The 114,029-nt window shown below is 70.3% G+C and carries 108 protein-coding genes (1 of these 108 running past the window's edge); 55 read left to right on the top strand and 53 right to left on the bottom strand.

The window, feature by feature from the left end:
- Together L6E10_RS02840 and L6E10_RS02835 are read left to right on the top strand one after the other, a co-directional pair.
- Positions 1-1,001 carry the 3' portion of a DUF3558 domain-containing protein gene (locus tag L6E10_RS02840; RefSeq protein WP_236216477.1) on the top strand. The gene continues 4 nt to the left of window position 1, outside the view, so the window shows 1,001 of its 1,005 coding nt (coding positions 5-1,005); the start codon falls outside the window, past its left edge; its stop codon occupies positions 999-1,001.
- A gap of 99 nt (positions 1,002-1,100) precedes the next feature.
- Positions 1,101-2,606, top strand: a complete 1,506-nt coding sequence (locus tag L6E10_RS02835; protein WP_236216475.1) for an aldehyde dehydrogenase family protein — start codon at positions 1,101-1,103, stop codon at positions 2,604-2,606.
- A gap of 23 nt (positions 2,607-2,629) precedes the next feature.
- Here L6E10_RS02835 and L6E10_RS02830 read toward each other — a convergent pair whose 3' ends face one another.
- Complete coding sequence (locus L6E10_RS02830; RefSeq protein WP_236216473.1) at positions 2,630-3,622, bottom strand: iron-siderophore ABC transporter substrate-binding protein; 993 nt, start codon at positions 3,620-3,622, stop codon at positions 2,630-2,632.
- Positions 3,623-3,766: 144 nt separating this feature from the next.
- Between L6E10_RS02830 and dhaK the strand changes: the two genes are divergently transcribed.
- The 5 genes from dhaK to L6E10_RS02805 all read left to right on the top strand — a co-directional run bounded on the left by dhaK (position 3,767) and on the right by L6E10_RS02805 (position 9,132).
- Complete coding sequence (gene dhaK / locus L6E10_RS02825; protein ID WP_236216471.1) at positions 3,767-4,759, top strand: dihydroxyacetone kinase subunit DhaK; 993 nt, start codon at positions 3,767-3,769, stop codon at positions 4,757-4,759.
- A 1-nt stretch (position 4,760) separates the two neighbouring features.
- Complete coding sequence (dhaL, locus tag L6E10_RS02820) at positions 4,761-5,387, top strand: dihydroxyacetone kinase subunit DhaL (protein WP_236216469.1); 627 nt, start codon at positions 4,761-4,763, stop codon at positions 5,385-5,387.
- On the top strand, positions 5,384-6,085 hold the full coding sequence (gene dhaM, locus L6E10_RS02815) for a dihydroxyacetone kinase phosphoryl donor subunit DhaM (RefSeq protein ID WP_236216467.1): 702 nt from the start codon (positions 5,384-5,386) through the stop codon (positions 6,083-6,085). Before dhaL ends, dhaM begins: the two co-directional genes overlap by 4 nt.
- A gap of 637 nt (positions 6,086-6,722) precedes the next feature.
- Positions 6,723-8,498, top strand: coding sequence for a 3-hydroxyacyl-CoA dehydrogenase family protein (locus L6E10_RS02810; protein WP_236216465.1), 1,776 nt, complete (start codon positions 6,723-6,725; stop codon positions 8,496-8,498).
- Positions 8,499-8,541: 43 nt separating this feature from the next.
- A complete protein-coding gene (locus tag L6E10_RS02805; protein WP_236216463.1) occupies positions 8,542-9,132 on the top strand; it encodes a DUF3558 domain-containing protein in 591 nt (196 codons plus the stop codon).
- On the opposite strand, the gene L6E10_RS02800 is transcribed toward L6E10_RS02805, so the two are convergent.
- Complete coding sequence (locus L6E10_RS02800; RefSeq protein WP_236216461.1) at positions 9,129-9,335, bottom strand: zinc ribbon domain-containing protein; 207 nt, start codon at positions 9,333-9,335, stop codon at positions 9,129-9,131. The genes L6E10_RS02805 and L6E10_RS02800 overlap by 4 nt on opposite strands.
- 32 nt (positions 9,336-9,367) lie before the next feature.
- On the opposite strand from L6E10_RS02800, the gene L6E10_RS02795 reads away from it, so the two are divergent.
- Positions 9,368-9,664 carry a hypothetical protein gene (locus L6E10_RS02795; RefSeq protein ID WP_236216459.1) on the top strand — a complete coding sequence of 99 codons (297 nt, stop codon included), beginning with the start codon at positions 9,368-9,370 and terminating at the stop codon, positions 9,662-9,664.
- Between the two features lies 1 nt (position 9,665).
- On the opposite strand, the gene L6E10_RS02790 is transcribed toward L6E10_RS02795, so the two are convergent.
- From L6E10_RS02790 to mce, 5 genes are all read right to left on the bottom strand, one after another.
- Complete coding sequence (locus tag L6E10_RS02790) at positions 9,666-10,358, bottom strand: alpha/beta fold hydrolase (protein WP_236216457.1); 693 nt, start codon at positions 10,356-10,358, stop codon at positions 9,666-9,668.
- Positions 10,358-10,903 (bottom strand): GNAT family N-acetyltransferase, encoded by a 546-nt coding sequence (locus tag L6E10_RS02785; protein WP_236216455.1) that lies wholly within the window; start codon positions 10,901-10,903, stop codon positions 10,358-10,360. The genes L6E10_RS02790 and L6E10_RS02785 overlap by 1 nt, the downstream gene beginning before the upstream one ends.
- A gap of 141 nt (positions 10,904-11,044) precedes the next feature.
- A complete protein-coding gene (locus L6E10_RS02780; protein WP_236216453.1) occupies positions 11,045-12,385 on the bottom strand; it encodes a chromosome segregation protein in 1,341 nt (446 codons plus the stop codon).
- 36 nt (positions 12,386-12,421) lie between these two features.
- Positions 12,422-13,789: a crotonyl-CoA carboxylase/reductase gene (ccrA, locus tag L6E10_RS02775; RefSeq protein ID WP_236216451.1), complete on the bottom strand. Its 1,368-nt coding sequence runs from the start codon at positions 13,787-13,789 to the stop codon at positions 12,422-12,424.
- A gap of 94 nt (positions 13,790-13,883) precedes the next feature.
- Entirely contained in the window at positions 13,884-14,330 is a 447-nt protein-coding gene (mce, locus tag L6E10_RS02770) for a methylmalonyl-CoA epimerase (RefSeq protein ID WP_236216449.1), read from the bottom strand.
- A gap of 125 nt (positions 14,331-14,455) precedes the next feature.
- On the opposite strand from mce, the gene L6E10_RS02765 reads away from it, so the two are divergent.
- The 5 genes from L6E10_RS02765 (at position 14,456) to L6E10_RS02745 (ending at position 19,631) form a co-directional block, all read left to right on the top strand.
- A complete protein-coding gene (locus L6E10_RS02765) occupies positions 14,456-15,646 on the top strand; it encodes an acetyl-CoA C-acetyltransferase (RefSeq protein ID WP_236216447.1) in 1,191 nt (396 codons plus the stop codon).
- 9 nt (positions 15,647-15,655) lie between these two features.
- Positions 15,656-16,600, top strand: coding sequence for a methylmalonyl Co-A mutase-associated GTPase MeaB (gene meaB / locus L6E10_RS02760; RefSeq protein WP_236216445.1), 945 nt, complete (start codon positions 15,656-15,658; stop codon positions 16,598-16,600).
- Complete coding sequence (locus tag L6E10_RS02755; RefSeq protein ID WP_236216443.1) at positions 16,597-17,205, top strand: hypothetical protein; 609 nt, start codon at positions 16,597-16,599, stop codon at positions 17,203-17,205. The genes meaB and L6E10_RS02755 overlap by 4 nt, the downstream gene beginning before the upstream one ends.
- A 288-nt stretch (positions 17,206-17,493) precedes the next feature.
- Complete coding sequence (locus L6E10_RS02750; protein ID WP_236216441.1) at positions 17,494-18,987, top strand: GAF domain-containing protein; 1,494 nt, start codon at positions 17,494-17,496, stop codon at positions 18,985-18,987.
- Positions 18,978-19,631 (top strand): response regulator transcription factor, encoded by a 654-nt coding sequence (locus L6E10_RS02745; RefSeq protein ID WP_090095274.1) that lies wholly within the window; start codon positions 18,978-18,980, stop codon positions 19,629-19,631. Before L6E10_RS02750 ends, L6E10_RS02745 begins: the two co-directional genes overlap by 10 nt.
- Here the strand turns inward: L6E10_RS02745 and L6E10_RS02740 are convergent.
- Complete coding sequence (locus tag L6E10_RS02740; RefSeq protein WP_308102658.1) at positions 19,628-20,923, bottom strand: glycosyltransferase family 2 protein; 1,296 nt, start codon at positions 20,921-20,923, stop codon at positions 19,628-19,630. The two genes, L6E10_RS02745 and L6E10_RS02740, sit on opposite strands and share 4 nt — an antisense overlap.
- A gap of 378 nt (positions 20,924-21,301) precedes the next feature.
- On the opposite strand from L6E10_RS02740, the gene wecB reads away from it, so the two are divergent.
- The 3 genes from wecB to L6E10_RS02725 are packed head-to-tail and all read left to right on the top strand — an operon-like array spanning position 21,302 to position 24,938.
- Complete coding sequence (gene wecB / locus L6E10_RS02735) at positions 21,302-22,558, top strand: non-hydrolyzing UDP-N-acetylglucosamine 2-epimerase (protein ID WP_275675991.1); 1,257 nt, start codon at positions 21,302-21,304, stop codon at positions 22,556-22,558.
- Positions 22,555-24,312, top strand: a complete 1,758-nt coding sequence (locus L6E10_RS02730) for a DUF2334 domain-containing protein (protein WP_236216435.1) — start codon at positions 22,555-22,557, stop codon at positions 24,310-24,312. The genes wecB and L6E10_RS02730 overlap by 4 nt, the downstream gene beginning before the upstream one ends.
- An 11-nt stretch (positions 24,313-24,323) precedes the next feature.
- A complete protein-coding gene (locus tag L6E10_RS02725; protein ID WP_236216433.1) occupies positions 24,324-24,938 on the top strand; it encodes a hypothetical protein in 615 nt (204 codons plus the stop codon).
- Here the strand turns inward: L6E10_RS02725 and L6E10_RS02720 are convergent.
- The 7 genes from L6E10_RS02720 to L6E10_RS02690 form a co-directional block, all read right to left on the bottom strand.
- Positions 24,923-26,437, bottom strand: coding sequence for an alpha/beta hydrolase (locus L6E10_RS02720; RefSeq protein WP_236216431.1), 1,515 nt, complete (start codon positions 26,435-26,437; stop codon positions 24,923-24,925). The genes L6E10_RS02725 and L6E10_RS02720 overlap by 16 nt on opposite strands.
- Before the next feature lie 12 nt (positions 26,438-26,449).
- Positions 26,450-27,976 carry an alpha/beta hydrolase gene (locus L6E10_RS02715; protein WP_236216429.1) on the bottom strand — a complete coding sequence of 509 codons (1,527 nt, stop codon included), beginning with the start codon at positions 27,974-27,976 and terminating at the stop codon, positions 26,450-26,452.
- A gap of 201 nt (positions 27,977-28,177) precedes the next feature.
- Positions 28,178-29,152, bottom strand: a complete 975-nt coding sequence (locus tag L6E10_RS02710; protein ID WP_236216427.1) for an ABC transporter substrate-binding protein — start codon at positions 29,150-29,152, stop codon at positions 28,178-28,180.
- Positions 29,153-29,167: 15 nt separating this feature from the next.
- A complete protein-coding gene (locus L6E10_RS02705) occupies positions 29,168-30,205 on the bottom strand; it encodes an ABC transporter permease (RefSeq protein WP_236216425.1) in 1,038 nt (345 codons plus the stop codon).
- Positions 30,206-30,970 carry an ATP-binding cassette domain-containing protein gene (locus L6E10_RS02700; RefSeq protein WP_236216423.1) on the bottom strand — a complete coding sequence of 255 codons (765 nt, stop codon included), beginning with the start codon at positions 30,968-30,970 and terminating at the stop codon, positions 30,206-30,208. It abuts the gene before it with no gap.
- 2 nt (positions 30,971-30,972) lie between these two features.
- A complete protein-coding gene (locus L6E10_RS02695; RefSeq protein WP_236216421.1) occupies positions 30,973-31,998 on the bottom strand; it encodes a class I mannose-6-phosphate isomerase in 1,026 nt (341 codons plus the stop codon).
- Entirely contained in the window at positions 31,995-32,978 is a 984-nt protein-coding gene (locus L6E10_RS02690; RefSeq protein WP_236216419.1) for a LacI family DNA-binding transcriptional regulator, read from the bottom strand. The genes L6E10_RS02695 and L6E10_RS02690 overlap by 4 nt, the downstream gene beginning before the upstream one ends.
- 971 nt (positions 32,979-33,949) lie before the next feature.
- On the opposite strand from L6E10_RS02690, the gene L6E10_RS02685 reads away from it, so the two are divergent.
- From L6E10_RS02685 to L6E10_RS02660, 6 genes are all read left to right on the top strand, one after another.
- Positions 33,950-36,157, top strand: coding sequence for a GH92 family glycosyl hydrolase (locus L6E10_RS02685; RefSeq protein WP_236216417.1), 2,208 nt, complete (start codon positions 33,950-33,952; stop codon positions 36,155-36,157).
- A gap of 28 nt (positions 36,158-36,185) precedes the next feature.
- Positions 36,186-38,432, top strand: a complete 2,247-nt coding sequence (locus L6E10_RS02680; protein ID WP_236216415.1) for a LuxR C-terminal-related transcriptional regulator — start codon at positions 36,186-36,188, stop codon at positions 38,430-38,432.
- 96 nt (positions 38,433-38,528) lie between these two features.
- Positions 38,529-39,323 (top strand): hypothetical protein, encoded by a 795-nt coding sequence (locus L6E10_RS02675; protein ID WP_236216413.1) that lies wholly within the window; start codon positions 38,529-38,531, stop codon positions 39,321-39,323.
- 77 nt (positions 39,324-39,400) lie between these two features.
- Complete coding sequence (locus L6E10_RS02670) at positions 39,401-40,312, top strand: ABC transporter ATP-binding protein (protein ID WP_236216411.1); 912 nt, start codon at positions 39,401-39,403, stop codon at positions 40,310-40,312.
- Positions 40,309-41,352 carry an ABC transporter permease gene (locus L6E10_RS02665; RefSeq protein WP_236216409.1) on the top strand — a complete coding sequence of 348 codons (1,044 nt, stop codon included), beginning with the start codon at positions 40,309-40,311 and terminating at the stop codon, positions 41,350-41,352. The genes L6E10_RS02670 and L6E10_RS02665 overlap by 4 nt, the downstream gene beginning before the upstream one ends.
- Before the next feature lie 50 nt (positions 41,353-41,402).
- Positions 41,403-41,738, top strand: a complete 336-nt coding sequence (locus L6E10_RS02660; RefSeq protein ID WP_236216407.1) for a DUF3817 domain-containing protein — start codon at positions 41,403-41,405, stop codon at positions 41,736-41,738.
- On the opposite strand, the gene L6E10_RS02655 is transcribed toward L6E10_RS02660, so the two are convergent.
- Genes L6E10_RS02655 through L6E10_RS02645 form a run of 3 tightly spaced genes read right to left on the bottom strand, consistent with a single transcriptional unit; the run spans position 41,710 to position 44,326 of the window.
- Positions 41,710-42,753, bottom strand: a complete 1,044-nt coding sequence (locus L6E10_RS02655; protein ID WP_236216405.1) for a phosphotransferase — start codon at positions 42,751-42,753, stop codon at positions 41,710-41,712. The two genes, L6E10_RS02660 and L6E10_RS02655, sit on opposite strands and share 29 nt — an antisense overlap.
- Complete coding sequence (locus L6E10_RS40660; RefSeq protein WP_236216403.1) at positions 42,750-43,796, bottom strand: phosphotransferase; 1,047 nt, start codon at positions 43,794-43,796, stop codon at positions 42,750-42,752. Before L6E10_RS40660 ends, L6E10_RS02655 begins: the two co-directional genes overlap by 4 nt.
- Before the next feature lie 32 nt (positions 43,797-43,828).
- Complete coding sequence (locus L6E10_RS02645; protein WP_090095294.1) at positions 43,829-44,326, bottom strand: MarR family winged helix-turn-helix transcriptional regulator; 498 nt, start codon at positions 44,324-44,326, stop codon at positions 43,829-43,831.
- Positions 44,327-44,499: 173 nt separating this feature from the next.
- Between L6E10_RS02645 and L6E10_RS02640 the strand changes: the two genes are divergently transcribed.
- From L6E10_RS02640 to L6E10_RS02630, 3 genes are all read left to right on the top strand, one after another.
- A complete protein-coding gene (locus L6E10_RS02640) occupies positions 44,500-44,805 on the top strand; it encodes an MTH1187 family thiamine-binding protein (RefSeq protein ID WP_236216724.1) in 306 nt (101 codons plus the stop codon).
- Between the two features lie 99 nt (positions 44,806-44,904).
- A complete protein-coding gene (locus tag L6E10_RS02635; protein ID WP_236216402.1) occupies positions 44,905-45,729 on the top strand; it encodes a hypothetical protein in 825 nt (274 codons plus the stop codon).
- A complete protein-coding gene (locus tag L6E10_RS02630) occupies positions 45,726-46,697 on the top strand; it encodes a tetratricopeptide repeat protein (protein ID WP_374235596.1) in 972 nt (323 codons plus the stop codon). The genes L6E10_RS02635 and L6E10_RS02630 overlap by 4 nt, the downstream gene beginning before the upstream one ends.
- A 56-nt stretch (positions 46,698-46,753) precedes the next feature.
- Here the strand turns inward: L6E10_RS02630 and L6E10_RS02625 are convergent, their stop codons facing one another.
- Both L6E10_RS02625 and L6E10_RS02620 read right to left on the bottom strand, forming a co-directional pair.
- Positions 46,754-47,365, bottom strand: coding sequence for a hypothetical protein (locus tag L6E10_RS02625; protein WP_236216399.1), 612 nt, complete (start codon positions 47,363-47,365; stop codon positions 46,754-46,756).
- An 11-nt stretch (positions 47,366-47,376) separates the two neighbouring features.
- Positions 47,377-47,919 (bottom strand): hypothetical protein, encoded by a 543-nt coding sequence (locus tag L6E10_RS02620; RefSeq protein WP_236216397.1) that lies wholly within the window; start codon positions 47,917-47,919, stop codon positions 47,377-47,379.
- 120 nt (positions 47,920-48,039) lie between these two features.
- Here L6E10_RS02620 and L6E10_RS02615 point away from each other — a divergent pair, with 120 nt between their 5' ends.
- From L6E10_RS02615 to L6E10_RS02605, 3 genes are read left to right on the top strand one after another with little or no spacing between them, the layout of a single operon-like run.
- Complete coding sequence (locus L6E10_RS02615; protein WP_236216395.1) at positions 48,040-48,360, top strand: hypothetical protein; 321 nt, start codon at positions 48,040-48,042, stop codon at positions 48,358-48,360.
- The gene (locus L6E10_RS02610; RefSeq protein WP_236216393.1) at positions 48,357-49,295 is read left to right on the top strand and encodes a hypothetical protein; all 939 of its coding nucleotides are present in this window, start codon (positions 48,357-48,359) and stop codon (positions 49,293-49,295) included. Before L6E10_RS02615 ends, L6E10_RS02610 begins: the two co-directional genes overlap by 4 nt.
- On the top strand, positions 49,292-49,771 hold the full coding sequence (locus L6E10_RS02605) for a YbaB/EbfC family nucleoid-associated protein (protein ID WP_236216391.1): 480 nt from the start codon (positions 49,292-49,294) through the stop codon (positions 49,769-49,771). The genes L6E10_RS02610 and L6E10_RS02605 overlap by 4 nt, the downstream gene beginning before the upstream one ends.
- A gap of 8 nt (positions 49,772-49,779) precedes the next feature.
- Here L6E10_RS02605 and L6E10_RS02600 read toward each other — a convergent pair whose 3' ends face one another.
- Both L6E10_RS02600 and L6E10_RS02595 read right to left on the bottom strand, forming a co-directional pair.
- Complete coding sequence (locus tag L6E10_RS02600; RefSeq protein WP_308102653.1) at positions 49,780-50,577, bottom strand: metalloregulator ArsR/SmtB family transcription factor; 798 nt, start codon at positions 50,575-50,577, stop codon at positions 49,780-49,782.
- 31 nt (positions 50,578-50,608) lie between these two features.
- A complete protein-coding gene (locus L6E10_RS02595; RefSeq protein WP_236216389.1) occupies positions 50,609-52,051 on the bottom strand; it encodes a neutral zinc metallopeptidase in 1,443 nt (480 codons plus the stop codon).
- Between the two features lie 118 nt (positions 52,052-52,169).
- Here L6E10_RS02595 and L6E10_RS40160 point away from each other — a divergent pair, with 118 nt between their 5' ends.
- Together L6E10_RS40160 and L6E10_RS02590 are read left to right on the top strand one after the other, a co-directional pair.
- The gene (locus tag L6E10_RS40160; protein ID WP_275675990.1) at positions 52,170-52,292 is read left to right on the top strand and encodes a hypothetical protein; all 123 of its coding nucleotides are present in this window, start codon (positions 52,170-52,172) and stop codon (positions 52,290-52,292) included.
- Positions 52,293-52,302: 10 nt separating this feature from the next.
- Entirely contained in the window at positions 52,303-53,502 is a 1,200-nt protein-coding gene (locus tag L6E10_RS02590) for a cytochrome P450 (RefSeq protein WP_236216387.1), read from the top strand.
- 16 nt (positions 53,503-53,518) lie between these two features.
- Here the strand turns inward: L6E10_RS02590 and L6E10_RS02585 are convergent, their stop codons facing one another.
- From L6E10_RS02585 to L6E10_RS02565, 5 genes are all read right to left on the bottom strand, one after another.
- Entirely contained in the window at positions 53,519-54,889 is a 1,371-nt protein-coding gene (locus L6E10_RS02585) for a neutral zinc metallopeptidase (protein WP_236216385.1), read from the bottom strand.
- Between the two features lie 359 nt (positions 54,890-55,248).
- Complete coding sequence (gene glgB / locus L6E10_RS02580; RefSeq protein WP_236216383.1) at positions 55,249-57,423, bottom strand: 1,4-alpha-glucan branching protein GlgB; 2,175 nt, start codon at positions 57,421-57,423, stop codon at positions 55,249-55,251.
- A gap of 3 nt (positions 57,424-57,426) precedes the next feature.
- Positions 57,427-58,737 (bottom strand): aminoglycoside phosphotransferase, encoded by a 1,311-nt coding sequence (locus L6E10_RS02575; protein WP_308102651.1) that lies wholly within the window; start codon positions 58,735-58,737, stop codon positions 57,427-57,429.
- Between the two features lie 7 nt (positions 58,738-58,744).
- A complete protein-coding gene (gene treS, locus L6E10_RS02570) occupies positions 58,745-60,553 on the bottom strand; it encodes a maltose alpha-D-glucosyltransferase (protein WP_236216381.1) in 1,809 nt (602 codons plus the stop codon).
- Positions 60,554-60,599: 46 nt separating this feature from the next.
- Positions 60,600-62,576, bottom strand: a complete 1,977-nt coding sequence (locus tag L6E10_RS02565; RefSeq protein WP_236216380.1) for an alpha-1,4-glucan--maltose-1-phosphate maltosyltransferase — start codon at positions 62,574-62,576, stop codon at positions 60,600-60,602.
- Positions 62,577-62,817: 241 nt separating this feature from the next.
- Between L6E10_RS02565 and L6E10_RS40155 the strand changes: the two genes are divergently transcribed.
- From L6E10_RS40155 to L6E10_RS02550, 3 genes are all read left to right on the top strand, one after another.
- The gene (locus L6E10_RS40155) at positions 62,818-64,419 is read left to right on the top strand and encodes a protein kinase (RefSeq protein ID WP_308102650.1); all 1,602 of its coding nucleotides are present in this window, start codon (positions 62,818-62,820) and stop codon (positions 64,417-64,419) included.
- A gap of 231 nt (positions 64,420-64,650) precedes the next feature.
- Entirely contained in the window at positions 64,651-67,239 is a 2,589-nt protein-coding gene (gene glgP, locus L6E10_RS02555; RefSeq protein WP_236216378.1) for an alpha-glucan family phosphorylase, read from the top strand.
- Positions 67,240-67,547: 308 nt separating this feature from the next.
- Positions 67,548-68,090, top strand: coding sequence for a hypothetical protein (locus tag L6E10_RS02550; RefSeq protein ID WP_236216376.1), 543 nt, complete (start codon positions 67,548-67,550; stop codon positions 68,088-68,090).
- A 108-nt stretch (positions 68,091-68,198) separates the two neighbouring features.
- Here the strand turns inward: L6E10_RS02550 and L6E10_RS02545 are convergent, their stop codons facing one another.
- The 4 genes from L6E10_RS02545 to glgX all read right to left on the bottom strand — a co-directional run bounded on the left by L6E10_RS02545 (position 68,199) and on the right by glgX (position 72,704).
- On the bottom strand, positions 68,199-69,320 hold the full coding sequence (locus L6E10_RS02545) for a hypothetical protein (RefSeq protein ID WP_236216373.1): 1,122 nt from the start codon (positions 69,318-69,320) through the stop codon (positions 68,199-68,201).
- Between the two features lie 38 nt (positions 69,321-69,358).
- Positions 69,359-69,748 carry a rhodanese-like domain-containing protein gene (locus tag L6E10_RS02540; protein WP_236216372.1) on the bottom strand — a complete coding sequence of 130 codons (390 nt, stop codon included), beginning with the start codon at positions 69,746-69,748 and terminating at the stop codon, positions 69,359-69,361.
- A complete protein-coding gene (locus L6E10_RS02535) occupies positions 69,745-70,344 on the bottom strand; it encodes a cysteine dioxygenase family protein (RefSeq protein ID WP_236216371.1) in 600 nt (199 codons plus the stop codon). Before L6E10_RS02535 ends, L6E10_RS02540 begins: the two co-directional genes overlap by 4 nt.
- 245 nt (positions 70,345-70,589) lie before the next feature.
- The gene (glgX, locus tag L6E10_RS02530) at positions 70,590-72,704 is read right to left on the bottom strand and encodes a glycogen debranching protein GlgX (protein WP_236216370.1); all 2,115 of its coding nucleotides are present in this window, start codon (positions 72,702-72,704) and stop codon (positions 70,590-70,592) included.
- A gap of 89 nt (positions 72,705-72,793) precedes the next feature.
- Between glgX and L6E10_RS02525 the strand changes: the two genes are divergently transcribed.
- From L6E10_RS02525 to L6E10_RS02510, 4 genes are read left to right on the top strand one after another with little or no spacing between them, the layout of a single operon-like run.
- Positions 72,794-73,636 (top strand): ABC transporter ATP-binding protein, encoded by an 843-nt coding sequence (locus L6E10_RS02525; protein WP_374235580.1) that lies wholly within the window; start codon positions 72,794-72,796, stop codon positions 73,634-73,636.
- A 56-nt stretch (positions 73,637-73,692) separates the two neighbouring features.
- Complete coding sequence (locus L6E10_RS02520) at positions 73,693-74,472, top strand: enoyl-CoA hydratase/isomerase family protein (protein WP_236216369.1); 780 nt, start codon at positions 73,693-73,695, stop codon at positions 74,470-74,472.
- Positions 74,462-75,418 carry a class I SAM-dependent methyltransferase gene (locus L6E10_RS02515; RefSeq protein WP_236216368.1) on the top strand — a complete coding sequence of 319 codons (957 nt, stop codon included), beginning with the start codon at positions 74,462-74,464 and terminating at the stop codon, positions 75,416-75,418. The genes L6E10_RS02520 and L6E10_RS02515 overlap by 11 nt, the downstream gene beginning before the upstream one ends.
- 1 nt (position 75,419) lies before the next feature.
- Complete coding sequence (locus L6E10_RS02510) at positions 75,420-76,580, top strand: class I SAM-dependent methyltransferase (protein WP_236216366.1); 1,161 nt, start codon at positions 75,420-75,422, stop codon at positions 76,578-76,580.
- Here L6E10_RS02510 and L6E10_RS02505 read toward each other — a convergent pair.
- Positions 76,539-77,126: a TetR/AcrR family transcriptional regulator gene (locus tag L6E10_RS02505; RefSeq protein WP_236216364.1), complete on the bottom strand. Its 588-nt coding sequence runs from the start codon at positions 77,124-77,126 to the stop codon at positions 76,539-76,541. The two genes, L6E10_RS02510 and L6E10_RS02505, sit on opposite strands and share 42 nt — an antisense overlap.
- Positions 77,127-77,217: 91 nt before the next feature.
- On the opposite strand from L6E10_RS02505, the gene L6E10_RS02500 reads away from it, so the two are divergent.
- Complete coding sequence (locus L6E10_RS02500; protein ID WP_236216362.1) at positions 77,218-77,607, top strand: DUF4267 domain-containing protein; 390 nt, start codon at positions 77,218-77,220, stop codon at positions 77,605-77,607.
- On the opposite strand, the gene L6E10_RS02495 is transcribed toward L6E10_RS02500, so the two are convergent.
- The 10 genes from L6E10_RS02495 to L6E10_RS02450 all read right to left on the bottom strand — a co-directional run bounded on the left by L6E10_RS02495 (position 77,543) and on the right by L6E10_RS02450 (position 88,892).
- On the bottom strand, positions 77,543-78,268 hold the full coding sequence (locus L6E10_RS02495; protein WP_236216360.1) for a nucleotidyltransferase domain-containing protein: 726 nt from the start codon (positions 78,266-78,268) through the stop codon (positions 77,543-77,545). The genes L6E10_RS02500 and L6E10_RS02495 overlap by 65 nt on opposite strands.
- Before the next feature lie 69 nt (positions 78,269-78,337).
- Positions 78,338-81,595 (bottom strand): GH92 family glycosyl hydrolase, encoded by a 3,258-nt coding sequence (locus L6E10_RS02490; RefSeq protein ID WP_275675988.1) that lies wholly within the window; start codon positions 81,593-81,595, stop codon positions 78,338-78,340.
- A gap of 58 nt (positions 81,596-81,653) precedes the next feature.
- Entirely contained in the window at positions 81,654-82,508 is an 855-nt protein-coding gene (locus L6E10_RS02485) for a nucleoside hydrolase (RefSeq protein ID WP_236216356.1), read from the bottom strand.
- 203 nt (positions 82,509-82,711) lie between these two features.
- Entirely contained in the window at positions 82,712-84,016 is a 1,305-nt protein-coding gene (locus L6E10_RS02480) for a site-specific integrase (RefSeq protein WP_236216354.1), read from the bottom strand.
- A 69-nt stretch (positions 84,017-84,085) separates the two neighbouring features.
- Complete coding sequence (locus L6E10_RS02475) at positions 84,086-84,286, bottom strand: AlpA family transcriptional regulator (RefSeq protein WP_236216353.1); 201 nt, start codon at positions 84,284-84,286, stop codon at positions 84,086-84,088.
- A 22-nt stretch (positions 84,287-84,308) separates the two neighbouring features.
- Positions 84,309-85,937 (bottom strand): replication initiator, encoded by a 1,629-nt coding sequence (locus L6E10_RS02470; RefSeq protein ID WP_236216716.1) that lies wholly within the window; start codon positions 85,935-85,937, stop codon positions 84,309-84,311.
- A gap of 86 nt (positions 85,938-86,023) precedes the next feature.
- Positions 86,024-87,547, bottom strand: coding sequence for an FtsK/SpoIIIE domain-containing protein (locus L6E10_RS02465; RefSeq protein WP_236216351.1), 1,524 nt, complete (start codon positions 87,545-87,547; stop codon positions 86,024-86,026).
- 350 nt (positions 87,548-87,897) lie between these two features.
- A complete protein-coding gene (locus L6E10_RS02460; RefSeq protein WP_236216349.1) occupies positions 87,898-88,164 on the bottom strand; it encodes an AMED_5909 family protein in 267 nt (88 codons plus the stop codon).
- Entirely contained in the window at positions 88,161-88,466 is a 306-nt protein-coding gene (locus L6E10_RS02455; protein WP_236216347.1) for a hypothetical protein, read from the bottom strand. Before L6E10_RS02455 ends, L6E10_RS02460 begins: the two co-directional genes overlap by 4 nt.
- A gap of 3 nt (positions 88,467-88,469) precedes the next feature.
- A complete protein-coding gene (locus tag L6E10_RS02450) occupies positions 88,470-88,892 on the bottom strand; it encodes a hypothetical protein (RefSeq protein ID WP_236216345.1) in 423 nt (140 codons plus the stop codon).
- Between the two features lie 195 nt (positions 88,893-89,087).
- Here L6E10_RS02450 and L6E10_RS02445 point away from each other — a divergent pair, with 195 nt between their 5' ends.
- Both L6E10_RS02445 and L6E10_RS02440 read left to right on the top strand, forming a co-directional pair.
- Positions 89,088-89,972 carry a DUF5919 domain-containing protein gene (locus L6E10_RS02445; protein WP_236216343.1) on the top strand — a complete coding sequence of 295 codons (885 nt, stop codon included), beginning with the start codon at positions 89,088-89,090 and terminating at the stop codon, positions 89,970-89,972.
- Entirely contained in the window at positions 89,972-90,766 is a 795-nt protein-coding gene (locus L6E10_RS02440; protein WP_236216341.1) for an inositol monophosphatase family protein, read from the top strand. Before L6E10_RS02445 ends, L6E10_RS02440 begins: the two co-directional genes overlap by 1 nt.
- Before the next feature lie 81 nt (positions 90,767-90,847).
- Here the strand turns inward: L6E10_RS02440 and L6E10_RS02435 are convergent, their stop codons facing one another.
- A complete protein-coding gene (locus L6E10_RS02435) occupies positions 90,848-91,219 on the bottom strand; it encodes a hypothetical protein (RefSeq protein WP_236216340.1) in 372 nt (123 codons plus the stop codon).
- Positions 91,209-91,745, bottom strand: a complete 537-nt coding sequence (locus tag L6E10_RS02430) for a hypothetical protein (protein WP_236216338.1) — start codon at positions 91,743-91,745, stop codon at positions 91,209-91,211. Before L6E10_RS02430 ends, L6E10_RS02435 begins: the two co-directional genes overlap by 11 nt.
- A gap of 1,007 nt (positions 91,746-92,752) precedes the next feature.
- On the opposite strand from L6E10_RS02430, the gene L6E10_RS02425 reads away from it, so the two are divergent.
- The gene (locus L6E10_RS02425; protein WP_236216336.1) at positions 92,753-93,511 is read left to right on the top strand and encodes a DapH/DapD/GlmU-related protein; all 759 of its coding nucleotides are present in this window, start codon (positions 92,753-92,755) and stop codon (positions 93,509-93,511) included.
- Here the strand turns inward: L6E10_RS02425 and L6E10_RS02420 are convergent.
- Genes L6E10_RS02420 through L6E10_RS02400 form a run of 5 tightly spaced genes read right to left on the bottom strand, consistent with a single transcriptional unit; the run spans position 93,503 to position 98,132 of the window.
- Positions 93,503-94,282 (bottom strand): SGNH/GDSL hydrolase family protein, encoded by a 780-nt coding sequence (locus L6E10_RS02420; RefSeq protein WP_236216334.1) that lies wholly within the window; start codon positions 94,280-94,282, stop codon positions 93,503-93,505. The two genes, L6E10_RS02425 and L6E10_RS02420, sit on opposite strands and share 9 nt — an antisense overlap.
- A gap of 48 nt (positions 94,283-94,330) precedes the next feature.
- Entirely contained in the window at positions 94,331-95,578 is a 1,248-nt protein-coding gene (locus L6E10_RS02415) for a glycosyltransferase family 4 protein (protein ID WP_236216332.1), read from the bottom strand.
- A gap of 4 nt (positions 95,579-95,582) precedes the next feature.
- The gene (locus tag L6E10_RS02410; RefSeq protein WP_236216331.1) at positions 95,583-97,046 is read right to left on the bottom strand and encodes a glycoside hydrolase family 57 protein; all 1,464 of its coding nucleotides are present in this window, start codon (positions 97,044-97,046) and stop codon (positions 95,583-95,585) included.
- Positions 97,043-97,780, bottom strand: a complete 738-nt coding sequence (locus tag L6E10_RS02405; RefSeq protein ID WP_236216714.1) for a class I SAM-dependent methyltransferase — start codon at positions 97,778-97,780, stop codon at positions 97,043-97,045. The genes L6E10_RS02410 and L6E10_RS02405 overlap by 4 nt, the downstream gene beginning before the upstream one ends.
- Before the next feature lies 1 nt (position 97,781).
- Positions 97,782-98,132: a hypothetical protein gene (locus tag L6E10_RS02400; RefSeq protein ID WP_236216329.1), complete on the bottom strand. Its 351-nt coding sequence runs from the start codon at positions 98,130-98,132 to the stop codon at positions 97,782-97,784.
- 120 nt (positions 98,133-98,252) lie between these two features.
- Here L6E10_RS02400 and L6E10_RS02395 point away from each other — a divergent pair, with 120 nt between their 5' ends.
- A complete protein-coding gene (locus L6E10_RS02395) occupies positions 98,253-98,900 on the top strand; it encodes a TetR/AcrR family transcriptional regulator (RefSeq protein WP_236216327.1) in 648 nt (215 codons plus the stop codon).
- Here L6E10_RS02395 and L6E10_RS02390 read toward each other — a convergent pair.
- Positions 98,889-99,731 (bottom strand): DegV family protein, encoded by an 843-nt coding sequence (locus L6E10_RS02390; RefSeq protein ID WP_236216325.1) that lies wholly within the window; start codon positions 99,729-99,731, stop codon positions 98,889-98,891. The genes L6E10_RS02395 and L6E10_RS02390 overlap by 12 nt on opposite strands.
- A 315-nt stretch (positions 99,732-100,046) precedes the next feature.
- On the opposite strand from L6E10_RS02390, the gene L6E10_RS02385 reads away from it, so the two are divergent.
- The 4 genes from L6E10_RS02385 (at position 100,047) to L6E10_RS02370 (ending at position 103,506) form a co-directional block, all read left to right on the top strand.
- Complete coding sequence (locus L6E10_RS02385) at positions 100,047-100,997, top strand: hypothetical protein (RefSeq protein WP_236216324.1); 951 nt, start codon at positions 100,047-100,049, stop codon at positions 100,995-100,997.
- Positions 100,994-101,545, top strand: coding sequence for a hypothetical protein (locus tag L6E10_RS02380; protein WP_236216322.1), 552 nt, complete (start codon positions 100,994-100,996; stop codon positions 101,543-101,545). The genes L6E10_RS02385 and L6E10_RS02380 overlap by 4 nt, the downstream gene beginning before the upstream one ends.
- A 10-nt stretch (positions 101,546-101,555) precedes the next feature.
- Positions 101,556-102,323, top strand: coding sequence for a hypothetical protein (locus tag L6E10_RS02375; protein WP_236216320.1), 768 nt, complete (start codon positions 101,556-101,558; stop codon positions 102,321-102,323).
- 379 nt (positions 102,324-102,702) lie between these two features.
- Entirely contained in the window at positions 102,703-103,506 is an 804-nt protein-coding gene (locus tag L6E10_RS02370) for an isocitrate lyase/phosphoenolpyruvate mutase family protein (RefSeq protein ID WP_236216318.1), read from the top strand.
- Here the strand turns inward: L6E10_RS02370 and L6E10_RS02365 are convergent.
- Together L6E10_RS02365 and L6E10_RS02360 are read right to left on the bottom strand one after the other, a co-directional pair.
- Entirely contained in the window at positions 103,503-103,655 is a 153-nt protein-coding gene (locus L6E10_RS02365) for a hypothetical protein (RefSeq protein ID WP_236216316.1), read from the bottom strand. The two genes, L6E10_RS02370 and L6E10_RS02365, sit on opposite strands and share 4 nt — an antisense overlap.
- A 64-nt stretch (positions 103,656-103,719) precedes the next feature.
- On the bottom strand, positions 103,720-104,562 hold the full coding sequence (locus tag L6E10_RS02360) for a DegV family protein (RefSeq protein WP_236216314.1): 843 nt from the start codon (positions 104,560-104,562) through the stop codon (positions 103,720-103,722).
- 214 nt (positions 104,563-104,776) lie between these two features.
- Between L6E10_RS02360 and L6E10_RS02355 the strand changes: the two genes are divergently transcribed.
- The 9 genes from L6E10_RS02355 to mnmA all read left to right on the top strand — a co-directional run bounded on the left by L6E10_RS02355 (position 104,777) and on the right by mnmA (position 112,811).
- Positions 104,777-105,559, top strand: a complete 783-nt coding sequence (locus L6E10_RS02355; protein WP_236216312.1) for an electron transfer flavoprotein subunit beta/FixA family protein — start codon at positions 104,777-104,779, stop codon at positions 105,557-105,559.
- Between the two features lie 13 nt (positions 105,560-105,572).
- Positions 105,573-106,526 carry an electron transfer flavoprotein subunit alpha/FixB family protein gene (locus L6E10_RS02350; protein WP_236216310.1) on the top strand — a complete coding sequence of 318 codons (954 nt, stop codon included), beginning with the start codon at positions 105,573-105,575 and terminating at the stop codon, positions 106,524-106,526.
- Positions 106,527-106,652: 126 nt separating this feature from the next.
- Positions 106,653-107,069, top strand: coding sequence for an Imm10 family immunity protein (locus tag L6E10_RS02345; protein WP_236216308.1), 417 nt, complete (start codon positions 106,653-106,655; stop codon positions 107,067-107,069).
- A gap of 92 nt (positions 107,070-107,161) precedes the next feature.
- Complete coding sequence (locus L6E10_RS02340) at positions 107,162-107,491, top strand: hypothetical protein (RefSeq protein ID WP_236216306.1); 330 nt, start codon at positions 107,162-107,164, stop codon at positions 107,489-107,491.
- 129 nt (positions 107,492-107,620) lie between these two features.
- Positions 107,621-108,394: a GNAT family N-acetyltransferase gene (locus L6E10_RS02335; RefSeq protein ID WP_236216304.1), complete on the top strand. Its 774-nt coding sequence runs from the start codon at positions 107,621-107,623 to the stop codon at positions 108,392-108,394.
- Positions 108,391-109,263, top strand: coding sequence for a 1-acyl-sn-glycerol-3-phosphate acyltransferase (locus L6E10_RS02330; protein WP_236216302.1), 873 nt, complete (start codon positions 108,391-108,393; stop codon positions 109,261-109,263). Before L6E10_RS02335 ends, L6E10_RS02330 begins: the two co-directional genes overlap by 4 nt.
- Complete coding sequence (locus tag L6E10_RS02325) at positions 109,220-110,563, top strand: MFS transporter (protein WP_236216300.1); 1,344 nt, start codon at positions 109,220-109,222, stop codon at positions 110,561-110,563. The genes L6E10_RS02330 and L6E10_RS02325 overlap by 44 nt, the downstream gene beginning before the upstream one ends.
- On the top strand, positions 110,563-111,732 hold the full coding sequence (locus L6E10_RS02320; protein ID WP_236216298.1) for a cysteine desulfurase family protein: 1,170 nt from the start codon (positions 110,563-110,565) through the stop codon (positions 111,730-111,732). Before L6E10_RS02325 ends, L6E10_RS02320 begins: the two co-directional genes overlap by 1 nt.
- The gene (mnmA, locus tag L6E10_RS02315) at positions 111,729-112,811 is read left to right on the top strand and encodes a tRNA 2-thiouridine(34) synthase MnmA (protein WP_236216296.1); all 1,083 of its coding nucleotides are present in this window, start codon (positions 111,729-111,731) and stop codon (positions 112,809-112,811) included. Before L6E10_RS02320 ends, mnmA begins: the two co-directional genes overlap by 4 nt.
- A gap of 222 nt (positions 112,812-113,033) precedes the next feature.
- Here the strand turns inward: mnmA and L6E10_RS02310 are convergent, their stop codons facing one another.
- Positions 113,034-113,885: a serine/threonine dehydratase gene (locus tag L6E10_RS02310; protein ID WP_236216294.1), complete on the bottom strand. Its 852-nt coding sequence runs from the start codon at positions 113,883-113,885 to the stop codon at positions 113,034-113,036.
- Positions 113,886-114,029 lie beyond the last annotated feature (144 nt).

The raw sequence follows: 114,029 nt of genomic DNA, 5'->3' as shown, positions 1-114,029 counted from the left end.
CTCGTTTTCGTGCCACCGCCGTGGTCGCCGCCGCCGCGCTGCTGATGGCCGGTTGTGCGACCGGTCCGGGTCTTGCCAAGACCAACTCGCCGCGCCGCACCGTGCAGGCGGGCGCCGACACGACGACGTCGGCCGAACCGTCGACCAGGTCGTCCGCGCCGGCGAACAAGCCGGTCGACCCCGCGTTCGCCGCGGAACGGCTGCGGCTGGTCAACCCGTGCGCGTTGATCGAGAAGGACCTGCTGCAGACCGTCGGCACGCCGTCGAGGTACACGAGCAGCAGCTACACGCGCTGCTCGAACTACATGAAGGACAAGGGCGGCAAGACGCTCAACGTCACGGTGGACATCGGCTACACCCTGACGTCCACCGAGCTGAAGAACGCCAAGAACACGATCGCGGGGCTCAAGAGCAGCGAGCAGAAGCTGACGTCGACGTGCGCGATCACGGCGGTCACGCAGGAGAACCCTCCGCAGGCCGTGCGCGTGCAGGTCGGCGTCGGCAGCGAGGGCGCGGAGCCGTGCGAGCCGGCGCGCAAGCTGCTCGAGGGCGTGGTGCGCAAGCTCAAGGGCAACCCGCAGAAGTACACCCCGCCCAAGGGGTCGCCGGTCGAGGTCGACCCGTGCGCGGTGGTGGACAAGGCGACGCTGGCACCCGTGGTCGGTGCGTCGCCGCGCATGCTCGCGTTCGGCCTGCACCAGTGCTCGTGGTCCGGCCAGAGCGCGCAGATGCAGATCGAGTTCAAGACGGCGCGCATCCCCAAGGACGGCAAGTTCGACTCCCAGTCCGCCGAGGTCGACCTGGGCGGGCCCAAGGGCTACCAGGTGCTCAAGGACGGCCCGTTCCCGACCTGCGAGCTCGTGCTCGTCCGCACCAAGGACTCGAGCGACGCGGGCGAGATCGTGGAGCTCAGCGTCGGTGCGACCAAGGAGAAGACGATGGACCGCTGCCAGGCGGTGCAGGCCTTCGCCAAGGGCGTCATCCCCAGCCTGCCCTCGTGACCGCGACCCGGTCGGGAGGCCGGCGAGGCGACGCGGGGGCTGAAAGTTGTCCCAGTACCCGTTAGGGTCGAGGTTACTGGCGAGTACCGGGAGGGCCCCATGACGCAGACCGCTTCGGACAGCGCGCTGTCGGCCGATGGCGAGCAGCGGCGGTTCGCATCACTGGACCCGCGCACGGGCGAGGTCGTCGCGCACCACCCGATCCACACGGCCGCCGAGGTCGAGGACGCGGTGACGTCGGCGCGCGACGCCGCGGCGTGGTGGGCGGGCCTCGGCTTCGAGGGGCGCAAGACCAAGCTCGACGCGTGGCGCAAGATCCTGTCGCAGCGCTCGGACGAGTTCATCGCGCTGATCAGCTCGGAGACCGGCAAGCCGGCCGACGACTCCCGCGTCGAGGTCGCGCTGGTCATGGACCACCTGCACTGGGCCGCGCGGCACGCCGGTCGCGTGCTGGGTAAGCGCCGGATCTCGTCGGGCATGCTGATGTTCAACCACAGCGCGACGCTGGAGTACCGGCCGTTGGGCGTCATCGGCGTCATCGGGCCGTGGAACTACCCGGCGCACACGCCGATGGGGTCGATCTCGTACGCGCTGGCCGCCGGCAACGCCGTGGTGTTCAAGCCCTCGGAGTTCACGCCGGGCGTCGGCACGTTCCTCGCCTCGACCTTCACCGAGGCGGTGCCGGAGTACCCGGTGTTCCAGGTGGTCACGGGCTTCGGCGAGACCGGTGCGGCGCTGTGCGCGTCCGGTGTCGACAAGATCGCCTTCACGGGCTCCACGCGGACCGGCAAGAAGGTCATGGCCGCGGCCGCCCGGTCGCTGACCCCGGTGCTGGTCGAGTGCGGCGGCAAGGACGCGCTGATCGTCGACTCCGACGCCGACCTGAACGCCGCCGCCGAGGCCGCGATCTGGGGAGCGGTGTCCAACGCGGGCCAGACGTGCGCGGGCGTGGAGCGGATCTACGTGGCCGAGCAGGTCGCGGACGAGTTCACCGAGATCCTGGTGAAGCGGGCGAAGAAGCTCAAGCCGGGTGGCGAGCCGAACGCGAACCTAGGGCCGATCACCATGCCGTCGCAGGTGGAGGTCATCCGCGAGCACGTGCGGGACGCGCTGGACCGCGGCGGCAAGGCGCTCGTGGGCGGGCCGGAGTCGATCAGGCCGCCGTACGTCGAGCCGGTGGTGCTCACGGACGTGCCGGAGGACTCGCTGGCGATCACGGAGGAGACCTTCGGGCCGACCGTGGTGGTCAACCGGGTGCCGAACGCGCTGGAGGGCGTGCGGCTCGCGAACCGGTCGAAGTACGGGCTGGGCGCGGCCGTCTTCTCGAAGTCGCGCGGCGAGGAGCTGGCGGCGGAGCTGCGGGTCGGCATGGTCTCGGTCAACTCGGTGCTGACCTACGCGGCGATCCCGGGGCTGCCGTTCGGTGGTGTCGGCGACTCCGGCTTCGGGCGCATCCACGGCGAGGACGGGCTGCGCGAGTTCGCCTACGCCAAGGCCGTGACGAAGCAGAAGTTCGCGTCGCTGATCGACATGGCGACGTTCGACAGGTCGTCCATGGCGGGCAAGCAGATGCTGCGCCTCGCGCGGATGCTCTTCGGTCGCTGAAAGAGCACCCGCGCGGGCGGGTGTCAGGCGCCCAGCTGCTTCTTGAGGTCGTCGAGGACCACGTTCGCGGCGAGCACGCCGAGGCCGAGGAAGTAGGTCTCGTCCTGCACCGGCTTGGCCTTGCCGCCCTTGACGGCGTTGAGTCCGCTCCACAGCGGGCCGCCGAGCACCGAGGCCTGCGCGGTCTTGGCCGGGTCGCCGTAGGTGGAGTAGACGACGAAGTCGGCGTCGGCCTTGCCGATCTCCTCGGCGCTCACCTCGGCGGCCAGGTCGTCCACCTGGGACGGTGACGGCTGCGGGATCTTGGCGTCGATCAGGATCGTGCCGATGAAGGACTTCTTGGCGTACAGGCGGATGCGGCCCGGCATGAAGCGCAGCGCCGTCACGGTCGGGCGCACGCCGAGCTTCTTCTCGATGGCGGTGCCGGTCTCGACGGCCTTGTTCGTGTAGTCCTCGAGCATCTTCGCGGCGTCGGCCTGGCGGTCGAGCGCGGCGGCGTTGAGCAGGAAGTTCTCCTTCCACACGTAGCCGGGGCGCACCGAGAAGACGGTCGGGGCGATCGCCGAGAGCTTCGGGTAGAGGGCCTCCGCGCGCAGCTGCGAACCCAGGATGAGGTCCGGGTCCAGCTTGGTGATCGCCTCGAGGTTGAGGTTGTTCGTGGTGCCGACGTTCTCGGGCGTGCCGCCCTTCTCGCCGATGTAGGACGGCATGGTGGGAGAGCCGTCGGTGTAGGCGATGCCGACCGGCTTGATGCCGAGCGCCACGACGTTGTCGAGCTCGCCGGTGTCGAGCACGATCACCCGTTCGGGTTTCTTCTCGAGCGTGGTCTCACCCATCGCGTGCTTGATCGTGCGGGGGAACTCGCCGGGCTTCTGCGTCGTGCCGAAACCGTTGCTCAGCTGGGTGGCCTTGCCGAAGTCGTCGCCGCCCTGGGCGACGGTGGGCTTCTCCGGCGTGCCGGTGCAGGCGGTCAGGGCCAGGGCGACTGCTGCGAGCAGCGCTGCTCTCTTCGACACGACGTTGTTCCTCCACTACGGAACGTGAGGTTGACCTGCGGTTGTTAGGGCAGGCTAACGGTAGCCGGGTCCTTTGCCCGTTCCGAGTGTCAGACCCCCGGAGTAAGAAGGAACACGGTCACCGCCGATCGGGAGGTCTGTTCGATGAAGAAGATCATCAATGATCCGGAAACCGTGGTGCAGGACTCGCTGCGGGGGATGCAGGCCGCCCATTCCGATCTGCTGACCGTGCACCACGACCCGGCGGTCGTCGTGCGCGCGGATGCTCCGGTTCCGGGCAAGGTCGCGATCATCTCCGGGGGAGGGGCGGGCCACGAGCCGTTGCACGGCGGGTTCGTCGGGCGCGGCATGCTCGACGCCGCCTGTCCCGGTGCCGTGTTCACCTCTCCGACGCCGGACCAGGTGCTGGCCGCGGTCTCGAAGACCGACGGCGGCGCCGGGGCGTTGCTGGTCGTGAAGAACTACACCGGCGACGTGCTGAACTTCGAGACCGCCGGTGAGCTGGCGGAGTCCGAGGTCAGGTCGGTCGTGATCGACGACGACGTGGCGGTGAAGGACTCGCTCTACACGGCCGGGCGCCGCGGCGTCGGCGGCACGGTGCTGCTGGAGAAGATCGTGGGCGCGGCGGCGGAGCGCGGCGACGACCTGGCTGCCTGTGAGGCGTTGGCGTTGCGAGTCATCGCGTCGGTGCGCTCGATGGGTCTGGCGCTGACCTCGTGCACGGTGCCGCACGTGGGCTCGCCGTCGTTCGAGCTGGCGGACGACGAGATGGAGGTCGGCATCGGCATCCACGGCGAGCCGGGCCGTCAGAAGGTCGCGGCCGGGACGGCGTCGGAGATGGTGTCGGCGTTGCTGGAGCCGATCCTCTCCGACCTGCCGTTCTCCTCGGGCGACCGGGTGTTGCTGTTCACGAACTCGATGGGCGGGACTCCGTTGATCGAGCTGTACTTGGCGCACGGCATCGCGGAGCAGTTGCTGGCGGATCGGGGGATCACGGTGGAACGCAGACTGGTCGGCCCGTACATCACGAGCCTGGAGATGCAGGGCATGAGCATCACGCTGTTGAAGCTGGACGACGAGATGGTCTCGCTGTGGGACGCGCCCGTCCACACGCCCGCGCTGCGGTGGGGGGTCTGAGGTGGGGTGCACGGCAGCGGACGTCGTGGCGGCACTGCGAGCCGCCGCGGCCGTCGTCCAGGAGCACCGCGACGAACTGGTGCGCCTCGACCAGGCGATCGGCGACGCCGACCACGGCGAGAACATGAAGCGCGGCTTCACCGCGCTGCTGTCCCGTTTGGACGCCGAGCCGCCCGACACGCCCGGCAAGGCGCTGAAGCTCGTGGCCACCACGCTGATCTCGACGGTCGGCGGTGCGGCGGGCCCCCTGTACGGCACCGCCTTCCTGCGCGCCTCGGCCGCGCTCGGCGATGCCGCCGAACTGGAGCCCGCCGCCGTCGCGCGAGCCCTGCAGGCGGCCCTGGACGGCGTGGTGGCCCGCGGCAAGGCCGCGGTGGGCGACAAGACGATGGTCGACGCCCTGACACCGGCCGTGGCGGCGGCCGAGGGCGTGGACGGCTCGGTGGCCGCGGCGTTGTCCGCCGCCGCCGACGCCGCCGAGGAAGGCGCCGCCTCGACGGTGCCGATGGTGGCGCGCAAGGGCCGGGCCTCGTACCTCGGCGAGCGCAGCGCGGGTCATCTCGACCCGGGAGCCCGCTCGACGGCGCTGCTGCTGCGCGCCTTCGCCGACGCGGCGGCCAAGGCATGACCGCCGGCGCCGGCCGCGTGGGCCTGGTGGTCGTGTCCCACAGCGACATGCTCGCGAACGGCGTGGCCGAACTGGCCGCGCAGATGGCCCCCGCCGTGGCCGTGCTGCCCGTGGGCGGCACGGAGGAGGGCGGCCTGGGCACCGACTACGGCGCGGTCGTCGAAGCGCTGGCCGACGCCGACTCCGGCGCCGGCGTCGTGGTCCTCTACGACCTCGGCAGCGCCAAGATGACCGCGGAGATGGCGGTCGAGTCGGCGGACGACCCGTCCCGCTACACCGTGGTGGACGCACCCCTGGTCGAGGGCGCGGTGGCCGCCTCCGTGGCAGCGCAGGGAGGCGCAGTGCTGGCGGACGTCGCGGCCGCCGCCGAACGGGCGTCCGGCGACGTCCCGGCAGCCGCCCCGGCCCGCCCCGAACTGCACCTGGTGCCGGACGCGGTGACGGCGGAAGTCCTGCTCACCAACGAGGTCGGCCTGCACGCGCGCCCGGCCGCACTGCTGGCGCGCACCGTCGCCGAGCTCGACGCCGACGTGGTCGTCCGCTACGGCGCCGAGGAGGCGAACGCCGCGAGCGTGCTGGCGCTGATGGGCCTGAGCGCGCCGGGCGGCAAGTCGATCACGGTGGTCGCCACGGGCAAGGACGCGGGCGAGGCGGTGCGGCGCATCCAGGAGCTGGCGGAGAAGGGGTTCGACGACTAACGCCCCACGACGGGATGGTTGGCACGGCCTGGTTTGCGTGGTTGGTCGCCGTGCGGTGTGGAAGTTGTGCGGGTGAGGCTGCGAGTGACGTGGTGGCCTGGTTCGCGTGGTTGGTCGCGGTGCGGTGCGGAGGCTGCGCGGACGAGGTTGCGAGTGACGTGGTGGCCTGGTTCGCGTGGTTGGTCGCCGTGCGGCGTGGAAGCTGTGCGGGCGAGGTTGCGAGGAACGTGGCGGCCGGAGCAAGGCTGGGCGCAGCATGGCTTCGTAGCGTGGAGTCGTGTCGCGTGGCCCGGTGCTGAGGGCTGCGCCGCCGACCCCCGTCCGCGCGATCCCGCCAGCCCTCGTCCGCGATCCCGCCGCCCCTCGTCTGCGTGATCCCGCCGGCCCTCGTCCGCGCACTCCTGTCGCGCGCGGCCCTCCGCCTCCGCACCGTCGGGCGGTCCCCTCACATGGCGCAGCCATGCGTTCCTCCACACGGGTTCAACAGGCAAAACGCTCTGCCCGGCCCTCACCCTGGACCGATCACTGTTTCGATCCCGATGGCGAAGCTCACGGCGTCGTCCCGCGCGAGGAGTGGCATAGTCGCCCGCAAGTTACTCCTTGGTAGCCCACGCTTTACCCCGCAGGGAGGTCTGCAGTGGCGCGCGAAATCAACACCGTCGGAGTCGTCGGCTTCGGAACCATGGGCGCGGGCATCGTGGAGGTACTCGCGCGCACCGGGCTCGCGGTGAAGGTCGTCGACGTCGACGCGGCGGGTGTCGAGCGCGGGCTCGGGCACCTGGAGCACTCGACGGAGCGGGCCGTCCGGCGCGAGAAGCTCACCGGTGACGAGAAGGCCGCGTTGCACGGGCGGGTCACGACGAGTCTCGACCTGGCGAGCCTCGCGGACTGCGACCTGGTGGTCGAGGCGGTGCCGGAGAACATCGCGCTCAAGGCGCGGATCTTCCAGGAGCTCGACGGGATCCTGGCGCCCGAGGCGATCATCGCGTCGAACACGTCGTCGTTGTCGATCACCGAGATCGGTGTGCACACCAAGCGGCCCGGCAAGGTCGTCGGCCTGCACTTCTTCAACCCCACGCAGGTGTTGAAGCTGGTCGAGGTCGTGCGCACGGTCGTCACGGAACCCGACGTGATCACGGACGTCGTGGCGTTCACCGAGCGGCTGGGCAAGTCGCCGGTCGTGATCGGGGACAGGGCCGGGTTCATCGCGAACGCCCTGCTGTTCCCGTACCTCAACCACGCGGTCAAGATGCTCGAGTCGAAGTACGCGACGCGCGAGGACCTCGACGCGGCCATGCGGTACGGCTGCGGGTACCCGATGGGTCCGTTGGCGCTGTTGGACCTCATCGGTCTCGACACCGCGTACGAAATCCTCGACACGATGTACCACCAGTCGCGCAACCGCTTGCACTCGCCGGCGCCGCTGCTCAAGCAGATGATCACGGCCGGTCTGCTGGGCAGGAAGTCCGGGCGCGGCTTCTACACCTACGACGGTCCGGACTCGCCGGTCGTCGTCGACGACGTGCACACGCCGTCCCAGGTGGACAGCGCTGTGCAGACGCGTGAGGTGCAGCGGGTCGGTGTGATCGGCACGGGCACGATGGCGACGGGCATCGCGGAGGTGTTCGCCAAGCGCGGGTACGACGTCGTGCTGCGCGCCCGCGGCCTGGACAAGGCCGAGAAGGCGATCGGCGCGGTGCGCAAGTCGCTTGAGCGCGCGGTCAGCAGGGGCAAGCTGTCCGAGGAGGACCGCGACGCGACGCTCGCGCGCCTCTCGCCCGCGGTGGAGTTCGTGGAGCTGGCCGACTGCGACCTGGTCGTCGAGGCCGTGGCCGAGGAGATCGGGATCAAGAAGGAGGTCTTCGCGGCGCTCGACGAGGTGTGCAAGCCCGGCGCGGTGCTCGCGACGACGACGTCCTCGCTGCCCGTCATCGAGGTCGCGGCGGCCACGTCGAGGCCCGCGGACGTCGTGGGCCTGCACTTCTTCAACCCCGCTCAGGTCATGAAGCTCGTGGAGGTCGTCGAGACGATCTCCACGGCGGCCGACGTGGTCGCGACGGCCCGCAAGATCTGCCTCGACCTCGGCAAGCACCCGGTGCACTGCGGCGACGTGGCGGGGTTCATCGTGAACGCGCTGCTGTTCCCGTACCTCAACGACGCGGTGAAGATGCTGGAGGCCCACTACGCCGAGGCCGACGACATCGACAACGCGATGAAGGTCGGCTGCGGCCTGCCGATGGGACCGTTCGCGCTGCTGGACGTCGTGGGGCTGGACGTGTCGCTGGCGATCCAGCGCACGCTCTACAACGAGTTCCGCGAGCCCGGCTTCGCGCCGGCGCCGCTGCTGGAACACCTGGTGACGGCCGGTCGCCTCGGTCGCAAGACGGGCAAGGGGTTCCGGGACTACACGTGATCCGCTAACAGGGGCACCATGTCGCGTCTGGCATGGTGGGTGCATGCGGCGACTGGTGCTCCTGTTGGCTGTCCTCGTGCTCGCGTCCGGCTGTGCCCGGACGTCGGTTGAGGGCAGTCCGGTCGCGCAGGCGCCGCTCGACGCCACGTCGCCGTTCGACCAGGAGGGTTCGGCCGACCCGAGCGCGTCCGCCGATCCCGAGGACCCGGATACGGCGCCGGTCGACGGTGAGGTCTCGCCGATCTGCGCGAAGCTGAAGTGGACGGACCTGCCGTACCCCGGCACGAAGGCCGAGACGCCGCCGACGCAGATCAACTACGACTCGACGTTCGACGAGTCGTGCCGGTGGACGACGAAGATCGACGACGTCGAGGTGGGCGTCTCCCTGCGGTACCGCGAGGGCAAGCAGATCACGATCGAGCGCACCACCGGCGAGTGGGACGTGAAGGACCACAAGGTCACATACCTCGACCGCTCCGGCGAGGAGGAGGTCGAACCGTCGTGCGTGCTCGTCGTGCCCTATGAGGGCGGCGGGCTCGGCATCATCGTGATCGACTCGTCCGGCAAGTTCGGCGGCGTCTGCGACCAGGGCCGCAAGATCGCCGAAGTGATGATCGACCGCGAGACGGCCTAGCCGCAGCAGCCGCCACCGCAGCACCCGCCGCCACCACCGCCCGCGGGGGCCTGCCGGGTGCCGCCGATGCCCGCCATCGACAGCAGCTTCACGGTGTCGGCGTGCCCGTCGGGGCAGCTCGCCGGCGAGGACGACTCGCTCATCGGGCGCTGCAGCTCGAAGGTGTCGTCGCAGGTTCGGCAACGGAACTCGTAGGTCGGCACGCCCTGATTCTACGAGCGGTTACCGTGTGGCCGTGCCACGTCGCAACAGCCCCAAACGGGAAGACCACCGACCGCTCGGCGGCGGCGTCGGCTGGGCGCGCGCCGAGCCGGGTCCGGACGGCGGCGACTGGCTGGTCCGCGCCATCTCGGGCTCGCAGGCGCAGAAGACCTACCGCTGCCCCGGCTGCGACCACGAGATCCGCCCCGGGGTGCCGCACGTCGTGGCGTGGCCCGCCGAGGACCCGGGCTCGGTGGAGGAGCGCCGGCACTGGCACCAGGGGTGCTGGGACTCGCGCGGCCGGCGTGGGCCGACCGCGCGCCGCTGGTGACCTAGAGACCGACCTGCTTGCGCCACCGCTCCAGCCGGGCGCGGAACTCCTCCGGCTGCTCGACGGGCGGCAGGTGCCCCGCGTTCTCGATGCGTTCGCTGGTGGAGTGCTTGAGGTTGATCGCGAGCTTCGCGGCCACGTCGGGCGGCGTGAGCTTGTCGTGCTCGCCCACGAGCACGAGCGACGGGACGTCCAGCGACTCCAGCACGTCCGTCGAGTCGGGGCGCTTCGCCATGGCGCGCTGCCACCACGCCACGTCCTCGGCCCGCTGCTCCAGGATCATGGTGCGGGTCAGCGCCCGCGCGGTGTCCGAGGCGCCGGGGCCCAGCAGGTTCGGCAGCATCGCGTCGGCGAGCCACTCACCGACGCCCTCGCGTTCGACCCGGTCCGCCATCGCGTGCCGGTTCGCGACGGCCTCGGGTGCGTCCGCGGTGTGCTTGGTGTCGACGAAGACCAGGCCCTTGACGCGTTCCGGTGCACGCCTGACCAGCGCCATCGCCACGTAGCCGCCCATCGAGCACCCGCCGAGCACGACGCGGTCGAGGTTGCGCTCGTCGAGCACGCCCAAGACCTGGACGGCGACCGAGTCGAGGTCCGGCTCGCCCCGCCCGCGCAGGGACGGCGTCAGCGCGCCCGGCACGTCCCACATCCGCGCGTCGAGCGGAAAGGCGTGCAGCAGCACCAGATCGTCCATCAGCTCTCCCACTCCGGCGCCAGCACCGACCACACCTCGAGGTCCTGCCGGACCCCGCGGTGCGAGAAGTACGAGCGCAGCACCCCGTCCCTGGTCATCCCGAGCCGCCGCGCGACAGCGATGCTGGGCGCGTTCGCCGACGACACGAGCCACTCAACCCGATGCACGCCGCGCTCGCGAATCGCCCAGTCGATCAGCACCTTCGACGCCTGCGTGACCAGCCCCCGCCCGGTCGCGGCCGGCTCCAGCCAGCAGCCGACCTCCGCGCGTCCCTGCGGGATGTCCATGACCCGGAACAACACGCCACCGACGAGCTCGTCCTCGAGCCAGATCCCGAAGATCCGGCCGGTGTCGGACGCCGCCTTGTCCGCGTAGCCCTGCAAGAGCCGGCGCGCGCTCTCCAGGTCCCCGGCCGCGTCCGCGAACCCGATGTGCTGCCCGATGAACTCGCGCCCGCGCTCCATGTGCGCGAAGAACTCCCCGGCCTGCCAGGGCTCCAGCGGCCTCAGCTCGGCACCGCCCGTGCCCAGCGCTTTCACGAACATCCTGTTCCCCCAAGATGGTGTGTGTGTCCACGCGAATCGTATTGGCGCGACGCGTGCACACCGGCGGCGAGCGCAAAACAGGGGTCCCTGAGCGGGACCCCTGCGTGAACCTGGCGATGCGCCGTCAGGACGACCCGGCGGTCAGGACTTCTTGGCGGTCTGCGGGCGGGCGAGCTTGGCCGTGGGGCCGTCGACCTGGGGTGCCTGGGCCTGCTTGGCGGGCGCGGGCTGAGCGGACTGCGGAGCCGAGACGGGCTTGGTCGTCGCGGGAGGTGCGGCCTTCGGCGGAGCGGCCTGGGCGGGCTTGGCCGGGGCAGCGGCCTGCTGGGCAGGCGCCTGCGGAGCCGCGGGTTGTGCCGGAGCGGCCTTCTGGGCCTGGACCTGCGGTGCGGCCTTGGCCGGCGCGGCTGCCGGAGCCGGAGCGGGAGCGCTGCCCTGAGCGGGAGCGCTGCCCTGAGCGGGAGCCGGAGCCGGAGGCGCCTTCTCCTCCTCCACGGGGTCGAGCAGCGGCACGACGTCCTGCAGCGCGGTCCGCACGTTGTGGAGCTGGTGCGAGAGGCGGTTGCGGAGGTTGCGGAGCTGTTCGACGCGCTGCGTGGCGGCCGTGGTGCGGCGGTTGGCTTCCTCGGTGGCCTCGCGGACGCGGCGGTTCGCCTCGTCGGTGGCCTCCTGGATGCGGGCGGTGGCCTCGGCGATGGCGTCGTGGCGGCGGCGGTTGGCCTCTTCGGTGGCCTCGCGGACGCGGCGCTCCGCCTCGGCCTTCGAGGCGGTCTGCTCGGCGGTGATGGCGGCGCGGACCCGGGCGGCCTCCTCGGCCGCCTCGCGCACGCGGCGGTCCGCCTCGGCCTTGGAGGTGGCCTCCTGGGTGGCCAGGGTGGCCATCGCCTCGGAGCGGCGGGCGGCCATCGCGATCTCGAAGTCCTCTTCGACGGTCACGCGGCGCTGCTCGGACTCGTCGGCGATCTTGCGGGCGGAGGCCTCCGCGTCGGAGACGATCTTCTCCGCCTCGTTGCGCGCGGTGTCGAGGACGCCCCTGTGCTCGGCCTCCATCGCGGCACGGCGCTCGTCGAGCTCGGCGATCAGCTTCTCGTAGCGCTGGCGCAGCACACCCGCGTCGGCTTCCGCCTTGGCGCGGATGTGCCCGCCCTCCGCCTCGGCACGGGCCTTGATCTCGTTGGCCTCGTCCTGGGCCAGCCGCAGCATGCGCTGGAGGCGCTCGGAGAGCCCCTCCAGCGTCGTCGGCGGCAGTGACAGGCGCTCCACCTGGTTGCGCATCTCGGTGATCTCCGAGCGTGCGGCTTCCAGCTGGCGCGCCAGGTCGGACGTCTGGGACACGGCGGCATCGCGGTCCGCGGCCAGCAGCCGCAGGTCCGAGTCGAGGCGTTCGAGGTGATCCTCGACCTGGGCGCGGTCGTAACCGCGCTTGACGATGTCGAAGCCGGATCCCAGTGGGACGAGGTCACGGTCGTCGGCGAGGCCCATGCCCCTCACGCTACCCGTTCGGGTCACCCCCGAAGGTCACACACCCCGGAATCGATTGATAGCTGTGAGGTGCTTCGCGCGCAGTTCGTGATCAAGCACACCCAGACCCTCTTCCGGCGCAAGGCACAGCACGCCGACCTTGCCCTGGTGCACGTTGCGGTGGACGTCGTGCGCGGCCTGGCCCGTTTCGTCCATTGAGTACACCTTGGACACCGTCGGGTGGATCTTTCCCTTGGCGATCAAGCGGTTCGCCTCCCACGCCTCGCGGTAGTTCGCGAAGTGGGACGACAGGATGTGCTTGAGGTTCATCCACAGGTAGCGGTTGTCGTACTGGTGCATGTACCCGGAGGTCGACGCGCACGTCACGATCTTGCCGCCCTTGCGCGCCACGAACACCGACGCGCCGAACGTCTCCCGGCCGGGGTGCTCGAACACGATGTCCGGGTCCTCGCCGCCGGTCAGCTCGCGGATCTTCGCGCCGAAGCGCTTCCACTCGCGCGGGTCCTGCTCGTGCTCGTTCTTCCAGAACCGGTAGCCCTCGGCGGAGCGGTCGATGACCAGTTCGGCACCCATCGAACGGACGATCTCCGCCTTCTCCGGCGAGGAGACGACGCAGATCGGCGTCGCGCCGCCGTTCAGCGCGAACTGCGTGGCGTAGGAGCCGAGCCCGCCGGACGCGCCCCAGATCAGGACGGTGTCGCCCTGCTTCATGTTCGCGCCGTTGGTCGACACCAGCTGCCGGTACGCGGTGGAGTTCACCAGGCCCGGCGACGCCGCCTCCTCCCACGTGAGGTGCTTCGGCATCGGCATCAGCTGGTTCGACTTCACCAGCGCGAGGTCGGCGAGGCCGCCGAAGTTCGTCTCGAAGCCCCAGATCCGCTGCTGGGGGTCGAGCATCGTGTCGTTGTGGCCGTCCGGCGCCTCCAGCGGCACGTCGAGGCAGTGCGCCACGACGCGGTCGCCGGGCTTCCACGCCGTGACACCGGGCCCGACGCGCACGACGACGCCGGCCAGGTCCGATCCCACGACGTGGTACGGCAGGTCGTGGCGGCCGCCCAGCTTCTTCAGGAAGCCGAACGTGGACACCGGCTCGAAGATCGAGGTCCACACGGTGTTGTAGTTGATCGCGGAGGCCATGACGGCCACCAGCGCCTCGCCGGGGCCGAGTTCCGGCGTGGCGACCTCGTCCACGTGCAGCGACTTGCGCGGGTCCTTGTCCCGCGTCTCGAGGCCCGCGAACATGTCGGCCTCGTCCGCGTGCACCGTCACGCCCCGATAACTCTCCGGAACGTCCAAGGAACCGATCGCGTCCAGCTCGTCGGCCAGGATCGCGTCAAGGATCTTCTGCACGGCGGCATTCCTTCCCGAGTGAGGGATAGTCGCAGGTTGCCGGAGGTTACTCATGGGTAACCGATTCAGAATCCCGCTTGTGAGGGATTCCACTCCGAACAACCCGGACGGACGACGGCGCGGGGAAATCCGGCCGCGAGCCGCGGTGTCAGTGCCCTGCCGCGGCGGGTTCGACCAGCTCGATGAGCACGCCGCCCGCGTCCTTCGGGTGCACGAAGTTGACCCGGCTGTTCGACGTGCCGCGCTTGGCCGCGTCGTAGAGCAGGCGCAGCCCCTTGGCCCGCAGTGCGTCGGCCGCGACGTCCACATCGGACACCCGGTAGGCCAGCTGCTGCAGGCCGGGGCCCGAACGGCCGATGAACTTCGCGATCGTGGAGTCCTCGTTCAGCGGTGCCAGCAGCTGGATCGCGGTGCCGCCGTGGTCGCCGGGCGCGTGCAGCATCGCCTCGCGCACGCCCTGCTCCTCGTTGACCTCCTCGTGGGCCACCTCGAGGCCGAAGTTGTCGCGGTAGAACGCGATGGCCACGTCGAGATCGGGCACGGCGATGCCCACGTGGTCGATCGCGGTCACGAATCGAGCGAGTTCTGCGTTCATGGTTGGCGAGGGTATCCACGGGATCGGTGCAGGTGCTCCTGTGCGGGGTCTCACACGATTACCGCCGGGTAGCCGCCGGTATGGTGCCTAGTTAACGACCGTTCGCTCTTCCAATGGAGGCAGTTGTGTCCGGTTCCGTGATCGTCGCCGGGGCGCGCACCCCGATGGGCCGACTGCTGGGCTCGCTCAAGGACTTCTCGGGCGCCCAGCTGGGTGGCGTCGCGATCAAGGCGGCACTGGAGCGCGCGGGCGTCGCCCCCGAGCAGGTGCAGTACGTGATCATGGGTCAGGTGCTCACCGCGGGCGCGGGCCAGATCCCCGCCCGCCAGGCCGCGGTGGCCGCCGGCATCCCCATGAGCGTGCCCGCGCTGACCATCAACAAGGTCTGCCTGTCCGGCATCGACGCGATCGCGCTGGCCGACCAGCTGATCCGCGCCGGTGAGTTCGACGTCGTCGTGGCCGGTGGCCAGGAGTCGATGACCCAGGCGCCGCACCTGCTGCCGAAGAGCCGCGGCGGCTACAAGTACGGCGACGTGACGATGGTCGACCACATGGCGCACGACGGCCTGTTCTGCGCGTTCGACCAGGTCGCCATGGGCGTCTCGACCGAGAAGTACAACAGCCGCTACGGCATCACCCGCGAGGAGCAGGACGCGTTCTCCGCGCGTTCGCACCAGCTCGCCGCCAAGGCCGCCCAGAACGGCGTGTTCGACGCCGAGATCGCGCCGGTCGAGATCCCGCAGCGCAAGGGCGACCCCGTCCTGTTCTCGACCGACGAGGGCGTCCGCGGCGACACGACCGCCGACACCCTCGGCAAGCTGCGCCCGGCGTTCGCCGCGGACGGCACCATCACCGCGGGCTCGGCGTCGCAGATCTCCGACGGCGCGGCCGCGGTCGTCGTGATGAGCAAGGCCAAGGCCGAGGAGCTGGGCCTGGAGTGGATCGCGGAGATCGGCGCCCACGGCGTCGTCGCGGGCCCGGACGCCTCGCTGCACGAGCAGCCGTCGAACGCCATCAAGGCCGCCTGCGCCAAGGAGGGCATCGATCCCGCCTCCCTCGACCTCGTCGAGATCAACGAGGCGTTCGCGGCGGTCGGCATCGTCTCCTCCCGCGAGCTCGGCATCCCGGAGGACAAGGTCAACGTCAACGGCGGCGCCATCGCGCTCGGCCACCCGATCGGCATGTCCGGCGCCCGCATCGCCCTGCACCTCGCCCTGGAGCTGCAGCGGCGCGGCGGCGGCGTGGGTGCCGCGGCGCTCTGCGGTGGTGGTGGCCAGGGCGACGCCCTGATCATCCGCGTGCCCGCCAAGGCCTAGTGCCGGCCTGTGGCCGTTGACGTACCAGGACTGGTCGACCGCGCGCGTGACGGCGAGCCGCGCGCGGTCGCCAGGCTGATCTCCCTGGTGGAGCAGGGCAGCACCCACCTCCCGGAGGTGGCCGCCGCCCTGGCTCCCCACACGGGCCGCGCCCAGGTGATCGGCCTGACCGGCGCCCCCGGCGTCGGCAAGTCGACCTCCACCAACGCCCTCGTCCGCGCCTACCGCGACCAGGGCAAGCGCGTGGCGGTCATCGCCGTCGACCCGTCGAGCCCGTTCTCCGGCGGCGCACTGCTCGGCGACCGCGTCCGGATGGGCGACCACGCGACCGACCAGGGCGTCTTCATCCGCTCGATGGCCACCCGTGGCCACCTCGGCGGCCTCTCCTGGGCCACGCCGCAGGCCCTGCGCGTGCTCGACGCCGCCGGCTTCGACGTGGTCCTCGTGGAAACGGTCGGCGTGGGTCAGTCCGAGGTCGAGGTGGTCGCCCTGGCCGACACGACGGTCGTGCTCCTGGCGCCGGGCATGGGCGACGGCATCCAGGCCGCGAAGGCGGGCATCCTGGAGATCGCCGACGTCTTCGTCGTCAACAAGGCCGACCGCGACGGCGCCGACCAGACGGCCCGCGACCTCAAGTACATGCTCTCCCTGGGCCGCCGCGACCGGGAAGGCCCGTCCTGGCGCGTCCCGGTCGTCAAGACGGTCGCCGCCCGCATGGAGGGCGTCGACCGCGTCGTCGAGGCGATCGCGGACCACCACACCTGGATGACCACCCACGGCGAGCTGCGGGAACGCCGCCTGCGCCGAGCGGGAGCCGAGATCGAGGCGCTGGCCGTGGAACGCGTCCGCACCCGCCTCGGTCCGGCCGACCGGCTGGCGAAGCGCGTGGTCGAGGGCGAACTGGACCCGTTCGCCGCCGCGGAGATGCTGATCAGCGGTAACCTGCGGCCATGACCGCTTGGGGAGCGCCTCAGCCCGTCGTCCTCGACCTCGGCAAGAGCGACACCCGCAAAGTCCTGATCGGCGGCTCCGTGGCCGGAGTCCTGGGTGTTCTCGCCCTGGTCGGCGCCGTCACCGCCTTCGTCGACGGCGAACCGGTCGGCGGCGGCATCGCGGCCGTCATCGGCATCGCGTTCACCGGCATCGGCGTCATGGCCGTGGTGAGGTGGAAGACCATCTCCCGCCCCCGCAAGCTCGTCATCGAGCAGCAGGGCATCCGCCTCGACGACCCGCAGGGCGCCCCGTGGGCCGTGGCCTGGCAGGACCTGGGCGCGATCTCGATCTCCCGGACGCAGGAACGAGCGGTCCAGCTCGCCGACGCCCTGGTCCGCCGCACCCTGGTCCGCGTCGACCTGCACCCGCGCGACCCGCACCGGTTCCGCCCGGCACACCCGACCATGGAACCCCTGTGGGAGTTCCACCGCGTGCAGAACGGCTACCGCCTGCCCCTGGGCGACTCGGCGGGCTTCATCGCACCGCTGGACCACGGCCTGCGCACCTTCGCGCCGTCGATCTACCGCGGGGTGCTCGACGAGGGCTTCACCGTCGGCCTGCACTGACGGCCGGGGCAGGTGGCGCGGGACGGTGCCGAGGGAGTCGGCAACCCGGCGGGCGCGGAAGTGACTCGGCCGCACCGGCGACCCCTCAACGCAGGCCGACCCCGTCCCAGCCCCACCAAGCCAGCCCTTCACCCTTCTGCGCACTCAAGACACTCCTCCACTCTGAGTAGCCCCGAATTTCACTGCTCGCAGTGATGGTCTCCCGCTTGACTACTCGGTGGAGTTACCCTCAGTCGTTCGTGCGGGTGTCCTTCGAGCCCCCGAGGGGGTGCAGCCGTGGGCGGCAACGTGAGCACTGAACAGCGCGTCCTCGACGTCGTCCTCTCGTTCGCCGAGGACGAGACGCTGCCCGACCTGCTCCGCCACGTGGTCGAGTCCGCCTGCGAGCTGACCGGTGCCCCGTACGGCGCCCTGGCGGTGATCAACGGCCACCGGGAGCTGGCCGAGTTCACCGCCGACGGCCAGGTCGAGATCACCGCCGGCGATCCCCGCTCCCTCGGCGCGGCCGACTTCCTGGGCGCCCCCGTCCAGGTCCAGGACGACACCTTCGGCAACCTCTTCCTGAGCGGGAAACCGCAGTTCACCGCCCAGGACAGGGACGTCCTCGCCGCCATCGCCACCGCGGCGGGCTCGGCCGTGGGGCACCTCGACCGCTACGAGCAGACCCGCAAACGCGAGGTCTGGCTGCGGGCGGCGGCCGAGGTCACCACGAACCTCCTCACCGGCACGAACGGCCGGGACGCGCTCTACCTCGTCGCGCAGACGGCGCGCCGGACCGCGAACGCGGACTTCGCGGCCGTCGTGCTCCCGGACCACAACGGCGACCTCGTCATCGAGGTCACCGACGGCGGCGCGTACGACGCCGAGGGCATGCGGGTGCCCAGGGAGGGCACGGTCAGCTACCGCGTCTACGAGTCGGGCCGGGCCGAGTGCCACGACGAGGGCACCATCCCGACGGTGCCGGGACCGTGCGCGGTCGTGCCGCTGGCGGTGGGGGACAGGACGATCGGCGTGCTCATCGTCGCGCGGCCGAAGAACGAGCCGAGCTTCGACGACCCCGAGCTCGTCGAGGCGTTCGCCGCTCAGGCCGCGCTCGTCCTCGAGTTCACGAAGGCGCAGGCCGACACCGAGCGGGTCGCGGTGCTGGAGGACCGCGACCGCATCGCGCGCGATCTGCACGACCTGGTCATCCAGAGGCTCTTCGGGCTCGGCCTCGGCCTGCAGGGCCTGACCGGCATGAGCACGAAGCCCCAGCTCACCGAGCGGATCAGCGGGTTCGTCGAGGAGGTCGACCACACGATCCGCGAGATCCGCCGCACCATCTTCTCGCTGCAGGAACCGCCGTCGGGCAGCACGAGCCTGCGCGGTCAGCTGCTCAACGTCGTGCACGAGTCCGCGCGGCTGCTCGGCTTCGACCCGGACGTCTCGCTGGAGGGACCGCTCGACACGGTCGTGCCCGACGAGGTCAGGCCCGACCTGCTGGCCACGCTCCGGGAGGCCCTCACCAACGTCGTGCGGCACGCGCGGGCGAAGCACGTCGCTGTCGCCGTCAGCGTCGACCGCACGGTCACGAGCCTGGAGCTGCTCGTCAAGGACGACGGCCGCGGCTTGCCGCCGGCTGACGATCCGGCGGGCGCGCCCCACCACGCGGGCGGGCTCGCGAACATGGCGGCTCGGGCACGGCGCCACCACGGCGACTGCGCGGTGGACTCGATCCCCGGGGCGGGGGTGAGCATCACCTGGTTCGTCCCGCTGGTGCTGCAGGAGGCGAGATGGCGATAGCGGTGCTCTTGGTGGACGACCACGAGATCGTGCGGCGCGGGCTGGTGCAGCTGCTCGCGCAGGCGGAGGACATCGACGTCGTGGGGCAGGCCGACAGCGCGACGGCCGCCGTCACGCAGGCGCCGCGGCTGCGGCCCGACGTGGCGATCATCGACGTGCGGTTGCCCGACGGCGACGGCGTCACGGTGTGCCGGGAGATCAGGAGCCTGGTGCAGCCGCCGCCCGCGTGCCTGATGCTCACGTCCTACTCGGACGACGAAGCGCTGTTCGGCGCGATCATGGCGGGTGCGTCCGGGTACATGCTCAAGGAGGTGTCGGGCAACGACCTCGTCGCCGCGGTCCGCACCCTGGCCTCCGGCGGCTCGCTCCTGCACGCCGGCGTCACGGCGACCGTGCTGCAACGGCTGCGGGGCGGGCCGGAGGAGGACCCGCGCTACGCCGCGCTCAGCCCGCAGGAACGGCGGATCCTCGACCTGATCGCGGAGGGCATGACGAACCGGCAGATCGCGAACAGGCTGTTCCTCGCGGAGAAGACCGTCAAGAACTACGTGTCGAGCCTGCTGCACAAGCTCGGCTTCGACCGCCGCACGGAGGCGGGCGTCTACGCGGCCCGGCGCAGACGCGCCCACCCCGGCACCTTCTAGGCGATCTTCGGGACCGGCTGCGGGGCGGCCGCGGCCGGAACCTCCTTCTCCGCCAAGCGTTCCGTCTTCGCCCACGTGGTGCGCCGGGAGAAGTGCCGGTACAGCGCGCGCAACGTCGAGATCGAGCCTATGACCAGGAACACCGGGTACGCGAGACCCACGAGCAGGCACCGCGGCAGCGGCTCGTCGTGGTTCCTCAGGCGGTGCACGACACCCCAGATCAGGCCGGGCAGCACCAGGGCCACCAGCCACATCCCCAGTGCCGGCAGGGCGTTCGAGCCGTTCGCGGTGAACCCGGCGAACTCGTGGCCGCTGAACTGCGCGTAGAAGGTCACGCCCACCAGCGCGGTGACGAGCAACGTCATCGGCGCCACCAGCCACGGCGCCAGCAGGTACTGCAGGAACTCGAGCAGTGCGACCGATCCGACGCTCTTGGCCCGGACCAGCTCCGGCACGTACCGCAGGCACTGCAGGTTGCCCTGGCCCCACCGGGTGCGCTGGCGCAGCAGCCGCTTCACGTCGACCAGGCCCTGCTGGGTGATCGTCGCGTGCGTGGCGTAGCGGATCCGCCGGCCCGCCAGGTGCACGCGCAGACCCAGCTCCAGGTCCTCGACCAGGCAGGCCGACCACGGTGCGTCGCCGAGGCCGGTCAACGCCGACAGCCGCACGAACTGCCCGTTGCCGCCGAGACCGACCGTGCCGACGACGTCGCGCAGCGACTGCGAGGCGTCCACCACGCAGCCGAACTCCAGGTCCTGCAGGAACGCCAGCAGGTTGGTGCGGTTGTGGATCCGGACACGGCACTGCACCGCGCCGACGGCCCGGTGCGCGAAGAGCGCGGAGATCTCGGTCAGCATGCCGGGCTCACCGCGGCCGTCGCCGTCGATCACGCCGACGATCGTGCGGTGGACCGTGCCTGCCTCCTCGGCGATGCCGCGGACGTGGCGGTACGCGTGGTTCAGCGCCTCGCCCTTGCCCCTGCGGGCGTCCGGGGGAGTGCGCCTCAGCACGTGCAGGCGGTGGTCGTCGATCTCGGCCAGGACGCGCGGTGTGCCGTCGTCGGAACCGTCGTCCACGACGACGACCTGGACCGGTGTGTGAACGCTGTCCAACGCGAGCGCGGAACGCACCGTGTTGGCCACGACGCGTTCCTCGTTCAACGCCGGAATGATGATCCAGTATTGCAACGGGTACCGCGTCGGAATTTTCGGTCCGCCCGGTTTCGGGCGCAACCAAACGAACAGCGCGAGCACCAGGTTGTAACCGGGCCAGAACACGAGCAAGAAGAGCATGAACGTGGCCAATTGTGTCGTTCCGGTCATGACACAAACCTGTCCGCGAAATCGGTTGCGCTGACAACGGCAGTGATCGAGATGTGGAGTTGATTCATTCCGAGCTCCTGGTAACGATGCGCCGGGCCGGTGCGAAATACCGGGCAGCAAGGCCAGGAGCTGGTGTTGGTGGCGAGACCAGGGGTTGACGGAGCAGAGCGTCAACCGGCCATATCGAGGGCGAATGCGCCTTTGTTACACGAGGTTCGCATCGTCGATCATCGAGATGGCGGTACCCGCGCGGGGGCGGATACCGGTTGATTGTCGGCGACCACCGAGTCGCTGTGCGTATTAGCGCACGTTCGCCGCGCGTGCCCGAGTGGTGCAAAGAGGTAGAAGATGGGTCCAAGTGCCCTGGTGCCCGGCCCCCGGCGGTTTTGCGGAGGTGGGGTTCCCGAAGTTCTCCTGGTCGCGGGAACGCGTCCGGAAGCGGTGAAGATGGCGCCGGTCGCCGCCGCCATGTACGCCGGCGGCCGGATCCGGCCCGTGCTGGTGAACTCGGGGCAGCACCCCGAGATGGTCGACCAGGCGCTCGAGTCGTTCGGCTTCGCCGCGGACGTGACGCTCGAGCTGAACCGCGTCACGGGCGGCCAAGCCGAGCTGACCAGCCAGCTGATCGCGGAGTTCGACCGGCTCCTCGCCGAACGCGTGCCCGGCGCGGTGCTCGTGCAGGGCGACACGACGACGACGCTCGCGGGCGCTCTCGTCGCGTTCTGGAGTCAGATCCCCGTCGTGCACCTCGAGGCGGGCCTGCGCTCGCACGACCTGACCTCGCCGTTCCCCGAGGAGGGGAACCGCAGGATGGTCGGCCAGCTCGCGTCGCTGCACCTCGCCCCGACCGCCGACGCCGCCGCGCACCTCGCCGCGGAGTCCCTGCGGGGCAACAACGTCCTCACCATCGGCAACACCGTGGTGGACGCCGTGCTGGACGTCGCCGCCCGGCGCGCCCCCTACGGCGACGCCCGGCTGCAGGAACTCGAGAACCGTGTCCACGGCGGACAATCCCGGCTGGTGCTCGTCACCACGCACCGGCGCGAGTCGTGGGGTGAACCGCTCGACCGCGTGCTGCACGCCGTGGAGGACATCGTGCGGGCACGCCCCGACGTCGAGGTCGTGCTACCCGCCCACCCGAACCCCGCCGTGCGCGCACAGGTCGTGGCCGTGCTCGGCGGCGTCGGCCGCGTCACGATCACCGACCCGCTGCCGTACGCGCAGATGGCCCGGCTGCTCGCGCAGTGCACGCTGGTGCTGTCCGACTCGGGCGGCATCCAGGAGGAGGCGCCGTCGTTCGGCGTCCCGGCCCTGGTGCTGCGGGACGTGACCGAGCGCATGGAGGCCGTGAACGCGGGCTGCGCCGTGCTCGTCGGCACCGACCGCGAGCGGATCACGTCGCTCACCCTGCGCCTGCTCGACACCCCGTCCGCGCGCCGGGCGATGACCGCGGACGGAAACCCGTTCGGCGACGGCCTCGCCTCCGTGCGCACCGAACAGGCGCTCGCCTGGCTGCTGGGCATGCAGCAGCAGCGTCCCGACGAGTTCGCTCCTTGTGCGGGCAGCGCGACCGTGCGCCTGCCCGGAGAGGTGGATGTGGCATGAAGGCCAGACTTCTCGAGGTGGCCGCCGGGGTTGCCCTGGCGGTCGCGATGGTTCCCGCTCCCGCCCAGGCCGCGCCCCTCCCGCTGACCCCGGGCGCCGCCGGTGAACTGGTCCGGAGCACGTTGCCCGCGCCGCCACTGACGAACAGGAAGCCGTCCGCGACGAGCACGAGCATCGCCCAGCGCACCACGCAGCCCGGCGTGGTCTCGACGGTGCTCGGCGCGTCCGCGCAGGGCACGAACGGCGAGGCCGCGCCGGGGGCGAAGGCGTCGCAGAAGACGCTGGTCCTCTACGACAGCACGGGTCCCTGGGCGTGGCTGGGTGAGGCGTACGCGGTGCAGGCGGGCAACCTCGCCTCGCACGGCAGCTCGTACGCCATGCACCCGGTCGGCTCGTACGTCGCCGGGGAGATGTCCGGCTACACCGGCGTGATCTACATCGGCTCGACCTACGACGAGCCGATCCCCGTGCCGTTCCTCGACGACGTGCTCGCGGGCAGCAGGCCGGTGCTGTGGATGGCGCACAACATCTGGCAGCTCACCGCCCGTGCGCCGAACTTCCAGGCGACCTACGGCTGGAACTGGGTGCGGTACGACACCGGCGCGGCGACCACCGTCCGGTACGAGAACACGGACCTGGGCCGCAGCCCGCTCGCGACGCCGTCCGGTCTGATGATCACCTCGATCACGGACCCGGCCATCGCGTCGGTGCCGGCGGTCGCGACCGGCTCGGCGGCCGGGCCGATCAACTGGGCCACCAGGGCGAAGAACCTCACCTACATCGGCGAGGTCCCGTTCAGCTACGTCGACCACGGCGACCGCTACCTCGCCGCGGCGGACCTGATCAGCAAGGTCTCGAACCCGGCGATGGCCGACCGCAAGCGGGCGCTGGTGCGCATCGAGGACGTCGGCCCCGACGCCGACCCGAACGAGCTGCGCGCGATCGCCGACTACCTGAGGTCGCAGAACGTCCCGTTCAGCATCGCGGTCTACCCGCGCTTCGAGAACCCGCTCGGCGCCGACAACGGCGGCGTGCCGGAGGCGGCCGACCTGGCACAGCGCCCGCAGGTCGTGAACGCGCTGAAGTACATGGTCCAGCGCGGCGGCACGATCCTGATGCACGGCTACACGCACCAGTTCGAGAAGCTCGTCAACCCGTACGACGGCCGCAGCGGCAACGACTTCGAGTTCTACCTCGCGCACGTCGACGAGAACGACAGCGTCATCTACGACGGCCCGGTGCCCGGTGACTCGGCGGCGTGGATGCAGGGCCGGATCAACTCGGCGACCTCGGCGCTCGCCGCGGCCGGGTTCGGCAGGCCGGCCGTCTTCGAGCCGCCGCACTACGCCGCGTCGGCCGTGGACTACGAGGTCGTCCAGCAGAACTTCGGCAAGCGCTACGACCGCGGCCTGTACTTCGCCGGGTACTGCCCGAACGGCGCCTGCGGAACGGGTGCGCCTCAGTACGACAAGATCTACGGCCAGTACTTCCCGTACCTGGTCCGCGACGTCTACGGCTCCGTCGTGGCGCCGGAGGCGGTGGGCAACGTCGAGCCCGAGCCGTTCAACAACCACCCCGCGCGCCTGCCGGCCGACCTGGTCGAGACGGCGCGACAGCTCAAGGTGGTCGACGATGGTGTCGCGAGCTTCTTCCACCACCCGTACCTCGGTACCGGGTACCTGCAGCAGACCGTCTCGGGGCTGAAGAGCGCGGGCTACCGGTTCGTGTCCGTCGGCACCGTGATGGCGGGCTGATCGGAGGTCACGTGCGCTGGGTGTGGGTGGTCCTGCTGCTGGCCGGGTGTTCCACCGGTCAGGTGGTGCCACCCGCGTCCGGCGGCACGGACGGGGGCTGGCGGGTCACCGTCTACTACACCGCCGTGGAGGCGTTCCACGGCGGACCGGCGGTACCCGTGCGTGGATGCCCGGACATCGACTGCGAGAACGGGGAGAACCTGCTTGGCACCTTCCCGCAGTCGTTCGCGAAGGCGGTGAGGGACGAAGGTACCGGCCGCACGGCGGACGGCCGGTACCTCAACTGGTCGCACGACACGGGCTACTGGCTCGACACCGAGCCGCGCGACTCGTTCGGCAGACCCCTCCGGGCCTTCGTCTCGGCCGCCGCCGACGGGGTGAGGACCGGTTCACGCGTCGAGCTGATCTCCTGTGGACGGACGCCGGAGGGCGGCGAGGTCGACGCCGCCGTGTGCCGCAAGCTCGTGTCCTCGGCCTGGGAGATCACCGACGAGTTCACGCCGGGTCTCGGCGGTGACCGGCACATCGACCTCTACATCGGTGAGGAGACGGGGCCGGACTTCACCGAGAGCGTCTGGTGCACGACGTTCTCCCAGGCCGTGCTCGAGATTCACCAGCCGAGCTGAACCGCGAGCCTCCGCGCCTGCTCCAGCGGACCGGCCTGCCGCGCACCCGGTTCGGGCAGCGGCACGCCGGGACAGGACAGGTCGCCGGGCGGCGTCACGCCGTCGACGAGGTAGCGCTCGACGACGTCGTTGACGCAGGCGTTGTCGAACCCGTAGATGCCGTGGTCACCCTCGTCCCGCACGGTGAGCATCCGCGAGCCGGCGAACCCGGCGTGCGCCTTGCGCGCCCCCTCGACCGGTGTCGGCGCGTCGCGCACGGACTGCACCATCAAAGAAGGTGCGACACCGATGCCGTCGGGGCGCTTCAGGTTCACGTCAGGCCGGTCCCAGAACGCGCACGGGCCCATGATCTGGTAGTAGCCCATGAGCGGCCACTTCGCGCCGTCCCGGGTGCCGTCGCGCTCCAGGAACTCCCGGCCACCGCGGAACTTCGTGTCGTTGCACAGGATGGTGTGCAGGGTGGCGTTCTGCGCGTCCGGGTAGCCGGCCTGCGCCGTCACCTGCACGGGCACCGCACCGGCCAGTTCGGCCAGCTTGCGCGCGGCGCCGTCGAAGGCGTACTTGCTGTACTGGCCCTGGACGAGCACCAGGTCCAGGGTGACCGCGTGGTACGTGCCATCCGGCAGCGTGACGGGCTGCCGGGCGAGCTCGGCGCGGGTGCGTTCGTAGGCCTGGCGCACCTCCTCCGCGGTCTTGCCGAGGTGGTAGACGTCGTCGTACTTCGCCACCCACGGCAGGAAGTCGACGCGGAACCGCCGTTCGAAGCCCATGCCGAAGTCGCCGAACACCGTCTGCCACGGCGCGGTGAACTCCGTGTTCGAGTCCAGCACGATCTTGCCGAGCGTCTTCGGGAAGTACGTGGCGTAGTAGGCGCCCATCCAGCTGCCGCCGGAGTAGCCGAGCCAGTCGACCTTCTTGCGCCCGATGACCTGGCGCAGCAGGTCCAGGTCCTTCACGGTCTGCTCGGTGGTGACGTACCGGCCGAACTCGCCGGACTTGGTCTGGCAGAACTTCGCCTGCAGCTCCATGCCGCTGTGGATCAGGTCGAGGTTCGCCCTGCTGCGGTCGCGCGGGTCCGTCGAGCCGAGGGTGTCGAACCCGCCGCACGTGACGTTGCTGCTGGCGCCCGTGCCGCGGACGTCGATGCCGTAGACCTCGGCGTTCTCGCTGAGCTTCGGCCGGTTCAGGTAGACCAGCGGCAGCGTCCGCCCGGCGCCGCCCGGTCCGCCGGGATTGGTGAAGACGGCGGTCTTCGCCTTGCCGTTCAACGGAACCGTGCGGCTGACCGCGATCGTGACGGTCTTGCCGTTGCGCGGGTTGTTCCAGTCCATCGGCGCGGTGAAGCTGCCGCACTCCAGCCGTTCGAAGCCCGGCTCGTCGGTGCACTTCTGCCACTTGATCTCCTGCGCGGCGAACCCGCTCGCCTGCGCCGGTGGCGCGATCAGCAGCGATGTCGCCGTCGCGGCGGCGAGTGCCGCCGCGATCCTCTTGCGGTGCATGAGTTCTCCCTCCTACCAGCCGAGCCGGGTGGCGAGCCGTTGCGCCGTCGTGAGCGAGTTCCGCGTGGCCTCACCGGGTGCGGGCAGCGGGACACCGGGGCACTTCAGGTCCCCGGCCGGCGTGACGCCGTCGACGAGGTAGCGCTCGACGACGTCGTCCACGCACTGGTTGCCGAAGCCGTAGATGCCGTGGTCGCCCTCGTCCTCCACGGTGAGCAGCACGGAGTTCTTGAAGTTGCGGTGCGCCCGCCGCGCCTGCTCGACCGGTGTGGCGGGGTCGCGGACGGACTGCACCATCAGCGTCGGCGCGACACCGGTCCCGGTGGGCTGCTCCAGCCGGATGTCCGGCCGGTCCCAGAACGCGCACAGCCCGGCGATCTGCGTGTAACCGACGAGCGGCCACTTCGCGCCGTCCCGCGTGCCGTCGCGCTCCAGGTACTTCCGGTCACCGCGGAACGGCGTGTCGTTGCAGAGGATCGAGTAGGCGGTGCCCAGCTGGGCGTCCGGGTAGCCGGCCAGCGCGTTCACCGGAGCCGGCACGGTTCCGGCCAGTTCCGCGAACGTCTGTGCGCCCCCGGCGAAGCTCGCCTTGTTGTAGAGGGTGCTGCGCAGCAGCGCGTCGAGCGTCACGCCGTTGTAGACGCCGTCCGGCCTCGTGACGGGCTGCTCGTTGAGCTTCGCGCGGGTGCGTTCGTAGGACTGGCGCACCTCCTCGCCGGTCTTGCCGAGGTGGTAGACGTCGTCGTACTTCGCCACCCAGGGCAGGAAGTCGACGCGGAACCGGCGTTCGAAGGCCATGCCCCAGTCGTCGAAGATCGGCTGCCACGGCAGGGTGAAGTCGACGTTGGAGTCGAGCACGATCCTGTCGAGGGTCTTCGGGAAGTACGTGGCGTAGTAGGCGCCCATCCAGCTGCCGCCGGAGTAGCCGAGCCAGCTGACCTTCTCCTTGCCGAGCACCTGGCGCAGCAGGTCGAGGTCCTTCACCGTCTGGTCGGTGGAGACGTACCTGCCGAACTCGCCGGACTTGGCCTGGCAGAACTTCGCCTGCAGCTCCATGCTGCCGTAGAGCAGGTCGAGGTTGGCCTTGCCGCGGTCGCGCGGGTCGACCTGCCCGTCGGTGTTGAAGCCGCCGCACGTGACGTTGCTGCTCGCGCCGGTGCCGCGCACGTCGATGCCGATGATCTCGGCGTTCTCGCTGAGCTTCGGCCGCTCGAGGTAGAGCAGCGGCATCGTGCGGCCGGGACCGCCGGGGCCGCCGGGGTTGGTGAAGACGGTGGACTTCGCCCGGCCGTTCTTCGGCGTGAGCCGGCTGACGGCGATCGTGATGGTCTTGCCGTTGCGCGGGTTGTTCCAGTCCATCGGCGCGGTGAAGCTGCCGCACTCCAGCCGTTCGGACCCCGCCGGGAAGCCCGGTGGCGGCGGGTCGAAGCACTTCTGCCACTGGATCCGCTGCGGTGGTTGGGCGAGTGCCTGCGGTGCCACCAGCAGGCTCGCCGAGGTGGCGACGGCCAGTGCCGTCGCCCATGTCGCGCGGTGCATCGGGTTGTTCCCCCTTCTGCCGGCCCGTCACGGCCGGTGCCCCCAGCTCATCGCCTCCGGGGGTGCGTGAGCATCGGCCTTTGGGAGGCGAACGGGTACGACTCTCGTCTTACGCCGTTGCGGGCAAACCCCGATGACGTACGTCATCCGACGGAACAGGGCCGCCCCTCGCGAGGAGGAGCGGCCCTGTTCCGTGGTGGATCAGCAGGACTGCTTGTAGAAGTACTTCGAGTTGGCCGAGGCGTCGTCCTTGGTGATGGCGACCAGGTCGGTCTCGATGTCGCGCTGGGTCTCCCTGCCGTCGATCGCCGCGACGGCCTGCTCGACGCCCCGCTTGCCGATCGTCGCCGGGTCCTGGGCGATCAGCGCCTGCACGGTGCCCGCCTGCAAGTCCTGCACCTGCTTCGGCGAGGCGTCGAAACCGACCAGGTTCACCGCGCCCGTCTTGCCGGCGTTCCTGAGCCCGGTGGCGGCACCCTCACCGGTGTTGAGGTTGGTGGCGAACACGCCGATCAGGTTCGGGTTCGCGGCCAGGGTCGCGGTCACCTTCGACGCGGCGGTGGCGGGCTCGTTGTCGGTGTACTGCTGGCCGATGTACCTGAGGTTCGGGAACGCCTTGATCGCCTCCTCGAACCCCTTGGCGCGCGCGTCCGTCGTCGACGTGCCGGCCTTGGTGTTCAGCACCAGCACCGAACCGCTCCTGCCTCCCGCGAGCTTGTCGAGCGTCTCGGCGGCGAGCTTGCCGCCCTGCTCGTTGTCGGAGGAGATGGAGGACAGGGCGATCGAGGTGTCCTGGAGCTTCGTGTCCACCTCGACGACCTTGATGCCCGCGTCCTTGAGCTGCTTCATGGGGCCCGCCATGGCCTTGTCGTCGGTCGGCGCGATCAGGACCGCGGCCGGCTTCGACGCCAGGACGCCCGTGACGATCGGGGTCTGCTGCGCCGCGTCGAACTTGGCGGGCGCCTGCGTGTCGACCTCGTAGCCCGCCGCCTTCGCGGCCTCCTCGAAACCGCACCGCATCGAGATGTAGAACGGTTCCGCCGTGATGCCGGGGATCAGCACCAGCTTCTTGTTCGCGGCGGTGCCGCCCGAGTTCGAGTCACCGATCTGACCACCACCGCCGCACGCGGCGAGGAGCAACGCTGCCGAGACAACCACTGCGGAGCGGATCTTCATCAGTCCAGCACCTTCCTAACGTTGGTTGCGCGCCCGACGCCGTGTCTGGTCCAGCCACACGGCGGCCACCAGCACGACCGCCACGGCGATCGGCTGCCAGAACTCCCTGACCCCGATGATCACGAGGCCCTTCTCCAGCACCGCCGGGATGAACACGCCGAACACCGTGCCCAGGACGGAGCCCGTGCCGCCGAAGATGCTCGTGCCACCCAGGACGACGGCGGCGATCGCGTTCAGGTTGTCCGTCTCGTGGCCGGTGACGACGGCGACGCGGAAGAACGCGTTGCCCATGAAGCCCGCGAGCCCCGCCAGCGCGCCCGCGAGCAGGTACACCTTCGTCAGGTGGCCGCGCACCGAGATGCCGACGCGCCGTGCGGCCTCCTCGTTCGACCCGACCGCGTACGTGTAGCGGCCGAAGCGCGTGGTGGACAGCAGGAGTGCGCCGAGAGCGGTGACGACGGCGGCCACGATCACGATGTTCGGGATCCCGAAGTACGTGCCGGAGCCGAACGTGCGGTTCAGCCTGTCCGGGATGCCCGAGACGTTGGAACCGTTGTTGAGCAGCAGGGCCGCGCCCTGCGCCGCGCCGAACGAGCCCAGGGTCACGATGAGCGGCGGGATCTTCGCCCGCGAGATCAGCAAGCCGTTGAGCAGGCCCCACGCCGCACCGCTGACGACCGCGACCAGCAGGCCGAACCCGATCACGCCCCAGCCCGCGTTCGTCGCGTCACCGCCGGACACCGCGTTCATGGCCATCGCGGAGCTGACCGACGCGAACACCAGCACCGAGCCGACGGACAGGTCGATGCCGGACGTGATGATCACGAACGTCATGCCGACGGAGAGCACCAGCAGCACGGCCGTCTCCGCCAGCAGGAACTGCAGCGTGGTCACCTGGAAGACCGCGTCCGGGCGGATCGCGCCGAACACGGCGACCAGCACCAGCAGCACCAGGCCGATCCACAACGTGTTCGCGCCGGTCAGACGCTTGATCAACGGCGTGCGCCGGTCGTCGGGCAGAGTTGACAACGTTGTCTTCTCGTCCGTGGTCATCTACGCCGCGTCCTCCTGGGTGAGGGCGCCGGTCATCGCGCCCACGAGCTCTTCGACGCTGGTGTCCGCCGCCTTGAACCGGGCCACGCGCCGGCCGAGGCGCAGCACCTCGACGCGGTCGGAGACCGACAGCACCTCGGGCATGTTGTGCGAGATCAGCACCACGGCGACGCCCTCGTCGCGCACGCGCCTGATCACGTCCAGCACGCGTTCCCGTTGCACCACGCCGAGTGCGGCCGTCGGCTCGTCCATGAACACGAGCTTCGACGCCCACGCGACCGACCGCGCGACCGCGACGGACTGGCGCTGGCCACCGGACAGCGCCGCGATCGGCACGTCCACGCTCTGCAGCGTCGCGCCGAACCGCGCGAAGTGCTCGGAGGCCTGCCGCCGCATCGCCTTCTTGTCGAGCACGCCGAGCCGGCCGAGGAGGCCGGGCTTGAGGATCTCCCGGCCCAGGAACATGTTCGCGGCCGGGTCGAGGTCCGGCGCGACCGCGAGGTCCTGGAACACCGTCTCGATGCCGCGGTCGCGGGCGTCGTTGGGGGAGACCAGGGTGAGCGGCTCCCCCTCGAACAGCAGAGTGCCGCTGGTCGGCTGCTCCACCCCGGACAGGCACTTCACCAGGGTGGACTTGCCGGCGCCGTTGTCGCCGATGAGCGACACGACCTCGCCGGGGTGGGCGGTGAACGAGGCACCGCGGAGAGCTTCCACGGTGCCGTAGTTCTTCGTGAGATCACGAGCCTCCAGCAGCGGCTGGCTCATCGCTATACATCCTCCACAGTGGAGAGAACGGGCGGACGGCAGCGGATCGCCACCAGGTCACCGGTCAGGCCGAGCTCACCGGCCGCGTGCGGCACGACGACGGTGCTGCCCTTGTGCACCTCCAGCCCGCCGAGCTGGCCGGAGCCCTCCAGCACGACGAGCACGGCGAACGACGGCTCCAGCGCGAAGGAGCCCTCCACGTGCAGGCGGTCGGCCTGGAAGAACGGGTTGGCGTCCTCGCCGAGCAGGTCGACCGACGGGGCCCACTTCTCGGACGTCTGGCGGACGAGCTTCTCGAGCTTGCCGCCCCAGCCCTGCCGGTCCACGCAGTCGAGCGCGACGTCGTAGCCGAGGCCGAGGTGGCCGATGTCGGCGTTGGCGAGGAAGCCCTGCCACTCGAGCGTCACCGAGAAGTCGGTGGGCTGCTGCAGTTCGACGATGAACACGCCCTCGCCGATCGCGTGCGGCACCCCGGCGGGCACGAAGACCGTGTCACCGGGCCGCACGCACACCGGGTTCAGCGCGTCGAGCATCGCCTTCGTGTCCTGCGTGGCGACCCAACCGGCGACGGTGTCCGCGGGCACGTCGTCGCGGAATCCGATGTAGACGGTCGGGTTCGGACCGGTCGTGCCGACGACGATCCACGCCTCCGTCTTGCCGTGGCGGCAGTTCAGGTGCGAGGACGCGAAAGCGTTGGACGGGTGGCAGTGCACCGGCAGGCGCTGCCCCGCGTCGAGGAGCTTGACCAGCAACGCCGTGTCCGCGCCGAACTTCGCCGCGTGGTCCGCGCCGAGCCACCCCGCCGGGTCCGCCTCCACGGCGTCGCGCAGGAGGACGCCGTTGGGCAGCGTTGTCAACCCGGCGTCGCTGCGTCCGTAGAGCGTCGTCGTGGACGCCACCCAGTCCTCGGGCCCGAAGTCGCCGCTCGTCCCGCCGCGCAGCGCGGCGATCGCCTCCCCGCCGCGGTAGAACTGCTTCGGCTGGTTGGCAGGCAGGTTGACAGGCTGGTGGAGCACACCAGAACTCACGCGTGGACCTCCCCGGATCCTCGTGGCACCAAGCGCACCGGCAGCACGACGCGGCGCGGTGGTGAGTTGTCGCCGTCCAGTCGGGCGAACAACAAATCGGTGGCCGCCTTGCCGAGCGCGCTCGCGTCGTGCGCGATCACGGTCACCGGCGGCGACAGCAGGTCGGCGAGTTCGAAGTCGTCGAAGCCCACCAGCGCGGGCCGTTCCGCGACTCCCGCGAGCGCGCGCAGGATGTAGACGGTGATGCGGTTGTTGCCGGCCACGATCGCCGTGGCGGGCTCGCGCATGCTCTGCAACCGCTGCAACGTCGTCGCGACGCTGCTCTCGTCGTGCGGCCCCATCGCCACGAGTTCCTCGTGGTAGCCGATCCCGGCCCGCACGCAGCCCTCGCGGTACCCGCGCAGGCGCTCGTTGGCGGTGAAGATGTCCGGCGCGTCCCCGAGGAACGCGATGCGCCGGTGCCCGTGCGAAGCGAGGTGCGTGACGGCCTCGACGGTGCCGCCGATGTTGTCCACCAGCACCGTGTCGGCGACGACGTCACCGGCGGGCCGGTCCAGGAACACCACGGGCGTCCCGGCGCGCATCTCCGGCACGAGGTAGCTGTGCTGCAACCCGGCGGGCACGATCAGCAGCCCGTCGACGCGGCGGGAGCAGAACTCCAGCGCCAGCTCGCGCTCACGCCCGGGATCCTCGTCCGACGACCCTGAGATCACCTGTCTGCCGCGCAGGCGGGCGATTTCCTCGACAGCGCGGGTCACGCCGGAGTAGAACGGGTTGCCGACGTCCTCCAGCACCAGCCCGATCGTGCCGGTGGACGACCCCCGGCGCAGGTTGCGGGCACTGAGGTTCCGCCGGAACCCGAGCTGGTCGATGGCCGCGAGCACGCGCTCGGCGGTGGACGGGTGCACACCCGGCTCGTCGTTGACCACGCGCGAGACGGTCTTGATGCTCACGCCCGCGAGCCGCGCGACGTCGTTCATCGTCGCGCGACGTACCTTGCGCTGACCGGCTACGGGCCCGCTGGGGGACAACGTTGTCATAGTGGCCGTATCTCACCTCGGCTTTACGTCGATGTCAACAGTTTCCTGACCGGTCCAGGACCCCTCCGCCACCCCCGATGTCCAGAACAGGACAAGTGGGCGCGAGGGTCTTGACCTCCACCGTGTGCGCTCCGCGATGATCAGGTGACGGACAGCGTCGGCGGCGCCGTCCGGTCTCGAGGCCCCCGGGCCGGGGTGCGCGTGCGGCGGCGGCGCACCCCGGCCCGGTCCCCGGATCGGCTCTCTGGCTCGGCTCCCGGATCGGTCCCCGACTCGGCTTCCCGGAGCGACTCCTCGGTGGGCCCCTCGGTACATGCGCCTCGGTGAGCGCGGCTCGGGGCGTGCGGCTCGATGGGTGCCGCTCAGGGGTCCGGTGTGGCGCGCGGCTCTGACAGTCACGCGACTTCGACGGCCACGCGACTCCGGCAGTCACCCGGTCGATCGCCAGCCGATGCCGAAGGCGAGTGCTGACGCGACGGCGAAGCCGAAGGCGAGCCACCAGTCCGCCAACCGCGACGGCGAAGCCGAGCCCGTCCGGACCATACGGCTCTGACCAGCGGTGATGACGCAACCACGACGGCGATCGGGGCTTGACTTCGGGTGCGAGATGCTACCGTTGCCCGGATCGGCCGAGCCTTTCCTGCTCGGCTTTTCAGGCCGCTCAGCATCTCGCAAGGGCCCCGAAGTCAAGCCCCGATCGCGATCGTCGCGAAGCGGCGATGACTCAACCACACGCGAGACGGGCCCCAAGGCGACCACCACACAAAGGTGACAACGCCGCAAGGCGACCACCACGCTGGAACAGGCACCAGCCACTGCAACCCAGCCCGCACCGAGGCCGCCCGGAACCACCCAACCGGACCACTTCCGCCGGCCACCACCCCACCCCCACCCCCTCTAGGGTGAAACCCGTGGAAGCACTGGACCCCATCGAGTCGGTCAACACCTTCATCGGCACGAAGGACGAGGGCAACACCTTCCCGGGCGCCTCCATGCCCTTCGGCAAGACGCACAGCAGCCCCATCGGCTCGCACTACGCCGGCTACCGCTACGACGACCGGCACATCCGCGGCTTCGGCCACTTCTTCCTGTCCGGCGCGGGCTGCTGGGAGCAGGGCGGTCTGGTCTCGATCCTCCCGGTCACGCAGCTCCCGCAGAGCTTCGACCACAAGCGCTACGCCAGCGGCTACACGCACGACGGTGAGATCGGCAAACCCGGCTACTACAAGGTGAAGCTGGACCGGGACATCACCGTCGAGTGCACCGCGACCACCAGAGCGGGTGTGGAGCGGTACACGTTCCCCAACGGCGTCCAGGGCACGCTGCTCGTCAACGTCGGCCAGGCCAACGACAAGGAACCGGTCAGCGCCAGCTCCGTCCGCGTCGTCGACGACCGCACGATCACGGGAACCGTGGAGACGCAGGCGTTCTGCGGTGGCCGGCCGTACCTCACCCATTTCACCACCAGGTTCGACCGGCCGTTCGCGAGCTTCGGCACCTGGGGTCCGGCGGGGCCGAAGCCGAGGCAGGCCGCGTCGGGAGGCGGAGCGGGGCTGAGGGGCGCCTGGGTCACGTTCGCGCCGGGACCGGTCACCGCGAGCACCGCACTGTCCCAAGTGGACGAGGCCGGTGCGACCGGCAACCTCGAGGCCGAGACCGGGGGCAGGTCCTTCGACGAGCTCCGCAACGAGGCCCAGCAGGCGTGGCGCGACGAGCTCGCGTGCATCGAGATCGACACGGACGACTGGGACGAGCGGGCGGTGTTCTACACCGCGCTCTACCACGTGCTGCTGCAGCCGCTCACCGGAAGCGACGCCGACGGCCGGTACCGCGGCTTCGACGGCCAGGTCCACCAAGCGGACGGCTGGACGTACTACGAGTACTACTCGCTCTGGGACACCTACCGCGCCCACAACCAGCTGCTGGCGCTGCTCCGCACCAAGCGGTCGCAGGACATCGCGAGGAGCATCCTCGCCATCCACGAGCAGGGTGGCTGGTTGCCGCGGTGGGCGTTCTCGAACCAGGAGACGAACTGCATGACCGGTGATCCGGTCACGCCGTTCCTGGTCGACCTGTGGCGGTTCGGGCACCTCGATGGCCTGGAGGAGCAGGCTTACCGCGCGCTGGTGCAGAACGCCGACGGGGTCCCGCCGGCCTCCAGCAGGTTCCAGGGCAGGTCGGGCAACCCGAGCTACCTCGCCCGCGGGTTCGTCCAGTACGACAAGCGCTTCCCCAAGAAGGGGCAGGACACCGACCCGCACCACGGCGCGTCCGCGACGCTGGAGTACGCGCTGGCCGACGCCACGCTCGCCGTCATGGCCGAGGCGCTGGGGCACCGGGAGGACGCGGAACGGTTCAGGGTGCGCGGCCTCAACCACCGGACCCTGTGGGACCACAGCGTCACGGACAGGGGCTTCACCGGCTTCCCCCGGCCCAAGCTGCCGAACGGTGCCTGGCTGGACCCGTTCACGCCGCAGGGGCCGGAAGGGTTCCACGAGGGCACGGCGTGGCAGTACCAGTGGCTCGCGCAGCACGACGTCACCGGGCTGATCACGGCGCTCGGCGGCAAGGCGGCGGCCGAGGCGCGGCTGGACGACTTCTTCGCGTACCCGGACCTTCTGACGGACCCGAAGCGCACGGTCCGCGAGAAGTGGGTTGTCGGGCCGTACGACTACTACAACCAGTTCAGGTACAACCCGAACAACGAGCCCGATCTGCACGCGCCCTGGATGTACGCGCTCATCGGCAGGCCGGAGAAGACGTCGGTGGTGGTGCGGGCCGCGCAGACGTTGTTCGTCAACGGGCCGGCGGGCGTCACGGGCAACGACGACCTGGGCACGATGTCGGCCTGGTACGTGTTCAGCGCGCTCGGGATGTACCCGGTCGTGCCGGGCACCGGGGAGTTCGTGCCGCACGCGCCCAGGTTCCGCAAGGCGGTCGTCCACCTGGAGAACGGGCGGGACGTCGTCATCGAGGCCGAGGCCGCCGACGTCGCGAGGACGCAGGTGGTGCAGCGCGTTCGCAGCGGGTGGCTGTCGAAGTCCAAGGACCGGATCGAGCTCGCGGAGCTGCGGTCCGGCACCACCCTCGAGGTCGACCTCCACACACTTCCCAACTGAGACGCTCGTTCGGTCGTACGCTCGTGCGATGGGCATCTGCGCGAGCTGCGGCACGGACTTCGCGCCCCTGCCGACGCGGGCTCGGTACTGCTCCAACGCGTGCCGCCAGCGCGCGTACCGCCGGCGGTCCTCCGGAACGTCCACTGTGGTCACCGAGCTGCCCGCGCACGACGACGTGTTCGTCGGCAGGGAACGCGAGCTGGCCGAGCTGCTTCCGTTGCTGCGCAAGCACAGGATGCTCACGGTCGTCGGTTCGGCGGGGGTCGGGAAGACGCGGCTCGCGGTCGAGCTGGCCCGGCGGGCGCGGCGGACCGAGGTGCGCACGGTCGAGCTGGGCAGGCTGAGCCGGCCGGACCAGGTGGTGCAGGCGTTCGCGGAAGCCGTTGGGGTGTACCAGCACTCGGGCTTCTCGCTGCGGGCCACGCTGCTCGCCGAGCTGGGCCACCGCCGGGTCCTGCTCCTCGTCGACAACTGCGAGCACCTCGTCGAGGAGTGTTGCGAGGTCGTGGACGCGCTGCTGTCGCGCTGTCCGAACGTGCAGGTCCTCGCGACCAGCAGGGAGGCGCTCAGAGCCGTCGGTGAGGTCGTGTACCCGCTGCACGGCCTGGACTCCGACGCGGTCCGACTCTTCGCCGAACGCGCCGGTGCCGCGGCTGACCACGCCTGTGTCGCGGCGATCTGCGCGCGGCTCGACGGTGTGCCGCTCGCCGTCGAACTGGCCGCGAAGCTCTCGGCGACCGTGCCGCCGGCCGAGCTCGTGGACCGCCTCGACCACCGGCTCGACCTGCTGAGCGACGCGGGGGAGCAGGACCGGCACCGGAGCCTGCGCGCGGCCGTCGCGTGGAGCCACGACCTGCTGACCACGCGGGAGCAGGAGCTGTTCCGCAGGCTTTCGCTGTTGCCGGGCGGGTTCGGGCCGGAGATCGCCGAGGTGGTGCACGGCGGCCCGGTGATCGCCCTGCTCGGCGCGTTGCGGGCCAAGTCGCTGGTGGTGAGGGGCGACGACGGCCGGTTCCGGATGCTGGAGTCGATCCGCCTCTACGCGGAGGAACGGCTCGCCGAGCACGGCGAGCGCGAGGTGATCGCCGAACGGATCGTCGCCTGGCTGTGCGAGAAGGGCGAGCCGGGCGCCTCGTCGTCGATCCTCACGCCGGAACAGGTGAAAGCGCACCACGAGGAGTACGACAACGCGACGTACGCGTTCCACCGTTTGGTGGCGCCGCAGGACGACCGCAGGCTGATGCTCGCCACGATGCTGCTGCGGGTGTGCTTCGACCGCGGCTACTTCACCGAGGCGGGCGCGGTGCTGATGCAGGTGCTGGACCAGACGCCCGCCGACACCCGCTACCGGATCCTCGCGCTGGAGTACGCGTCCCTGCTGGCACGGCACGAAGAACGCCACGACGAGGCGGTGGCGTACGCGCTCGAAGCGGTCGAGACGGCCGAGGCCTGCGGGCAGGACCTGATCCTGTGCCGGCTGTTCCGGACGCTGGCGGCCGCCTACGACGGCAGGGACGACGTGCCGAACACCATGCGGGCGCTGCGCCGCTCGATCGAGCACGGCGTGCGCAACGGCAACGACGTCAGCGTGGCCGTGTCGAGCCAGAACCTCGGCTGGGAGCTGCTCGTCCAGGGCGAGGTCGACGCCGCCGCCGAGCTGGTCGAGGCCGCGCTGCCGGTGCTCAGGGCGCACGCGCGGCGGGACGTCGTGGCCATCACCGTGCACTCCTCGGGCTGCATAGCCCTGGAACGCGGCGACCTGGCGACGGCCGGCGCCCGGTTCGCCGAGAGCGCGCGGATGACGGCGGACACGCCCCGTGCCGTGCTGGAGCCGGTCGAGGGGTGCGGGCTCGTCGCGGTGCTGTCCGGGCGGCACGAGCTCGGCGTGCGTCTGCTGGTCGCGTGCCACCAGATGCGCACGACGTGGGTCGTCCCGCCGGACCCGTGGTGGCGGCGGAAGATGACGGCCGCGATGGACCTCGCGCGGGAGTCGCTGACCCGCGCGGCCTTCCACCGGGCGCTCACCGCCGGGCGGGCCATGGACGTGCGGCACGCCCTGGAGACCGCGCTGGACACCGGGTCCGCCGGGGACCCGGTGCTGAGCGACCGGCAGCGCATGGTCGTCGAGCTCGTGGCGCAGGGCTTGACGAACGCCCAGGTGGCGGCCAAGCTCGGGATCTCGCACCGGACCGTGGAATCCCACGTGCACAACGTGAAGACCGCGCTGGACCTCTCCTCCCGCGCACAGCTCGCGGCGTGGGCCCGGTCGCGCTGACTCGTCCAACTGAGACGTAACGCTGCGCGCCATCCGGATGACTTCCGAGCCCCGGCCGTTCATCGTGTGCGGAACGACCGACCTGGGGAGGGCGACGTGGAACCGATCCGCCTGCTGCACCCCGACCTCGTGCCGCAACGCCGCGAGGCGCTGCAGCACGCCGCGTCCACGCTGGTCCAGATGGGCCTGGACGACACGGTGCTGTCGGCGCCGCTCGTGCACCAGCGCCTCGCCCACGTGGTCCTGGCCACCAGCGGCATGATCGAGTGGGCTCCCGGTTCCGGAGCCGTCGACGACGGTCCCGACGAGCGCTTCGGCGTCGAACGGGTCGCCGGCGACCGCGGCGGCGTCTTCCTCTCCGGCGTCCTCATCGCCTACCTCGACGTGCTCGACAACGCGGCCAGGATGAGCACGTCGATCAGCGAGGACGCCTGGCGCACGCTGCTCTGGGCGCCGACGGCGCTCTTCGACCACGTGCTGCGCCGCCCCCAGGTGGGCATGACCGTCGTGCCGCCCGGCCGCGGCACCGAGGACCTGCCGCACGAACGAGCCCAGGCCGGGCAACGCCTCTACTTCGCGCTCATGCAGGCGGCTCGGTTCGCCGTCAACGGGGTCGTGCGCGCCCAGGACGACCGCACGCTCGTCGAGGACTGCGTCACGCTCGCCACGGCGTGCCTGCGCGCCGCCGCCGTGGCGCTCGCGTTCGCCGCGGACGTCGTGGACGACCCGCCGGAGCTGGTCGTCGAGACGGCCGAGCACCGGTACCTGTGGCAGGTGGTCGGCGACGTGCGCGCCGCCGTCCCGAGGGCGAGTTTCGACCAGTTCTCGGCCGCGCTGCGGAGGTTGGACGACTTCCGCGCCGCATGCCCGTTGCTGGTCGCGGGCGGCTGACCCGTTCGTCTCGACTTCGCGCCGACTTTCGTCGTTCCGCTCCGTGCCCCGCCCGGCGCTGACCTACCGTCTCGCCCATGACGGAGGAACGGCCGGCGGTCGTGGTGCGGGACGTCCGCAAGAGCTACGGCGAGCTGAAGGCGGTGGACGGTGTCTCGTTCACCGTGGCCGAAGGGGAGTTCTTCGGCATCCTGGGCCCCAACGGCGCCGGGAAGACCACCACGCTGGAGATCGTCGAGGGACTGCGCGAGCCCGACAGCGGCGAGGTGCGGCTGCTCGGGGAGAGCCCGTGGCCGCGCAACGTGGAGTTGTTGCCGCGCATCGGGGTCCAGCTGCAGGCGTCGTCGTTCTTCGAGAAGCTGACCGCCAAGGAACAGTTGCAGACGTTCGGCTCGCTCTACGGCGTGAGTCCCGGCACGGCCGCGGACATGCTGGAGCTGGTCGGCCTGGCGGACAAGGCGAACGAGCAGGAGAACAAGCTCTCCGGCGGTCAGCGCCAACGGCTCTCCATCGCCTGCGCGCTCGTGCACGACCCGGACGTCGTGTTCCTCGACGAACCGACCGCGGCGCTCGACCCGCAGGCGCGCCGCAACCTCTGGGACGTGCTGCGCGCCATCCGGGAGCGCGGCAAGACCATCGTCTACACCACGCACTACCTCGACGAGGCCGAGATCCTCTGCGACCGCGTGGCCATCATGGACACCGGCAGGATCCTCGCGCTCGACCGGCCGGCGGTGCTGGTGCGCGGACTCGACGCGCCGACGCACGTGACCCTGCGGAAGGGTGTCGTGCCCGTCGCGGACGCTGTCGCGATGGAGGGGGTCGAGGAGGCGCACGAGGACGAGGTGTCGCTGACGATCTCGACCCGCCGCCCCGCTCCCGTGCTCTCCGCACTCGCCGAGCGCGACGCGCTCGACGGCCTGCAGGTCCGCACGGCCACCCTCGAAGACGTCTTCCTCACCCTGACCGGCCGGGAGTACCGCGCATGACCGCCTTCCACACGCTCTCGGTGGCGATGCTCAAGGGGTTCGTCCGGGACAAGGTGACGCTGTTCTTCACCTTCCTGTTCCCGTTGATGTTCCTCGTCATCTTCGGGCTGGTCCTGCGCGACGCGGGCACCGACAGGACGAGGATCGCGCTCGTCGGCGACGGCCCGGTCGTCAGCGCGCTGCGGGACAGCGGCACCCTCGAGTTCGAGTCGTACGACGACGAGGACGCGGCTGTGCGGAAGGTGGAGGACGGCGACCTGCCCGCGGCGCTGATCGTCCGCGGCCAGGAGGTCGACGTCCGGTACGCGCAGAGCGACCAGGTCGAGTCCGCGACCGTGCTCGGCATCGTGAACGGGTTCGTGGACAGGGCGAACCTCGCCGCGACCGGGCAGCCGCCGCGGTTCACGTTCACCTCGGAGAAGGTCGAGGACGCCACCCTGAAACCGATCCAGTACCTGACGCCGGGCATCCTGTCGTGGGGCGTGGCGGTGTCGGCGGTGTTCGGGTCGGCGCTCACGCTGGTGTCGTGGCGGCGCAAGCAGGTGCTGCGGCGCATCCGGCTCGCCCCGGTCTCGACGACCTCGGTGCTGTCGTCGCGGATCGTCGTCAGCGCGGGGGTCGCGCTGCTGCAGGGCGCGATCTTCGTCGGCATCGCGTCGCTGCCGGTGTTCGGGCTGCGGCTGTCGGGCCACTGGTGGCTCGCGATCCCGTTGCTGCTGCTGGGAACCATCGCGTTCTTCGCGCTCGGCATGCTCGTCGGCGCGTTCGCGAAGACGGAGGAGGCGGCGTCCGCGGCGGCGAACATCGTGGTGCTGCCCATGGCTTTCCTGTCCGGCACGTTCTTCCCCGTCGACCGGGCGCCCGCGTGGCTGCAGTTCGTGTCGAAGATCTTCCCGTTGCGGCACATGAACGACGGCATGCTCGACGTGCTGGTGCGCGGCAAGGGGATCGAGGCGCTCGCGGTGCCGGCGGCCGTTCTCGCCGGCTTCTCGCTCGTGGTCGGGTTCGTCGCCTCCCGCGTCTTCAAATGGGAGGAATAGGACACCCCCCGGTGCGTTGTGCTCCCAGTCACGGTTCATGATGGACAACCATGACGTTCTCCAGCGTGGTCGGACGGTTCCGCATCCTCGCCCTGGCCGAGGCGGTCTCCTGGGCGGGCCTGCTGCTCGGGATGTTCTTCAAGTACGTCGTCGTGCAGAACGAGATCGGCGTCAAGATCTTCGGCCCGATCCACGGCTTCGTGTTCGTCGCCTTCATCCTCGTCACGCTGATGACGAAGGAGCCGCTCAAGTGGGACGCGCGCACGCTCGTGCTCGGCCTGCTGTCGAGCATCCCGCCGTTCGGCACGGTGCTCTTCGAGCGCTGGGCCGCGAAGACCGGCCGCCTCGACGAGCCCGCTAGCGCACCATCTCCCGAACAGCTCTGAGCTCCACCTGCGGGTCGCCCTCGTGGTAGATCCGCTCGGAGGCCTCGATGTTGTCCAGGAAGCGCTGGTACTTCACCGCGTTGTGCAGGCGTGACGCGCGGCGGGCGACGTCGAGGGCCTCCAGCGGGCGGCTGTCCGGGCGGTGCCGGAGCCACGCTTCGCTCCACACGCGCCTGATGTGGTCGTGCAGCTCGGGCCCGGCGTACTCGAGCACCCGGCACGCGTCGAGCGCGGGGTGACCCCAGACGGCGTCGGAGAAGTCGATGACAGCGCCGCCGCGCCGCCAGTTGCCGGGGTGGAAGTCGCCGTGCGTCAGCGTGTCCGGCAGCCCGAACGACGGCATCGCGACGGCGGTCGGGGGGAGTCGCGGCGCGCCGGCCAGCGCGTTCTGCACGGCCACCCACCGCGGCACGACGAGGTCGACGTGCTCGGCGGTGACCGGCCAGCACTTGTCGCCGGGGGCGTCGGCGAGCAGCACCCGCCGGGGCGCCGAGGCGATGACGCGGGGGACCAGCGTCGGGTCGTGCCGGCCGACCAGGTCCATCACCGCGCCCTCGTCGGCGAAGAACGACGGGATGGCCTTGAGCCACACCGGACCGTCCGCGGTCGGCAGCCGGAAGACGGTGGAGAGGTTCCAGGTGCGCACCTGCACCGCGGGCCCGGTGCGGTCGACCTGCGCGTCCGCCCACGCGACCAGCTCGGCCGGGCCGCCCGGCCGGGCGTACGGCAGCCGGTGCTCCGCGTCGGGCTCGGGCTCGGCGGCCGGGTGGAGCCGCGAGCGGTCGGGTTCGCCGAGCGCCTCGACGTGGTAGGTGACCTGGCCGCCCCACGGCGGTTCGCCGCCCTGCACGGAGACCAGCCGCAGCACGTGCGTCGGCACCCCGAGCAGCTCTTCCAGCACCTCGTTGACCGGCTCGACGTGGTTCCAGTCCCGCGTGGGGACCGGCAGCACGTCCGTGCGGCCCGCGAACCCGCTCGGCGCGCTGACCAGGGCGACGACCGTCCGCTCCGTCATGCCGTCACCAACTCGAGCGCCGCCCTCAGGTGCCGTTCGGGATCACCCTCGTGGTAGATCCGCTCGGAGTCCTCCACGTTGTCGAGGAACTCCTGGTACTGGACCGCGCTGAGCAGGTGCGCGGCCCGGCGGGCGGCGTCGAGCGCTTCCCGCGGCCTGCTGTCAGGGCGCAGCTCCAGCCACGCCCTGCTCCACACCTCCGCCACGTGGTCGCGCAGGTCGGGCCGGCAGAACTCGACCAACCGGCCCGCGTCCAGCGCGGGGTGCCCCCACACGGCGTCGGAGAAGTCGATGACCACACCGCCGCTGAACCAGTTGCCGGGGTGGAAGTCGCCGTGCACGAGCGTGTCGGGCAGCCCGAACGACGGCATCGGCACCGGGCACCGCCGCACCCGCGGCTCACCCGCCAGGGCGTGCTGCACCGCGACCCAGCGCGGCACGACCTCCTCGACGTGCTCGGGCCGCGTGTCCCAGCAGGCCTCGCCCGGTGCCGCCGCGAGCAGGACCCGGCGCGGAGCGGAGGCGATCACCTCGGGCACGAGGCCGGGGTCGTGCGCCGCGACCATCGCGATCACCTCGGCCTCGTCGGCGAAGAACGGCGGCACGCTCTTGAGCCACACCGGGCCGTTCGCCGTGGGCAGCCGGTGCACCGACGACAGGTTCCACGACTTCACCTGCACCGCGGACCCGGTGCGGCAGACGTGCGCGTCGGCCCAGGCGAGGAGCTCGGCCGGACCGCCCCTGCGCGCCCACGGCAGCCTGCGCGGGGCGTCGTCCGCCGGTGCGCGGGCGGGGTGCAGCCGCGAGCGGTCGGGTTCGCCGTGCGCCTCGACGTGGTAGGTGACGACGCCGCCCGAGCCGGAGGAACCGCCCTCGGCGGACACGAGCCTGAGCACGCTCGTCGGCACGCCCAGCAGGCGTTCCAGCGCCGCGTTGACGGGTTCGGTGTCCGCCCACCGGGGGCCGTCCACCGCGATCGGCCCGGTGCGGCCCGCGAACCCGCTCGGGGTGCTGACCAAGGCGATGATCGACCGTTCCGTCACGCGACCATCATCGCGACGGGCTCAACCGGATTTCAGTCCTCGAAGTCGCCGCTCGCCCGGCGGACCTTGGCGAGTAGGTCGGTGAGCTGCTCGGTCTGCCGGTCGGTGAGGCCCTTGAGCCCGAGGTTCACCTCGACGACGGCGGCGGTCGCGCTCTCACGGCGCTGGAGACCGGCTTCGGTGATCTCCACCAGCGTGGTGCGGCGGTCGGTCGGGTGGGGTGTGCGGCGAACCAGCCCGTCGCTCTCCAGCCGGTCGACGATGTTCGTGACGCTCGTCGGGTGCAGCTGCAGGCGCTCGCCCATCACGCGCATCGGCAGCGCGCCCTTGCGGGAGAAGTAAAGGAGCACCAACGCCTCGTAGCGCGCGAATGTGAGCCCGTGCGGCTTGAGGGCCGCGTCCACGGCGGACTGGATGATCTGCTGGACACGCATGACGCTCGTGACGGCGGCCATCGACGTGGAGGAACCCACCCGGTCGTCCCACAGTTCGGCCGCGCGGGCGATCGGATCGAACGGCAGCGGTGTCATGTGCACGGAAGCTACCAGTCAGTACCACCCGTGGATCACCTAGTGCTGCCGTTCGGGGGGCGGTCCCGGCCGGGATGACGGTGATCGCACAGACCTGGCCTTCCGCCGGGCGGTCGGGCAGCGTGGGCGGCGGGCCCAGCCACCGCTGGGAGCCAGAACACCAGGAGGTCCGCGTGCTGGTCGCGTTCAGTGTTGCTCCGTCCGGTCCGGACTCGTCGGGAGGCGTCGCGAAGGCCGTCGCCGAGGCGGTCCGGGTCGTGCGGGAGTCCGGGCTGCCCAACGAGACGAACGCGATGTTCACGCTGGTCGAGGGGGAGTGGGACGAGGTGATGGCCGTCGTGAAGAAGGCCACCGAGGCCGTCCAGGCCAGTGCGCCGCGCGTGTCGCTCGTGCTCAAGGCCGACATCCGGCCCGGCTACACCGGTCAGCTCAAGGCCAAGGTCGACCGGGTCGAGGAGCACCTCTCCGACACCCCGTGACGGCCCGGTCGCGCGGAGCCTGCCCGGATGGCCGAAAGCTCTACGCCGGCATGGTGAGAGTGCCCGTGCGGCGGCGGTCGCTGCGTTAGCGTGTCGGGCGTGGACGCGAGACAGCTGTGGTTGAGGTTCGAGCCCTACCACGACGTCACGTACTTCACGCCCGAGTCGCGCGCGGCGACCGACGCGCTGGGCTGCAAGGGCGGCTGGATGGGCTACTTCGGCATGCGCGCCGCGCCGCTGGGCGCCGCGTCGCCGGAGCTGGTGACGGCGGTGTTCTACAACTTCGCGCCGCGCATGGTCTCCCGTGCGCTGCCGGACGCGTGGGCCGTCGCCTCGCCCGCCGAGTTCCTGCGCGTGCGGCTCGAGGGCGTGGACGGGGCGTTGCGGCGGTTGCTGGGCGAGGTCGGCACGGCGGAGATCGCCGAGGCGGCCGGACTGGCGCGCGCGGCGGCGGAGGCCGCTCCGCTGGGCGGACGCCCGCTGGCGGCGGCGAACCGCGCGCTGCCGTGGCCGTCCGAACCGCACCTGGCCCTCTGGCACGCCTGCACGATCCTGCGCGAGGCCCGGGGCGACGGCCACGTGGCCGCTCTGGTGGCGCACGGCATCGGGCCGTGCCACGCGCTCGCGCTCTACGCGCGCGAACATTCCCTCGATCCGGCATACATGAGAACCGCGCGTGGTTGGACTGTCGAAGAGTGGGACGAAGTCTCGGACCTGCCCGGCGACCTCGCCGCGGTGGAACGCGCGACCGACGAGGCCGCGCTCGCACCGTGGAAAGCGCTGGGTACCGGTCCGACGGAGCGGTTCGTCGAACTGATGACACCGCTTGCTCTACGCATCGCTTCGGCCAACGAGGCGATGCGCGTCAACCCGATGGCCCTGGACCCGGTCCGGGAACTAGCCGTGCCAGGATGGAACACGTGACAAGGCCTGATCCTCGCAAGACCGCCGCACTGTCCGCCGCGCTCTCGGGCGCCGTCGACCTGGGCGCCCTGAAGGCCCGAGCCGACGCGGCCCGCACCGCCTCGGCCGCGCCCGCCGCCCCCGGTGGCTCGCCCTCGCCCGACAACGGCTCCGCGCCGTGGATCGTCGACGTCACCGAGGCTTCTTTCCAGGCTGTGGTCGAGCAGTCGCTGCAGGTGCCCGTGGTGGTCCTGCTCGGCGCCTCCTACAGCCCGGAGTCGCAAGCGCTCGCCGCCACCCTGACCCGCTTCGCCCAGTCGTCGGGCGGCGCCTGGATCCTCGCGCGGGTCGACCTCGAGACCGCGCCCCGGATCGGGCAGGCGTTCGGCGTGCAGTCGGTGCCGACGACCGTCGCCGTCGCCGCCGGTCAGCCGATCGACGCGTTCGCAGGGCCGATCGCCGACGCCGAGCTCTCGCAGTGGATCTCGCGGTTGCTGGACGCCCTGCGCGACCGGCTGCCGGGCATCCGCGCCGGCGAGGCCCGCGCCGGTGCCCCCGTCGAGCAGGAGGAGGCACCCGAGGACCCGCGGATCGTCGCGGCCGAGGAGGCCTTCGAACGCGGTGACTACGCCGCCGCCCAGGGCTTCTACTCGGAGATCCTCGCGTCGGAGCCCGCCAACGAGCTCGCGAGGGAAGGCCTCGCCCAGGCCAGGTTCGCCGAGCGCGCCGAGGCCGTGGACCCGGCCGTGATCGCCAAGGCCGACGGCGCCCCCGAGGACGTCGACGCCCAGCTGGCCGCCGCGGACGCCCAGGTGGCCGTGCAGCAGGTCGAGGAGGCGTTCCGGCGCCTGGTCGACACCGTCCGCCGCGTCCACGGCGACGACCGGGACCGGGTTCGCCAGCACCTGGTGGGACTGTTCGAGCTGTTCCCGGCGGACGACCCGCGGGTCGCCGCGGCCCGCCGGAACCTGGCTTCGGCCCTGTACTGAAAAGTGCGGCCGGGGCTCTTCGACGCAAGAGCCCCGGCCGACCCCCAGAGCGCGGATCAGCCGGCGGGAACCGCCGCGGCGCTGTCCACGAAGATCCGGTCCACGGTCAGGCCGTCCGGTGACGGGGCCTGGTTCTTGACCGGCACGCGGCCTTCGGCGCGCAGGTCCTCGGCCAGGCCGGGTTCACGCGGGGTCGTCACCGAGCCGCCGTCGACGCCCACGGCGCACATGCCGACGGACGTGCAGCTGTAGACGGGGCCGTCCGGGCCGTCGTACCAGTGCTGCAGGTAGAAGACGTACCGGCCCTTCGGCAGGGCCGAGGCCACGTCCGCGAGAGCCGTCTCGGGCTGCCGGGCGAACTCCACGACGGCCTGCGGGACACCGGCGCGGTTCGCCTTCTCCACCTGGATCGCCACGTTGGACGTGCGGTGGGCGGGCTTCCCGGGGTCGGTGTAGTCCCTGCCCTCGGTGACACCGCCGATCGTGCCCAGGACGACGAGCTGCGACTGCGACGCCAGCTCCTCGACGGTCTCCGGCTCCTCCGGCATCGAGCCGTGGACGGCGTGGGCGTCCCAGAAACCCGGCGCGGCGGCGGGTGCGGGCGCGGGTGTGGACGAGCAGGCGGTGAGCACCAGTGCCGCGGCACCCACCAGGAACGAGATGCGCATCGGGTTCCTCATCAGTAGGCGCCGTTGATGTGGTTCTTGTCGTGCGTGGCGTAGTAGTTGTGGTCCGGGTTCCCGCGCATGCACGAGCGGTTCGGCGTGCTGTACGAGCTGTTCTTGCCCGACGCGTGGCCGAGGCCCACGGTGTGGCCGATCTCGTGGCAGCCCAAGGACTTGTAGTTGCCGTGCGGCTTCTTGTTGTTGATCACGATCTCGTGCTGGTCGCACTTGGACGCGTTGACGCGCTTGACGCAGCTCGCCCACGCGTAGGCGTTCCGCAGGTCCGCCGGCGGGTTCCAGGTGGAGTACACCCAGACGTCGACCTTGGTGTTGTACGTCGTGTTCACGCTCGTCGTCATGTCCGTCGGCGCGAGCGAGTTCTTCCGCGCCCAGTCGACGCCGGACTTCTGCGCCGAGGTGAGGTCGTCGTCGAAGAAGAAGCTGTGCGCCTTGTTGTCCGCGTGCGGGCTGAAGCTGTTGGCGGCCGCCGTGAGCGGTGCCGCGACCATCAGACCGAGGGCGGAAACCAGCACGACGAGCGTTCGCTGTTTCCCCATCAGCCCAGCTTGACGGGTCGCGCTGACAGATCGCTGACACCCACACCCCGCGATCTTCACCCGAACGGCTGACATAACCTGTCGGCCGTTCACACCGGTCGGGACACGCCAGGGGGCGAGATGGGCACGGGCTTCCACGCCGAACCAGAGGGCTTGAAGCACACGGCGAAGCACGACATGGGCAAGCTCGTCGAGCACACGGAGAGCGCCAGGCTCAAGCTCGCCGGCACCGAGCTGCTCGACGGCAAGGCCTTCGAGGGAGACGAGGAGGTCTACGAGGCGCACCGGGAGTGGTCCAACGCGCGTGCGATGCTCCTCGGCGTTTTCGCGCGGAACAAGGAAAACCTGGAACTGGCCCAGAAGGCGCTGACCGAGGTCGCCGAGCGCTACATCGCCGTGGACGAGGACAACGAGCGGACGTTCGGGGGGATCCTGTCGTGAGCTGGGCCGACGACATGCAGAAGCACGCCGACTACTTCTGCAAGAAGTTCGACGAGCAGGAGGACTGGTTCTTCCCCGACCACCTGGAGGAGAACGCGAGCTACCCGACCGCCAAGGAGGACGTCCAGCGCCTCTTCGCCGATTTCGGCCGCTTCATCGACGTCGAGGTGGCGCTCGAGGGCGTGAGCGAGGAGATCTCGTTGCTGTCCAAGGCAGCCGACGACATCGACCAGGACTTCTGCGAGGGCGTGCTCAACGACATCGACCTCTACCTGGAGAACTGGGAGGGCGACGCCGCCGACGGCTTCCGCTCGTACCTGCGCGGCCAGCCGAGCATCGAGGGCGCGCTCGCGCGCAAGCGGGACGTCGTCCGCGCCGCGAAGTACGCGATGCAGGCCTACGAGAAGTCGATCACCAGCTTCCGCGACGACGTGCTGAACTTCGTCGAGAAGGCGCAGAAGGGCGTCGAGGCGGGGGAGGTCAGGGACGCCAAGGTCATGATCTCGCTCGCGTCCGCCGCGGTGTCGATCGGTGTCGCGGCGGCGACCGCCGGCACCGGCGTGGCGTTCATCGCCACGCTCGCGGTGGGCGACGCGCTGCAGACCGGTGCGGCCGGGGTCAACGCCACGTACCTCGAGGCGAACAGCACGGAGCAGGTCATCGGCGAGATGGGCTGGAAGGGCCAGGACATCCTGGAGACCGGCCGCAGGCAGATGGAGAAGGTCCGGGCCGGTTTCCGCGCCGTCGCCGAGAGCATGGCGGGTGCCGGGATGATCGAGCTGAGCCCGCCGCGGCCCCGCCTCGTCACCGACGACCGGTTCGACCCCGGCGACTTCCACCAGGAGGACCGCAAGCCGCCGAGCAGGATCAGCCGCGAGGACCTGGTGCAGGAGCCGAAGGAACCGGACAGCGCTCCCGCCCGGCCGGCGTCGTGACGGAGGACCCGCAGGCGCGCGCCGCCCGGCTGCGCGCCCAGTCCGAAGAAGGCGCCACGAACGCCGACCGCCGTCTGCGGGCGAAGGAGTGGGCGGAGGAGCAGGTCGCCGCGGTCCGCGGCACGGCGAGGAGCGAGCACGGCGACGTGACCGCCACCGTCGACCACTCCGGCCTGCTCCTGCGGCTCGAGCTGTCGCCGCTCACCAAGCAGGCCAAGCAGGACGACCTGGCGCACGCGATCACCGCCGTCGTGCGCCAGGCGACGGCCGACGCGCGGAACCAGGTGCGCGAGGTGTACGAGCGGCTGCGGAACGAGGGCGTGATCCGGTCTCTGCCACCGTTCCTGCTGCCCGCGCCCGACGTGCGGGCGGTGGAGCTGGCGCTTCCCGTGCGCGGCAACGCACCCGTGAAGCGCGCCGGTGACCACACCGAGGAGGGGCCGCCGGAGAGCTGGCTCAAGGACGAGCCCTGGTGACACCCCGGTCAGTCGGCGCGGCGTCGTTCCAAGAGGACGGTGTCGCGCCATTCGCCGTGGTGCTGCGCGATCTTCTGGCGCAACCCCACCGTGCGGAAGCCCGCCTTGTGGTGCAGTGCGACGCTGGCCCGGTTCTCCGGGAAGACCACGGCCTGCAACGTCCAGAAGCCGTCGGCGTCCGCCGCCGCGACCTGGTGGTGCAGCAGGGTTTTGCCCACTCCCCGGCCCTGTGCCGCGTCGGCCACGTAGATCGACGTCTCGGCCACGCCGGAGTAGCACTCCCGCGCCGAGACGGCCGTCGCGGCGGCCCAGCCGGCGATCTCGCCGTCCAGCACCGCGATCCAGCGGTGGTCCGGTAGCCACTTGGACTCGAGCACCCGGCGCGAGGGCACCTCGGTCTCGAAGGTCGCGTTGCCCGAGGCGATGCCCTCGCCGTAGATGCGGCGGACCTCCGGCCAGTCCGCGGCGGTCATCGCGCGGACGGTGACGCCGTCGACCGGGCGGACGGTGCCGGACGACAGCGCGCCCATCACCGCGTCCGCCGCGTGGGGCAGACCGGTGCAGCAGGCCGGGTTGACCGTGACGAGGGTGGTCGTGCCCTCGCGCTGGACGTGCAGGAAGCCGACCTCCGCCAGCTTGCGGACGTGGTGCGAGCAGGTGGACTGGCTCACGCCCAGCAGCGTCGTCAGCTCGCCGACCGTCACCGGTGCGGAGGCGGATGCCACGTGGTGCAGCAGGCGGACCCTGGTCGGGTCGGACAGGGTCGAGAACCACGAGGCGTAGGTCGCGGCTTCATCGGTCAGCACCCGCCGAGTGTCGACGCCGATCGGTGGAGGGTCAAACCGAGTACTTCTTCACGCAGAACGACAGGCCGCGGAAGAAGCCGTCGCCGAACGCCTCCACGCGGGCGAAGCCGGAGGGGACGGCCTTGCCGTTCACGTCGGACGCGATGAGGCTGTCGTCGGCCAGCAGCTCCGCCACGGCCTCGTCCAGGTCGCCGGGGGACAGGCGCAGGCCCGCCGCGGCGTCGGGGCGGTTGGTGAGGCCCGCCCACGCGCCGGTCAGGCACGCGGTGCGCTGGCCCGCGGCGTCGTCGTCGAGCTTGAAGCCCGTGGCGTGCTGGATCGACAGCGAGAAGCGCGAGGCGATCACGGCGAACGCGGCGAAGTCGCCGATGCCGCCCTTCGAGCCCTTCTTCGGCGGCGTGCCGATCTTCACCAGCTGCGGCAGGTCGAGCTGGAGCTGGTTCACGGCGGGGCAGTAGGAGGCGGGGGAGGTGGTCTGCGCGTCGGCGCAGGGCTTGATCCCGGCCCTGTCGAAGGCCGGGAAGACCGCGCCGCTCGATTTGTAGGCGTCGCGCAGGGACTCCTCCAGCGCGCGGAGGTACTTCTCCTCGTCGATCCTGGCGTTGCCGCGGCCCTGCCCCCGGTCGGAGTCCGAGAGGTCGAAGGGGCGTTCGGTGATGCGCTTCGAGATCTCGGCCTCGTTGATCTCGGCGCAGCGGGCGGCGCCGCGGACGAAGCCGAACTGGAACGCCGAGACGCGGTCGAACGCGCTGCCGTGGGCGCCCTGCTTCTCGAACGACGTGCCGGCGCTGTCGCGGATGAAGAACATCGTCTGCAGGACCTGGTTCAGGCCCTCGCCCGTGGAGAGCTCGAAGTGCTCGGACCTGTTCTCGGCGATCCAGCGCATGAAGACGCCGGTGTAGCAGTCGGCCTGCTGCTCCTTGACGATCGACGGCGTGTTCGGGCCGATGCCGGAGGCGGGGCCGAGCTTGTACTGCACGGCGTGGCCCATCTCGTGGGCGAGGACCGTCACGACCGCCATGGGGCCGAAGGAGTCGTTGAGCATCGGCAGCAGCTCGCCGCGGTCCCAGGTGATGCTGTCGTCGAGGGCGCAGTAGAACGCGTTCGCGATGCCGGTGGTGTTGAGCTTGCAGACCTCGACGCCCTTGCCGTTGGCGTCGTAGGAGATGAAGCGCTTGACGGGCTCGAAGGCCTTGCCCCCGAACGAGCGGGGGAGCTCGTCCTTCCAGAACTCCTGCACGTCGGCGAGGGTGTTGATGGCCAGGCGGTCCATCTCGCCGCCGTCGCCGTTCTGCACGCTGAGGTCCGCGTCGGGGACGCCCTTCTTCGGGCCGGACGGGCCGTTGGAGATCTCGAGCCCCGCGACCTTCGTGGGGTCGGGGCGCTCGCCCTTCGGTTCGCCCTCGACCACGGAAGCGCACGCGGTCAAAGCTGCGGCCGCGGCCAGCGCGACGGCGATTCGTCCGAATCCCATGAGGTCAGACCCTACTAAGCGCGGTTCGGCCACGTGCAGCAAGTGCCGGAGGCACCGCTGAACGCGCCCTTCGGGACGTCCATCGAGGTCACGGTGCACAACGGACCTGATCAGCGGCATGCCGAAGGTCCCGGGCGCGCGGATCCCGGTCGTGACGGACCGGGCTCCGCGCTCCGGCGCGGAAGCCGCATCCGGTCACCGAACCGGCGCGGGCTTCCGCTCGCCCGCGATCATGCTGTAGGTACACGTGCATGGGCGAGAGTCTCTCCGACCGCATCCGCGGCTTCGACCACCACGACCAAGCCGTCGTCCCGACGATCCACGCCCTGCTGGCCGACCTCCGCCAGGGCTGCCCGGTCGCGCGCAGCGAGGCCTACGGCGGGTTCTACGTCGTGGCGAAGCAGGACGACATCGTCACCGTCGCCAAGGACGGCGAGACCTTCAGCGCCGCGGTGCGGGGACTCGGCGCGGTCGCGATGGTGCCCGACGCCGAGACCACCCGCGCACCGCTCTTCGAGTCCGACCCGCCGGTCCACACGGGCTGGCGCACCGTCCTGCAGGACTTCTTCACGCCACCGGCCGTGCGCAGGCACGAGGCGTTCATCCGGCAGGTGACCGGCCAGGTCGTCGGCGAGGTGGCGCCCCGCGGGCGGTGCGAGGTCGTCGGCGAGCTCGCCGCCCGCATCCCTTCCCTGGTGATCGCCGAGGTCATGGGCGTGCCACGGGAACGGCAGCACGAGCTCGCCGCGCTGGCGAGGGACCTCGTCGCGCCGAGGTCGGTGCAGGACGCCCACCGCGCCGGAGCCGGCCTGGTCGAGTTCCTCCGCGCCGAGATCGCCGAGCGCCGCGACCGCGAGGACACCGGCGGCGACGTGCTGACCGCCGTCGTGCACGCCGAGGTGGACGGACGGACCGCCACGGACGCCGAACTGCTCAAGTACGCGTTCCTGATGGTCAGCGCGGGCTTCCTCACCACCGTCGACACCATCTCCAGCCTCCTGCTGCAGCTGGCGCAGGACCCGCCGACGCGGCGCCGGGTCGCCGCCGACCGCACGCTCGTGCCGAAGCTCATCGAGGAGGTCGTGCGCCACGAGTCCGCGGTCGCCGCCACGGGGCGCACCGTGCTCGCCGAGACCACCCTCGGCGGCGTCGACCTGACGCCCGGCGACCGCCTGCTGCTCGCCTGGGGCTCCGGCACCCGCGACGAGCAGTACGTCGACGACCCCGCCGAGTTCCGGCTCGACCGGCGTCAGCGCGGCCGCGACCTCGGCTGGGGAGCGGGCGTGCACCGCTGCCTCGGCATGCACCTGGCCCGGCTGGAGCTCGGCATCGTGTTCGACGAGGTGCTGACCGCGATGCCCGAGTTCGAGGTCGAGCCCGGCACCGAGCCCGAACGCACCTACGGCGTGCTGCGCGGGGTGCGCCACCTGCACCTGACCTGGCCCGTCTGAGCCGGTGCGGCCCCGCTCAGAGGCCGCACTTCTTCGGGCCCTCGAACACGCCCTCGCGGAACCGCGCCACGCGGGCGAACCCCGGGTCGACCGGGTTCTCGCCCTTCGAGTCGCGCGCCGCGTAGTCGAACTGCAGCAGCACCGTCACGGCCTCGTCGAAGTCGCCAGGGGAGAGCCCGAACCCGCCTTCGCGCGCGAACACCGCGCCGGTGTACGCGCCGGCCAGGCACAGGGCGGCCGCGGAGGCCTCCTCACCCTCGGTCGGCTTGCCCATCACGGCCAGCTCGGCCATCGCGTACCTGGTCGCGATCAGCGTGCCGGTCGCGTAGTCGCCGAGCTCCTTGTGCAGGGCCGGCAGGTCTTCCTTCGTGTCGATCTTGATCGTCTTGTCCGACGGGCAGTACGCGACGGGCCCCTGGTCACCGGAGCACGTCGGCTCCGTCTGGGACGCCTCGGCCCGCGGTGCGGGCCACTGCTTGCCGGCGGCCGTCGCGAGCCCCTTGAAGTAGCCGTCGAGGTCGGGCGTCACGGACTCGAGCATCTCCGAGAACGGCAGGTTGCCGCCGTTCGCGCGGTCCTTGACCGTCGTGAACGCCCGCTGGGTGAAGGTGCGGTTCTGCACCGTCATCGCCGCGCAGAACTTGGTGCCCTGCTCGAAGCCGTCCTGGAACGCCGCCACGCGGTCGAACGCGCTGCCGTGCGCCTGCTCGTCCTCCGGCGAGGTGCCGACCGGGTCGCGGAACGTGATCAGCGCGCCCAGGGCCTTGTCCAGCGAGTCGGCGTTGATGTCGAGGCGCTGCGACCTGCCGTCCGTCACGTTGCGCACGAAAGCGCCCGCGAAGCAGTCGGCCTGCGCCTCGGTGAGGATCGTCGGGAACCTCTCCGGCTCGCGGCGCTCGGCCTCGGGCGTGATGCCCATGCGGTTCTGCACCGCGTGGCCGACCTCGTGGGCCAGCACCACGACCACGGCGGCCTCGCCGAAGCGGTCCTGCAGCACCGGCAGCAACGACGCGCGGTCCCAGGCGATCGCGTCGGCGGCGGGGCAGTAGAAGGCGTTGCCCTCCACGTCCGCGGCCTTCTGCGTGCACGGCGGCGGCTTCGCGGCCGCGTCCGACGTGTCGACCGAGAAGTAGCCACCGGTCAGCGGCTTCCACGGCTTGTTGAACGTCTTCTGGAACGAGTCCTTCCAGAACTCGTCGATGTCCGTGAGCGCGGTGGCGGCCAGCTTGTCGATCGGGCCGTTGTCCGACCCCCGCACCTGGATGGTCTCGGTGGAGGCTTCCTTCTTCACCACCTTGGCGGCGCGCGGGCGCCCCGGGACCTCGGCGGTGCAACCCACCGCGAGCAGGGCGGTGGCGACGATCAGCGCGATGCTCCGGTGCCGCATGCCCCCATTGTGCCTGCCGGGCGGCGCGAAGGGCGTCCTACTCGTCCAAGTCAGGCGCATACCTTGGGCAACGTGCGGCGGCCGGATCGGGTTCACCGAGCCGCGGTCGCCGCAGCCGGGCGTGGGCATGATCACCGGGCCGCGGTCTCCGGAGGCGTGTCGAAGAACGGGACGGTGGCCCCACGAGAACCGGGGTGCGCCGGACCTGCGTGTTCCTCGGGACGTCCACCCGCCGGGCCATGATCCAACCGCGGCGACCCGCCGCCGTTCGACCTGGACGACGCGGTGGTGCGGCCTGTGCCGGCACCACCGCGACCGTCCCCGGCGCGCTCCACCGCGACGGAGCGCCGCCGGACTTCTCAGTCAGCCTCGCCCAGAACCCCGGGCACCTCGGGAACCAGCCACAGCACACCGGACGGCGGCAGCTGCAGCACCGCCGAGTACGGCCGCCCGTGCCACGGCTTCGCCTCCGCCTCGACACCGCCGAAGTTGCCGACACCGGAACCGCCGTAGTGCGAGGCGTCGGTGTTGACGAGCTCCTTCCACCGCCCACCGGCAGGCAGGCCGACGCGGTAGTCGTGGTGCGGCATCCCGGAGAAGTTGGCCACGCACACGAGCTGCGAGTCGTCCTCACCGATCCGGACGAACGACAGCACGTTGCCGCCCGAGTCGTTCGCGTCGATCCACTGGAAACCCTCGGGCGTGACGTCGTGCGAGAACAACGCCGCCGCCGTCTTGTAGACCGAGTTCAGGTCGCGCATCAGCTTCTGGATGCCCTGGTGCAGCGGCTCCTGCTCGACCAGGTGCCAGTCGAGCGACCGCGACTCCGACCACTCCTGCCGCTGCCCGAACTCACCGCCCATGAACAGCAGCTGCTTGCCGGGGTGCGCCCACATGAACGCGAGCAGCGACCGCACACCCGCGGCCTTGTTCCAGTCGTCGCCCGGCATCCGCGTCCACAGCGAGCCCTTGCCGTGCACCACCTCGTCGTGCGAGAGCGGCAGCACGAAGTTCTCGCTCCACGCGTACACCAGTGAGAACGTCATCTCGTTGTGGTGGAACGACCGGTGGACCGGCGACCGCGACAGGTAGTGCAGCGTGTCGTGCATCCAGCCCATGTTCCACTTGAAGCCGAACCCGAGACCGCCCAGGTGCGTCGGCCGCGTGACACCCGGCCACGCCGTCGACTCCTCGGCGATCATCACGACGCCGGGGTGCCGCTTGTAGACCGTCGCGTTCAGCTCCTGCAGGAACCGCACCGCGTCGAGGTTTTCCCGGCCACCGAACTCGTTGGGCAGCCACTGCCCCTCGGGCCGCGAGTAGTCGAGGTAGAGCATCGACGCGACGGCGTCCACGCGCAGACCGTCGAGGTGGAACTCCTCGATCCAGAACAGCGCGTTCGCGACGAGGAAGTTGCGCACCTCGTTGCGCCCGAAGTCGAAGACGTACGTGCCCCAGTCGAGCTGCTCACCGCGACGCGGGTCGGCGTGCTCGTACAGGGGGGTGCCGTCGAACTTCGCGAGCGCCCACGCGTCCTTGGGGAAGTGCGCCGGCACCCAGTCGACCAGCACGCCGATGCCGCGCTGGTGCAGCGTGTCGACGAAGTACCGGAAGTCGTCCGGCGACCCGAACCGCGAGGTCGGGGCGTAGTACGACGTGACCTGGTAACCCCACGAACCGCCGAACGGGTGCTCGGCCACGGGCAGCATCTCGACATGGGTGAAGCCCATGTCCTCGCAGTAGTCCGCGAGCTCCGTCGCGAGCTCGCGGTAGCCCAGCCCCGGCTTCCACGAGCCGAGGTGCACCTCGTAGATCGACATCGGCGCGTTGGCCCACTGCGTCGCCGCGCGCTTGGCCTCCCACTCCGCGTCGCCCCACTCGTACTCGGAGCGCGTGACGACCGAGGCGGTCTGCGGCGGCTTCTCCGTGGCGAACGCCATCGGGTCGGCCTTCTCGTGCCACACGCCGTCCTGGCCGAGGATGCGGAACTTGTACCGCGAGCCCACCGGCACGTTGGGCAGGAAGACCTCCCACACACCGCTGGAACCCATGGAGCGCAACGGGTTCGCGCGACCGTCCCAGCCGTCGAAGTCACCCGTCACGCGCACGCCGCGGGCGTTCGGCGCCCACACCGCGAACGAGACACCGGTGACGTCACCGGAAGCCGTCTCGTAGGAGCGCACGTGGGCGCCGAGCACGTCCCACAGCCGTTCGTGCCGGCCCTCGCCGATCAGGTGCAGGTCGAGCTCCCCGACCGTCGGCAGCCACCGGTACGGGTCGTCGACCTCGACCGTGTGGGCGCCGTAGGTCACCAGCAGCCGGTAGTCACCGGGTGCCTCGGGCAGCTCGCCCTCGAACAGCGCGTCGGCGATGCGTGGCAGCTCGACCTGCTTGTCACCCCACGACACGGCGACCGACGTGGCGCCGGGCCGCAGCGCACGCGCGATCACCTGGTCGCCGACGGTGTGCACACCGAGCACCGAGTGCGGGTCGTGGTGTGCACCGGACAACAGCCGGTCCAGGTCGGCCTTCACGGCTCACTCTCCTCCAGAAGTCATCCGGGCGATCGACGACAGCGGGACCGTCAACCACTCCGGCCTGTTGGCGTGCTCGTAGGCGACCTCGTAGACCGCCTTGTCCAGCTCGAACGCGCGCAGCAGGTGCGCGTGGTCCCGCGGGTCGCCCGCCACCTCGGCGTAGCCGTCGCAGAACGCCGCCCGGTTGCGCTTCGTCCACTCCATCGCGCGGTAGGCGAGCTGGTCGTCGTCGGGCTGGCCGACGAGCAGCTGCCGGGCCGCGTAGTCGAACGACCTCAGCATCCCCGCCACGTCGCGCAACGGCGACCGCAGCGCGTTGCGCTCGGCGACGCCCGCCGCGGGCTCGCCCTCGAAGTCGATCAGCAGCCACCCGTGCACGGTCCGCAGCACCTGACCGAGGTGCAGGTCGCCGTGGATGTGCTGGATCGGGATGGCGCCGACGTGCTCGCGGGCCTGGTCGAACGCGGCCCGCAGCGGCTCCTCGTACCTGCCGAGCTCCGGCACGGACTCCAGCACGACGCCGAGACGCCGCTGCATGCCCGCGATGGCCTCGTCGATCGCGTCGTCGTCGGCGATCCTCGTGCCGAGCGCCTCGGCCAGGTCGGCGTGCACCTTCGCCACGGCGTGGCCCAGGCGCTGGGCCTCGCCGGCGAAGTCGCCGCCGACCTCGAACGCGTGCAGGTCGGCCTCGGCCATCAGGTCGCGCACCGAGGTCTTGGCCATGTCCCAGCCCTCGACCGCGTCCGGCAGGAACTCCTGCAGCATCGCGAGCGTGACCTGCTCGCCGTCCAGCTCGGTCGAGATCGAGCCGAGCGGCAGCGCGATGTGCTCGCAGCCGACGGACCGCAGGGCGCGGTGCATCGTCAGGTCCCGGTTCTCCCCGCTCGCGAGCTTGCGGAAGATCTTCAGGATGTACTGCTGGCCGTAGATCAGCGACGTGTTGGACTGCTCCACGCCGATCGGCCGCCCGCGCAGGCCGGAGCGCAGCTCCGTGCCGGGCTCGTGCGCGAAGACGATGTCCTGCGTGCTCTCACCGGACGCGATCCGGTCGAGCAGGACCCCGTTGTGCTCGGGGTCGAGCAGGACGTCCCATGCGCCGGTGCTCAGGCTGAGCGCACCCTGGTACCTCTCCGTGCGCCCCGGCTGCTCGACCTCGAGCACCACGTGCACGAGGTCGCCGTCCACCACCGTCGTCCTCAGTGGACGCACAGCCGTGATCGGCCTGTCCTTGCCGCCGAACCACCGTGCGGCCGGGAGCAGATCGGGCAGTGAGGCGACCAGCTTGTCGACCAGTTCGTGGGGATCGGTCACTCGCGATTCACCTCATCTCGCTGTCGTCGCCCGCCTCTACCAGCTGGAACCAGTAGAAACCGTGACCCGGGAGGGTCAGCAGGTAGGGGAGTTCCCCGATCGCGGGGAACTTGACACCTCCGGTGAGCTCCACCGGCGTGTGGTCGCGGTGCTCGGAGAGGTCCAGCTCGACGGGCTGCGGGAAGCGCGACAGGTTGTTCACGCAGAGGACGATGTCCTCGCGGCCGTCGGGGCGCTTCCACTGCCGCTTGAAGGCGAGCACGCTCGGGTTCGAGCCGCCGAGCTCGGTGAAGTCGCCCTCGGCGAACGCGTGGTGCTGCTTGCGGACCTCGATCATGTGCCTGGTCCAGTTCAGCAGCGACGTCGAGCTGTTGAGCTGCGCCTCGACGTTCAGGCCCTGGTAGCCGTAGACCGGGTCCATGATCACCGGCAGGTAGATCCGGCCGGGGTCGCACGAGGAGAAGCCCGCGTTGCGGTCCGGGGTCCACTGCATCGGCGTGCGGACGGCGTCGCGGTCCTGCAGCCAGATGTTGTCGCCCATGCCGATCTCGTCGCCGTAGTAGAGGACGGGCGACCCCGGCAGGGACAACAGCATCGCGGTGAAGAGCTCGTGCTGGTTGCGGTCGTTCTCGAGCAGCGGGGCGAGCCGCCGGCGGATGCCGATGTTCGCCTTCATCCGCGGGTCCTTGGCGTACTCCGCGTACATGTAGTCGCGTTCCTCGTCGCTGACCATCTCGAGCGTGAGCTCGTCGTGGTTGCGCAGGAAGATGCCCCACTGGGCGTTCTCCGGGATCGCGGGCGTCTGCGCCAGGATCTCCGAGATCGGGAACCGCGACTCGCGCCGCACCGCCATGAAGATGCGCGGCATCAGCGGGAAGTGGAACGCCATGTGGCACTCGTCGCCGCCGACCGCCGGGTCACCGAAGTACTCGACCACGTCCGACGGCCACTGGTTCGCCTCGGCGAGCAGCACGCGGCCGGGGAACTCGTCGTCGACGACCTTGCGGCACTTCTTCAGGAACTCGTGCGTGCGCGGCAGGTTCTCGCAGTTCGTGCCCTCTTCCTCGAAGAGGTAGGGCACGGCGTCGAGGCGGAAGCCGTCGATGCCGAGGTCGAGCCAGAACCGGAGGATGTCGAGCATCGCCTCCTGCACGTCCGGGTTCTCGTAGTTGAGGTCCGGCTGGTGGCTGAAGAAGCGGTGCCAGAAGAACTGTCCGCGCACCGGGTCGTAGGTCCAGTTCGACGTCTCGGTGTCGACGAAGATGATCCGCGCGTCGCTGTAGCGCGAGTCGTCGTCGCTCCACACGTAGTAGTCGCCGTACGGGCCGTCCGGGTTCTGCCGCGACTCCTGGAACCACGGGTGCGCGTCGGAGGTGTGGTTGAGCACCAGGTCGGTGATCACGCGGATCCCGCGCCGGTGCGCCTCCTCCAGCAGGTAGACGAAGTCCTCGACGGTGCCGAACTCGGGCAGCACCGCGCGGAAGTCGCTGATGTCGTAGCCGCCGTCGCGCAGGGGCGACGCGTAGAACGGCGGCAGCCAGAGGCAGTCGACGCCGAGCCACTCCAGGTAGTCGAGGCGCGAGGCGAGACCCCTGAGGTCGCCCGTGCCGTCGCCGTTGGAGTCGCTGAAGGCGCGGACCAGCACCTCGTAGAAGACGGCGCCCTTGAACCAGCTCGGGTTCGCCGATGCCGGTTTTGCCGACTTGAAGTCCTCAGCCTGAGGTTCGACCAGGAAGCCGTCGTCGTCGATGGCTTCTCCGGTGTGCGGTGTTCCTTCCAGCCCGAGCGCAGCGTCGGGACGGGAGTCGTCGGCCATGGGTTCCCACCTCGTCGGGGGTTGTGCGGTTGAGCGGGCTGAAGCCCTATGAGAAACGTCGTTGCAGGCTGACGACGTGCGCCGTGGCTCGCCACGGCTCGAGGCGGACGTAGTTGGCCTGTCCCCAGTCCCACGTCTCGCCGGTGACCTCGTCGTGGGCGATCACCCGCTCGTGCCAGTCGAACCCGAGCTCGGGCAGGTCGAGGTACAGCGTCCCCTCCTGCACGTTGTTCGGGTCGAGGCTGACGACGACCACCACCGTGTCGCCCGTCTCCGGGTCACGCTTGGAGTAGGCGACCAACGCGTCGTTCTCGATGTGCTGGAACTTCAGCGTGCGCATCTGCTGGAGCGCGGGGTGTGCCCTGCGGATGTGGTTGAGCTTGCGCAGCCACGGTTCGAGGCTCCGCCCGTCCGCCAGTGCACGGGCGTAGTCGCGGGGCCGCAGCTGGTACTTCTCGGAGTTGAGGTACTCCTCGCTACCGGGTTTCACGGCCTCGTGCTCGAAGAGCTCGTAGCCGCTGTAGACGCCCCACGTGGGGGAGAGCGTGGCCGCCAGGGCCGCACGGAGGCCGAACATCGCCGGGCCGCCGTGCTGCAGCGACTCGTGCAGGATGTCCGGGGTGTTCACGAAGAGGTTCGGCCGCGCCTCGTCCCAGTGGTCGCGGATGTCCTCGCCGAACTCGATGAGCTCCTGCTTGCCCGTCCGCCACGTGAAGTACGTGTAGGACTGGGTGAAGCCGAGCTTGGCCAGGCCGTACAGGCGGGCGGGCCGGGTGAAGGCCTCCGCCAGGAACAGCGTGTCCGGGTAGACCTCCTTGACCTTCCAGATGAGCCACATCCAGAAGTCCGGCGGCTTGGTGTGCGGGTTGTCGACCCGGAAGATCCGCACCCCGTGCTCGGCCCAGTAGAGGACCACGCGCAGCACCTCGTGGTAGAGGCCCTGCGGGTCGAGGTCGAAGTTGATCGGGTAGATGTCCTGGTACTTCTTGGGCGGGTTCTCCGCGTACGCGATCGTGCCGTCGGGCAGCTGCGTGAACCACTCCGGGTGCTTGAGCACCCACGGGTGGTCCGGCGCGCACTGCAGCGCGAAGTCGAGCGCGACCTCGAGGCCGAGCTCCTTCGCCCGGTGCACGAGCGCGTCGAAGTCCTCGATCGTGCCGAGCTGCGGGTGGATCGCGTCGTGCCCGCCCTCGTCCGCGCCGATCGCCCACGGTGAGCCCGTGTCGTCGGGGCCCGCGACGAGCGTGTTGTTGGGGCCCTTGCGGTTGACGCGCCCGATCGGGTGGATCGGCGGGAAGTAGACGACGTCGAAGCCCATCGCCGCGACCCGGTCGAGCTCCTTGGTCGCCGTCGCGAACGTGCCGTGCACCGCCTGCCCGGTCTCGTCGATCCCGCCGGTGCTGCGCGGGAAGAACTCGTACCAGGAGCCGTAGGCCGCCTTCTTGCGGTCGCACCAGATCTTGTGCGTCTTGCCCTTGGTGACCAGCTCCCGCACGGGGTGCTCGAACATCACCTGCTGCACGTCGGCGGCCAGCGCCGGCGCGACCCGCTCGCCGAGCGGCCGGTCCTGATCCCGCAACGCCTCGGCCGCGGACATGAGCAAAGCTCGCTCTTGTCGCCTATCGGGTCGCCTTGCCACTCGATCGAGTAGCTGGGCGCCGATTTCAAGATCGTTTGCGAGTTCGCCGGCCCCCTGCCCGGCCGCGATCTTCACCTCAACGGCGTGGTTCCAGGTGGCCCAGGGGTCACTCCACGCATCGATCCGGAACGTCCAGGGGCCTTCCGCGTCGGGAACGACGGTCGCGGCCCACCGGTCGAGGCCGATGCCGACCTCGTGCATCCGCGTCTGGCGGGCAACCCGGTCGTTCGGTCCTCTCCACGTGACTGTCGCCGCGAGTTTGTCGTGTCCCTCGCGCCACACCGTGGCTGCAACCGGAACGTGTTCTCCCACAACGGCTTTGGCTGGATAACGTCCAGCCGAGACCACAGGGGATACGTCGTCGATACCGAGTCGTCCGCTCATCCGGCAGCGCCCTTCCGCCGTGTCGCTCCGTGTCGCTGGGTAATCCTGCCTTGCTCCATCAAGCCGCTCACCAGCGGGTTGCCCCAAGTAGATCCGTACCCAGGCGCGGCCGATCGCACACCTGAACGGCTGATCGTGTCCAGGGTCTCCCGTCCACGTCCTGTCCGCTTGCCGTCCCCTCCAGTGGACTCTTCCCGTACAACTCACCGTGTTAAGAGCGCGCTACAGGTACCGTGCGCGCGTGAACAAGCTTGGCGATCGGTACGTCCTGCTGGATCAGCTCGGCGCCGGTGCGATGGGCGTCGTCTGGCGGGCGCGCGACGAGTTCCTGCACCGTGACGTGGCGGTCAAGCAGCTGCTTCTCAACGACGTTGAGTCGAACGAGTTCCACGAGGCGGTCCAGCGCGCGATGCGGGAGGGCCGGATCGCGGCGCGCCTGCAGCACCCGAACGCGATCGCCGTCTACGACGTCGTGGTCGAGGACGGCAAACCCTGCCTCGTCATGGAGTACTTGCCGTCCCGCAACCTGTCGGCGATCCTGTCGGAGCGCGGCACGATGCCGCCGCAGGAGGCCGCGCGCATCGGGTCGCTGGCCGCCTCGGCGCTCGCCGCCGCCCACGGCGCGGGCATCGTGCACCGCGACATCAAGCCCGGCAACGTCCTCATTGGACGCGACGGCACGGTGAAGATCACCGACTTCGGCATCTCGCGCGCCCTGGGCGACGTGGCCGTCACCAAGACCGGCATGCTCGCGGGCACCCCCGCGTACCTGGCGCCGGAGCTCGCCCGCGGTGCCGAGCCCGCGCCCGCCTCGGACGTCTTCTCGCTGGGCGCGACGATCTACGCGATGACCGAGGGCGAGCCGCCGTTCGGCAAGAGCACCAACGACCTCGGCCTGCTCTACAAGGTGGCCCGCGGCGAGACCCGGCCGCCGCTGCGCTCGGGACCGCTCACCGGCCTGCTCACCCGCCTGCTCGCGAACGAGCCGTCGCAGCGCCCGACCGCGGCCCAGGCGGCGGAGGAGCTCAAGGCGATCGCGTCCGGCGCCCCCGTCCCGGTGACCCGCGTGATCCCGCCGCGCCCGATGACGCCGCCGTCCGGCACCGCCGTCATGGGGGCCGCGGGCCACGGCACGCAGACCCAGCGGCCGATGCCGCCCCAGCAGCCGATGCCGCCCCAGCAGCCGCCGCGCACCCGGCCCCCGGCACCGCTCCCGGCGACCTACGACGAGCCGTACGACCGCGAGCCCGAACCGGAGCCGAGGAGGAACAACCGCGGCCTGGCGGTCGCCGCCGCCGTCCTCGGCGTGCTCCTGATCGCCGGCGTCACCTACGCGATCATGTCGGGCGACAAGGACAACAAGACCGCGAGCGACCCCACCACGTCGCAGCAGACCACGTCGCAGACCCCGGAGCCCACCACCGAGAAGCCGGCCGAGCAGAAGCCGACGACGACCCAGAAGCAGACGCCGTCGCAGACCTACCAGAGCCAGACGCCGTCCTCGAAGCCGCCGGCGAGCAAGTTCAGCCCGGCCCAGATCGCGCAGTTCGTGAAGGCGCACTACGCCAAGCTCCCCGGCAACGTGGAGGGCGCGCGGGCCGACTGGGACCCGGACCAGGCGCCGAGCGCGTCCTCCGAGAAGGACTTCTGGGGCAAGTACTCGAAGGTCGCGGTCAAGGCCGGTCCGGTCGCCTCGCCGCCGGACGAGGACGGCCTGTTCCAGGTGACGACGGCGCTGGAGCTGACCGAGGCGGAGACGGACAAGGCCAAGGTCGTGGAGCACGTGCTGGAGATCTCGGGCAAGGGCGAGAAGCCGCGGATCGTCGGCGAGCAGAAGGGCTGACGGCCGCGGGCGCCGGGAGGGGGAGCGGACGTCCGCCGCCTTGGGAGATCGACCGGAGAACGGGCGACGAGTGCGAAATGGACACCGCCCGCCTGTCGGCCGAACGGGGGAACGCGCTCCGCGTCCGACCAGCTCAGGGCCGGTCCGCGTCTTGACCGGTTCTGCAAGTCGTTGCAGGTCTGATCGGGAACGTTGTCAGCCCCCGGAGGGTGGCAGGTAAGTTGCCTCGTCATGCGAGCACTTCGCCGGTTCACCGTCCGAGCCAGCCTGCCGGAGCCCCTGTCTGCTTTGAGCACGCTCGCCACCAACCTGCGCTGGACGTGGCACCCGGCCACGCAGGAACTCTTCTCCTCGATCGACCCCCGCGTCTGGTCCGAGGTCGGTGGCGACCCGTTGCGCCTGCTCTCCGTCGTCGACGCCGGGCGTCTGGAGTCACTTGCCAGAGACGAGCAGTTCCTGCTCAAGCTGCGCGCGCTCGCGAGTGACCTGGAGCGCTACGTCGACGGTCCGCGCTGGTACCAGCGGCGGCAGGACGAGATCGCCCAGCGCCGCGAGCACGGGGCCCCCGACACGCCGTTGCCCACGAGCGTCGCCTACTTCTCGATGGAGTTCGGCGTGCACGAGGCGCTCCCGAACTACTCGGGCGGCCTCGGCATCCTCGCCGGCGACCACCTCAAGGCAGCCTCCGACCTCGGCGTTCCGCTGATCGCGGTCGGCCTTCTCTACCGCTCCGGGTACTTCCGCCAGTCGCTGTCGCTCGACGGGTGGCAGATCGAGCACTACCCGGTGCTCGACCCGCGCGGGCTGCCGCTCGAGCTGCTGACCGAGCCGTCCGGGCTGCCGCTGCTGGTGCACGTGGCCATGCCGGGCGACCGGATGCTGCGCGCGAAGATATGGAAGGCCCAGGTCGGGCGCATCCCGCTGCTGCTGCTCGACTCGGACGTGGAGCAGAACGACGAGGACCTGCGCGGCGTCACGGACAGGCTCTACGGCGGCGACCAGAACCACCGGATCCGCCAGGAGATCCTCGCGGGCATCGGCGGTGTGCGGGCGGTCCGCACGTTCTGCGAGCTCACCGGCCACCCGCAGCCCGAGGTGTTCCACACCAACGAGGGCCACGCGGGCTTCCTCGGCCTGGAGCGGATCCGCGAGTACATCACCAACGACGGCCTCGACTTCGACCAGGCGCTCACGGCTTCGCGCGCCGGCGCGGTCTTCACGACGCACACGCCGGTGCCCGCCGGCATCGACCGCTTCCCGGTCGACCTGGTCCAGCACTACTTCGGTGCGGAGACCCTGGTCCCCGGCGTGAACACGCAGCGGATCCTCGCGCTCGGCGCCGAGGACAACCCCGGCATGTTCAACATGGCCCACATGGGCCTGCGGCTCGCCCAGCGCGCCAACGGCGTGTCCAAGCTGCACGGCGAGGTCAGCCGGGACATGTTCCGCGGTCTCTGGCCGGGCTTCGACGCCACCGAGGTGCCGATCGGCTCGGTCACCAACGGCGTGCACGGGCCGACGTGGGCCGCGACCGAGATGAGCAAGCTGCTCGGAGCGTCCGAGGCCGACAGCCACACGGGCAACGGCCTCGGCATCGGTGCGTTCGAGCCGGTCACCGACGCCGGGCTGTGGGAGCTGCGGTCGACGCTGCGCGGCCGCCTGGTCGACGAGGTGCGCCGCCGGGTGCGCGAGTCGTGGCTGCAGCGCGGCGCGTCGGCGCTCGAGCTGGGCTGGACCGACTCGGTCTTCGACCCGGACGTGCTGACCGTGGGCTTCGCACGGCGCGTGCCGACGTACAAGCGCCTCACGCTGATGCTGCGTGATCCGGAGCGTCTGCGCTCGCTGCTGCTGCACCCCGAACGGCCGGTGCAGCTCGTGGTCGCGGGCAAGTCGCACCCGGCCGACGACGGCGGCAAGGCGCTGATCCAGCAGATCGTGCGTTATGCCGACGACGCGGGCGTGCGGCACCGGATCGTGTTCCTGCCCGACTACGACATGTCCATGGCCCGGTACCTGTACTGGGGCTGCGACGTGTGGCTGAACAACCCGATGCGCCCCCTCGAAGCGTGCGGCACGTCCGGCATGAAGGCGGCCCTCAACGGCGGCCTCAACCTGTCCATCCGCGACGGCTGGTGGGACGAGCTGTACGACGGCTCGAACGGCTGGGCCATCCCGACCGCGGACGGCGTGAACGACCCGGTCCGCCGGGACGACCTGGAGGCCAACGCGCTGTACGACCTGCTCGGCTCGCAGGTCGCGCCGCTGTTCTACGACCGCGGCGAGGACGGCGTGCCCACGCGCTGGATGTCGATGGTCCGGCACACGCTGGCCTCACTCGGCCCGGTCGTGCAGGCGTCCCGCATGGTCCGCGAGTACGTCGAGACGTACTACGCGCCGGCCGCGGCGTCCGCGCAGACCGTCGTCGGTGAGGGCTACCGCGGTGCGAAGGAGCTGTCGTCGTACCGCCACCGGCTGCGCGCGTCGTGGACGCGGGTCCGGGTGCTCGACAGCGACCTCGTGCTCGGCGGGTCGTCGGTGCCGGTGCTCGGCTCGCCGGTCATCGTGCGGGCGCGGGTCGAGCTGGCCGGGCTGGAACCGTCCGAAGTGGACGTCCAGGTCGTGCTCGGCAAGGTGTCGCACGACTCCGACGAGCTCAAGGACATCGTGTCGTCGCCGATGAACTACGCGGGCAACGGCAACTACGAGGCCGAGGTGCCGCTGCCGCACGCGGGCGCGCTCGGCTACACCGTGCGCGTGCTGCCGAGGCACGGCCTGCTGGCGACTCCCGCCGAGCTCGGCAGGGTCGTGCTGGCCGGCTGACCCTCCGCCGCGCGCGGGGACCAGCGACCCAGGGCATCCAGTTCGCCTCCACACGGCGGGCTGGATGCCCTGGTACGTTCCTCTTCCTCATTTTCCGTTCACCGCCGGTGACATTGGCAATTCGTGTACCCCGTCCCGCTCTCCGCTCAAACGAATGAGCGCCTTTCGGGCGGGTGAACCCCCTGTCTCCGCTGGTAGAGGCCCGGATTCCGGCTTACGCTCCGGTGCATGGAATGAACCGCGCCAGTATTCGGCAAAGCATTGTCGGTGCGGCTCCGCTGAATTGCGCATCGAGGAAGAAGGTAGCCGTGAGGAAGACGATTACCGCGCTCTCGCTCGTCGCAGCCCTGGTCACCGCTTCGGCTGTCCCGGCTGCCAGTTCGTCGCCCGCCGCGCCGGAGGTCCCCGCCGCCTGCGCCGCTCTCGTCCACGACTTCGCCGACAAGCTCAAGAAGGCCGTCAGCAGTCTGGCGCCCACCCCCGACGTGGCCGCGGTGACACCGTTGATCGGCGACCTGCTCGGCCTCGTCACGGCGATGCAGAACGCCGGATGTCTGCCGACACCGCCGGTGAGCGCTCCTGGTGCGCCGGCGCCCGCCAGGACGGCCGAGCAGACCGCCCCTGCCGACCAGTGCCTGCCGGCCGTGCTCGACCTGATCGCGGCGGTCGCGTCGCTCGGCGGCACGATCCTCGGCGCGGGAGCGACGCCGCCGGACGCCGCCAAGGTCACCGAGCTGATGAACGCGGTGCTCAAGGCCGCCAAGGAACTGCTGGGCAAGTGCGGCCTGCCGGTGCCTCCCGGCGGCCTGCCCGCGTCGCCCGGCGCGCCGGTGCCGGCGGGGAACCGCTGACCTGTTCCCGGCGTGGAGAGGGGCTCGTCACCGGTCTCGGTGACGGGCCCTTCTCCACGTGCGCCGCGAATCCGGGAAAGCACTCGTCCAGCGCCGCGATCACGAGTCCTAGCTGATCTGCAGCCGGGCGCGGGTCGCCGCCACCCGCGGACTCCAGGCCGCGAGCTCGTGGGCCTCGGCCACGAGCTCGCGAGCTCGCGCGTTGTCGCCGTCCGCCATCCACGCCCGCGCGATGGTGACCAGGTCGTCGGCGCGGTCCGTCCCGCTCTCGCTCGCCTCGGCGGCGTACCCCGCGAGCTGCCTCGCCGTCGCGGTGTCGCCCTCCAGCAACGCCATGATCGCCAGCGTGCCGTTCGAGCGGGACTTCGGATACCCGGCCCGGTAGGCGTTGCCGAGCATGCTGCGGGCGGTCTCCAGACCCACCTCGGCGGGGAACTGGCCCGCCTCGACCGCGTAGACCGCGACCCCGGCCGTGGTGGCGAGGACGAACGCCAGTTCGCGCTCGCCGAGGTCCTCCCGCCCGTTCAGCGCGATCACGGTCTGCAGCGCTTCGAGGTACTTCTCCCGCGCGCACCTCGTCGCGACCTTCAAACCGACCACGGTCAGCAGCTCGGGGTGCTCGCGCGCCAGGTCCTCGTGGATCCGCTCGGCCTCGTCGAGGTCGCCGCGGTGGTAGGCGTCCATGCCGGCCATGACCCGCGGCCGCGCCTCCAGCTCGGCCACGCGCCTGCCGGTGAGCCTCGGCAGCGAGAACGCGAACCAGCCGATGCTCACGTACGCGGGCTTTTCGACCGGGACGAGCTGCACGAGGAAGCACGCCGTCGTGGCGAGCGCCAGGCCCTTACCGAACGCGGTGCCGGTGGTGAGCCAGGTGGCCGCCGCGACCGCTGCGCAGAGCACGGCGGCGAAGACCCCGGTCAGGACGGTCCGCCTGCGCACGCCCGGTTTCCGCCCGGAGAGCCCGATCGTGGCGAGCACCGGGATGCTGCGCAGCACCACCCGCCGGTTCGGGCTGGTCCACGCCTTGACCTCGGAGCCGACGCCGATGATCACGTTCGTGATGCGGAGCCCGAAGAGGACGGCGCCGAGCGCCAGGCCTCCCTGTGCCGCCGCGAGCCCCAGCAGCAGGCCGGCGAGAGCACCGGCCAGCCCGAGGAGGAAGTCCGAGAGGGTCCAGGCGATCGTCCCGGCCACCACCAGGGCCGTCGCGGCCCAGCGCACCACTGTCACGATCTCCAGACGCTACCGGCGCGACGGCGGTTCCCCGCTCAGACCACCGGCTGCGAGCCGCCCTCGCGGATCGGGAGACCGGCCGCGCGCCAGCCCCGGAACCCGCCGACGAGGTCCGTGGCGTTCGGGAGGCCGACCCGTTGCAGGTCCCGTGCCGCGAGCGACGAGGCCCAGCCCTCGTTGCACACCACCACGACGGTCGTGTCCGCGGTGAAGCCGGGCAGCCGCCAGTCGCCGGCGGGGTCGAGCCGCCACTCCAGCACGATGCGCTCGACCACGACGGAGTTCTCGATCTCGCCCTCGGCGAGCCGGTCGTGGTGCGGCCGGATGTCGACGACCAGGGCGTCCTCGAGGGCGAGCAGCTCGTGCGGTTCGAGGCGCCTCAGGTGCGACCGCGCCTCGTCGAGGATGGTGTCCAGGGTGCTCACGGGCCCTCCAGGTCGGCCAGCCGGCGCAGCTCGGCCAGCGGCAGGCGCCGCGCGGGCAGCGGCGGGATCGAGTCGGGGATGTCGAGCAGCGACGCGTACTCGCGGGTCGGCACCAGCGGCGGCGAGTAGGCGTGCACGGTCGCGGCCGGCGCGTCGAACGGGTTCAGCACCTGGTGCGCCCGCCCGGAGCCGAAGCCCAGCGCGTCACCGGTCTCGCGCACCGCGGACCGGATCGGCCCGGCGGGGTAGCGGTAGTCCTCCCGCAGCCTGCCCTGCAGCACCGTGAAGGAACCGGCCGAGCCGCCGTGGTCGTGCGGCTCGGTGGCCTGCCCCGGCAGCCACGACAGCAGCCACAGCTCGACGCCCTCGGTCAGCCCGAGGCGCGCCCACCAGCGGCGTTCGGCCGAGTACTCGAGGATCCCCAGCAGGCCGGTGGTCAGCTCGCTCGCCACGAACGACGTCAGGTCGCGCAGCTCGCGCGGCGTCCAGAGGTCCCGGGACGGGTGGACGACGTCCCGCAGCAGCCGGCTGTCCAGCGCCGGGTGCAGGTCGAATCGATCTCGATCGGTGGTGGGTCCGGCGAACGTCGAAGTCACGCACTCGCTCCTGGGGGCCGCGTCGGTACGGGGGTAGCGATCAAGACGCGACGCGGGGCGCTGGTTTTCAGCGCGTGCGTCGCGTCGGGCTACACCCGCACGAGGCCACGAGGACGAGGTCGATCGTGCGGTCCGTCCAGCAGTAGACGACCACGACCGCGATCGTGCCAGACCGTTCGGAGCGCGGCTAGAGCGTCCACCTGCCGGAAGAACCTCGGACCCAGAGCCAAGTGGCCGCAAGGACTTCAGCGCGGAATGCGCAGCAGCAACAGCGACCGCGCCGCCACCGCGACCTTCCCGCGGGGTGCGAACGAACCGGGCGTGGCGGGCGAGCCGTCGGCCGTCGTCGTGTCGAGGTACGGCTCGTACGACGGCCCGTACCGCTCGTGCGGCAGGGTGACCGTGATGGCCTCCGCACCGGCGTGCATCAGCATCAGCCACGAGTCGTCCGACACGAGCTCACCTTCACGCGTGCGCGAGAGGCAGTTCGACCCGTCGATGAACATGCCGAGCGTGCGGCGGCCCTCGTCGAACCAGTCCGTCTCGGCCATCTCCTGGCCGTCCGGCCGGAACCACACCAGGTCGGGGTTGCCGCTCGGCGTCGTGCGGCCCTCGAAGAACTCCGGCTGCCGCAGCGCGGGGGAGGAGGCGCGCAGGTCGATCAGGCGCTGGGTGAAGCCCAGCATCGCCTCGCTCGCGTCCGTGGCCGTCCAGTCGACCCACGAGACGTCGTTGTCCAGGCAGTACGCGTTGTTGTTGCCGCCCTGGGTGCGCCACATCTCGTCGCCCGCCGTCATCATCGGCGTGCCGGTCGACAGCAGCAGCGTCGCCAGGAGGTTGCGCGCCTGCTTGGCCCGCAGCGCGAGGACCCCGGCGTCGGTCGTCTCCCCCTCGGCGCCGCAGTTCCACGAGCGGTTGTCGTTCGTGCCGTCGCGGTTCTGCTCGCCGTTCTCCTCGTTGTGCTTGTCGTTGTACGACACCAGGTCGCGCAGGGTGAAACCGTCGTGCGCGGTGATGAAGTTGATCGACTGCCACGGCCGGCGCAGGTCGTCCGCGTACAGGTCGCTCGACCCGGAGAGCCGGTACGCGAGGTCGCGCACGGACGTGTGGCCGCGCCAGAAGTCCCTCACCGTGTCGCGGTAGCGGCCGTTCCACTCCGCCCACTGCATGCCGAAGTCGCCTACGCGGTAGCCGTCGCCCGTCGCGTCCCACGGTTCGGCGATCAGCTTGGACCGGCACAGCACCGGGTCCGTCGTGATGGCCGTCAGCAGGGCGCTGTCGCGGTCGAAGAACCCGCCGCCGGGACGGCCCATCGTGGAGGCGAGGTCGAAGCGGAACCCGTCGACGCCCATCTCCTGCGCCCAGTACCGCAGCGAGTCCGTCACCAGGCGCACGACCTGCGGCGAGCCGGCGTCGAGCGTGTTGCCGCAGCCGGTGATGTCGACCGTGCTGCCACCGCCCGCGTGCAGGTAGTAGCCCGGCGCGTCGTAGCCGCGGAAGCAGATCGTCGGCCCGTCCGGCCCGCCCTCGCAGGTGTGGTTGTAGACGACGTCGATCAGCACCTCGATGTTCGCCGCGTGCAGCGCCGCGACCATCGTGCGGAACTCCTGGATCTCGTTGCCGGGCTCGCTCGCGTACGCCGCGTGCGGCGCGCAGTAGCCCAGCGGCGAGTAGCCCCAGTAGTTGCGCGCACCCCTGCTGATCAGCGACGGTTCGTCCTGGAACGCCTGCACCGGCAGCAGTTCGACCGTCGTCACGCCGAGCCGGGCGAGGTGCTCGATCGCGGCGGGGTGCGCGAGGCCGAGGTAGGTGCCGCGCAGCTTCTCCGGGATCTCGGGGTGGTTCTTCGTGAAGCCCCTGACGTGCATCTCGTAGATGACGGCCTCTTCGAACGGCACCTCGGGCTTCACGCCCGTGTCCGCGCCGCCCGGTGAGCTCACCACCGAGAGCGGTACGGAGCCGAGCGAGTCGACGGAGGAGGGCGGCCCGTGCATCGGGTCGCCCACGTAGCCGAGCGCGGCCTCCAGGTTCGTGATCCCGCCCACGACCTGCCGGGCGTACGGGTCGACGAGCAGCTTGGCCGGGTTGCAGCGCAGGCCGCGGCCCGCGTCGTACGGCCCGTGGACCCGGAACCCGTACCGCTGGCCCGGTGTGACGCCCGGCACGAGGCCGTGCCAGACGCCGAACGTCCGTTCGGTCAGCTCGACGCGCTTCTCGGTGCCGTCGTCGTCGACGAGGCAGACCTCGACCGCGTCGGCGACGTGCGACGTCACCGCGAACCGGACACCGCCGGCCTCGGCGTGCGCTCCCAGTGGGAACGGACGCCCTGCCAGCACCTCGGACTCGGGTCGAGTAGCCATGCCCTCGATCTTGGCATCCGGCACCGACAACGAACTCAAGAGTTCACACAGGCGGCGCAGCGTCCTCACCCGGCGTGAGGTGCACCCCGATGAGTGGGCGGTCGGGTGCCGTTCGGAACAATGGGGGCGTGGCGGACGTCGACGTGACAGATCTGGTCGTGCACATGGCGGGCGTATCGGTCCGCCGCGGGAAGAACACGCTGGTCGGCAACATCGACTGGAGCGTGGAGCTGGACGAGCGCTGGGTGGTGCTGGGCCCGAACGGTGCCGGCAAGACGACCCTGCTACGGCTCGCCAGCGCCGACCTGCACCCGACCAAGGGCAAGGTCCACCTCCTGGGTGAACGCCTGGGCAAGACCGACGTCCAGGAGCTCAAGCCCCGGATCGGCCTGTGCTCCGCGGCGCTCGGTGGCCGCATCCCGCCCGACGAGACGGTCGTCGACCTGGTCGTCTCCGCGGGCTACGCGGTCCTCGGCCGGTGGCGCGAGGAGTACGGCGAGCAGGACACCGGCCGCGCCCGCGAGCTGCTCGGCACCCTCGGCATGGGACACCTGGCCGACCGCCTCTACGGCACGCTGAGCGAGGGCGAGCGCAAGCGCACCCTGATCGCCCGCGCGCTGATGACCGACCCCGAGATGCTGCTTCTCGACGAGCCGGCGGCGGGCCTCGACCTGGGCGGCCGCGAGGACCTGGTCGCGAAGCTGTCCGAGCTCGCGCTCGACCCGGACGCGCCGGCGATGGTGCTGGTCACCCACCACGTCGAGGAGATCCCGCCGGGCTTCACGCACGCCCTGCTGCTGCGCGAGGGCTCGGTCGTGGCGCAGGGCCTGCTGGAGGACACCCTCACCGAGGAGAACCTCTCGAAGACCTTCGGCCAGGACCTGGAGCTGCAGAAGTCGGGAGACCGCTTCTTCGCCCGCAGGAAGATCTGAGAAGCTACCGCCGGGTAACGTGACACCGCTGTCGCGACGAAACTGTGGAGGGCCGCGTGGCTGAGTTCGTTAGGCTCGAGGTCGAGGACGGGATCGGCACGATCCGCCTGGAACGGCCGCCGATGAACGCCCTGAACCGGCAGGTGCAGACCGAGCTGCAGGCCGCCGCGAAGGAGGCCTCCGAGCGTTCGGACGTCTACGCGGTCATCGTCTACGGCGGCGAGAAGGTCTTCGCGGCCGGCGCCGACGTCAAGGAGTTCGCGCAGATCTCGCACGCCGAGATGACGCTGCGCGCCAAGGGCCTGTCGGATGCGCTCGGCGCCCTGGCCTCGGTGCCCAAGCCGACGGTCGCCGCGATCACCGGCTACGCGCTCGGCGGCGGCTTCGAGGTGGCGCTCGGCTGCGACCGCCGCATCGCGGGCGACAACGCGAAGGTCGGCCAGCCCGAGATCCTGCTCGGCCTGATCCCCGGCGGTGGCGGCACGCAGCGCCTCGCCCGGCTGATCGGTCCGTCGAAGACCAAGGACCTGCTCTACACCGGCCGGTTCGTCGGCGCCCGGGAGGCGCTCGAGATCGGCATGGTCGACGAGGTCGTGGCCCCGGACGACGTGTACGCCGCGGCCGTGCGGTGGGCCAAGCAGTTCGTCGGCGGGCCGGTGCTCGCCCTGGCGGCCACCAAGGCGGCCGTCGACGGCGGCCTCGACACCGACCTCGAGTCGGGTCTCAAGCTCGAAAGCCACCTCTTCGCGGCCTTGTTCGCGACGGAGGACAAGAAGGCGGGCGTCGAGTCGTTCATCGAGAACGGTCCCGGAAAGGCGAAGTTCAGTGGCAACTGACCCGGCACCCAACCCCCACGCGACCGCGGAAGAGGTCGAGGCGGCCTACTCCGACACCAAGCTCGCGCAGGTGCTCTACCACGACTGGGAAGCGGGCACGTACGACGAGAAGTGGTCGATCTCGTACGACGAACGCTGCATCACCTACGCGACGGACCGCTTCCGCGCCGCCGCCGGGGACGTCGGCCCGTACGGCCACGCCCTGGAACTGGGCTGCGGCACCGGCTTCTTCCTGCTAAACCTCATGCAGGGCGGGGTGATCGAGAAGGGCTCGGTCACCGACCTGTCGCCCGGCATGGTCGAGGTCGCGCTGCGCAACGCCGAGCACCTCGGTCTCGACGTGGACGGCCGGGTCGCCGACGCCGAGCGGATCCCGTACGACGACAACACGTTCGACCTCGTCGTCGGCCACGCGGTGCTGCACCACATCCCGGACGTCGAGGCGGCGATGCGCGAGGTGCTGCGCGTCCTCAAGCCCGGCGGGAAGTTCGTGTTCGCGGGCGACCCGACGAACATCGGCAACTTCTACGCCCGCAAGCTCGGCCAGGCGACGTGGTGGCTGACCACCAACCTCACCAAGGCCCTGCCGGTGCTGAACGACTGGCGCCGGCCGCAGGAGGAGCTCGACGAGTCCTCCCGCGCCGCCGCGCTGGAGGCCGTGGTCGACCTGCACACGTTCGACCCGGACCAGCTGGAGGCGACGGCTCGCCGCGCCGGTGCCGTCGGTGTGCGCGCGGTGACCGACGAGCTGTCCGCGGCCCTGTTCGGCTGGCCGGTGCGGACGTTCGAGGCCGCCGTGCCGCGCGGGAAGCTGGGCTTCGGGTGGGCGATGTTCGCCTACCGCACCTGGCAGAACCTCTCGTGGGTCGACCAGAACGTGCTCTCGAAGGTGCTGCCGCGCGAGGTGTTCTACAACGTGTCGATCACCGGCGAGAAGTCTTCCTGAGTTGGGCTACGCGTTCACCACCGCCGACGTGGCGTTCCTGCGCTCCGCCGCCGGAACCGCCGCGGTGGCGGAGGTGGACGCGTTGCCGTTCTCCGACGCCTCCCGCCTGAGGGACGTCGAGACGGCCCGCAGGCGCCTCGGCCCGTCGTTCGCCCCGGTCGTGGAAACCGTGCTGCTGCGGCGTCGTGCGCTGTCCAAATTGGACTCCGCGGCGTCGTGGCTCTTCACCGACGACGCGCTGCAGCAGGCCACGGCGTCCGCTGTCGCGCGGCACCGCGCCGCGCGGTTCGCCGGTCGCACGGTGCACGACGTCACCTGCTCGGTCGGGGCGGACCTCTTCGCGCTGAGCTCGGTCGCTTCCACGTGCGTCGGCTCGGACCTCGACCCGGTGAGGCTCGCCATGGCCCGCAACAACGTCCCGGGTTCGCTCGTCGTCCTGGCCGACGCCCTGCGCCCGGTGTCGCGGGCGTCCGCCGTGACCGCCGACCCGGCCCGTCGTGACTCCTCCGGCCGCCGCAAGTGGAACCCCTCGGACTTCGTACCGCCGCTCGACGAGCTGTCCGAGGTGTACGCGGGCGTCGACCTCGCCGTGAAGTGCGCGCCCGGCATCGACTTCGCCGTCGCGCCCTGGGCGGACGAGATCGAGGTCGTGTCGCTGGACGGCGCCGTCCGCGAGGCCTGCCTGTGGACGCGAGGCCTCGCCACCCCCGGGGTGTCGCGCCGCGCCACGGTTCTGCGCGGGTCGTCGTCGTGGACCCTGACGGACGCCGAACCCGGCGACTGCCCGGTCGCGCCGCCCGGTGCGTGGCTCGTCGACCCGGACGGCGCGGTGGTGCGCGCCGGTCTGGTGCGGCACTACGCGGCACGGCACGGGTTGTGGCAGCTCGACGAGCGCATCGCGTACCTGAGCGGTGACGAGCCCCCACCCGGCATCCGGGCGTTCCGCGTGCTCGAACACGGGCACTACGCGGAGAAGTCGCTCAAGTCGTTGCTGAAGACGCGGGGGATCGGCTCGCTGGAGATCCTGGTGCGCGGCCTCGACGTCGACCCGAACACGATGCGCAAGCGCCTCAAGCTCTCCGGTCCGGGGTCGGCCACGGTCGTGCTGACCAGGATCGGCTCAAAGCCCGTCTTCGTCCTGTGCGAGGCTCAGCGCACCTAGCAGCAGGTCGAGGCGGGTGTCGTCGTGCACCGGTCGCAACCTCCCGCCCCGCATGAGCGTCGCGATGCCGTGCAGCGAGCTCCAGAAGACCTCCGTCAACGCCTCCGGGTCGCGGTCGCGCCGGACGGCTTCGACCGCGGCGACGAGCTCGCCGAACGCGTCGAGCAGCTCCTGCGGCACCTCGTCCGTGCCCCACGGGATGTCGGACTGCTGCACGAACATCGCGTCGTAGAGCGCCGGCCTCTCCTTCGCGAACCGCAGGTAGGCCTCCGCCGCGGCCCGCAGCCGCGACCCGCCTCGTGGAGGACGGGCTTCCCGCAGCACGCGCGCCAGGTCACCGCACCCCTGGATCGCGACCGCGCGCACGATCGCGTCCTTGCCCTTGAAGTGGCTGTAGAGCACCGGCTGGCTGTACTCGACCTTCTCGGCGAGCCGGCGCGTGGTGACCGCGTCCCAGCCCTCCTGCTCGGCCAGGTCCCGGGCGGCGTCGATGATCAGCTGGTGGCGTTCGGCCCGCTCGCGCTCACGCCGGTTCTGGATGGTCACGCCCGAGAATCTAGCACTGCTAGACATCCGAGCGCCGATCCTGTTAGCGTCGCTCTCATCGCTAGCGGTGCTAGATCCCCAGGAGGACGAGATGCGCTTGGCCACGATCATGGGATGGCTCGTCGTAGCGGCGGGCTTCTACTTCGGCCTGAGCTACCTGCTCGACGGTGACGGAGCCGCGTCGGGTTTCGGCATCGTCGACCCGACCGGCTACTACGTCGTGAAGGGCGTGCGAGATCTCGCCTACGCCCTGACGGCCTTGATCCTGCTGCTCCTGGGCCATCGCCGGGCACTCGGGTGGGTCGTCCTGGCGGACTCGATCATCCCGATCGGCGACTGCGTCGCCGTGATGACGCACGGCGGCACAGTGGGCTACGCGCTCGCGGTGCACGGCTCCGCAGCGGTGCTCGTGCTGTTCACCGCGGCTCTGCTGCTCCGTGAGACAGCTCCAGAACGGTCTCCCGCAACACCGGCTCGCTGATCTCGTCGGCCAGCAACCCGGTCGCCACCCGGAACGCCCGCCGCAGCTCGGCGGGATCCACCGACGACACCAGCGTCCCCGCGAACGCCCCGGCGTCCCGCAGGTCGTCGAGCCCCCGCCCCTGCACCGCGGGCACCCCTTCGCGCAGGCACCGCAACGACATCACGTGGTCGCGCACTCCGTTGATCATGTGGACGGCCTGCCACACCCGCCCGCGCTCGATCGACGACCGCGCGTGCACCGCGTACAACCAGGCAAGACCGACGAGCTCGTCCCGATCGGGCTGCCCGGCGGGAGGAAGCTCGTTGGCCTCCCCGAACAACAACCGGAACGTGGGCCCGGTCGCCCCGAACTCGTCCGACGGCCAAAACGCGATGTCCACCTGCAACGTCGACCGCATCAGGAACACGCGGAACAGCACGTTGCCCCGCCGCACGTCAAGATGACCGACGGCGCCGCACGCCTGCATCAACGCCGTCCAGTCGGCGACCACGCCGTCCACGTCCCGCTCCACCGACAACGCGAAGTCGATGTCCGACCAGCGGTCCTCCCGGCCCACCGCGGCCGACCCCGTCACCGCCGCCCCGACCACCCGGAAGTCGGTCTCGGCGGCGCGGACGAGATCGCCGCGCAACTGCTCGCGCTCTGAAACCTTGAACACCGCACAACCTTAGGAGCTACGGCTGTCCGGTGCGGCTCCGCCGGAAGGGCGAAGCCGCACCGGGTGGGATCAAGCCAGTGCCACGGCGAAGACGTGCATGTTCCCGTCGTCCGGCAGCACGACGCTCGCCAGCGCCTTGCCCTCCGGAGCCACGTACGTCTTCGTGGCGAAGATGTGCGTGGCCACCTTCTCGTTGCCGCCGCCGAGCGTGTTGCGGTACGGCGTGGTCGCGAGGACGACGTTGCCGTAGCTCGGCGTCGCCCCGCCTCCGCCCAGCGTCCAGTCGCTGAACCCGATGTCCACCGAAGCGGTCGTGCCGTCGGTGAACGTGACGACGGCCGGTTTGGTGCGGGCGCCGTTGGCCGCGGAGCCCACGAAGGCGAGCCGCGTCCCGGACAGGGCAAGCGTTTGCTTCGCGGCGGTCGCGTTGTCGGGACGGCCCGCCGGGGAGGACGGCCACGTGAACGTCAGGCCGTCGACGGTGGCCGTGCCGCCCGGCGCGAGTCCGGCCGTGGCCAGCGCCTCCCGCGAGTAGCTGTAGCCGCCGCCGTCGAAGTCGCCCTCGCCGTCCGCGTCGGCGGAGGCGCCGACGTTGTTCACGGCGGCGAGCATGCTGCCCGCCGGCGCGACCTTCACCGTCTGCGGCAGCACGACCGGCTTCGAGGCGCCCTCGACGGTCACCGTCACGGTGATGTCGTAGAAGCCCTGCGCGGTACCGGGACCGGCCGCAACCGTGAACTCCGCGGGCACGGTGCCGGTGGCCGGCGTGAACGACAGCGCGTCCGGGCCGGTGATCGTGTAGGTCGCCTTCGGGTCGCCGTCGTAGAGCTTGACCGAGTCGACCTTCCCCCGGACCGAACCGCCGGGCTCGACGACGAGCTGGCGCGGTTCGACCGTGAGGAAGTACGGCTGGTCGTGGCGGATCGGCTGCTCGCCGTCGCGGAACGACGGCGGGGCGTCCGCGGCACCGGTGCCCCACGAGGACGCCGACCTGCCCAGCACGAAGTCGAGCCTGCCGCCGCGTTCGACGAACGACTCGGGCAGCCAGGTCTTCGACGACGCACGGCCGTTGACCTTCAACGACTGCACGTACTTCGTGGCCGTGCCGGCCTGGGGCGCGGTGATGGTGATGTCCCTGCCGCCGCCGCGGTTGATCTTCACCGACGTGAACAGCGGCGCGCTCAGCACCAGCTCGGCGCGGGACGGCACCTGCGGGTAGATGCCCATCGCGGTGAACACGAACCACGACGACATGGCGCCGAGGTCGTCGTTGCCGGGAATGCCGCCGGGGGCGTTCTTCCACAGCGTGGTCACCGTCTCGCGCAACGTCTCCTGCGCCTTGGCGGGCTGGCCGGTGTAGTTGTAGAGCCACGGCACGTTCACCGACGGCTCGTTGTCCAGTTCGGACTTCGCCCCGCCGCGGCCGGTCAGCGCCCAGCTGCCGTCGGCGTTGTGGAAGAAGTCGTCCAGCCGCTTGGTGGCGCGTTCCCGGCCACCGAGCGACTCCACGAGCCCGGCGACGTTGTGCGGGACCATCCACGTGTACTGGGCACTGCTGCCCTCGACGAACCCGTTGCCGGTGTCGGGCGTGAAGTCCTTGACCCACGTGCCGTCGGCGTTGCGGTTGCGGATGTAGCCGCCGGTGGCGTCCGCGACCGGGTCGAAGTTGTTCTGCCACCACTGGGCGCGTTCGGCGAACGTCCTCGCGGTCCTGCGGTCGCCCGTGCGCTCGGCGAGCTGGCTGATCGCGAAGTCCGCCGCGGAGATCTCCAAGGTCTCCGCCGCGCCACCCCAGGCGTTCGAGACGGACGGCATGTACCTGTGCTTCAGGTACTTGTCGAGCGACGGCCGCTGCCCGACCGACATCACGGCCCAGCCCTCCTTGCTCAGGTCGAGCGCCGTGGGCACGGTCGCGGCCTTCACCAGCGACTTCAGCGACGCCCCGAGGTCGTAGCCGGTGCCGCCGAAGGCCGAGATGGCGGCCAGCGCGATCGGCGCCGGGTCGCCGTTCATGACGTGCGTGCCACCGTTGTTGTGCGTCCAGCGGTCCCACACGCCGTTGTTGTGCTCGGCCTGGTTGAGCAGCGACTGCGCGATGTCCGACCCGATCTGCGGTTCGAGCAGGGTGAGCAGTTGCAGCTGCGAGCGGTAGACGTCCCAGCCCGAGAACGTGCCGTACTGGGCCTTCTGCCTCCGCTTGTCGATCTTGTGGACCTCGCCGTCGAACCCGGCGTACTCGCCGTTGACGTCGCTGAAGAGGTTGGGGTGCAGCAACGAGTGGTACAGCGCCGTGTAGAACTTCGTCCGCTCGTCGTCGGAGCCGCCGCCGACCTCGATGCGCCGGAGCTGCTTCTGCCAGGCGATGTAGGCGTTGTCCCTCATGTCCTCGATGGACTGGCCCTTGTTCTCGGCCCTCAGGTTCGCCTTGGCGTTGTCCAGGCTGACGTAGGAGATGCCGATCTTCACGCCGACCTGCGAGCCCGGTGCGAACCCGAGGTACGCGCCGGACCCCTTGCCCAGCACCGGCCAGCCGTTGGTGCCGTACGTCGTGCCGCCCTTCGAGGTCGTGCTCCCGGGCGTGACAACGTTGTCCTGGTACGTGCCGACCTCGGTGAACGCCTGGTCGAACTCCGCCACGAAGTGCAGCGTGTAGTAGCTGCGGCGGCCGGCCTGGTTGATGTAGCCGCAGAAGTTGCCGCTGGTCACGCTGCCGGTGATGGTGCGCCTGTCCCTGTCGACCACGGTCTGGGCGTCACTGCTGCCGACCTGCGACTTGGACGTGTTGACCAGCACCGTCGCCGGCTTGTCGGCGGGGAAGGTGAACCGCGCCGCGCCGGTGCGTTCGGTGGCGGACAGCTCGGCCTTCGCACCCGACTTGAGCGTCACGTCGTAACGGCCGGGCTTGGCCACCTCGTCCGCGTGCGCGAACTCGCTCGCGTAGACGGCGTCCGTCGCGTCGGTGGTCGGGCTGGTCGTGACGGTCCCGACGTGCGGGAAGATCGGGATGTCACCGCTGCCGCCCGCGCAACCCGTCCCGGACATGTGGGTGAGGCTGAAGCCGCGGATCTTCGTGGCGTCGTACCGGTAACCGCCGGGAGCCGCGGCGCGCAGGGTGTTGCCGCGACTGGCCTCCGGGCTGAAGGAGAACATGCCGAACGGCACGACCGCGCCGGGGAAGGTGTTCCCGAGGTTGGTCGTGCCGATGAACGGGTTCACGTGTGCTGCCGGATCCGGCACCACCTGGACCTGGGGCTGAGCGGAGGCAGGGGCCACTCCGAACGTCATGGCCGCCACCACCGCAGCTGTCGTGAGCACTCTTCGCCGCATGGTGGCGGACCCTACTTTCCGTGCCCGTCCAACCCCAGAGAGCGACGTGAAGTTGTCGTCAAACGGACAACCGCTGCTCCATGAAGGCCCTCAGCGCGGGCCAGTCGCAGTCCTCCGCGACCTCCACCTGGTACTTCCCCTCGACGAGCGCGCCCTCGTCGTCGATGTCGAGCCCGTGGGTCTTCAGGACGAGACTTCCGGGCACGACCGCCTCCGCCACGGCGACGGCGTCGTGGACGAGGATGCCCTCCTCGCGGTCGGAGTGGTTCAGGTTCCTGTTGGCGGCGAGGTAGGCCCGGTAGGTGCCGGTGAGGTTGCTCAGCACGGGGTCGACGTTCGCGAGGAACTCGGTGTCCGCGATGCACCGCTGCGTGAGGTTGAGCGGCACGACGACCGGGTTCCCCTTGCGGATCACCGTCCGCGCCGCCGCGGCGTCGGCCCAGAAGTTGAACTCGGCCCGGAGCGTCGTGTTGCCGATGCCGAGCCCGCCACCCATGACGATCAGCCGCGGGAACTCGACACCGGCGTCGAGCGCGGCGGCGATGTTCGTGAGCGGCCCGACCGCCGCCACGACGGTGTCCGGCGTGATCGTGTCCGCGAAGAACCGCACGACGTCTTCGCCCTGCACACCCCGCGGGTTCTCCGGCAACGTGAGCGCCTGCCCGCCGAGCCCGTCCGCGCCGTGCACGTCCGCGGCCCCGCCGGGCCCCTCGAACCCCTTGACCACGGGCACGTCGGTGCGCCCGAGGTGCGCGAGCAGCCGCAGCGCGTTGGCCGTCGTGAGGTCCAGCCCGACGTTGCCGAAGACCGTGGTCAGGCCTTTCAGCTCGACCTCGGGGCTGTGGGCCGCGAGCGCGATCGCGAACGCGTCGTCGACGCCGGGGTCGGTGTCGATGATGAGAGGAGTCGCCATGCCGCCAGCCTGCCTCACGGCCGGGCCGCGTCCCACGTGCCGCTCCTCTCACGGTCGCCCCACCCCACGACCGCGTCCGGAGCGCCCTCCGTCCGAAGTTAGAGTCTTCGTCCATGACTTCGATCTGTGCACGATCAAGCCCTGACCTGCGGTAAGCGTGCCATTTGATCTTGTTTCTGGGTCGTCAGGCCGTCTCCAGGCCGTCAGACGTCCTCAGGCCGGGAACCGGGCACGGTCTCGCCGGTCGCCGTCTGGCCGCTCGTGGACGAAGCCGTCTTCCGTGGCTTGATCATCGTGTTGACCGCCAGGCGCGCCCTGTGGTGGCTCGAAGGCATCAGGTGGGCGTACTTGCGGAGCGTGAAGGCGGGGGAGGTGTGCCCGAGGTAGTCCGCCAGCTCCCGGATGCTCACGCCCTGGGCGAGGAGATGAGAGGCGTAGAGATGCCTCAGAGCGTGCATCCCGTCACCACCGGGGTTCCGCTCGACCTGCGCCCGCTTGACCGCCCTGCGCCAGACCTCGTCGTTGAACGTCTGGCGGTGATTCGGGACCTTGTGCGCGTTGACGATCAGCAGGTTGACCGTCTCGGTCTTCTTGGAGTCCCGCTCACTCCACGGCAGCGTGATCGCTACGGAAGGGAAGTTCTCCCGGTAGTCGTCCAGCCTCTCCAAGACGCCCTCACTGAGTGGGATCTCTCGCGTCTTGTGGCCCTTCGGCAGCCTGAAAGTCAACCTGTTGTTGATGATCGCGATCTGCCGGTTGCACCGGTAGAGCATCTTCTCGCGGTCGACGTCGTCCATCGTGAAGGCGAAGACCTCACCCTGCCGCAGACCCAGGCCGGCACCCAGGGCGACCATGATCTTCCAACGGGCGGGCAACGCCAGCTCGACCTTGCTCAGCTTGGTCTCGGACCAGGGGACGATCTTGTTCTCGATTCGCCGAGGCCGTGACAGCGAGCGAGAACGGCAGGGGTTGGTGCGGATCTTCCGCTCCTCCTTCGCGGCCTGGAAGATCGAGGACAGGTTGTCCCAGATCTGGGCCTGGAAGTTGACCGAGATCCCTTTCTCGTTGGTCATCCAGCCCAGGTACTCCCGCATCGTGTCGACGTTGATCGAACCGATGTGCAGCTTTCCGAGGAACGGGTAGATGTAATGCCCGACGATCTGTTGCATCGTCTCTTGCGACGACGGGTCCTGTGAGCGTCCCTTGAGGTACCTCTCGGTGAAGTCCTGGAGTGTCACTTTCCCGGCATCCGGATCCATGTACTCGCCGGCCAAGACGTCGTGCTGCATCTTGGTCAGGAAGTCCTGAGCCTTCCCGAGTTGCTTGTCCGGAAAGCTTTTGGACCGTTCCCTTCCCGAGTCGTCGTAGTACCGCACCTTGTACCGCAGGCCGACGCCGTACAGGTCGGTCTTCTCCTTCACGGGCTTGCCGTTCTTGCCGATCACGACCTGTCTGGTCTCCGGGTCGACCTTCTCCCGCCACCAGCGATCTTGCACGTGTCCAGCCATGAGTCCTGTCTCCTCGCGGGGTTGCTGAAAGACCCAGCCGGGCGAGTGGTCCCGGCTGGGCCATGTCGATCAAGCTGCCGCTTGTTCGTCCAACCAGGACCGGACGTCGTCCGGGCGGTAGCGGACGTGCTTTCCGAGCCGGACGAACGCAGGCCCCACGCTGCGGTAGCGCCAGTCGGTCAGCGTCTTCTCGGGGATGCCGAGGAACTCGGCCAGAACGGCCGGTGTCCAGAGGCATTCCACGGTGATGAAGCGCGGTCGATCACTCATGCTGTCCCCCTTCCGTCGCTGGTCAGGCCGCCTCCCGATGAGTTGCTGAAAGATCCAGCCCCTCATCGGGCGCGGGTCGGGGCAACGCGGCCAGCACCGCCTGGGCTTGGTCGTATTCGGCTCGCCACTTGAGCCGTTGGGCGATCATCTGCATCAGCAGCTCGGCCCGGCTGGGAGCGTGCGGATCACCAGGCCGGACCGGTGCCCACATCAGCCGCGTCCGGTCCGTCCCTTCCGGCTTGGCGATCCCGGCAGCCGCCAGGGCTTCGCGGACGAACGTGGCCCGGTCGGACTTGTGCTCGGCGAGGGTCTTCCCCGACCAGCGCCGCGACACCAGCACCCGCCGCCCCGGCAACCCGAGCGTTTCGCGGCGGTGTGCCTTGGAGCGGCACCGGCCCGGAGTCATCCGGGAGTGCGTGCCTTTGGGCGCAACCCCGTAGAGCAGCCAGACCGCGCATCGCTCCGAGCACGGCGTGATTGCGAGCTCGGCCGCCAGGCGGTCCGCGTGCTCACTCACCCGCTGCGAGTCGTCCACCGCGACAACCTCAGAGATCGACTTGACCAGGTACTTGGTCAGGTAGCCGATGTGCCGCCCGGCTTCCTCGGTGCCGCCGAGGATGCCCTTGGAGTGCACCTGTGAGCCGAACTCGACCACGTGCGCTGGAGCGTCCAGGTCGGCCACCGCATCGGCCCACGGCGTGAGTGGGGCGTTGGTGTCCGGGTCCACGAAACCTTTGGCGCGCATGTCCCACACCGGCATCCGGTCGCCGCTGTACTTGATCTCGTCGTGGTTGGGCCACCACACCTGGAGGTAGGTCGCCGCCGTCACCTGGCGCACCACCGCGTGCGGGATCGAGCCGCGTACAGCGAAGTGGGCGTGCGGGGTGATGCGCTTCTGCGGCTCGACCGTGCCGAAGTACTGCACGTCCCAGCCCACGACCCGCCGCAGGTTCTGCCACCACCGATCGATCAGCGACGCGAAGTGCACCGCGTCCCGAGCAGCACGGCGGTAGTCGTACGTGCTCGGATCCACGGGCGTGCCGTCCGAGCGCACCTTGCCGTAGGAGTCGAGCGTGAGCGTGACGAACGTCGAGGGCCGGTACTTGCCCGCGAACTCCCGCCCGACCGTGGTCTTGGCGACCTTGCGCCGAGGCAGGTTCGGCGAGTCCTGCCGCCGCCGAGTCGAGCGAACCGGCGCAGGCGTGGCCGGCCGATCCACGTTGGGGAGGTTGCCGCGGACTCCTTCCCTGCGCAGATCCGCGTCTGCTTCCCGGATCGCTTCTCGCAGGTCCTCGACGTGCTCGAGCGCACCCTCAGCCTGTGCTCGGCGGTACTCGGCAGTCAGATCCGAGCGGTAGGTGACCAGCTCGACTTGATCGCTCGTGGCAGTCTCCCGCTCCGCCACGGGCTCCTGGTCGAGGTGCCAGCCTTCCCTGCACTGAGCCATGCGCGCACGCCGGTTGCGGTCCGCACACGCCGGGCACTTGCTCGCCACGGTCGAGTTGCACCGGACACCGACCATGCGGACCTCACCGGTGTCGAGGTCCACGACCTCCCGCAGCACCGGCCGCACACAGACCCCGTGCTGTTCCGCCGCCGCTTTGACCACGTCGAGCGTGAGCGGCATCCGGGCGCGCTCCGCCGAGGTCATCCCCGCCACGTCCTGCGTGACAGCCGGAACAACGGCCACCTCTACGGCCTTCGCATCGTTCGTCATGGTCTCCCTTCGGTTGTCGGTCATGCCGCCTCACCTCCCATCGCATCGCCGCCGTCCGGGCGGTTCGGGAACTCGTGCACCGTGGCTTCGGTGATCCCGAAGAACATGGCCAGCTCGACCAGGTCCGCGTCCGTCACGTGGAAGGCACGCGCTCGTTCGGGCATCCCGCGCCCATCGGTTTTCACCCACGCGACGCCGGGCGTGTTCTCGCTGATCTCGTGAGCCGCAGCGCCCCGAGCCCGCGCACCATCACCCAGGACCATGTCCACCTGAGGAGCCTCATCGAGCCGGAGCGCGATCTTGGTCCCGAACAGGTGCCGGAACGCCACGACCTCCTTGCGCGGGTCCTGCACCAGTCCCAGGACCGCGTAACCGGGCGCGCGGCCCTGTGATGTGATCGTGGAAACAGCGCGGACCGCACGTTCCCTTAGGTTGCGATCTGGTTGATACGCAACAAGATCCGCCAACTCATCGATGATCAGCAGAGTGAACGGCTCACCCGTGCGACGCGCCCAAATCCGACGCACACCCCGGTACTTCGCGGCCCGTTCTTTGACCTCCGCCGCGATCTCTTCCAGCAGCTCGACGGCAGCCGCGCCGTTGTCGAACACGAGCCGCGAGAACGCTTCCTCGCACTGCCCGAGTTCCATGCCGCCCTTGGGGTCGATGCCCACCAGGCGAACAGCTCCCGCGCGGATGGCCGGGGCGAGGTGCCACACGATCGACCACAGCACCGATGCCTTGCCCGCGCCCTGCACACCGACGCCGAGGACCTGGTTGCCGAGCAGCCTGAGCCGCCAGGCCTTCCCGGTCTCCAGGATGCCGATGACTACACGCTTGAGGTCGACCGCGTCCGCGTCATTGCACAGCGGAGGTACCGGCACCGGACGGGCCAGCGGATCGGCGTGTACGAAGTCGAGTTCCAGCATCCGAGGCTTGAGCACCCGAACCCGGCACGACCGCGCCCCGAACGAGTGCGCGAGCCCAGCGCGACGAAGCTCCCATTCCTCGTGCGACTGGGCCGGGATCATCCGGACCCGGACACGGTCCCGCCAGCCATCCGAACGAACGCGCCGCAGCTTCGGCAGGTACTCACGACCCCGCCACTCCTTGGCCAGCTCGGCAAGGCGCACGGTGGTCTTCCAGCGCGGCACGTACACCGAGGCACGACGCCACTCGGTCACGAGCCGCAGCCACACCTGACCACGGAACGAGCCCCGCGACAGGCCCCACCAGATGACCAGGCCGGCCGCGACCGCCAGAAGCACCAGGACCAGCGGACCCCAGCCCAGACGCCACCAACAGACCAGCATCAACGCTGGAGTCAGCGTAACCACCGGGTACCGCCCGACCAGGAGGACCAGGCGCACGACGCCAACCAGCAGCAGCCACACCAGCGCCGCGACGGCGGCAATCCACTTCAGCTTTCCCGGAACGAGCGCCCACCACGGCACACGCGGACGCACGCCCTCGAACGGGGCCGGATCAACCCACCTACCCATCAGACCCCACCCCCACGCGTCGGGGAGAGTGAGGACATCCACACCAGTGGGGTAGCGGCTCGGCTTGACGCCGCACCCGTACAGGCAGATACCATTGACACGACTGGAATTCCTTTGTGTAGCAACGAAGACGACAAGAAAGACCAGTCAGCGTGTCGCCATGGAAGCAGACCCAGAACCGCCAAGAACTCGGCTGTTTCCATCGGCGACCACCAACCGGCCGCACACCCGTATTCAGTTGTGTGCCAAGGGCATGCGCCATCAGCACGCGACATGCAGCCACGCGCCGACGACGCAAAACCCCTACTTCACAAGGCTTTCGTCAAGTTCCACCCAGATCGCGGGACCTCCTGTATCTCACGCTCGACGCAGCGTGGCGTCGATTTCTGCGGTTACGACGAAGTCCCTTCCCGGTGCCCGTCCAACTCGCGCGCGAGCCGATCCTCACGATCCGCCCAGTACAGGGCCTCGTGGTGGTGACCACGATCGAGGTCAGCGACCCGCCGGTACACGGCCGCGCTCTTCTCGTGGAACTGCCGCAGGCCGGCCAAGTCTTTCTTGTCCGGCATCAGCCGGGGCAGCACCTCGTGCGCCTCGCTGAGGGAGACGATCCGCTCGGCCTGAGCCCACGTAGCCCCACGACGCTCAGCCACGGTCACGTCAACCTCCCTGCGCCGGTTTCGCCGTAGGCGTCGGTGTCGTGGTGCAACAGCCGTTCCCGCGTCTCCGCCTGGTGGTCGAACATCTCAGCGGCATGCAGTGCAGCCGCCTTGGCCCACCAGGGCGTCTCCGTGTGACCGGCTAGTTGCCGCCAGCACCACGCCACCTGTCGATATGCGGGTGCGATCCGGGCGGCAGCCTCCGGATCGTCAGCACTCGCGTAGCGGTTCGCCTCATCGGCAGCCGTGAACCGCTGGTAAGCCTTCTGCCACTGCTCACCCAACGCCTGAAGATCGGTCACGGCTTACGCTGCCTTGGAGGCGTCAGGCGCGGCGTTGCCCTGCGGCTTCGCGCCACGGTTCGCCGACTGAGGAGCCAACATCTCGTCAGCCCACACCGTGTAGCTCACCCAGCCGTCCCGCACGTACGGCGTGACCTTGAGGCCACGGAACACCGCCGGACGGAACGGCGTGCCGGGCAGCACTTCCGGCGGGACCGGCTGGTACTCCGACGCGATCTTGACGACCTGTCCCGTGTTCTTGCCCTTCGCGGACGGGTCCGTGCCCTGGACCGTCCACACCGGAAGGCCCGTCAGCTTGTCCACGGCCGGACGCGGCTGCTTGCCCTCCGAGTACTCCGTTGCCCGCTCCACGCTCAACACGAAGAACCCCTGCGGGAACAACTCGTCGAACGTGATCGGGAACCGATGGCCAGCGGGGATACCCACGTGGTTCTCCTTCTGCAGGGCCGCTCATTCGCGGCTCGGTGCCACTTCTCGAACTTGCCTACCTAGATTCGGCACCGATTCGTCCCGTCCGCGTTCCGTCCCTGTCTCGTCTGACGCGCCGAGTACTCGATCAGTCTCGTCTTGGTCTCATGAGAGTGCTACGTTGAGTCGAACTCGCACCACGGGGGAGAGGTCATGCCGACCGAATCGACGCTGTTGAGAGTGCTGCTACGGCAGCGCCACATGCAGGGGTACATGACATTCCGCAAGGAATACGACCGCGTCGCGAAGCAGCTCGACGGCGATCTCGTGGGCCAGTGGCCGAGCAAGGCGCAGTTCTACCGGTGGATGTCCGGCGACCTGTTGGGCCTGCCGTATGCGGACCACTGCCGCGTGCTGGAGAAGATGTTTCCGGGCTGGACCGCGCAGCAGCTCCTTGCGCCTCACGAGGGTGACGGTGAAAGCCTCGTGACTCCGCCGCAGCGCGCGACCAGCAACGCTCCCGCCCCCCGTCCGGTGCAGTTGCCCCAGCAGGCCCGGCTTGCGGACGTCACCGCTGTGTACGCGACGCGGACCGAGTTCCTGCACAACGTCACTCCGCGGACCTTATTCGACGGCGCGAAGCAGATCGACATGGCCGGCTTGTCGCTCAACATGCTGTGCCAGCAGTACTCGGACAAGAGCCTGCTGGATGCGATCGACGGCGGCACGATCATCCGGGCATTGTTCCTCGACCCGAACGGCACCTACAGCACGGCCCGAGAGCAGGAGGAGGGGTTGCCCGAGGGGCACCTCAGCACGCTCACGCGGTTGAACATCGAGGCGCTGCGCAGGGTGGGCTCAAAGGCGTCACCGAACGCCAAGGGGTCGCTCGGTATCCGGGTCTATGACGAGCCGATTCGCTACAACATCATGATCGTGGACCAAGCTAAGTGTGTGGTGCAGCCGTACCTGCCGGACGCACGAGGCGTCGAGTCGCCCACGCTTGTGATCGAGAAGGACGAAACCATGCCTGGTCTCTTCACGACGTTCGCCCAAGTCTTCGAGTCCATGTGGGACCGCGCGCGGGAGGTTGCTTGATGTACCAGCTTGACCATCTGGCGGACGTGGCTGGGAAGGCTGTCCGCATCGGTCATGAGCTGATCAAATCCACCCGCCCGAGCACCGTTACGGAGAAAACTGACCGTGACACGTTCACCGACGTGGACGTAAGGATCGAGCACGAGATCCGCGCATACCTCGCAAAGGTCACGCCAAAGATCAGCTTTATCGGAGAGGAGGAGGGCCGCAGTGAAGCAGCACCTGACAGCACATATGTATGGGGACTCGACCCGATCGACGGCACGGCCAACTTCGTACACGGTATCCCGTTGTCTGGCGTCTCTCTGGCACTGATGCAGGGTGACCGCACGGTCGTTGGCGTGATCTCCTTGCCGTACTTGGAGTTGCAATATACAGCCACTCTTGGAGGTGGCGCATTCGTCAACGGCGTGAGACTCGAAGCGAGTAAGACTGCCGACCTGTCGAAGTCCATTGTGGCCATCGGCGACTATGCACTAGGTGAGGACGCAGCAGAGAAAAACCAGCAACGGATCGCACTCACTTCTGCACTCGCGGCTCAGGTTGAACGCGTCCGCATGTTCGGATCCGCCGCACATGATCTAGCATGGTTGGCGGAAGGCCGCATCGACGGCGCAGTAGTGATGTCCAATAAGACGCTGGACCTTGCGGCAGGCGTCCTTATTGCGCGTGAAGCCGGAGCCATCGTGACGGATAGCTCGGGAGTCCAACACAGCCGCACATCTACTCACACCGTTGCCGCCGCACCGGGCATCGCCAATCAACTTCTGACACTAGTCCAGTCGGTGGTTTAATTTGTTGCAACTCACCTGACCGCGCGCAGCGAATAAGTTAATCGCTTTGTGTTCCTCAAATCAGTTCATCACTCTAGCGCACTACCCTTCCTCGCTTTCTTCCTTCCTGAGATCGGCAAGCAGTTGATCAAGAGTCTCATCCACCATCAACGACTGACGCCTGGCGAGCCGAAAGAGTTCGGCAAGCTCTTCGTTATATGAGTGCTCACCCCAGGGGTCAGTAGCCAATTCATCAAGCTTGGAGCCAAAAGAATCTCGAACAGAGAGAATATAGGGAGGATTCCCGTCACCCTTCTTGGAGCGGATTTCCAGCGAGGAAGTGGGAAGGTGATAGTAGAATGCTTCACTGCCGGCCGCTTCTCCGGGAGTCCAATCGATCTTCCTGTGGCGAGTCCGCCTAAGCAAGCTTCGCAGAATCGCAATAAGTCGCTCATCGATCTCTTCATCGCTCAACTTTGTTCCCCTTGACATCGAGTTCCTGCACCACAGAAAGACTACCCAGTTCTCTCGTTACAGTCGCAACAACCTGACGAAGCTGTGCTGTAAGCGCACTCAGATCACTATTCTCTCGACCCACCAAGCTACTCTTCACATTGACCACTACGGTCATGGACGCCTGAATTGCCTTCATCACCTTGCGTTCATCTCCGACGCTTTCGCTCAAATATCCACGCAATTCACTGGCCTGCCAGCGCCATACCGATAGCCATACAAATAGCAGATCGACCGAGTTGTGATAAACCGCTTTGTCAATTTCGTCTTCAACTCGATGCAGCTCACGCAGAAGTCCAATTATGTTACCGCGCCGCATTTGATGCACAGCAGATTCAGCTGAGCTACGGGCAGCTTCAGCCGCAGACTTAGTCTTGATCAACTGCCAAATCGTGACGCCGAACCCGAGCAGCGCAAGCGGTATTGAGGAGACGGTCGTGATCTGATCCCAGACCTTGTATATCTCATCCCATTTCAGTTGTGACACCTCCTTATACACGCCGAGCCAGGAGCGATCAGCGTGGACATCCTGCTGAAGCTAGTCTCTGCCCCTCATGACGAGGGGCTTACAAACCGCTTGTCAGCGCAGATGCCTGTGCTGCCGTGGTGCGGTCGAAGAGTACTGCTGAATTCAGCTTTATGGGATCAAGGCGCGCCGCTGGCGGCGCGCGGGCGGTCGTCTCGCGCTGACACCGCCCACCGTTGCGCACGCTCCCCGCATCGGGACACGCCGGGCTCCCGCTTCGCTCCGCCCGTCGGCCCCGCGCGGGAGCGCGCGCAGGTGGCCGAGTCCGCGCGCCACCAGCAGCGGCCAGACGCGCCGGCCGCGAGTTCCAGGAAAGCCGATCGACCTCACCGCGGAATGGCTTGCAAACGCGCAGCTCACAGACGCTGGCTCCTCCACGGTGGCCAGATCGTTTAACACCGTGCCGCCGGTATCAAGGGCGCCTGCGGCGTCGCTACGCGATGGGCCAAGGCCCACCCTTGACACCAACGACACGGCGCTAACTGCGGCCAGGGCCGAGGGAGCGGGGGCGAACAGCCACCGCCGACTCAAGCCCCGGACCTCGACCGCAGGAGCGCCGATCATGAGGACTCGCCGCCACCAGGCCCCCGCCGGACAGCTCTCCCTCTGGGGCACCTATGAGCTTGAGGCGCAGGCCGTGAGGTGGACAAGCCACCGGGACTCTCAAACCGTGCCAACCCTGCCAGCCGCCAGGACGACCGCCGAGCCGGTGCGATTGATGCCCTCGTTCCGCTCGGTCGTCAGCCTCATCCCAACCTTCGTCGAGCCGATCGGCCCATGCAAGAACGGCCCCTCAGTCCGCATCAAGAAGCGGGCACGAGGGGCCGTGGCAGTCGAGTTCCAGGCCGTCTCCAGGCCGTCAGAGGTCCAGAACCGACCGGATCTGACCGGATGCAACGAGGAGGAAACCAGCAGGTCAGGGCAGAGGTGCTTCGATCGCGGCCCTGGTCGAAAGCTAAAGTGCCCGCATGACTTCGATGTGGGGCGCACCGGTCTGGACCCGCTGGCGCAGGTCGCGCCGTGACCCGATGCAGGCGCGGTTCCTCACGGTGGACTCCCTGCGCTGGGTGCTGCGCCACCGCGCCTACACCCCCTGGTACCTCGTCCGGTACTGGCGCCTGCTGAAGTTCCGTCTGCTCAACCCGCACGTGGTGTTGCGCGGCATGGTCTTCTTCGGCAAGCGCGTCGAGGTCATGGCCCGGCCCGGCTTCGGCCGCCTCGAGATCGGCCGCTGGGTGCACATCGGCGACGGCAACGCGATCCGCTGCCACGAGGGGTCGCTGCGCATCGGCGACAAGGTCGTGTTCGGCAAGGACAACACGGTCAACTGCTACCTCGACATCGAGATCGGCGCGTCGTCGCTGGTCGCGGACTGGGTCTACATCTGCGACTTCGACCACAAGGTCGAGGACGTCACGCTGCCGATCAAGGACCAGGGCATCGTGAAGTCCCCGGTCCGCATCGGGCCGGACTGCTGGCTCGGCGCCAAGGTCACCGTGCTGCGCGGCACCCGCGTCGGCCGCGGGTGCGTTCTGGGCGCCCACGCGGTGGTGCGCGGGGACGTGCCCGACTTCAAGATCGCGGTCGGGATGCCGGCCAGGGTCGTCCGGGACCGGCGGGCCGACTACGAGGCGGACGCGCAGCGGCGGGCGGACATCGCGGACATGGCCCGCAAGGCCAAGGAGGCCCTGGCCCAGCGGGAGCAGTCGTCCGACGCGTCAGCGTGAGTCGGCCAGCCGCGGCCACGCCAGTGGCGCGAGCTGCGGGCGCTTCGGGCTGAACCCGTCCCCGGGCTGCCGGCCGATCAGCCGGTTCCGGGTCCGCGTGTACGCCACCGGCAGCACCTGGTCCCGCAACCACCGCCAGTGGTCCAGGACCGAGGCCGGCGCCGCCGCGCCCTCCAGCGGCGTCAGCCACGACGGGTCGAACGGGATCTCCAGCGCCGACAGCAGGTGCCCGGCCAGCCGCCGGTGCCCCAGCGACGACAGGTGCAGCCGGTCCGGCCCGAAGTACCGCGAGTCGTGCACGCACTCGTCGGCGGCGACGTCGACCAGAACCGCGCCGTAGCGCGAAGAAGCGTCACGAACGGCCGCGTTCAGGGCCTCGATGCGGGGCCGCATGCGCCACCCGAACGGCATGCGGTGCGAGATGTCGCTCAACGTGAAGACGGCGACGGTCGGCGCGAACGACGTCATGGCGCGCACCATCGCGTCGACCCGCTGCTCCAGCTGCGCGGCCGAAGCCCCGGACATCACGTCGTTGCCGCCGCCGAAGAGCACCACCAGGTCGGGGGCCAGCGCCGACGCGGACGGGACCTGCTCCACCAGCATCTGGTCGAGCCGGCGGCCGCGCACGGCGAGGTTGGCGTAGCGGAAGCCGGGTGCGTCGAGCGCGGACGCGACGCGGTCGGCCCAGCCGCGGTAGCGGCCGTCGGGCAGCAGGTCGTCCAGGCCCTCGGTGCAGCTGTCCCCGAGCGCCACGAAGCGTTGGTAGGTCATCCAGTCCTCGGTCACCTTCTGTTCACGGGACCGGCGACTGTAGCGGACCTAGGTGAACAGATTTCCCGTCGCGATCTTGGGACGCCCGAGGACGCGCGGCTCGCGCACCGAGGCCTTCGAGTAGACCGCCGCCGTGCCGGAAGCGATGGTGGCCCAGTTGAAGTCGGTGGCCAGACGTGCTTTCGCGGCACGGGCGCGCGCCGCCGCCGAGGTGGGATCGGACAGCACGGCACGCACGCCGCGCGCGAGTCCGTCCACGTCACCGGGTGCGAACGACAGACCGGTGACGCCGTCCACGACGACCTCGCCGAGGCCGCCGGCGGTCGAGGCGACCAGGGGAGTCCCGGCCGCGGCGGCTTCCAGGGCGACGATGCCGAAGGGTTCGTAGCGCGAGGGCAGCACGACGGCGTCGGCCGCGGTGAGCAACGCCGCCAGCGACCTGTCGGAGAGGTGGCCGACGAACTCGACGGCCCGCAGCACGCGGTGCTTGCGCGCCTGGTCCCGCAGCCACTCGGTCTGCGAGCCGCCACCGGCGACGACGACGCGCGTGCCGCGGTGGAAGCGGCGGATTCGGGGCAGTGCGGCGATCAGGTCCTGCACGCCCTTCTCCCACTCGATGCGGCCGAAGAACAGCAGCAGCGGGTCGCCGTGCGGCGAGTAGGCGCGGCGGGCGGCGCCGACGTCCTTCGCGCGCACCTTCCAGCCGCCGGGCTCGATGCCGTTGTGCAGCACGGAGACGTCGGCGGTGTCCACTTCGAACAGCTGCGCGACCTCGCCGCGCATCGCCGACGAGCAGGTGATCAGCGAGTCGGCGCGGTTCGCGAGCCACCACTCCACCGAGTGCACCTGCTGGTTCAGCGGGTGCGACAGCCAGCCGGAGTGCCGGCCCGCCTCGGTCGCGTGGATCGTCGCCACCAGCGGCACGCCGAACGCCTCGGCCAGCGCCACGGCCGGGTGCGCGACGAGCCAGTCGTGCGCGTGCACGACGTCCGGGCGCCACGAGCCCAGCGCCAGGCCGGCGCGCGTCATCGCGTGGCCCATCGCGAGGGTCCACGCCAGGAGGTCCTTCTCGAACACGAAGTGCGCCGGGTCCTCGGCGACGCGGACCAGTCGCACGCCCTCGCTCACGACGTCGGTGGTCGGGTGCGTGACGGCGTCGGTGCCGGAAGGTTGCCGGCAGAGCACGACGACGTCGTGCCCCTGCGCGGCCAGCTGTGTCGCGAGCGCGTGGACGTGCCTGCCCAGTCCGCCGACGACCACCGGCGGGTACTCCCACGACAACATCAGCACGCGCATCCCGTTACCTCATTCCTCGCGCGTCCAGATGCCCGAACGGGCCGTCCGCCGCGCGGAGTTCCGCCGCCCTCGCACGTCCACGACCGCCGCGCGCCAGCGCCGCGAGCTCGCTGAAGCGGTCGCTGTGAATCTTCGCGCGGTACCGGGCGTAGTCGGCGGCCGAGTCCTTGGTGACCATGAAGGCCCAGTCGCTCGACAACGCCAGCAGCGCCTCGCGCACCGCCTGGTCCAGCACCGGATCCCTCACGTCGGAGGAGAAGTCCAGCCCCAGCAGCTCCTGCTGCACCGACGCGTTCAGCGACACGATGTCGGACACCTGCGCACCGTCCCACACGCGCCAGTCCTTGCCGCTGCCCCACGACGACGCTGGCAGCTCGACCGGCGCGCCCACGTGACCCGCCTCGGCGGCGCCGCGCAACGTCGTGACCCGGACACCCGCCTCGGGCAACGCGCGCAGCACGGCCTCCAGCCACAGAGGACCCTCGTGCCACCAGTGCCCGTACAGCTCGGTGTCGTAGGCCGCGACGACCAGACCGCCGTCGATGGCCCGCAGCCGCTTGACGACGGTCTCGACGAAGTCGGCCACGTGCCGGTCGAGAGCCTCGCGCGCCAGCAGCGGGTCGTACGGCCGCTTGTCCTCCGGCGCCACGTTCTTGCCCGTCACGCGCGACGGCTTGAGGCCCGTCGGGTGGTCGTAGGTGTGAAAATCCCGGTACGCGGCATCGCCCGGGTAGCCGACCTTCGGCGACCAGACGCGGTACGAGACCTCCAGGTCGCGCCCGAACGCCAGCACGTCCGACGATCCGACGGGGTGCGCGGACGAGGTGTCGCCGTGCAGCGCGGGCCCGTCGACCAGGAACCGCCGCACGCCGGCCGCCGCGTACCCCGCCTCCATGCCGGGCGAGTAACCGCACTCCGGCGCCCAGATCCCCTCCGGCGCGCGGCCGACGCGCAGCGCCGTGTCGTCCAGGCCGGTCCGCAGCGCGAAAGCCCGCACCTTCGGGTCCAGCAACGGCTGGAACGGGTGCGTCGCCGGACCGCCGAGCAGCTCGATGGCCGAGGAGTCCACAAGGGAGCGCAGCAGCGGCGAGAACCCGTGCCGCCACTGGCCTTCGAACTTCTCCAGCGCCCACGACGACGCGCGGTGCTCGTACGCGGACAGCTCGGGCAGCCGCTCCCCGGCGAAGTGCGAGCGCAGGTGCCAGTTGCCGAGCCAGTCGTGCATGCCCCGCAGGCAGTACGGGTCGTCGAGCTGCGCGGCCAGGACCGGTGTGACGCCGAGCGTGAGGACGTCGGTGCGGCCCTCGTCGGCGAACCGGCGCAGCATGTCCACGACGGGCAGGTACGAGTGCGCCCACGCCTGGTAGAGCCACTCCTCGCCGACCGGCCACGCGCCGTGGTGGGCGAGCCAGGGCAGGTGGCTGTGCAGGACCAGGCAGAACGTTCCCTCGGACTTCGTGGAGGTCACGTGCGCACCGCCACGGCGACGAGGTCGAGGGAGGCGTCCATGTCGTCGGGCGTGATGTCGAAGTCCCGCACCGTCACCGACTCCACCGCCTCCTTCAGCTCGGCGGGCCACGGCGCACCGGACAGGGCGACTTCGACCTGTGCGTCGATGATCTGTCCGTCCAGGAGCATGTCAAGCCTCCTGCCGTGACGCAGCCCCGTCAGTTCGTCAACGCGGAAACCAGCACCGCGCAGCATCTCGTCCAGTTCGGACGGTGCCAGTTCCCTGGTGTGGAACGGGTTCAGCGGGGTGTCCTGGCCGGGCGAGAACGTCAGCCTGTTCGGCGTGGTGACGATGAGCTTCCCGCCGGGGCGCAGCACCCGCCGGCACTCGGCGAGGAAGCCCTCCTGGTCCCAGAGGTGCTCGATGACCTGCAGGTTCGCGACGACGTCCACGCTGCCGTCGCGCAACGGCAGGGTCGCGAGGTTCCCGCGCAGCACGTCGAGCTGCGGGTACGCGCGCGACACGTGCCGCGACGTCAGCTCGTCGTAGTCGAGCGCGACGACCCTGCGCGCGACCGTGCGGATCAGCTGGGCGCCGTAGCCCTCGCCGCAGCCCGCCTCCAGCACGACGGCATCCGTGCAGTGGCCGATGAGGTGCAGGTATGCGGCCTCGTGGCGCCGGAACCAGTAGTTCTCTTCCGCGATACCGGGCACTGTGCGTTCGCCGGTCAGGGGGAGGGTCACACACGTCAGGTTACTTGTGAGTAGAGCGCCTGCGAACTACCTGGTGCGCGAGGGCGACGGCGGCGCCGGTCCCGGCGAGCACCGCGGTCGTCGGGGTGTCCATGTACTTGGACAGGCTGGGCGCCTCGCTCGGTCCGGCGAGCCACGTCGTCAACGGGGTGGCGTAGGCGAGCGCGAGAGCGCCGGCCCACCAGCGCAGCGCCTTCGATCGGTGGTCGCGCAGGCTCGCGACGAGCACGACGGCGATCGGGATGCCGGAGAGCAACCCGAACCCGCCGATCACCATGACCGGGACCGCCCATGCCGCGACCAGCGCGGACGTCGACGGGTGGGCAGCGGTGCGAGTGGTGGTCCCGGACATGACGGGCTCCTTCGTTAATTAAAAGCACTTGCTGGAGTTATAGGCTCTAACTATGGTGATGCCATGAAGTTAGGGTGTCACCGCTGCGGATGTCAATAACGAACGTGAGAGGGTCTAACCATGACGGAGACGGTGCGGAACCCGCGTGAGCGCTACCGGGCCCAGGTGCGCGAGGAGATCAAGCGGCACGCGTGGCAGCAGATCGCCTCGACCGGCGTGACGGCGTTGTCGATCAACGCCATCGCCAAGGAGATGGGCATGAGCGGGCCGGCCCTCTACCGCTACTACGCCGGCCGCGACGAGCTGATCACCGCGCTCATCCGGGACGCCTACCGCGGCCTCGCCGACGCCGTCCGCGCCGCCCACGAGGCCGGGACCACCGTCGTGGGGCTCGCGGGCGTCATCAGGCGGTGGGCGCTGAGCGATCCGCACCGGTACCTGCTCATCTACGGCACGCCGGTGCCCGGCTACCACGCGCCCGGGGACATCACCGCGATCTCGGACGAGATCCTGGCGGTGCTGCTCCAGGTGTGCGGGGGACCGGCGGACGAGGCGCCGCGGACGCCGTTCGACCTGGTCCTGGGCATGAACCGCCAGTGGGCGGCCGCCCTGCCCGCGCCGACCCCGGCCGTGCACCGCGCGCTGTCGTTCTGGACGCGGGTGCAGGGCGTGCTCTCGCTGGAGCTCGCCGGGCACTTCACGCCGATGGGGATCGACGCCGGACTGCTGCTGGCGGAGGAAGTGGCGGAGCTGGGCTCAGAACGGTGAGATCGTGACGGCCAGCGCGCCCGGCCCCACGTTCGCGCCGATGGCCGCGCTGACCTGGGTCAGGACGATGTCGCGCGCGTGCGGGATCCGCTTGCGCAGCATCTGGAGCAGCTCGTGGCCGTCCTTCTCGGCCGCGAAGTGCTCGACGGCGAGGTCGACGTTGCGCCCGTAGGCCTGCGCCACCGCCTTGTCGACGAGCTTGCCCAGTGCCCGGTCGCGGCCGACGACCTTGTCGAACGGCTCCACCTCGCCGTTGACGACCGTGAGCAGCGGCTTGACCGACAGCGCGTCGCCCAAGACCTTCGCCGCCGCGCTCACCCGGCCCGCCTGGCGCAGGTACTGCAGGGTGTCGACGTAGATGAGCACGCTCGCGTCGCGGCCGCGCTGCTCGGCGACGCTGCGCGCGTTCTGGACGTTGCCGCCGGCCTGCACGACCCGCGCCGCCGCGAGCGCCGCGAACCCGAGCGTCATGCCCGAGGAGTGCGAGTCGACGATGAACACCGGGACGCGCGACTTCGCCGCGGCCACCTTCGCCGCGTCCGTCGCGGGGGAGAGCTTCGGCGTCACGTGCACCGAGACGATCGTCTCCGCGCCCTTCGCCCACGCGTCCTGGTAGGCCCAGAAGAACGCGTCGGGCGCCGGTGGCTGCGTCGAGATGGGGATCTGCGCCTCCATCGCCTGCAGCAGCCGCTCGGTCGGCACGTATGCCTCGTCGATCAGCTCCGACCCGATCTTCAGCTGCATGGGGACCGTGATGATGTTGAACCGGTCCGCCAGTCGGGCGGGCAGCGACGCGGTCGAGTCGGTGACGACGGCTACTCGTGAGGACACGAACGAGAAGGTTAACCAAGGGTGATCGAAGTGGCCACGACCGATGGTTGGCAATTCGTGTGATCTCGACCTTCGCGGTTGCATTCCGTGTACGCCGAACGCACGGACCGGCCGCTCCGGAAAGGCGCCTCGCCAGACACAATCGGGTGACTGCGGCTTGTCCGGTGTTGATCTACATTTACGGCGTTTGTGCTGGAAAGTGGTGCTATAGGGCGATTTTCGCGGAGTCGTTCCGTCCACTTTCGACGCTGGTTGGGGCCATGAGCCGTGGGTAAGCTCGCTCAATCTTCAGCCCGGTTGAACGAGTAGGTGACCATGGGTGCAAAAGAGCAGGAACTAGTTCCGCTGCACGCCGGTTTCGACGTTGTCTACCGAGGTTTTCACCGACGTCAGGTCATCGAGCACATCGAGGGTCTCGAGGAGCAGCTGCGCTTCACGAGCCTCGACCGGGCCGAGGCGCTGGCACAGGCGGCCGATCTGCGCAAGCTGCTGGAGATGACGCGCCAGGACCTCGAAGAGGCGCGCGCCAGGATCGAGCGCCTCGAGTCGACCTCGGGCACGCACGCGAGCGCGACCGAACGGATGCACCGCATGCTCCGCCTCGCCGAGGACGAGACCGCGGAGATGCACCTGCGGACCGAACGCGAGTGCGCCGACCTCCGCGCGCGCACCGACGTGGAGGTGGCCGCGCTGCGCGCCGCCGCCGAGCAGGAGGCCGCGGCCATGCGCGCCGAGGCCGAGGCCGAGCTCTCCGCGTCGCGCCAGGACTGCGCCACCCGTGCCGCCGCGATGGAACGCCGTGAGCTCGAGGCGGAGCGCCGCTGCGCCGACCTCGAGGCCCAGCACCGCCAGCGCGCCGACGAGGTGGAGCGCGAGTGCGCCGAGGCAGTCGCCCAGGCCCGTGCCGACGCGGACAGGCTGCTGCGCGAGACGGCGTTGCAGTGCAACTCGCTGGAGGCCGACTCCGAGCGCAAGCGCCAGAAGGCGGAGCAGTTCCTCGAGCTGACCATCACCCGCCGCCGCAACGAGGCCGCGCGCCACCTGCAGGAGCAGGAGGCGCTGGCGCGCGCCCGCTCGGAGTTCGTGGTGAAGATGGCGTGCCGCGAAGCCCAGCGCCGCCTCGCGGAAGTCGCCGAGCGCACCGACGAGCTGCACGAGCTGCGCCGCGCCGTCCACTCGCAGCTGTCCGCGGTCCGCGCCGCCCTCTCCGCGGCCGCGGACCGGATCACGCCCGTGCACATCCCGGAGCAGGTGGCCGCCTCGTGAAGCACTGGATGCCGCTCGTCGCGGGCGCGCTGATGGTGCCCGAGACGGTGACGGCGTTCGGCTTCTCCGTCTACGGCGAGGAGCTCCGGACGGCCCTGTCGTCGTCGCCCGAAGCCCCGGTGGTGCCGGGCCCGGTGCCGGTCTCCGGCTTCGCCGCCCCCGTCCGGGTGGAACCCGCCGCCCCTCCGGTCCTGCCGCCGGCGGTGGCCCAGCAGGCGGTGCGCGACCTGTTCGCCACCCACCCGGTCAAGGGCGTCACCTTCGCGCCGGGCACCGCGTCCCTCGTGGGCCGCGGCGAGGACGTGCGCCGAAGCCCGGCGAGCGTGCTGCGCAACGTGTCGGGCTCCGTGACGCTGGTGGCGCACGCGTGGAACGGCGAGACCGCATCGCACAGGTGCGACGCGCTCGCGCTGGAGAGGGCCGGCCTGCTGCGGCAGTACCTGGCCGAGCGGGGCGTGTCGAGCACGATCACCACGCGGGTCGTCGTGGACCCGGTGTGGGGCCCGCCCGCGGACTTCGGACCTCAGATCGACGTCCTCGTGAGCTAGGAGCCTTCGCATGGCAGGGGCAGTCGGGATCGTCTTCGGGCTGTGCGTGCTGTCCTTCACGTTGGGGGCGGCCCTGATGTACACGCTGGTGCGGCGCCGTGAGGAAACCGCACTGGCCGAACTCGATCGACCGGAACAGCCGGCCGAGCGCACGTGGGTTCCCAAGCCCGCCGTCGAACCGGTCACCGACGACTACGACACGCGGCCCATCCACCGCAACCCGGTGATGGGGCTGCCGCAGCTGGAACCGGCGCTGGCTTCGCTCTCGGAGCCGGTGTCGGGGCCGGTGCTGAGGTCGGTGCCGCGGCTGGACCTGCGGGCGGTGGAGCCGGGGGCGAAGGTTGCTGCGGAGCCCGCGGAGCCCGCGGTGGCTGCGGAGCCCGAGGAACTCGAGCTGCTCGTGGAGTTCGGGGACGCGGGGGAGCCGGTGACCGCCAAGGCTCCGATCGCTGCGGCGGTACCGGAACCGGCCGTCGTGGCCGAGCCGACCACCGGTCCCGAACACGCTCCCGGTCCCGTGACCGAGGACGCCGAGCCGAGCGAGACGCCCGAAACTGTCGGTGCCGCTCGATACGATCAGGATGGGGACTTCGAGCCCCCTTTGGGGGAACCTGAAGCCCCCGAATCAACGGTAGCGGCCGGCACCGACACTCCCGTGTTGCCGCCGCCCGCCGCACCGCAGCCCGTCGAGCGCGCGACGTGGGTGGAGCGGGAGGACTCCCGGCAGCGCTACCTGAGGACGTTCGAAGAGGTGCGCCGCAAGGCGGACACCAACTGACCGCGGGGTTCGTGTTCTTCGACTTGGGTTCTCGACGACGCGACCGTGCCGGACGGGGCGGTGCCAGGCGCTCGGGGACCAGTGGCGTGAGACCGGCTGTGTGCGGATTCGGCTGCGCTCAGGGCTGCCGCGCGTGGGGGCCGGTCGCGGTCAGCGCCACCACAGCGCCCCCACGCCGCCACTGCCACCCAGAACCCCGAGCCCGGAACTCCCCACCCCGGAACTCCCCACCCCGGAACTCCCCACCCTGAAACCCCGAGCCCGGAACCCCGCCCCGGCAGCCACAGCCACACCCACACCCCGCAGCCGTGTCGGAAACTCATCGGTCCATGTCCGAAACCGGCAGGACACCGCCCCCGCGCGCTGATATCAATCGATCATGACTTCCGCCACTGACCGCACCGCCCTCTTCCACGCCCTGCACGCGCAGGGCCCGCTCGTCCTCCCCAACGCCTGGGACGTCGCCTCCGCCCTCATCGTCGAGGCGGTCGGCGCCCAGGCCGTCGCCACCACCAGTGCCGGGGTGGCGTGGAGCCTCGGCGCGCCGGACGGGGACGCGCTCGACCGCGATCTCGCCATCGGTCTTGTCGCGAGGATCGCCGAGGCGGTCGAGGTTCCGGTGACCGCGGACATCGAGTCCGGCTTCGGCGAGGACGCCGCCGGGGTCGCGGAGACGGCGAAGGCCGTCGAGGAGGCGGGCGCGTCCGGCGTCAACATCGAGGACGGGCGGGGTGCGGCGCTGAGGGACGTGCAGGAGCAGAAGGAACGTTTGCAGGCGGCACGGGAAGGTGCGCCGACGCTCTACATCAACGCCCGCGTGGACGTGTTCCTGCGGGGGATCGGTGAGCCGCAGGAGCGGTTGCAGCACACGCTCGACCGCGCGCGGGTCTACCTGGAGGCGGGAGCCAGCGGCATCTTCGTGCCGGGCGTCACCGATCTCGAGACCGTGGAAGTGTTGGCGCGGAACATCAACGCGCCGTTGAACGTGCTGGCCGGTCCGGGCGCGCCCGCGGTCCGAGAGCTCGGGACCGCGGGCGCCGCCAGGATCAGCGTCGGTACGGCGCTGGCGTCAGCCGCCTACGCGACAGCCAAGAAGGCGGCCGAGGAGTTGCTGGCGAAGGGTACGTACGACAGCACCGGTGAGGGCTTGGGCTACGCCGAGCTCAACGCCCTCTTCCGCTAGTGCCTCTTGCCGCCGCGGAACTTGCGCAGCAGCTGCTCGGCCTGCGCGCGCTTGCGCGGGTCCTGCGCCATCTGCCGTGCCTTGGCTTGGAGCTTGTGGCCCTGCGGGCTGCGCAGGAACCTGGTGATCTTGTCCATGAAGCCGGCCATCGGTCCTCCAGGTGTCCGTTACGTCCATTTCAACGGACGAAACCGTTCCCGGAGTTCCCGGCGGTCAGACCGGCGAAACGGTGATGCCGAGCGCACCTGGTCCGACGTGGGCGCCGATGGCCGAGCTGACCTGCGTCACCATGAACTGGCGGACGTTCGGAACGTTGCGGCGGAGGTTGCGCAGCAGGCGCGAGGCCTTCTCCTCCGCGTCGAAGTGCTCGACGGCCACGTCCACGGTGTCGGTGCCCGCGCGCTTGACCGCGATGTCGAGCATCCGGTTGAGCGCGCGGTCGGCGCCGATCACCTTGTCCAGCGGCGTGATCTGGCCGTCGGCCATGGTCAGCAGCGGCTTCATCGACAGCACCCCGCCGACCAGGGCGGCCGCGGCGCCGATGCGGCCGCCGCGGCGCAGGTACTCGAGCGTGTCCACGTAGATCAGCTCGGTCGACCTGTCGAAGCGGCGCTGGGCCGTCGCGAGCACCTTCTCGACGCTGCCGCCCGCCTCGGCGACCTTCGCGGCGGCCTGGACGGCGTAGCCGATGCTCATCCCGCAGGTGTGGGTGTCGATGACGTGCACGGGCACGCGAACCTTGGCGGCGGCTTCCCTGGCGGCCTCGACGGTGGCGGACTGGCGGCTCGACACGTGCACGGACACGATCGAGCGAACGCCCTGCGCCGCCAGCTCGTTGTACGTCCAGAAGAACGCGTCCGGATCGGGTGGGATCGTCGTCACGGGCACGTTCGAACGCATGGCCGAGACCAGGTCCGGGACCGGGATGCGGGACTCGTCGTCGGTGTGGTCGCCGATCCGCACCTGGATCTGCGCCACTTCGATGCCGAGCTTCTTGGTCAGCTGCGCCGGGAGGCAGGCCGTGGAGTCGGTCACGATAGCTACTCGCCGGTACATGTCAGCGCAGCCTAGACCCCGAATGGGTTAAGTCTCAGTTGGTGGCGTCAACGGGTGACAACTGTCACGCTAGCGGGGTGCTTGCTGCTGTTTGCACGCGTGCTACTGGCGGGTAACATCCGGGTGATGGCAGGGTCGTGAACACCCGGCGGCGCAGTTCTAGAGTCCTCTGCGCAAGCGTCGCCGCCCGTCCGCAGGAGGTCGAAGAGGACCTATGAACATTGTTGTCCTGGTCAAGCAGGTGCCTGACACCTGGTCCGAGCGCAAGCTCACCGACGCCGACCACACCCTTGACCGCGAGTCCGCGGATGCCGTGCTCGACGAGATCAACGAGCGCGCCGTCGAAGAGGCCCTGCTGCTGCAGGAAGCCCACGGCGGTGAGGTCACCGTGATCGCGATGGGTCCCGACCGCGCCACCGACGCGATCCGCAAGGCGCTGTCGATGGGTGCCGACAAGGCGATCCACGTGAGCGACGAAGCGCTGCACGGGTCGGACTCGCTGGCCACGGCCAAGGTCCTCGCGAAGGCGATCGGCACGGTCGAGAACGTCGACCTGGTCATCGCGGGCAACGAGGCCACCGACGGCCGCGCGGGCGCTGTCCCGGCCATCCTCGCCGAGCTGCTCGGCCTGCCGCAGGTCACCCAGCTGCGCAAGGTCACCGTCGACGGCTCCACGATCAAGGGCGAGCGCGAGACCGACGAGGGCGTCGCCTTCGTCGAGGCGTCGCTGCCGGCCGTGGTCTCCGTGACCGAGAAGATCAACGAGCCGCGCTACCCGTCCTTCAAGGGCATCATGGCCGCGAAGAAGAAGCCCGTCTCCACGCTGACCGTGGCGGACCTCGGCGTCGACGCGTCCGAGGTCGGCCTGTCCGGTGCGTACACCCAGGTGCTCGAGGCGTCCCCGAAGCCGCCGCGCAGCGCGGGTCAGCGCATCGAGGACGGTGGCGACGGCGGTCAGAAGATCGCCGAGTTCCTCGTCGGCCAGAAGCTCATCTGAGGGAGGGGAAGTCATGTCTGAAGTTCTCGTTCTGGTCGACCACGTCGACGGCGAGGTCAAGAAGGTCAGCTACGAGCTGCTGACGGCCGCGCGTCGCCTGGGCACCCCGGCCGCCGTGGTCGTGGGCGCCTCCGGCACCGCGTCGAAGATCCGCGAGTCGCTCGGCAGGTTCGGCGCCGCGAAGGTCTACGCCGTCGAGTCCGACGACGCCGCCAACTTCCTGGTGACCCCGAAGGTCGACGCGCTGGCCGCCCTCGTCCCGAACGCGTCCGCGGTGCTCGTCTCCGCGACGGTCGAGGGCAAGGAGGTCGCGGGCCGGCTCGCCGCGCGCATCGGCTCCGGCTGGCTGGTCGACGTCGTGGACGTCGAGTCCGACGGCACCGGCGTGCAGTCCATCTTCGGTGGCGCGTTCGTCGTCAAGGCGAAGGTCAGCAAGGGCACCCCGGTCATCACCGTCCGCCCCGGCGGCATCGAGGCCGAGGAGTCCGCGGCGGACGCCGTGCTGGACGAGTCGGTCTCCATCTCCGTGGACGCCGCCAAGTCCGCCCGCGTGACCTCGCGCGAGGCCGTCGTCGGTGGCGACCGCCCGGAGCTGACCGAGGCCTCGGTCGTCGTCTCCGGTGGCCGCGGCGTCGGTTCCGCCGACAAGTTCTCCGTCGTCGAGGAGCTCGCGGACTCGCTCGGTGCCGCCGTCGGCGCCTCGCGCGCCGCGGTCGACTCGGGCTACTACCCGCACCAGTTCCAGGTCGGCCAGACCGGCAAGACGGTCTCGCCGCAGCTGTACGTGGCGCTGGGCATCTCCGGTGCCATCCAGCACCGCGCCGGCATGCAGACCTCGAAGACGATCGTCGCGGTCAACAAGGACCCCGAGGCCCCGATCTTCGAGATCGCCGACTTCGGCGTGGTGGGCGACCTGTTCAACGTCGCCCCGCAGCTGAAGGAAGAAGTCGCCAAGCGCAAGGGCTGAGCACCTCCGCGCTGACAACGGCCGCCCCGCCTCGGTGGGGCGGCCGTTGGCGTTTAAGGTCGTCTTCACGACCGAAGACCGCTGCTGGTCGCGGCCGGCGGTGGCGAATTCCTCGGGAGAAGAACGTTGAGCGACAACAGCTTCGTCGTGCGAGGCCACGGCATGGGTTTCGAGGACGAAGACCGGACCATGTTCACGGTCGGCGTCGCCGAACAGCCCGACGGCGCCGGCAGGCAGCTGATGGTCACGGCGAGCGAGGACGACCTCGACGACGCCGACTACGACATGGACTCGTACTGCGTCGTCGACGACGAGCACCGCTGCACGTACGGCGGGGTGACCCGGGCGGAGCTCACCGGCGGCGTGCTGGTGCTGGAGTTCTCCGAGAAGGCGGTCGCGGAGCTCGAACTGGCCGGGCCCGTCCTCTCGCTGGAGCTCGACCTCGCCGCGGACGTCGTCGCGGAGCTGGCCAACGGCTACCGGCGCGTCTTCACGTTCGGGCGCGAGAGCTTCCGCCCGGTGCTGGGCGGCGACCTCGCCTGAAGCGGGTGTCCGTTTCGGGATGCTAAGTGTAGTCAGGGATATGTCAGGGCTTTGGCGAAGTCTGTCCGTATCGACCGAATGAAAGGGTCCTGATGCGACAGATCAAGCGAGTGGCGTCCGTGGTGCTCGGCCTGACGATGGCCGCCGGTTTCATGACGCTCGCCGCCGCGCCGGCCAGTGCCGACCGCCCGTGCACCGGACGTCAGCAGAAGCTCTACTTCATGGGCGAGAAGGACGCGAACTTCGGCGGCAGCGGCATCGTCACGCTGCTCAACTGCCACGCCACCAAGCGCAAGGCGAGCATCGACGTCTCGCGCGGCTTCGACCCGGACTGCAAGAACATCCCGTTCGGCGAGACGCGGTCCTTCGAGTACAACCGGCTCAAGGGCATCGCGGAGTACAACAAGCCCAAGTGGTGCTGAGTCCCGCGACCCGCGAAGCCCCTCCGCGAGGAGGGGCTTTTCGCATCTCCGGGGGTTCACCCGACTGCCACTGACCGGTCATCGTTCTGACCTGCTGTCATTCGCCGACCCGGCCCCACCCTGGTGCGCATGACGCAGCCGGAACTGCTTGTCAGCACCCCTGTCCGACAGGACGGGGACGCTCCTCGCTACTCCCTCCTCGTCGCCCGTGACAGCGAAGAGGTCGTCGCCGCGCAGAAACTGCGCTACGAGGTGTTCGCCGGTGAGATGGGGGCGACGCTGCACACCGGCGTGCCCGGCCACGACGTCGACGAGTTCGACCGGCACTGCGACCACCTCGTGGTGCGGGACGACCGGACCGGCGAGATCGTCGGCGGCTACCGCATGCTGCCGCCCGAGCGGGCCAGGGAGGCCGGGCGGCTCTACAGCGACGGCGAGTTCGACCTCGCCAACCTCGACGACATCCGGCACAGCACCGTCGAGACCGGGCGCTCGTGCGTGCACCCCGACCACCGCAACGGCGCCGTCGTCAGCCTCGTGTGGGCGGGCATCGCGCGGTACATGTTGCTGAGCGGCCACAAGTGGCTCGTCGGGTGCGCGTCGATCCCCCTGCAGGACGGCGGCAGCTTCGCGGCCGGGGTGTGGGACGTGGTGCGCGCCAAGCACTTCGCGCCCGAGCGGTACCGCGTCACGCCGCACAACCCGTGGGACGTCGACAGCGTCGCGCGGCCGGAGAAGACGGTGCTGCCGCCGCTGCTGAAGGGCTACCTGCGGCTCGGCGCCAAGATCTGCGGACGGCCCGCGCTCGACGCGGACTTCGGCGTCGCCGACCTGTTCATCCTGCTCGGCATGGACCACGTGGACCAGCGCTACCTCAAGTTCTTCCTGGGGGAGACGTCATGAGCCACGCCTGGATGCCCGCGTCGCCGTGCGGTGACGGGTGCGTCGGTGCGCCACCCGCGGAGGTCGGCGGGATCCGCCAGGTCTGGCGGGCGGTCACGGCGGTCACCGCGCTGCTGTGCGGTGTCGCGATCGGCCTCGCCCTCCTGCTGCCGGGCAAGCAGCGCGAGAGCGCCATCAGGCTGTGGTTCCGCGCGGTGCTCCGGGCGTTCGGCGTCCGGCTGGAGGTGCACGGCGCGCGGAGGTTCCAGGAGATCCCCGAGCGCGGCGTGCTCGTCGCGAGCAACCACGTGTCGTGGCTCGACGAGCTCGCGATCGACTCGGTGCAGCCGATCAAGCTCGTCGCCAAGAAGGACATCCGGAGCTGGCCGGTGCTCGGCCGGATCATCACCGCGGCGGGCACCGTCTACCTCGACCGCGAACGGCTCCGCGAGCTGCCCCGGACCGTCGAGGAGCTGGCGGCGGCCCTGCGCGGCGGCAGCGCCGTCGGCATCCACGCCGAGGGCACGACGTGGTGCGGGCTCGCGTCCGGACGCTACAAGCCGGCGCTGTTCCAGGCCGCGCTCGACGCCGGTGTGCCGGTGCGGCCGATCGTGCTGCGCTACCGGATCGGCGGCCACCTGACGACGCAGCCGGCGTTCATCGGCAGCGACACGCTCGTCGACTCGATCCGGCGCGTGCTGAAGGTGAAAGGCCTGGTCGTCGAGGTGCACGTGCTCGACGAGATCGCTCCCGGCAGGGCCGCGACGCGCAGGGAGCTCGCGAAACTTGCCGAAGAGCAATCAAATCGCTTGACCTCGACCGAACTGGAGATAGCACCATCAAGGGGTGACAGTCACCGCTCCCGCTCCGTCTCGCCTCTGGTCGCCTGACCGCCGCTGGCCCACGACGGGCATCCTCCTGCTGGTCACCCTGCTCGCCTTCGAGGTGATGGGCGTCAGCACGGCGATGCCCACGATGGTCCGCGAGCTGAGGGGTGAGGCGCTCTACGCGTGGCCGTTCCTCGCGAACCTGGCGGCGAGCGTCATCGCGACGGTCTTCTCCGGGCGGTTGTCGGACCGGCGCGGGCCCAAGCCCGCGGTGCTGATCGGCGTGGTGCTGTTCCTCGCCGGCCTCGTGGTCGCCGGTGCGGCGCAGACCATGACGACGCTGCTCGTCGGCCGGGTCCTGCAGGGCTTCGGCGCCGGCTTCCTGATCGTCGCGGTCTACGTGCTGATCGCGCTCGCCTACTCCGAGGAGGACCGGCCGGCCGTGTTCGGCGCGCTCTCCTCGGCGTGGGTGATCCCGTCGCTGGTCGGGCCGGCGGTCGCGGGCTGGGCCACCGAGCACCTGAGCTGGCGCTGGGTGTTCCTCGCGGTCGTGCCGCTGATCCTGCTCGGCAGCGTCCTGCTCGTCCCGGTGCTCAAGAAGCTGCCCCCGCACGACGCCACGCCGCCGCGGCGCAGGCACCTGCCTGCCGCCGCCGTGGCCGTGGGTGCCGGCGTGGTGGGCCTGAGTTGGGCGTTGCAGCACCGCACGTGGTGGCTGCTCGCGGTGGCGGTGCTGCTGCTGGCACCGGCCCTGCGCGTCCTGCTGCCGAAGGGCACGCTCCTCGCCCGGCGCGGCCTGCCCGTCACGATCCTCGCCCGCGGCCTGCTGGCGGGCTCGTTCTTCGCGGTCGAGGGCTTCATCCCGCTCACGCTGACCGTCGTGCACGGCTACTCGCCCCTGGAGGCGGGCATCCCGCTCACCCTGAGCGCGCTCGGCTGGGCCGGTGCGTCGATGTGGGCCTCACGGCACCCCGAGATCGAGCGCCACACCCTCGTGCGCGTCGGGTTCCTGTTCTCCGCGACCGGCATCGCGGCCGTGACGCTCATCGCACCCTCGTGGGGTCCCGCCTGGCTCACCCCGGTCCTGTGGGGCGTCGCGGGGGCCGGCATGGGCATGGCGACGTCGAGCGTCGGCGTGCTGATGATGGCGGCGTCGCCCGAGGCCGACCGCGGTTTCAACTCGGCCGCGCTGCAGATCAGCGACATGCTGTTCTCGGCGACCATGATCGGCATCGGCGGTGTGCTGGTCGTGGCGACGGCGCCGACCGCGGGCGTGGTGGTGCTGAACCTGTCGATGGCGGCGTTGGCCGTGGTGGGAGCGATTCTGACCGGGCCCCGCATGCGGGCTACCCTTGAGGCCTGATGGCTTATCTCGACCACGCGGCCACGACCCCCATGCACCCCGAGGCGGTCGCGGCCATGACCGAGGCGTTGTCCACCACGGGCAACGCCTCGTCGCTGCACACCTCCGGCAGGCGGGCGCGGCGAGCGGTCGAGGAGGCCCGCGAGACGATCGCCGACGCCCTGGGCGCCCGGCCGTCCGAGGTGCTGTTCACCGGCGGCGGCACGGAGAGCGACAACCTCGCGGTCAAGGGCATCTACTGGGCGAGCGGCAGGCGCCGCGTGCTGGCCTCCGCCGTCGAGCACCACGCCGTGCTGGACGCCGTCGAGTGGCTGGAGCACCGGGGCGCCGAGGTGACCTGGCTGCCGACCGACCGCTTCGGCCGCGTGTCCGCCGAGTCCGTGGCCGAGGCGCTGGACGACGACGTCGCGCTCGTCACCACGATGTGGGCGAACAACGAGGTAGGCACCATCAACCCCGTGCACGACATCGCCGCCGTGTGCGCCGAGCGCGGTGTGCCGTTCCACACGGACGCGGTGCAGGCCGTGGGCGCCGTCCCCGTCGACTTCGCCGCCTCCGGTGCCTCCGCGCTGACCATGACCGGCCACAAGGTCGGCGGTCCCTACGGCGTCGGTGTGCTCCTCCTCGCACGTGACGTGAAGTGCGCGCCGTTGCTGCACGGTGGGGGCCAGGAGCGCGATGTGCGGTCCGGCACGCTGGACGTGCCGTCGATCGTCGGCCTGGCGCGCGCGGTGCGGATCGCCGTCGACGAGCAGGAACAGCGCGCCGCCGAGCTGACGGCGCTGCGCGACGAGCTGATCGCGTCGGTGCGCGCGGTGGTGCCGGACGTGATCCTCAACGGCGACCCTGCCGACCGGCTGCCCGGCAACGCGCACCTGACGTTCCCCGGCTGCGAGGGCGACAGCCTGCTGATGCTGCTCGACGCCCGCGGTGTCGAGTGCTCGACGGGCTCCGCGTGCACGGCCGGTGTCGCGCAGCCGAGCCACGTCCTCGTCGCCATGGACGTCGAACCGGCGCTGGCCAGGGGGTCGCTGCGGTTCTCGCTCGGGCACACGTCGACCCGCGCCGATGTCGAGGAACTCGTGTCGGTGATCGGTCCGGTGGTGGAGAGGGCCCGCACGGCGGGTCTGGCAGGCATGAGACGTTCCCGGAAGGTGGTCGAGCAGTGAAGGTCCTCGCGGCGATGAGCGGTGGTGTCGACTCCGCGGTGGCGGCGGCACGTGCCGTCGAAGCGGGGCACGACGTGACCGGCGTGCACCTGGCGTTGTCGGCGAAGCCCGGCACCCTGCGCACCGGGGCGCGCGGCTGCTGCACCGTCGAGGACGCCCACGACGCCCGGCGCGCGGCCGACCTCATGGGCATCCCGTTCTACGTCTGGGACTTCGCCGAGCGCTTCACCGAAGAGGTCGTCGAGGACTTCGTCGCGGAGTACGCGGCGGGCCGCACGCCGAACCCGTGCCTGCGCTGCAACGAGCGCATCAAGTTCGAGGCGTTGCTGGACAAGGCGATCGCCCTGGGCTTCGACGCCGTCTGCACCGGCCACTACGCGCGCCTCGAGGTGGTCGACGGCCGTCCCGAGCTGCGCCGCTCGGCCGACCTGGGCAAGGACCAGTCCTACGTGCTGGCGTCGCTGACGGCGGACCAGCTCGCGCACGCCATGTTCCCGCTGGGGGACACGACGAAGGACGACGTCCGGGCCGAGGCGGCGTCGCGCGGCCTGTCGGTCGCGAAGAAGCCGGACAGCCACGACATCTGCTTCATCCCGGACGGCGACACGCAGAAGTTCCTGGCCGGTCGCATGGAGACCAAGCCGGGCCTGCTGATCGACGACGCGACCGGCGCGGTGCTCGGCCGGCACGCGGGCGTGCACGAGTTCACCGTGGGCCAGCGCAAGGGCCTCGGCATCGACGGTCCCGCCCCCGACGGACGGCCGCGGTACGTGCTCGCGCTGGAGCCGGTGTCGGGCAACGTCCGGGTCGGCTCGGCCGAGAAGCTCGCCGTGACCGGCATTTCCGCTTCCTCACCCGTGGCCCACGTTCCGTTCGACGGGCCGGTCGAGTGCGTCGCGCAGGTGCGGGCCCACGGCGGCACCGCTCCGGCGGTGGCCGAGCTGGTCGACGGCGTGCTGCGGGTGCGGCTGCGGGAGCCGCTCAAGGGCGTGGCACCCGGTCAGGCCGTCGCGATCTACCGCGAGGACGCGGCGGGCGACGTCGTGCTGGCGAGCGCGACCATCGACGCCACCAGCTAAATCGCTTGTAGGGCCGGGAAAGCGGATCTAGCGTTCGCTGTGTGACGTTCATGGACACGTTGTTCCCGGAGTCGGACCTGGCCGCCCGCGCCCGCGGCGCGTTCCGGTGCTTCGTCAGCCCCGCGGACCGGCGGAAGCTGAGCGGTCAGGCCCGTCACGACGACCTGCCCGTGTGGGTCGTGACGCCGTTGCGCCGCTTGGGCGCTCGCCGGTTCCGCCGGGCTAGCTGGGACGCCACTCCGAGTTCGCTCCGCACAGGAGCACGCAGGGCAGCTCACTCGACACGTCGCCCCTGAGGAACGCCGCGAACGCCGCCGCGGCGGCGGGTTCGACCGCGAGCCGGAACTCCTCCCACAGGCGGTCGCGCGCCGCGAGGATCTCCGCGTCGGAGACCAGCAGCGAGGAAACGTTGTGCTGCTGCAGGATCTCCAGCGACAACGAGCCCGCACGGGTCGCCCCCAGCGCGTCCGCGGCGACGGAGTCCACCACCGAGTCGACGGGTTCGCCGGCTTCCAGCGCGTTGTGCATGGCGCGGCAGTTCTCGGGTTCCACGGCGACGATGTGCCGTCCCCCGGAGGCCAGCGCGGCACCGGCGACGAGACCGCCGCCGCCCACCGCCACGAAGATCGCGTCCACGTCCGGGGCGTCCTCGACGATCTCCTGCGTCACCGTGGCCTGCCCCTCGATCACGGTCCGGCTGTCGTAGGCCTCGACGTAGGGCAGGTCGAGCTCACGGGCGGCAGCGGCGGCCTCGGCGTAGGTCCTGCCGTGGCGGATCAGCTTGGCGCCCAACGCCTCGATGCGCCGCGTCTTGGTCTCGGGCGCGGTCACCGGGACGAAGACCGTGGCGTGCGCGCCGAGCAGCTGGGCGGCCTGCGCCACGGCGATGCCGTGGTTGCCGCCCGACGCGGTGACGACCTCGGAGACGTTCAGCGCCAGCAGGGTGTTCACCGCACCGCGGAGCTTGAACGACCCGGTGAGCTGCAGGTGCTCCAGCTTGAACACGAGCGGCCTGCCGTCGGCGGACACGCGCATGACCGGGGTGCGGCGGACGTACTGCGACAACGTTCTCATGAGACCAGCTTCCACAAGAACTGCGCGAGAGTCACGAGGCCCAGCAGGAAACACACCAGCACGAAGGTCCCGCCGGCCATGACGACCAGGCAAGCACCCCAGGACGTCTCCTCGTGCGGGGTCGAGGCCAGCTCGCGCCGCAGC

The sequence above is a fragment of the Lentzea sp. CC55 genome, assembly GCF_021056325.1.
Lineage (GTDB): Bacteria > Actinomycetota > Actinomycetes > Mycobacteriales > Pseudonocardiaceae > Lentzea > Lentzea jiangxiensis.
This window is presented reverse-complemented; position numbering and strand designations above follow the sequence as displayed.

What these genes read in the sequence shown, in the direction of transcription:
- L6E10_RS02835 (WP_236216475.1), top strand. Translation starts at nt 1,101, where the DNA reads ATGACGCAGACCGCTTCGGACAGCGCGCTGTCGGCCGATGGCGAGCAG.
- dhaK (WP_236216471.1), top strand. Translation starts at nt 3,767, where the DNA reads ATGAAGAAGATCATCAATGATCCGGAAACCGTGGTGCAGGACTCGCTG.
- dhaM (WP_236216467.1), top strand. Translation starts at nt 5,384, where the DNA reads ATGACCGCCGGCGCCGGCCGCGTGGGCCTGGTGGTCGTGTCCCACAGC.
- L6E10_RS02805 (WP_236216463.1), top strand. Translation starts at nt 8,542, where the DNA reads ATGCGGCGACTGGTGCTCCTGTTGGCTGTCCTCGTGCTCGCGTCCGGC.
- L6E10_RS02790 (WP_236216457.1), bottom strand. Translation starts at nt 10,358, where the DNA reads ATGGACGATCTGGTGCTGCTGCACGCCTTTCCGCTCGACGCGCGGATG.
- L6E10_RS02785 (WP_236216455.1), bottom strand. Translation starts at nt 10,903, where the DNA reads ATGTTCGTGAAAGCGCTGGGCACGGGCGGTGCCGAGCTGAGGCCGCTG.
- L6E10_RS02780 (WP_236216453.1), bottom strand. Translation starts at nt 12,385, where the DNA reads ATGGGCCTCGCCGACGACCGTGACCTCGTCCCACTGGGATCCGGCTTC.
- ccrA (WP_236216451.1), bottom strand. Translation starts at nt 13,789, where the DNA reads ATGAGTAACCTCCGGCAACCTGCGACTATCCCTCACTCGGGAAGGAAT.
- mce (WP_236216449.1), bottom strand. Translation starts at nt 14,330, where the DNA reads ATGAACGCAGAACTCGCTCGATTCGTGACCGCGATCGACCACGTGGGC.
- L6E10_RS02755 (WP_236216443.1), top strand. Translation starts at nt 16,597, where the DNA reads ATGACCGCTTGGGGAGCGCCTCAGCCCGTCGTCCTCGACCTCGGCAAG.
- L6E10_RS02745 (WP_090095274.1), top strand. Translation starts at nt 18,978, where the DNA reads ATGGCGATAGCGGTGCTCTTGGTGGACGACCACGAGATCGTGCGGCGC.
- L6E10_RS02740 (WP_308102658.1), bottom strand. Translation starts at nt 20,923, where the DNA reads ATGCTCTTCTTGCTCGTGTTCTGGCCCGGTTACAACCTGGTGCTCGCG.
- wecB (WP_275675991.1), top strand. Translation starts at nt 21,302, where the DNA reads ATGGGTCCAAGTGCCCTGGTGCCCGGCCCCCGGCGGTTTTGCGGAGGT.
- L6E10_RS02730 (WP_236216435.1), top strand. Translation starts at nt 22,555, where the DNA reads ATGAAGGCCAGACTTCTCGAGGTGGCCGCCGGGGTTGCCCTGGCGGTC.
- L6E10_RS02720 (WP_236216431.1), bottom strand. Translation starts at nt 26,437, where the DNA reads ATGCACCGCAAGAGGATCGCGGCGGCACTCGCCGCCGCGACGGCGACA.
- L6E10_RS02715 (WP_236216429.1), bottom strand. Translation starts at nt 27,976, where the DNA reads ATGCACCGCGCGACATGGGCGACGGCACTGGCCGTCGCCACCTCGGCG.
- L6E10_RS02710 (WP_236216427.1), bottom strand. Translation starts at nt 29,152, where the DNA reads ATGAAGATCCGCTCCGCAGTGGTTGTCTCGGCAGCGTTGCTCCTCGCC.
- L6E10_RS02705 (WP_236216425.1), bottom strand. Translation starts at nt 30,205, where the DNA reads ATGACCACGGACGAGAAGACAACGTTGTCAACTCTGCCCGACGACCGG.
- L6E10_RS02700 (WP_236216423.1), bottom strand. Translation starts at nt 30,970, where the DNA reads ATGAGCCAGCCGCTGCTGGAGGCTCGTGATCTCACGAAGAACTACGGC.
- L6E10_RS02690 (WP_236216419.1), bottom strand. Translation starts at nt 32,978, where the DNA reads ATGAACGACGTCGCGCGGCTCGCGGGCGTGAGCATCAAGACCGTCTCG.
- L6E10_RS02680 (WP_236216415.1), top strand. Translation starts at nt 36,186, where the DNA reads ATGGGCATCTGCGCGAGCTGCGGCACGGACTTCGCGCCCCTGCCGACG.
- L6E10_RS02670 (WP_236216411.1), top strand. Translation starts at nt 39,401, where the DNA reads ATGACGGAGGAACGGCCGGCGGTCGTGGTGCGGGACGTCCGCAAGAGC.
- L6E10_RS02665 (WP_236216409.1), top strand. Translation starts at nt 40,309, where the DNA reads ATGACCGCCTTCCACACGCTCTCGGTGGCGATGCTCAAGGGGTTCGTC.
- L6E10_RS02660 (WP_236216407.1), top strand. Translation starts at nt 41,403, where the DNA reads ATGACGTTCTCCAGCGTGGTCGGACGGTTCCGCATCCTCGCCCTGGCC.
- L6E10_RS02655 (WP_236216405.1), bottom strand. Translation starts at nt 42,753, where the DNA reads ATGACGGAGCGGACGGTCGTCGCCCTGGTCAGCGCGCCGAGCGGGTTC.
- L6E10_RS02645 (WP_090095294.1), bottom strand. Translation starts at nt 44,326, where the DNA reads ATGACACCGCTGCCGTTCGATCCGATCGCCCGCGCGGCCGAACTGTGG.
- L6E10_RS02625 (WP_236216399.1), bottom strand. Translation starts at nt 47,365, where the DNA reads ATGCGCATCTCGTTCCTGGTGGGTGCCGCGGCACTGGTGCTCACCGCC.
- L6E10_RS02620 (WP_236216397.1), bottom strand. Translation starts at nt 47,919, where the DNA reads ATGGGGAAACAGCGAACGCTCGTCGTGCTGGTTTCCGCCCTCGGTCTG.
- L6E10_RS02615 (WP_236216395.1), top strand. Translation starts at nt 48,040, where the DNA reads ATGGGCACGGGCTTCCACGCCGAACCAGAGGGCTTGAAGCACACGGCG.
- L6E10_RS02595 (WP_236216389.1), bottom strand. Translation starts at nt 52,051, where the DNA reads ATGGGATTCGGACGAATCGCCGTCGCGCTGGCCGCGGCCGCAGCTTTG.
- L6E10_RS40160 (WP_275675990.1), top strand. Translation starts at nt 52,170, where the DNA reads ATGCCGAAGGTCCCGGGCGCGCGGATCCCGGTCGTGACGGACCGGGCT.
- L6E10_RS02590 (WP_236216387.1), top strand. Translation starts at nt 52,303, where the DNA reads ATGGGCGAGAGTCTCTCCGACCGCATCCGCGGCTTCGACCACCACGAC.
- L6E10_RS02585 (WP_236216385.1), bottom strand. Translation starts at nt 54,889, where the DNA reads ATGCGGCACCGGAGCATCGCGCTGATCGTCGCCACCGCCCTGCTCGCG.
- treS (WP_236216381.1), bottom strand. Translation starts at nt 60,553, where the DNA reads ATGGCCGACGACTCCCGTCCCGACGCTGCGCTCGGGCTGGAAGGAACA.
- L6E10_RS02565 (WP_236216380.1), bottom strand. Translation starts at nt 62,576, where the DNA reads ATGAGCGGACGACTCGGTATCGACGACGTATCCCCTGTGGTCTCGGCT.
- glgP (WP_236216378.1), top strand. Translation starts at nt 64,651, where the DNA reads ATGCGAGCACTTCGCCGGTTCACCGTCCGAGCCAGCCTGCCGGAGCCC.
- glgX (WP_236216370.1), bottom strand. Translation starts at nt 72,704, where the DNA reads ATGGCTACTCGACCCGAGTCCGAGGTGCTGGCAGGGCGTCCGTTCCCA.
- L6E10_RS02525 (WP_374235580.1), top strand. Translation starts at nt 72,794, where the DNA reads ATGAGTGGGCGGTCGGGTGCCGTTCGGAACAATGGGGGCGTGGCGGAC.
- L6E10_RS02500 (WP_236216362.1), top strand. Translation starts at nt 77,218, where the DNA reads ATGCGCTTGGCCACGATCATGGGATGGCTCGTCGTAGCGGCGGGCTTC.
- L6E10_RS02490 (WP_275675988.1), bottom strand. Translation starts at nt 81,595, where the DNA reads ATGCGGCGAAGAGTGCTCACGACAGCTGCGGTGGTGGCGGCCATGACG.
- L6E10_RS02485 (WP_236216356.1), bottom strand. Translation starts at nt 82,508, where the DNA reads ATGGCGACTCCTCTCATCATCGACACCGACCCCGGCGTCGACGACGCG.
- L6E10_RS02480 (WP_236216354.1), bottom strand. Translation starts at nt 84,016, where the DNA reads ATGGCTGGACACGTGCAAGATCGCTGGTGGCGGGAGAAGGTCGACCCG.
- L6E10_RS02475 (WP_236216353.1), bottom strand. Translation starts at nt 84,286, where the DNA reads ATGAGTGATCGACCGCGCTTCATCACCGTGGAATGCCTCTGGACACCG.
- L6E10_RS02470 (WP_236216716.1), bottom strand. Translation starts at nt 85,937, where the DNA reads ATGACCTCGGCGGAGCGCGCCCGGATGCCGCTCACGCTCGACGTGGTC.
- L6E10_RS02445 (WP_236216343.1), top strand. Translation starts at nt 89,088, where the DNA reads ATGCCGACCGAATCGACGCTGTTGAGAGTGCTGCTACGGCAGCGCCAC.
- L6E10_RS02440 (WP_236216341.1), top strand. Translation starts at nt 89,972, where the DNA reads ATGTACCAGCTTGACCATCTGGCGGACGTGGCTGGGAAGGCTGTCCGC.
- L6E10_RS02425 (WP_236216336.1), top strand. Translation starts at nt 92,753, where the DNA reads ATGACTTCGATGTGGGGCGCACCGGTCTGGACCCGCTGGCGCAGGTCG.
- L6E10_RS02420 (WP_236216334.1), bottom strand. Translation starts at nt 94,282, where the DNA reads ATGACCTACCAACGCTTCGTGGCGCTCGGGGACAGCTGCACCGAGGGC.
- L6E10_RS02415 (WP_236216332.1), bottom strand. Translation starts at nt 95,578, where the DNA reads ATGCGCGTGCTGATGTTGTCGTGGGAGTACCCGCCGGTGGTCGTCGGC.
- L6E10_RS02400 (WP_236216329.1), bottom strand. Translation starts at nt 98,132, where the DNA reads ATGTCCGGGACCACCACTCGCACCGCTGCCCACCCGTCGACGTCCGCG.
- L6E10_RS02395 (WP_236216327.1), top strand. Translation starts at nt 98,253, where the DNA reads ATGACGGAGACGGTGCGGAACCCGCGTGAGCGCTACCGGGCCCAGGTG.
- L6E10_RS02385 (WP_236216324.1), top strand. Translation starts at nt 100,047, where the DNA reads ATGGGTGCAAAAGAGCAGGAACTAGTTCCGCTGCACGCCGGTTTCGAC.
- L6E10_RS02375 (WP_236216320.1), top strand. Translation starts at nt 101,556, where the DNA reads ATGGCAGGGGCAGTCGGGATCGTCTTCGGGCTGTGCGTGCTGTCCTTC.
- L6E10_RS02370 (WP_236216318.1), top strand. Translation starts at nt 102,703, where the DNA reads ATGACTTCCGCCACTGACCGCACCGCCCTCTTCCACGCCCTGCACGCG.
- L6E10_RS02365 (WP_236216316.1), bottom strand. Translation starts at nt 103,655, where the DNA reads ATGGCCGGCTTCATGGACAAGATCACCAGGTTCCTGCGCAGCCCGCAG.
- L6E10_RS02360 (WP_236216314.1), bottom strand. Translation starts at nt 104,562, where the DNA reads ATGTACCGGCGAGTAGCTATCGTGACCGACTCCACGGCCTGCCTCCCG.
- L6E10_RS02355 (WP_236216312.1), top strand. Translation starts at nt 104,777, where the DNA reads ATGAACATTGTTGTCCTGGTCAAGCAGGTGCCTGACACCTGGTCCGAG.
- L6E10_RS02350 (WP_236216310.1), top strand. Translation starts at nt 105,573, where the DNA reads ATGTCTGAAGTTCTCGTTCTGGTCGACCACGTCGACGGCGAGGTCAAG.
- L6E10_RS02340 (WP_236216306.1), top strand. Translation starts at nt 107,162, where the DNA reads ATGCGACAGATCAAGCGAGTGGCGTCCGTGGTGCTCGGCCTGACGATG.
- L6E10_RS02335 (WP_236216304.1), top strand. Translation starts at nt 107,621, where the DNA reads ATGACGCAGCCGGAACTGCTTGTCAGCACCCCTGTCCGACAGGACGGG.
- L6E10_RS02330 (WP_236216302.1), top strand. Translation starts at nt 108,391, where the DNA reads ATGAGCCACGCCTGGATGCCCGCGTCGCCGTGCGGTGACGGGTGCGTC.
- L6E10_RS02320 (WP_236216298.1), top strand. Translation starts at nt 110,563, where the DNA reads ATGGCTTATCTCGACCACGCGGCCACGACCCCCATGCACCCCGAGGCG.
- L6E10_RS02310 (WP_236216294.1), bottom strand. Translation starts at nt 113,885, where the DNA reads ATGAGAACGTTGTCGCAGTACGTCCGCCGCACCCCGGTCATGCGCGTG.